At 42.2% G+C, this 115343-nt stretch carries 110 protein-coding genes and 2 riboswitches (1 of these 112 running past the window's edge); of the genes, 80 read left to right on the forward strand and 30 right to left on the reverse strand.

The window, feature by feature from the left end:
• The first annotated feature begins 609 nt into the window (after nt 1–609).
• From JI667_RS16220 to JI667_RS16265, 10 genes are all read left to right on the forward strand, one after another.
• Nucleotides 610–831 carry an AtpZ/AtpI family protein gene (locus JI667_RS16220; protein WP_206857066.1) on the forward strand — a complete coding sequence of 74 codons (222 nt, stop codon included), beginning with the start codon at nt 610–612 and terminating at the stop codon, nt 829–831.
• 6 nt (nt 832–837) lie between these two features.
• The gene (locus tag JI667_RS16225) at nt 838–1212 is read left to right on the forward strand and encodes an ATP synthase subunit I (RefSeq protein ID WP_206857067.1); all 375 of its coding nucleotides are present in this window, start codon (nt 838–840) and stop codon (nt 1210–1212) included.
• A 22-nt stretch (nt 1213–1234) separates the two neighbouring features.
• Nucleotides 1235–1948 carry a F0F1 ATP synthase subunit A gene (atpB, locus tag JI667_RS16230; protein WP_206857068.1) on the forward strand — a complete coding sequence of 238 codons (714 nt, stop codon included), beginning with the start codon at nt 1235–1237 and terminating at the stop codon, nt 1946–1948.
• 77 nt (nt 1949–2025) lie between these two features.
• The gene (gene atpE, locus JI667_RS16235; protein ID WP_206857069.1) at nt 2026–2241 is read left to right on the forward strand and encodes a F0F1 ATP synthase subunit C; all 216 of its coding nucleotides are present in this window, start codon (nt 2026–2028) and stop codon (nt 2239–2241) included.
• Between the two features lie 138 nt (nt 2242–2379).
• On the forward strand, nt 2380–2904 hold the full coding sequence (gene atpF, locus JI667_RS16240) for a F0F1 ATP synthase subunit B (protein ID WP_206857070.1): 525 nt from the start codon (nt 2380–2382) through the stop codon (nt 2902–2904).
• Nucleotides 2901–3437, forward strand: a complete 537-nt coding sequence (locus tag JI667_RS16245; RefSeq protein WP_206857072.1) for a F0F1 ATP synthase subunit delta — start codon at nt 2901–2903, stop codon at nt 3435–3437. The genes atpF and JI667_RS16245 overlap by 4 nt, the downstream gene beginning before the upstream one ends.
• A gap of 27 nt (nt 3438–3464) precedes the next feature.
• Nucleotides 3465–4973, forward strand: coding sequence for a F0F1 ATP synthase subunit alpha (atpA, locus tag JI667_RS16250; protein ID WP_206857073.1), 1509 nt, complete (start codon nt 3465–3467; stop codon nt 4971–4973).
• Between the two features lie 71 nt (nt 4974–5044).
• Nucleotides 5045–5902, forward strand: coding sequence for a F0F1 ATP synthase subunit gamma (locus JI667_RS16255; protein WP_206857075.1), 858 nt, complete (start codon nt 5045–5047; stop codon nt 5900–5902).
• A gap of 69 nt (nt 5903–5971) precedes the next feature.
• Complete coding sequence (gene atpD / locus JI667_RS16260) at nt 5972–7375, forward strand: F0F1 ATP synthase subunit beta (RefSeq protein ID WP_206857078.1); 1404 nt, start codon at nt 5972–5974, stop codon at nt 7373–7375.
• A 22-nt stretch (nt 7376–7397) separates the two neighbouring features.
• A complete protein-coding gene (locus JI667_RS16265) occupies nt 7398–7802 on the forward strand; it encodes a F0F1 ATP synthase subunit epsilon (protein WP_034765168.1) in 405 nt (134 codons plus the stop codon).
• Between the two features lie 41 nt (nt 7803–7843).
• Here JI667_RS16265 and JI667_RS16270 read toward each other — a convergent pair whose 3' ends face one another.
• The 3 genes from JI667_RS16270 to JI667_RS16280 all read right to left on the reverse strand — a co-directional run bounded on the left by JI667_RS16270 (nt 7844) and on the right by JI667_RS16280 (nt 9859).
• Nucleotides 7844–8515 (reverse strand): DUF2642 domain-containing protein, encoded by a 672-nt coding sequence (locus JI667_RS16270; protein ID WP_244668362.1) that lies wholly within the window; start codon nt 8513–8515, stop codon nt 7844–7846.
• A 243-nt stretch (nt 8516–8758) separates the two neighbouring features.
• Nucleotides 8759–9373, reverse strand: a complete 615-nt coding sequence (locus JI667_RS16275) for a hypothetical protein (RefSeq protein ID WP_206857082.1) — start codon at nt 9371–9373, stop codon at nt 8759–8761.
• 27 nt (nt 9374–9400) lie between these two features.
• Nucleotides 9401–9859, reverse strand: a complete 459-nt coding sequence (locus tag JI667_RS16280) for a hypothetical protein (protein WP_206857084.1) — start codon at nt 9857–9859, stop codon at nt 9401–9403.
• A 229-nt stretch (nt 9860–10088) separates the two neighbouring features.
• Here JI667_RS16280 and JI667_RS16285 point away from each other — a divergent pair, with 229 nt between their 5' ends.
• From JI667_RS16285 to spoIID, 6 genes are all read left to right on the forward strand, one after another.
• Nucleotides 10089–10325, forward strand: coding sequence for a hypothetical protein (locus tag JI667_RS16285; protein ID WP_206857086.1), 237 nt, complete (start codon nt 10089–10091; stop codon nt 10323–10325).
• A 413-nt stretch (nt 10326–10738) separates the two neighbouring features.
• Entirely contained in the window at nt 10739–10975 is a 237-nt protein-coding gene (locus JI667_RS16290) for a DUF1146 family protein (protein ID WP_206857088.1), read from the forward strand.
• A 219-nt stretch (nt 10976–11194) separates the two neighbouring features.
• Nucleotides 11195–11944, forward strand: a complete 750-nt coding sequence (locus JI667_RS16295; RefSeq protein ID WP_206857090.1) for a YwmB family TATA-box binding protein — start codon at nt 11195–11197, stop codon at nt 11942–11944.
• Nucleotides 11945–11976: 32 nt separating this feature from the next.
• Nucleotides 11977–13281, forward strand: coding sequence for a UDP-N-acetylglucosamine 1-carboxyvinyltransferase (gene murA / locus JI667_RS16300; protein WP_206857093.1), 1305 nt, complete (start codon nt 11977–11979; stop codon nt 13279–13281).
• A gap of 79 nt (nt 13282–13360) precedes the next feature.
• The gene (locus JI667_RS16305) at nt 13361–13516 is read left to right on the forward strand and encodes a hypothetical protein (RefSeq protein WP_206857094.1); all 156 of its coding nucleotides are present in this window, start codon (nt 13361–13363) and stop codon (nt 13514–13516) included.
• Nucleotides 13517–13799: 283 nt separating this feature from the next.
• Nucleotides 13800–14810 (forward strand): stage II sporulation protein D, encoded by a 1011-nt coding sequence (gene spoIID, locus JI667_RS16310; RefSeq protein WP_206857098.1) that lies wholly within the window; start codon nt 13800–13802, stop codon nt 14808–14810.
• Nucleotides 14811–14843: 33 nt separating this feature from the next.
• On the opposite strand, the gene JI667_RS16315 is transcribed toward spoIID, so the two are convergent.
• Nucleotides 14844–15281, reverse strand: a complete 438-nt coding sequence (locus tag JI667_RS16315; protein ID WP_206857099.1) for a VanZ family protein — start codon at nt 15279–15281, stop codon at nt 14844–14846.
• Between the two features lie 362 nt (nt 15282–15643).
• Here JI667_RS16315 and JI667_RS16320 point away from each other — a divergent pair, with 362 nt between their 5' ends.
• The 14 genes from JI667_RS16320 (at nt 15644) to JI667_RS16385 (ending at nt 26307) form a co-directional block, all read left to right on the forward strand.
• Nucleotides 15644–16519, forward strand: a complete 876-nt coding sequence (locus tag JI667_RS16320; RefSeq protein WP_206857101.1) for a peptidoglycan DD-metalloendopeptidase family protein — start codon at nt 15644–15646, stop codon at nt 16517–16519.
• A 320-nt stretch (nt 16520–16839) separates the two neighbouring features.
• Nucleotides 16840–17022: a hypothetical protein gene (locus tag JI667_RS16325; protein ID WP_206857102.1), complete on the forward strand. Its 183-nt coding sequence runs from the start codon at nt 16840–16842 to the stop codon at nt 17020–17022.
• Between the two features lie 24 nt (nt 17023–17046).
• Complete coding sequence (locus JI667_RS16330) at nt 17047–17349, forward strand: DUF4212 domain-containing protein (protein ID WP_206857103.1); 303 nt, start codon at nt 17047–17049, stop codon at nt 17347–17349.
• Between the two features lie 33 nt (nt 17350–17382).
• Nucleotides 17383–19050 (forward strand): sodium:solute symporter family protein, encoded by a 1668-nt coding sequence (locus tag JI667_RS16335; protein ID WP_206857104.1) that lies wholly within the window; start codon nt 17383–17385, stop codon nt 19048–19050.
• Between the two features lie 843 nt (nt 19051–19893).
• The gene (gene spoIIID, locus JI667_RS16340) at nt 19894–20154 is read left to right on the forward strand and encodes a sporulation transcriptional regulator SpoIIID (RefSeq protein WP_034765200.1); all 261 of its coding nucleotides are present in this window, start codon (nt 19894–19896) and stop codon (nt 20152–20154) included.
• A 472-nt stretch (nt 20155–20626) separates the two neighbouring features.
• Complete coding sequence (locus JI667_RS16345) at nt 20627–21637, forward strand: rod shape-determining protein (protein ID WP_206857105.1); 1011 nt, start codon at nt 20627–20629, stop codon at nt 21635–21637.
• 47 nt (nt 21638–21684) lie between these two features.
• Complete coding sequence (locus JI667_RS16350) at nt 21685–22527, forward strand: flagellar hook-basal body protein (protein WP_206857106.1); 843 nt, start codon at nt 21685–21687, stop codon at nt 22525–22527.
• Between the two features lie 56 nt (nt 22528–22583).
• Nucleotides 22584–23426, forward strand: coding sequence for a flagellar hook-basal body protein (locus JI667_RS16355; protein WP_206857107.1), 843 nt, complete (start codon nt 22584–22586; stop codon nt 23424–23426).
• 15 nt (nt 23427–23441) lie between these two features.
• The gene (locus JI667_RS16360) at nt 23442–23717 is read left to right on the forward strand and encodes a DNA-directed RNA polymerase subunit beta (protein WP_206857108.1); all 276 of its coding nucleotides are present in this window, start codon (nt 23442–23444) and stop codon (nt 23715–23717) included.
• Between the two features lie 187 nt (nt 23718–23904).
• Nucleotides 23905–24339 carry a 3-hydroxyacyl-ACP dehydratase FabZ gene (gene fabZ, locus JI667_RS16365; protein WP_206857111.1) on the forward strand — a complete coding sequence of 145 codons (435 nt, stop codon included), beginning with the start codon at nt 23905–23907 and terminating at the stop codon, nt 24337–24339.
• Nucleotides 24340–24528: 189 nt separating this feature from the next.
• The gene (locus JI667_RS16370; RefSeq protein WP_206857112.1) at nt 24529–24828 is read left to right on the forward strand and encodes a hypothetical protein; all 300 of its coding nucleotides are present in this window, start codon (nt 24529–24531) and stop codon (nt 24826–24828) included.
• Between the two features lie 211 nt (nt 24829–25039).
• Nucleotides 25040–25420 carry a hypothetical protein gene (locus JI667_RS16375; protein ID WP_206857113.1) on the forward strand — a complete coding sequence of 127 codons (381 nt, stop codon included), beginning with the start codon at nt 25040–25042 and terminating at the stop codon, nt 25418–25420.
• 219 nt (nt 25421–25639) lie between these two features.
• Nucleotides 25640–25840: a hypothetical protein gene (locus tag JI667_RS16380; RefSeq protein ID WP_206857114.1), complete on the forward strand. Its 201-nt coding sequence runs from the start codon at nt 25640–25642 to the stop codon at nt 25838–25840.
• A 152-nt stretch (nt 25841–25992) separates the two neighbouring features.
• Nucleotides 25993–26137: riboswitch (cyclic di-GMP riboswitch) on the forward strand.
• A 32-nt stretch (nt 26138–26169) separates the two neighbouring features.
• A complete protein-coding gene (locus JI667_RS16385; protein ID WP_206857115.1) occupies nt 26170–26307 on the forward strand; it encodes an anti-repressor SinI family protein in 138 nt (45 codons plus the stop codon).
• Between the two features lie 35 nt (nt 26308–26342).
• Here JI667_RS16385 and JI667_RS16390 read toward each other — a convergent pair whose 3' ends face one another.
• Nucleotides 26343–26663, reverse strand: a complete 321-nt coding sequence (locus tag JI667_RS16390; protein ID WP_206857116.1) for a helix-turn-helix domain-containing protein — start codon at nt 26661–26663, stop codon at nt 26343–26345.
• A 94-nt stretch (nt 26664–26757) separates the two neighbouring features.
• On the reverse strand, nt 26758–27198 hold the full coding sequence (locus JI667_RS16395) for a YwpF-like family protein (RefSeq protein WP_206857117.1): 441 nt from the start codon (nt 27196–27198) through the stop codon (nt 26758–26760).
• A gap of 263 nt (nt 27199–27461) precedes the next feature.
• Between JI667_RS16395 and JI667_RS16400 the strand changes: the two genes are divergently transcribed.
• Together JI667_RS16400 and JI667_RS16405 are read left to right on the forward strand one after the other, a co-directional pair.
• Nucleotides 27462–27839, forward strand: a complete 378-nt coding sequence (locus JI667_RS16400) for a single-stranded DNA-binding protein (RefSeq protein WP_206857119.1) — start codon at nt 27462–27464, stop codon at nt 27837–27839.
• Nucleotides 27840–27863: 24 nt separating this feature from the next.
• Nucleotides 27864–28031, forward strand: coding sequence for a hypothetical protein (locus JI667_RS16405; protein ID WP_206857120.1), 168 nt, complete (start codon nt 27864–27866; stop codon nt 28029–28031).
• 558 nt (nt 28032–28589) lie between these two features.
• On the opposite strand, the gene JI667_RS16410 is transcribed toward JI667_RS16405, so the two are convergent.
• From JI667_RS16410 to JI667_RS16420, 3 genes are all read right to left on the reverse strand, one after another.
• On the reverse strand, nt 28590–31415 hold the full coding sequence (locus JI667_RS16410) for a DEAD/DEAH box helicase (protein ID WP_206857122.1): 2826 nt from the start codon (nt 31413–31415) through the stop codon (nt 28590–28592).
• Nucleotides 31408–33042 carry an SWIM zinc finger family protein gene (locus JI667_RS16415; protein WP_206857123.1) on the reverse strand — a complete coding sequence of 545 codons (1635 nt, stop codon included), beginning with the start codon at nt 33040–33042 and terminating at the stop codon, nt 31408–31410. The genes JI667_RS16410 and JI667_RS16415 overlap by 8 nt, the downstream gene beginning before the upstream one ends.
• A gap of 338 nt (nt 33043–33380) precedes the next feature.
• A complete protein-coding gene (locus tag JI667_RS16420; protein WP_206857124.1) occupies nt 33381–34973 on the reverse strand; it encodes an alkaline phosphatase in 1593 nt (530 codons plus the stop codon).
• A 130-nt stretch (nt 34974–35103) separates the two neighbouring features.
• Between JI667_RS16420 and JI667_RS16425 the strand changes: the two genes are divergently transcribed.
• Nucleotides 35104–35619, forward strand: a complete 516-nt coding sequence (locus JI667_RS16425; RefSeq protein WP_206857125.1) for a hypothetical protein — start codon at nt 35104–35106, stop codon at nt 35617–35619.
• 52 nt (nt 35620–35671) lie between these two features.
• Here JI667_RS16425 and JI667_RS16430 read toward each other — a convergent pair whose 3' ends face one another.
• The 3 genes from JI667_RS16430 to JI667_RS22965 form a co-directional block, all read right to left on the reverse strand.
• Nucleotides 35672–36907 carry an efflux RND transporter periplasmic adaptor subunit gene (locus JI667_RS16430; protein WP_206857126.1) on the reverse strand — a complete coding sequence of 412 codons (1236 nt, stop codon included), beginning with the start codon at nt 36905–36907 and terminating at the stop codon, nt 35672–35674.
• Between the two features lie 22 nt (nt 36908–36929).
• Complete coding sequence (locus tag JI667_RS16435) at nt 36930–37595, reverse strand: hypothetical protein (RefSeq protein ID WP_206857127.1); 666 nt, start codon at nt 37593–37595, stop codon at nt 36930–36932.
• A 114-nt stretch (nt 37596–37709) separates the two neighbouring features.
• Nucleotides 37710–37838 (reverse strand): hypothetical protein, encoded by a 129-nt coding sequence (locus JI667_RS22965; protein WP_280515501.1) that lies wholly within the window; start codon nt 37836–37838, stop codon nt 37710–37712.
• A gap of 16 nt (nt 37839–37854) precedes the next feature.
• A riboswitch (cyclic di-GMP riboswitch) is annotated at nt 37855–37929 on the reverse strand.
• Between the two features lie 197 nt (nt 37930–38126).
• On the opposite strand from JI667_RS22965, the gene JI667_RS16440 reads away from it, so the two are divergent.
• A complete protein-coding gene (locus JI667_RS16440) occupies nt 38127–38288 on the forward strand; it encodes a hypothetical protein (protein ID WP_206857128.1) in 162 nt (53 codons plus the stop codon).
• Between the two features lie 119 nt (nt 38289–38407).
• On the opposite strand, the gene JI667_RS16445 is transcribed toward JI667_RS16440, so the two are convergent.
• Nucleotides 38408–38821 (reverse strand): helix-turn-helix domain-containing protein, encoded by a 414-nt coding sequence (locus JI667_RS16445; RefSeq protein ID WP_206857129.1) that lies wholly within the window; start codon nt 38819–38821, stop codon nt 38408–38410.
• 196 nt (nt 38822–39017) lie between these two features.
• Here JI667_RS16445 and JI667_RS16450 point away from each other — a divergent pair, with 196 nt between their 5' ends.
• From JI667_RS16450 to hutG, 8 genes are all read left to right on the forward strand, one after another.
• A complete protein-coding gene (locus tag JI667_RS16450; protein WP_206857131.1) occupies nt 39018–39176 on the forward strand; it encodes a hypothetical protein in 159 nt (52 codons plus the stop codon).
• A 150-nt stretch (nt 39177–39326) separates the two neighbouring features.
• A complete protein-coding gene (locus JI667_RS16455; RefSeq protein ID WP_206857132.1) occupies nt 39327–39899 on the forward strand; it encodes a transposase in 573 nt (190 codons plus the stop codon).
• A 100-nt stretch (nt 39900–39999) separates the two neighbouring features.
• The gene (locus tag JI667_RS16460; protein WP_206857133.1) at nt 40000–40482 is read left to right on the forward strand and encodes a hypothetical protein; all 483 of its coding nucleotides are present in this window, start codon (nt 40000–40002) and stop codon (nt 40480–40482) included.
• Nucleotides 40483–40708: 226 nt separating this feature from the next.
• Entirely contained in the window at nt 40709–41155 is a 447-nt protein-coding gene (gene hutP, locus JI667_RS16465) for a hut operon transcriptional regulator HutP (protein ID WP_280515502.1), read from the forward strand.
• A gap of 234 nt (nt 41156–41389) precedes the next feature.
• The gene (hutH, locus tag JI667_RS16470; RefSeq protein ID WP_206857351.1) at nt 41390–42922 is read left to right on the forward strand and encodes a histidine ammonia-lyase; all 1533 of its coding nucleotides are present in this window, start codon (nt 41390–41392) and stop codon (nt 42920–42922) included.
• Nucleotides 42915–44585 carry a urocanate hydratase gene (gene hutU, locus JI667_RS16475; protein WP_206857137.1) on the forward strand — a complete coding sequence of 557 codons (1671 nt, stop codon included), beginning with the start codon at nt 42915–42917 and terminating at the stop codon, nt 44583–44585. The genes hutH and hutU overlap by 8 nt, the downstream gene beginning before the upstream one ends.
• A 1-nt stretch (nt 44586) precedes the next feature.
• On the forward strand, nt 44587–45870 hold the full coding sequence (gene hutI, locus JI667_RS16480) for an imidazolonepropionase (RefSeq protein WP_206857139.1): 1284 nt from the start codon (nt 44587–44589) through the stop codon (nt 45868–45870).
• The gene (gene hutG / locus JI667_RS16485; RefSeq protein WP_206857140.1) at nt 45848–46831 is read left to right on the forward strand and encodes a formimidoylglutamase; all 984 of its coding nucleotides are present in this window, start codon (nt 45848–45850) and stop codon (nt 46829–46831) included. The genes hutI and hutG overlap by 23 nt, the downstream gene beginning before the upstream one ends.
• Nucleotides 46832–46951: 120 nt before the next feature.
• Here hutG and JI667_RS16490 read toward each other — a convergent pair whose 3' ends face one another.
• Both JI667_RS16490 and JI667_RS22970 read right to left on the reverse strand, forming a co-directional pair.
• Nucleotides 46952–47275: a hypothetical protein gene (locus JI667_RS16490; RefSeq protein WP_206857142.1), complete on the reverse strand. Its 324-nt coding sequence runs from the start codon at nt 47273–47275 to the stop codon at nt 46952–46954.
• 197 nt (nt 47276–47472) lie between these two features.
• Nucleotides 47473–47604: a hypothetical protein gene (locus tag JI667_RS22970; RefSeq protein ID WP_280515503.1), complete on the reverse strand. Its 132-nt coding sequence runs from the start codon at nt 47602–47604 to the stop codon at nt 47473–47475.
• 197 nt (nt 47605–47801) lie between these two features.
• On the opposite strand from JI667_RS22970, the gene JI667_RS16495 reads away from it, so the two are divergent.
• Complete coding sequence (locus JI667_RS16495) at nt 47802–48686, forward strand: helix-turn-helix domain-containing protein (RefSeq protein WP_206857144.1); 885 nt, start codon at nt 47802–47804, stop codon at nt 48684–48686.
• Between the two features lie 85 nt (nt 48687–48771).
• On the opposite strand, the gene JI667_RS16500 is transcribed toward JI667_RS16495, so the two are convergent.
• Together JI667_RS16500 and JI667_RS16505 are read right to left on the reverse strand one after the other, a co-directional pair.
• Nucleotides 48772–52140 carry a S8 family peptidase gene (locus tag JI667_RS16500; protein ID WP_206857146.1) on the reverse strand — a complete coding sequence of 1123 codons (3369 nt, stop codon included), beginning with the start codon at nt 52138–52140 and terminating at the stop codon, nt 48772–48774.
• A gap of 245 nt (nt 52141–52385) precedes the next feature.
• Nucleotides 52386–53450, reverse strand: a complete 1065-nt coding sequence (locus JI667_RS16505; protein WP_206857150.1) for a LysM peptidoglycan-binding domain-containing protein — start codon at nt 53448–53450, stop codon at nt 52386–52388.
• 381 nt (nt 53451–53831) lie between these two features.
• Here JI667_RS16505 and JI667_RS16510 point away from each other — a divergent pair, with 381 nt between their 5' ends.
• From JI667_RS16510 to JI667_RS16575, 14 genes are all read left to right on the forward strand, one after another.
• A complete protein-coding gene (locus tag JI667_RS16510; RefSeq protein WP_206857153.1) occupies nt 53832–55109 on the forward strand; it encodes an accessory Sec system protein Asp2 in 1278 nt (425 codons plus the stop codon).
• Nucleotides 55110–55137: 28 nt separating this feature from the next.
• Nucleotides 55138–56193: a class I SAM-dependent methyltransferase gene (locus JI667_RS16515; RefSeq protein WP_206857154.1), complete on the forward strand. Its 1056-nt coding sequence runs from the start codon at nt 55138–55140 to the stop codon at nt 56191–56193.
• Between the two features lie 4 nt (nt 56194–56197).
• A complete protein-coding gene (locus tag JI667_RS16520) occupies nt 56198–58885 on the forward strand; it encodes a glycosyltransferase (RefSeq protein WP_211201324.1) in 2688 nt (895 codons plus the stop codon).
• A 122-nt stretch (nt 58886–59007) separates the two neighbouring features.
• Entirely contained in the window at nt 59008–60426 is a 1419-nt protein-coding gene (locus JI667_RS16525) for an MBOAT family O-acyltransferase (protein WP_206857155.1), read from the forward strand.
• A gap of 12 nt (nt 60427–60438) precedes the next feature.
• Entirely contained in the window at nt 60439–61650 is a 1212-nt protein-coding gene (locus JI667_RS16530) for an alginate O-acetyltransferase AlgX-related protein (RefSeq protein ID WP_206857156.1), read from the forward strand.
• 177 nt (nt 61651–61827) lie between these two features.
• Nucleotides 61828–63108, forward strand: coding sequence for a nucleotide sugar dehydrogenase (locus tag JI667_RS16535; protein ID WP_206857159.1), 1281 nt, complete (start codon nt 61828–61830; stop codon nt 63106–63108).
• Between the two features lie 158 nt (nt 63109–63266).
• Nucleotides 63267–64052, forward strand: coding sequence for an ABC transporter permease (locus tag JI667_RS16540; protein WP_206857161.1), 786 nt, complete (start codon nt 63267–63269; stop codon nt 64050–64052).
• A complete protein-coding gene (locus JI667_RS16545; protein ID WP_206857164.1) occupies nt 64053–64805 on the forward strand; it encodes an ABC transporter ATP-binding protein in 753 nt (250 codons plus the stop codon).
• On the forward strand, nt 64802–66064 hold the full coding sequence (locus JI667_RS16550; protein WP_206857165.1) for a glycosyltransferase: 1263 nt from the start codon (nt 64802–64804) through the stop codon (nt 66062–66064). Before JI667_RS16545 ends, JI667_RS16550 begins: the two co-directional genes overlap by 4 nt.
• A gap of 68 nt (nt 66065–66132) precedes the next feature.
• Entirely contained in the window at nt 66133–68856 is a 2724-nt protein-coding gene (locus tag JI667_RS16555; RefSeq protein ID WP_206857166.1) for a glycosyltransferase family 4 protein, read from the forward strand.
• Between the two features lie 309 nt (nt 68857–69165).
• A complete protein-coding gene (locus JI667_RS23190; RefSeq protein WP_206857167.1) occupies nt 69166–72363 on the forward strand; it encodes a M14 family metallocarboxypeptidase in 3198 nt (1065 codons plus the stop codon).
• A gap of 265 nt (nt 72364–72628) precedes the next feature.
• The gene (locus tag JI667_RS16565; protein ID WP_206857174.1) at nt 72629–76030 is read left to right on the forward strand and encodes a glucosaminidase domain-containing protein; all 3402 of its coding nucleotides are present in this window, start codon (nt 72629–72631) and stop codon (nt 76028–76030) included.
• Between the two features lie 98 nt (nt 76031–76128).
• The gene (locus tag JI667_RS16570) at nt 76129–78246 is read left to right on the forward strand and encodes an alginate lyase family protein (protein ID WP_206857177.1); all 2118 of its coding nucleotides are present in this window, start codon (nt 76129–76131) and stop codon (nt 78244–78246) included.
• Between the two features lie 167 nt (nt 78247–78413).
• Nucleotides 78414–80537 carry a heparinase II/III family protein gene (locus tag JI667_RS16575; RefSeq protein WP_206857178.1) on the forward strand — a complete coding sequence of 708 codons (2124 nt, stop codon included), beginning with the start codon at nt 78414–78416 and terminating at the stop codon, nt 80535–80537.
• A gap of 47 nt (nt 80538–80584) precedes the next feature.
• Here JI667_RS16575 and JI667_RS16580 read toward each other — a convergent pair whose 3' ends face one another.
• The gene (locus JI667_RS16580; RefSeq protein ID WP_206857181.1) at nt 80585–81787 is read right to left on the reverse strand and encodes a glycosyltransferase family 4 protein; all 1203 of its coding nucleotides are present in this window, start codon (nt 81785–81787) and stop codon (nt 80585–80587) included.
• 94 nt (nt 81788–81881) lie between these two features.
• On the opposite strand from JI667_RS16580, the gene JI667_RS16585 reads away from it, so the two are divergent.
• Complete coding sequence (locus tag JI667_RS16585) at nt 81882–83009, forward strand: glycosyltransferase family 4 protein (RefSeq protein ID WP_206857182.1); 1128 nt, start codon at nt 81882–81884, stop codon at nt 83007–83009.
• Nucleotides 83010–83150: 141 nt separating this feature from the next.
• Nucleotides 83151–84239, forward strand: a complete 1089-nt coding sequence (locus JI667_RS16590) for a glycosyltransferase family 4 protein (RefSeq protein ID WP_206857184.1) — start codon at nt 83151–83153, stop codon at nt 84237–84239.
• 297 nt (nt 84240–84536) lie between these two features.
• Here JI667_RS16590 and JI667_RS16595 read toward each other — a convergent pair whose 3' ends face one another.
• Nucleotides 84537–85532, reverse strand: a complete 996-nt coding sequence (locus tag JI667_RS16595; protein WP_206857186.1) for an LCP family protein — start codon at nt 85530–85532, stop codon at nt 84537–84539.
• 218 nt (nt 85533–85750) lie between these two features.
• On the reverse strand, nt 85751–86383 hold the full coding sequence (locus JI667_RS16600; RefSeq protein WP_206857189.1) for a YigZ family protein: 633 nt from the start codon (nt 86381–86383) through the stop codon (nt 85751–85753).
• Nucleotides 86384–86938: 555 nt separating this feature from the next.
• On the opposite strand from JI667_RS16600, the gene JI667_RS16605 reads away from it, so the two are divergent.
• Together JI667_RS16605 and JI667_RS16610 are read left to right on the forward strand one after the other, a co-directional pair.
• Nucleotides 86939–88054: a sensor histidine kinase gene (locus tag JI667_RS16605; protein WP_414635247.1), complete on the forward strand. Its 1116-nt coding sequence runs from the start codon at nt 86939–86941 to the stop codon at nt 88052–88054.
• A gap of 30 nt (nt 88055–88084) precedes the next feature.
• Nucleotides 88085–88762 carry a response regulator gene (locus tag JI667_RS16610; RefSeq protein ID WP_206857193.1) on the forward strand — a complete coding sequence of 226 codons (678 nt, stop codon included), beginning with the start codon at nt 88085–88087 and terminating at the stop codon, nt 88760–88762.
• 374 nt (nt 88763–89136) lie between these two features.
• Here the strand turns inward: JI667_RS16610 and treR are convergent, their stop codons facing one another.
• Nucleotides 89137–89859 carry a trehalose operon repressor gene (gene treR, locus JI667_RS16615; RefSeq protein ID WP_206857196.1) on the reverse strand — a complete coding sequence of 241 codons (723 nt, stop codon included), beginning with the start codon at nt 89857–89859 and terminating at the stop codon, nt 89137–89139.
• A 118-nt stretch (nt 89860–89977) separates the two neighbouring features.
• On the opposite strand from treR, the gene JI667_RS16620 reads away from it, so the two are divergent.
• The gene (locus JI667_RS16620; protein WP_206857197.1) at nt 89978–90586 is read left to right on the forward strand and encodes a hypothetical protein; all 609 of its coding nucleotides are present in this window, start codon (nt 89978–89980) and stop codon (nt 90584–90586) included.
• Between the two features lie 35 nt (nt 90587–90621).
• Here the strand turns inward: JI667_RS16620 and JI667_RS16625 are convergent, their stop codons facing one another.
• From JI667_RS16625 to treP, 3 genes are all read right to left on the reverse strand, one after another.
• Nucleotides 90622–90783, reverse strand: a complete 162-nt coding sequence (locus JI667_RS16625) for an aspartyl-phosphate phosphatase Spo0E family protein (RefSeq protein WP_206857198.1) — start codon at nt 90781–90783, stop codon at nt 90622–90624.
• A gap of 221 nt (nt 90784–91004) precedes the next feature.
• On the reverse strand, nt 91005–92690 hold the full coding sequence (gene treC / locus JI667_RS16630; protein ID WP_206857200.1) for an alpha,alpha-phosphotrehalase: 1686 nt from the start codon (nt 92688–92690) through the stop codon (nt 91005–91007).
• Nucleotides 92691–93024: 334 nt separating this feature from the next.
• Nucleotides 93025–94440: a PTS system trehalose-specific EIIBC component gene (gene treP / locus JI667_RS16635; protein WP_206857204.1), complete on the reverse strand. Its 1416-nt coding sequence runs from the start codon at nt 94438–94440 to the stop codon at nt 93025–93027.
• A gap of 495 nt (nt 94441–94935) precedes the next feature.
• On the opposite strand from treP, the gene JI667_RS16640 reads away from it, so the two are divergent.
• Nucleotides 94936–95853 (forward strand): C40 family peptidase, encoded by a 918-nt coding sequence (locus JI667_RS16640; RefSeq protein ID WP_206857208.1) that lies wholly within the window; start codon nt 94936–94938, stop codon nt 95851–95853.
• On the opposite strand, the gene JI667_RS16645 is transcribed toward JI667_RS16640, so the two are convergent.
• Entirely contained in the window at nt 95850–96098 is a 249-nt protein-coding gene (locus JI667_RS16645; protein ID WP_206857210.1) for a hypothetical protein, read from the reverse strand. The genes JI667_RS16640 and JI667_RS16645 overlap by 4 nt on opposite strands.
• A 124-nt stretch (nt 96099–96222) precedes the next feature.
• Here JI667_RS16645 and JI667_RS16650 point away from each other — a divergent pair, with 124 nt between their 5' ends.
• A complete protein-coding gene (locus tag JI667_RS16650; protein ID WP_206857212.1) occupies nt 96223–97185 on the forward strand; it encodes a nuclease-related domain-containing protein in 963 nt (320 codons plus the stop codon).
• Nucleotides 97186–97224: 39 nt separating this feature from the next.
• On the opposite strand, the gene JI667_RS16655 is transcribed toward JI667_RS16650, so the two are convergent.
• The gene (locus tag JI667_RS16655; protein ID WP_206857223.1) at nt 97225–98391 is read right to left on the reverse strand and encodes a 3-phenylpropionate MFS transporter; all 1167 of its coding nucleotides are present in this window, start codon (nt 98389–98391) and stop codon (nt 97225–97227) included.
• Nucleotides 98392–98597: 206 nt separating this feature from the next.
• Between JI667_RS16655 and JI667_RS16660 the strand changes: the two genes are divergently transcribed.
• Nucleotides 98598–99152: a DUF6241 domain-containing protein gene (locus tag JI667_RS16660; protein WP_206857224.1), complete on the forward strand. Its 555-nt coding sequence runs from the start codon at nt 98598–98600 to the stop codon at nt 99150–99152.
• Between the two features lie 363 nt (nt 99153–99515).
• Here JI667_RS16660 and JI667_RS16665 read toward each other — a convergent pair whose 3' ends face one another.
• Together JI667_RS16665 and JI667_RS16670 are read right to left on the reverse strand one after the other, a co-directional pair.
• Nucleotides 99516–100451: a LytR family transcriptional regulator gene (locus JI667_RS16665; protein WP_206857226.1), complete on the reverse strand. Its 936-nt coding sequence runs from the start codon at nt 100449–100451 to the stop codon at nt 99516–99518.
• Between the two features lie 98 nt (nt 100452–100549).
• On the reverse strand, nt 100550–100717 hold the full coding sequence (locus tag JI667_RS16670) for a hypothetical protein (protein ID WP_206857229.1): 168 nt from the start codon (nt 100715–100717) through the stop codon (nt 100550–100552).
• On the opposite strand from JI667_RS16670, the gene JI667_RS22980 reads away from it, so the two are divergent.
• Entirely contained in the window at nt 100716–100850 is a 135-nt protein-coding gene (locus JI667_RS22980) for a hypothetical protein (protein ID WP_280515504.1), read from the forward strand. The two genes, JI667_RS16670 and JI667_RS22980, sit on opposite strands and share 2 nt — an antisense overlap.
• On the opposite strand, the gene JI667_RS16675 is transcribed toward JI667_RS22980, so the two are convergent.
• Nucleotides 100847–101086 carry a hypothetical protein gene (locus JI667_RS16675; protein ID WP_206857231.1) on the reverse strand — a complete coding sequence of 80 codons (240 nt, stop codon included), beginning with the start codon at nt 101084–101086 and terminating at the stop codon, nt 100847–100849. The genes JI667_RS22980 and JI667_RS16675 overlap by 4 nt on opposite strands.
• Nucleotides 101083–101862, reverse strand: coding sequence for an SGNH/GDSL hydrolase family protein (locus tag JI667_RS16680; RefSeq protein ID WP_206857233.1), 780 nt, complete (start codon nt 101860–101862; stop codon nt 101083–101085). The genes JI667_RS16675 and JI667_RS16680 overlap by 4 nt, the downstream gene beginning before the upstream one ends.
• A gap of 202 nt (nt 101863–102064) precedes the next feature.
• Between JI667_RS16680 and JI667_RS16685 the strand changes: the two genes are divergently transcribed.
• The 14 genes from JI667_RS16685 to JI667_RS16750 form a co-directional block, all read left to right on the forward strand.
• The gene (locus JI667_RS16685) at nt 102065–102802 is read left to right on the forward strand and encodes a YveK family protein (RefSeq protein WP_206857235.1); all 738 of its coding nucleotides are present in this window, start codon (nt 102065–102067) and stop codon (nt 102800–102802) included.
• A gap of 25 nt (nt 102803–102827) precedes the next feature.
• Nucleotides 102828–103499: a CpsD/CapB family tyrosine-protein kinase gene (locus JI667_RS16690; protein ID WP_280515507.1), complete on the forward strand. Its 672-nt coding sequence runs from the start codon at nt 102828–102830 to the stop codon at nt 103497–103499.
• Between the two features lie 113 nt (nt 103500–103612).
• Nucleotides 103613–104380 (forward strand): tyrosine-protein phosphatase, encoded by a 768-nt coding sequence (locus JI667_RS16695; RefSeq protein WP_206857237.1) that lies wholly within the window; start codon nt 103613–103615, stop codon nt 104378–104380.
• 406 nt (nt 104381–104786) lie between these two features.
• Nucleotides 104787–106607, forward strand: a complete 1821-nt coding sequence (locus tag JI667_RS16700) for a polysaccharide biosynthesis protein (RefSeq protein ID WP_206857238.1) — start codon at nt 104787–104789, stop codon at nt 106605–106607.
• Between the two features lie 12 nt (nt 106608–106619).
• On the forward strand, nt 106620–107495 hold the full coding sequence (galU, locus tag JI667_RS16705) for a UTP--glucose-1-phosphate uridylyltransferase GalU (RefSeq protein ID WP_206857239.1): 876 nt from the start codon (nt 106620–106622) through the stop codon (nt 107493–107495).
• A gap of 89 nt (nt 107496–107584) precedes the next feature.
• Complete coding sequence (locus JI667_RS16710) at nt 107585–107959, forward strand: type II secretion system protein (protein WP_206857240.1); 375 nt, start codon at nt 107585–107587, stop codon at nt 107957–107959.
• Nucleotides 107960–108523: 564 nt separating this feature from the next.
• Complete coding sequence (locus JI667_RS16715; RefSeq protein WP_206857241.1) at nt 108524–109153, forward strand: sugar transferase; 630 nt, start codon at nt 108524–108526, stop codon at nt 109151–109153.
• Nucleotides 109150–110085: an SDR family oxidoreductase gene (locus JI667_RS16720; RefSeq protein WP_206857242.1), complete on the forward strand. Its 936-nt coding sequence runs from the start codon at nt 109150–109152 to the stop codon at nt 110083–110085. The genes JI667_RS16715 and JI667_RS16720 overlap by 4 nt, the downstream gene beginning before the upstream one ends.
• A gap of 31 nt (nt 110086–110116) precedes the next feature.
• Nucleotides 110117–111283 carry a glycosyltransferase family 4 protein gene (locus tag JI667_RS16725; RefSeq protein WP_244668363.1) on the forward strand — a complete coding sequence of 389 codons (1167 nt, stop codon included), beginning with the start codon at nt 110117–110119 and terminating at the stop codon, nt 111281–111283.
• 2 nt (nt 111284–111285) lie between these two features.
• Nucleotides 111286–112467 carry a CDP-glycerol glycerophosphotransferase family protein gene (locus JI667_RS16730; protein ID WP_206857243.1) on the forward strand — a complete coding sequence of 394 codons (1182 nt, stop codon included), beginning with the start codon at nt 111286–111288 and terminating at the stop codon, nt 112465–112467.
• A 9-nt stretch (nt 112468–112476) separates the two neighbouring features.
• The gene (gene tagD, locus JI667_RS16735) at nt 112477–112875 is read left to right on the forward strand and encodes a glycerol-3-phosphate cytidylyltransferase (RefSeq protein ID WP_206857244.1); all 399 of its coding nucleotides are present in this window, start codon (nt 112477–112479) and stop codon (nt 112873–112875) included.
• A gap of 4 nt (nt 112876–112879) precedes the next feature.
• Nucleotides 112880–113995: a glycosyltransferase family 1 protein gene (locus tag JI667_RS16740; protein ID WP_206857246.1), complete on the forward strand. Its 1116-nt coding sequence runs from the start codon at nt 112880–112882 to the stop codon at nt 113993–113995.
• Nucleotides 113996–113997: 2 nt separating this feature from the next.
• Nucleotides 113998–114876, forward strand: a complete 879-nt coding sequence (locus tag JI667_RS16745; RefSeq protein ID WP_206857249.1) for a glycosyltransferase family 2 protein — start codon at nt 113998–114000, stop codon at nt 114874–114876.
• Between the two features lie 17 nt (nt 114877–114893).
• Nucleotides 114894–115343 carry the 5' portion of an O-antigen ligase family protein gene (locus JI667_RS16750; protein ID WP_206857250.1) on the forward strand. Its footprint extends 849 nt past the window's final position, so the window shows 450 of its 1299 coding nt (coding positions 1–450); it begins with the start codon at nt 114894–114896; the stop codon falls past the right edge of the window.

The following is a 115343-nucleotide window of genomic DNA, read 5'->3' on the forward strand; positions in this document are numbered from 1 at the left end:
CCCTCCGCTTTTCTGCATGTCCAGCTCCGGGGGCTTGGGGCTCGAGGTCATAAGCCAAGCCGACCAAAAAGGCAAAGAGCGCCGTTCCGATCGACTTGTCTTATGCTTGTCGCCCCAGAGCAAGCCCCCTCCGCTTTTCTGCATGTCCAGCTCCGGGGGCTTGGGGCTCGAGGTCATAAGCCAAGCCGACCAAAAAGGCAAAGTGCGCCTTTCCGGTCGACTTGTCTTATGCTTGTCGCCCCAGAGCAAGCCCCCTCCGCTTTTCGCGATGTCCAGCTCCGGCGGGTAGTCCCTCGAGGTCACAACTGAAAAATCCCAAAAGGCAAAAAGCGCCTTTAGGGATTTCCCAGTTGTGCTTGTCGGGCCTGACCAACCCGCCTCCGCTTTTCTACCAAATGTGTTGAAAATGTGAACAATATAGAAACACGTGGATAGGTTGTGAACTTTTTAACTTGAACGCATTGACATAGATTAAGCCCTATTGTATGCTTACAAAGGATGTAAAATGATAAGGTTTTCACAATGAAGAAACCCTTATGCAATCGCTTTTGCGTCCTGTCTGAAATGCTTGCCTCATGTTCAAATTCCGTTTGAATGGGAGAGGTTGAAATGGGTCAAAACAACGAAAGCCCATATAAAGCGATGGCGATTTATTCGGCCATTTTGGCACAGCTTGTCGGGTCTATCTTAGTCGGGATTTTCCTTGGCAGATGGATCGATCAGCAGGTTGATTCAGCACCACTCTTTTTAATCATCGGACTATTCCTCGGTCTCGCCGCAGGAATCTATGCGATGCTTCGAACAGTACGACATTTCTTCTTAGGAGAATAATAAGATATGCCGGAACTCCATCAAATGTTTAATAGACAGCGGAAATACATACTTTACGTGCTATCTATTTACGTCCTGGGCTGGGGATTCACCGCCCACAAATCAATATTCTTAGGGTTAATTTTAGGGACATTACTAAGTCTTTATATGCACTGGGGCATGACCAAGCGGGTCTCGAAGTTCGGGGACGCCGTGGTAGCCGGGCAAAAAGTGAGATCACTAGGAACCACTTCCCGTATGGCCGCAGCCGCCCTTGGAGTCATCATTGCCACACGATTTCCAGAAACATTTCATCTCCTAAGTCTTATTATTGGATTAATGACGACCTATATTGTCATTATGATAGATTATTTTTTCAGCAGCTTCAAAACTAATAAATAGCGGGGAAGAGAGGTGAAGTATTTTGAATCATGGAGCACCTACAGCCCATTTCCTGGGTTTGACTTTTAACCTTGCGAACGTTTTGATGATCACGGTCGCAACGGCCATAGTGTTTGTTATTGCCCTCTTATCTACACGTCGCTTAGCCCTGAAGCCTACCGGTATGCAGAACTTTTTCGAGTGGGTCATGGACTTTGTTAAAGGGATCATTAAGAGCAACATGGACTGGAAGACGGGTGGCCGTTTTCATATCTTAGGTCTCACGATTATCATGTATATTTTTGTATCGAATATGCTGGGTCTGCCATTCTCTGTCGTATATGACGGTGAATTATGGTGGAAATCACCTACAGCCGATCCTGCCATCACGATGACCCTGGCGGTTATGGTCGTGGTACTGTCCCATTTCTATGGAATCAGATTAAAGGGATTTGGTGAATACGGGAAGGATTTCTTCAAGCCGATGTGGTGGTTATTCCCGCTGAAAATCATTGAAGAGTTTGCAAACACTCTTACATTGGGTCTTCGTCTTTACGGTAACATTTATGCCGGTGAAATCCTGCTTGCACTACTTGCGGGTCTTGCCGTTAACGGTGGTATCGGCGGAACGATCGGGGCTATCGCACCAATGCTTGCTTGGCAAGGATTCTCGGTGTTTGTCGGATCGATCCAGGCTTTCATTTTCTGTATGTTAACAATGGTTTATATGGCTCACAAAGTAAGCCACGACCATTAATATATACCTGTTCATTACGGTGGACAAACATATATGTAAAAAATATTTTTCTTATATACTAAAGGAGGAAATTTAGAATGTATCTTATCGCAGCAGCAATTGCAGTTGGTTTAGCAGCACTAGGAGCAGGTATTGGTAACGGTCTGATCGTAGGTCGTACAGTAGAGGGGATTGCACGTCAACCAGAATTACGTGGTACTCTTCAAACAACAATGTTTATCGGTATCGCATTAGTTGAGGCACTTCCTATCATCGGTGTAGTTATCGCTTTCATCGCACTGGGAAGCAACTAATACGGACAGTTTGAATGGCGAAGTTCGTCTAGACGATTATCTTCGCCATTCCTATGTACCAGAGAATAGATTCTTCGCAAGAATGGTTCATTTATAAAAAATACGATCCAATCGATTCTTGAAGGGAGTGAATCGAGTATGTTAACTAACGCATTCGTTATCGGTGAGGCAGCTCATGCCGGCCTGAACACTGGGGATATCGCTTTCCAACTGATCATGTTCCTTGTCCTAATGGCGCTTCTTAAGAAATTTGCCTGGGGTCCATTAATGGGGATCATGCAACAGCGTGAAGACCACATTGCCGGTGAAATCACGGCAGCTGAAAAGAGCCGCACTGAGGCTAACAATATTTTAGAAGAACAAAAGAAACTTCTGAAAGAAGCTCGCCTTGAGGCACAATCTATGATTGAAAACTCTAAGAAACAAGGTTCTGAACAACGTGAAGAGATCATCGCAACTGCTCGTCAAGAGGCAGAGAGATTGAAAGAATCTGCAAAGCGCGAAATCGAAACACAAAAAGAACAGGCTGTGGCTGCACTTCAGAAACAGGTTGCCTCTTTATCAGTACTTATTGCTTCTAAGGTCATTGAGAAAGAACTTTCAGCTGATGATCAACAGAAGTTAATTAATGATTATATTCAAGAGGTAGGGGAAGAGCGATGAGCTACTCTACAGTTGCAAAGCGCTATGCGTTAGCTCTTTTCGAGATTGCCCAAGATCATAATCAGCTTGAAGGAATCGAAGAAGAGCTTCGTACAGTGAGAGCGGTTTTCCTTGAGAACACCGAATTAACGGTTCTCTTTGAAAATCCTAAGCTTACGTTAGATAAGAAGAAGTCATTGATTCAGGAAGCATTTTCTACAGCTTCCCCGTATGTCTTGAACACCCTGATGCTGATGACGGACCGTCACCGTACGGGCGAAATCACAGGAGTCGTAGAGGCATTCATCGAACTGACCAATGAAGCACGCGGGATTGCAGATGCGACAGTATACTCTGTACGTCCTTTAACAGAAGATGAGCAAACAGCATTGTCGTCTTCTTTTGCAAAAAAAGTCGGAAAACAATCATTAAGAATTACCAATGTGACAGACGAAAATTTACTGGGCGGCATCAAGGTCCAAATCGGGACACGCATCTATGATGGAAGCCTGCAAGGTAAATTGACTCGTCTTGAGCGTGAACTAATTCGTTAACTTTCGTATAAATGAGGGGTGAAATTCATGAGCATCAAGGCGGAAGAAATCAGCGCGCTGATAAAAAAGCAAATTGAAAACTATCAGTCTGAGATGAAAGTAAGCGATGTAGGTACAGTTATCCAAATCGGTGACGGTATCGCTCGTGCTCATGGCCTCGACAATGTCATGGCTGGAGAGCTTGTTGAATTTTCTAACGGTGTCATGGGTATGGCACAGAACTTAGAAGAAAACAACGTAGGTATTATCATTCTCGGACCATATACTGACATTCGTGAAGGCGATGAGGTTCGTCGTACTGGACGTATCATGGAAGTACCAGTAGGACAAGAACTAGTTGGTCGTGTAGTAAACTCACTTGGACAACCAGTTGATGGATTAGGTCCAATTGCCACAACAAAAACACGTCCGATTGAAAGTGGAGCACCTGGTGTTATGGATCGTAAATCCGTACACGAGCCACTTCAAACGGGTATCAAAGCGATCGATGCGCTTGTTCCAATCGGTCGTGGACAACGTGAATTGATCATCGGTGACCGTCAAACAGGTAAAACATCTGTTGCCATCGATGCGATTCTGAACCAAAAAGACCAGGACATGGTATGTATCTACGTAGCCATCGGTCAAAAAGAATCAACTGTACGTAACGCGGTTGAAACCCTGCGTAAGCACGGTGCATTAGATTACACAATCGTTGTAACAGCATCAGCTGCTTCACCGGCTCCAATGCTATTCTTAGCACCTTACGCTGGTATCACAATGGGTGAAGAGTTCATGCATAACGGCAAGCACGTTCTTGTTGTATATGATGATCTTTCCAAGCAGGCTTCTGCTTACCGTGAGCTTTCCCTATTATTACGTCGTCCTCCGGGCCGTGAAGCATTCCCTGGTGACGTATTCTACTTGCACTCCCGTTTACTGGAGCGTGCGGCGAAATTGAGTGATGCTAAAGGTGGCGGTTCCATCACAGCATTACCATTCGTTGAAACACAAGCAGGAGATATCTCCGCTTATATCCCGACAAACGTTATCTCCATCACGGATGGACAGATTTTCTTACAATCTGACCTATTCTTCTCCGGTGTACGTCCGGCGATTAATGCGGGTCTTTCCGTATCACGTGTTGGTGGATCTGCACAAATCAAAGCGATGAGAAAGGTATCCGGTACGCTTCGTCTTGACTTAGCGGCTTACCGTGAGCTTGAAGCATTCGCTCAGTTCGGATCAGATCTTGATAAAGCGACTCAAGCGAAACTGAATCGTGGAGCGCGCACAGTAGAAGTACTGAAACAGGATCTTAACAAACCACTTAAAGTTGAAAAACAAGTCATGATCTTCTATGCACTGACAAAAGGTCATTTAGATGATATTCCAGTAGTAGATATTCGTCGTTTCGAGTCTGAACTTCTAAGCTGGTTAGATCACAACCATACGGAACTGTTAGACCATATTCGCACGACTAAAGGTCTTCCTGAAGACGATGCAATGAAAGCTGCGATCAATGAATTCAAGAAGACGTTCATCAAGTCTGAATAAGGGATGATAGGGAGAAGGGCCATAAGCCCGGCTCCCTATATCTGACAATATGTAAAGGGTGGTGAGAACCAGTGGCATCGTTACGCGATATACAAACTCGTATTACTTCTACCAAAAAGACAAGTCAAATCACCAAAGCAATGGAAATGGTATCGGCTTCCAAATTGAATCGTGCTGAGACGAATGCTAAGTCATTCGTTCCTTACATGAACAAGATCCAGGAAGTGGTGACATCCGTTGCAGCGGGCAGTCAAGGTGTGAGGAATCCGATGCTAGTCTCCCGCCCCGTTAAAAGAACCGGGTACCTGGTTATTACATCAGACCGCGGTTTGGCGGGGGCATATAACAGTAGCGTAATCCGCGCTGTTAGCAATCGAATTAAAGAGCGTCACAGCTCGAATGATGAATTCGCCATTATTGCTCTGGGCCGTGTCGGTGCTGATTTCTTCCGTAAAAAAGGCTACAATGTCATGGAATCCGTCGTTGGTCTCCCTGATCAACCGAACTTCGCTGACATTAAAGATATTGCAAACAAAGCGGTTAATATGTTCTCGGCTGAGGCATACGATGAACTGTACATGTTCTATAACCACTATGTAAGTGCCATCCAACAGGATGTTACGGAGAAAAAAGTATTACCGTTAACGGATCTGACTCCTTCTGGAAAGCTTGCTTCATATGAATTCGAGCCTTCTGCAGAGGAGATCCTTGAAGTGTTGCTTCCTCAATACGCTGAAAGCTTGATTTACGGTGCGTTACTTGACGGTAAAGCAAGTGAGCACGCCGCTCGTATGACAGCGATGAGAAATGCAACCGATAATGCGAAGGAAATCATCAGTGACCTTACACTGAAATTTAACCGTGCGCGTCAAGCAGCGATCACTCAGGAAATCACTGAGATCGTCGGCGGGGCAGCTGCACTCGAATAGAACTTTTACGGTATTAGACCGTTTAGACTTCATAAAGTTTTTGTCAAAAGCTAGTTAGGAGGGAAAGAGATGAACAAAGGACACGTTCTTCAAGTAATGGGTCCAGTTGTTGATGTCAAGTTCGCCAGCGGGCAACTTCCTGATATCTACAACTCTTTAAAGGTCCAAATTGCAGATAGAGCTGAACTTACATTAGAGGTTGCCCTTCACCTAGGTGATGATTCTGTACGTACGATCGCAATGGCTTCTACAGATGGTTTACAACGTGGAGCCGATGTACTTGATACAGGCGCGCCAATCTCTGTACCAGTAGGGGATGTTACATTAGGTCGTGTATTCAACGTTCTAGGTGAATCAATCGATTTAGATGAACCTGTTGATGCAGGCGCACGTCGCGATCCAATTCACAGACAGGCACCTACATTCGATCAGCTTTCTACAGAAGTTGAGATTCTTGAAACAGGTATCAAAGTAGTAGACTTACTTGCTCCATACATCAAGGGTGGTAAGATCGGTCTATTCGGTGGTGCCGGTGTTGGTAAAACCGTATTAATCCAGGAGCTTATCAACAACATCGCTCAAGAGCACGGTGGTATCTCTGTATTCGCCGGTGTTGGAGAGCGTACTCGTGAAGGAAATGACCTTTTCCACGAGATGAGCGATTCTGGCGTTATCAAGAAAACAGCGATGGTATTCGGACAAATGAATGAGCCGCCAGGAGCGCGTATGCGTGTTGCCCTGACAGGTCTTACAATGGCTGAATACTTCCGTGATGAGCAAGGTCAAGACGTACTTCTGTTCATCGATAACATCTTCCGTTTCACGCAAGCAGGTTCTGAGGTGTCTGCCCTACTAGGTCGTATGCCATCTGCCGTTGGTTACCAGCCGACACTTGCCACTGAAATGGGTCAACTGCAAGAGCGTATCACGTCAACAAACGTAGGTTCTGTCACATCGATCCAAGCGATCTATGTACCTGCCGATGACTATACGGATCCGGCTCCTGCAACGACTTTCGCTCACCTTGATGCAACAACGAACCTTGAGCGTAAGCTTTCTGAAATGGGTATCTATCCTGCGGTAGATCCATTGGCTTCGACTTCCCGTGCTCTTTCTCCAGAGATCGTTGGAGAAGAACACTACAATGTTGCCCGTAACGTTCAACAAACGTTACAGCGTTATAAAGAACTTCAAGATATCATCGCGATCCTTGGTATGGATGAGCTTTCTGATGATGATAAGCTGACAGTACACCGCGCACGTCGTGTACAATTCTTCTTATCTCAAAACTTCCACGTTGCAGAACAGTTCACAGGCCAAAAAGGTTCTTACGTAGAAGTGAAGGACACAGTTAAAGGCTTCGTTGATATTCTTGCAGGTAAATACGACCACATCCCTGAAGATGCATTCCGTCTGGTAGGTCCGATCGAGGACGTATTGGCTGCAGCGAAAGAAATGGGCGTAGAGGTATAATTAGGGACCAGGAGGGAAGAAAATGAAGACATTAAAAGTCAATATTGTCACTCCCGATGGCCCAGTGTACGATTCAGAAGTGGAAATGGTGAGCACGAAAGCTCAAAGCGGTGAGCTTGGAATCTTACCTGGACACATTCCGATGGTTGCTCCACTACAAATCGGTGCGGTTCGCCTGAAAAAAGGTGGCAACACTGAGCTTGTAGCTGTCAGTGGCGGATTCTTAGAAGTACGTCCTGAACAAGTGACAATTCTAGCACAGTCTGCTGAAACAGCAGAAGCTATCGATGTACAACGCGCGAAAGAAGCAAAAGGCCGTGCAGAAGATCGCATGCAGGCACAACAGGATGACGTAGATTTCCGTCGTGCCGAACTCGCTCTTAAGCGTGCCATGAACAGAATTAACGTTTCCGAACGTAATTTCTAAATAATGAAGAAACCACCTTTCAAGTCGAAAGGTGGTTTTTTTTATGGTAAATGAACGGTCTGAATATGCTGCATATTCAAGTAGATGGAATCCCCTTTGGCCGTAATCATTTCCATGATGTTCCCGTCCACTTTCTCAATCTTACCGATCAACTCTTCATTGACGCCAAGATTCAATACGACAAGGTGGCCGGTCAGTTTTTCAATCTGAACCTCAAAGCTCCTCGCCAGGGAGATGGCGGTTGATGGATTGACGGGAAGGTTCTCTTTTGCGAGGCGGAAAGGTGACTGATTCGTCGAATAAGGAATCAACCATTTTAAATGCTGCAGGGAGATATACATCGTTTTATAAACAGGGGAATAGAAGGAGAAGTAGTTATTCATGATGCCCGTAATATAGCCGTGAATCGGCTGATTGCCCATCGTGTAAATTTCAAGGAAGACTCCTTTGGCCGTCGTCAGAATTTTTCTCAGTGACAACTGATCCTCCTGCTCGAGCTGGGGACTTTCCTTTGGTTCGTTGATCCCGATGAATTCCTTCGTTACGATCGACAAGTTTTTAATATGGGAGGTAGAGATATAGATATAATCTTCTCCGTTATAGACGATCAGAACTTCATTGCCCACTTCGATTAAGTATCCATTGATCGTCTTCTTACCAGTCAGTTCAATAATGACCGCTTCTCCGGTGAATTTCGAATAGACATTTTTCATGCGCATGTTACTCCTTTCTGAACAGTGTAGCTATTCATTTCATTGATTCTTGCCCAAGATACTTTGTCCAGATTCTTGGATCAAATCAGTTTGAATAGATGAAGCCGTTGACAAGATGTTAAGAACAATCCCAGCACCCTCTTGGAAGAACCCCATAGTGGATACTGAGATTATTTTTCTATTAAACAATTTGTTCATTGTATTTGCCCATTCCCGAGTTTCATTATATTGAATAGAGAACCATTACTTGGAAGAATTGGCTCCTTCAATTTCATCAAGGTAAAAGGCGGGCTTACGTTTTTTCACATTTTTACTTGAAGATTTACTTGAAGATTTATTTGAAGATTGTTTCTGTGACGATGCTTGAGCAGATGAATCTTCATTTTTGGACGAACCGTCGGACGAATTTGACGATCCGCTGTCAGTGTCAGTGGAAGTCGTCTTCTTAGACGCATCATATACGTTCAGAACGGAAGAATGCTTCAGGTAAACTCTGTCCTTCCCTTGAGTCAACACGAGGTGATCATTTTCCACTGCTGATAGAATACCGGAATAGGATGCTTTTCCGGTACCGTTGATCGTCACCCAGTTAAGCAGGCTCTGAGACAAGACGTCCGAAATCTTTTCCCCTTTTAGATGATCACCGGCAACCGGCAATGCTTTTACATATTTAGAGCTCTTGGTCACAGACTGGATTTGTGAAATCGGATAATATAATGTTTCGTTTTCACTTGAATAGATGGTCAACATTTCAGCACTGACCTCTGCCAGCTGACCTGACAGCTTCGTGCCGTCATTCAACATAATGTTAAGTTGATGTCCGGTCAATGCTTTTAATGAATCATTGAAATTACTCATTTATGCTCCTCCTTACTCTCTAGAGAATTACTTCTCTTCTTCCGTTTTCTCTTCTTTTTCCGGCTTCACGCCGTAGCTGATGCTCTTGATATGATACGTAGCTAGGCGGACAACTTCTTCATTTAACACCAGCGTGACGAATTCATCACTTGAATGATCAAGGATCCCCTCGATCTTTTCAGGACCTCCGCGGTTGATCTTGACCCATTGGTATTTCAAGCTTGTGAGCAATGTACCCAATGTGTCTTCTTTCATAAATTCCAAACCTTCTTCTGACAGTTCTTCCTTAACCGGCATCCCAGTCTTGATGTTTTGAGAAATACTCTTTACATGTGCCGAGTTGAAGTAAACGACTCCATCTTTTTCAGACAGCAGGGCAAAGTGATCGTCCCCTCCATACAAAAGCTTTCCTTCACGTGACTCAGGGCCTCCACGGTTCACCTTTACCACTTTTCCTACCAGTGATGACAATAATTCTCTATTCATACTAGTTCCCTCCAGTTATCTAAACGTTTTCACTTTATGTATATGTGACAGGCCGTGACGGCGTACTATTACAGAAGCCCTTTTTATAGGACTAGTCGTCGGGATTCAGGGATCTTTCGTACACTATCATCCTTTCATCGTGATAAAAAGGGCTCAGAAAACGGGGGGACAACCCATACGCCACACCACCCAGACACGTAAACTAAAGAAAGAACAAAAAGGAGATGAAATGATGAGCACGAAAAGAGGGCAAGGAAAAGGTCAGAACCAATGCAAACAATACGGGGAATACCAATGGATGATGGGAGAAATGGGTAACCAAGACGCTAAAGGCGGCAAAGGCAAACAGAAGGACCAGGGCAAAGGAAAAGGCAAACAAGCCAACTGCGACTGTCAAGGCTACTACTACGAATGCATGGAAAAACGCCAAAAAGGCAAAGGCAAAAATAAAAACAAACGCAAATAACCCCACCCAGCATCCCCCTCCACACCTCCCCCAAAAAACTCAAAAAAACCACCCATTACAATCCCCTGTAATGGGTGGTTTTTTTGAGGGACGGACCTCACCATATAAGAAACAAATATTAAAAAAACATAGTATCCATCACGTTTACCGATCGGAAATATATCAAAACAGCGTTATTTTGAGGGACGGACCTCCACGAACGTCCACGACGTAACTCTACATACAAAGAAAAATCCCGGAATAGAAATCACCCGTATGGAAGCGTCATCCCACACCCCCGATGAAAACTAAAAACCAGCAAAATTTCAATGCTTAACTCAACTTAAAAATTTTGTAAAATGGATGTGTTGTTACAGAATTATGTGGTAGAATGGTCTATGTGCGTCAAAATGATTTAAAAGGGAGTGAGAAGAGTGGTGGAAAGCTTTGGACAACAGGCCCTTATCAGCATGCTAGTGCATCTATTTGTGTTCGGGATCACGTTTTGGTCACTGCAAGCCATTCAGTTAGACAAGCTCCTGAAGAAAAATCGAGTCGCTCAAGGGAGACTATTGTATATCCTGTTGACGGTCGCAATCGGGTCAGCCGTCAGCCGTTTTTTACTGGATTATTACCTTTGGTCTCAAAGCTTGCCTGTTTTCTTTGAATAAGTAGAGTTTCTGACAAAAATAGGTCTTCCTGCATGTTTTCAAGGGATCCTGATTTGAGTAAGATTAATTTTGTGTTCGTTCCTTTGTGAAAAAGTTTCAAAGTGAAACCCTTTTCACCGGACGACCGGAAAGCCTCAATAATTGTAAAAAGATGACGACTATTTTCAAGTATGTTCTCCTCCTATTCGGACAGACTTAAGGTAAGGGGAGGAATGAAAAATGGGTCGGTATCTTTACATTATTTTAATCTTTTTCGTTGGATTAGGTTTTCTTACTGTCTATAATGGGAACAACACTATCGAAGCCAAACATTTATTAGACATTGAAAAGCTTGATCAAGCCATTGTTCATTCTCAGGGTCAGATAACTGAATGGTCTCTATATGCAAGAGAAAACAAAAAAAGCTTCACGAATAAAGGGTTTGCCAAATATAGTACTACTATGCAAGAAACATTTTCTGATTTTGACTGGGTGACGCAAAAGTCAGCTGAAGAAGTAGTGGTTGTGGGACAACGTCAGACGTCTCACGGGGAAGAAACCATTAAGTTTCAGAGGACCCTCACAAACGAGCACTCGGTTTCGTATATTATGTATGAAATGCGGGGAAATCAGAAAGCGTTGGGAACAGATGCGAAGCAGTATATCAAGTCTGAATTCATCCCAAATATGGAAATCATTTTTACTACTAAACCGTTGATTTTCTCTTGTATAAAAGGCGAATTCAATGATAAGCTTGAGAAAGTTTTGTCGAATCAGGCTGTCGAATTAATGTCGAAATTAGACGCAAAAGAACTGGAATCACTTAAAGAAGAAGACTTTTATTCCATTTCAGCTTACTCGGAACAAATGTCACGGACTATACCTACAAAAAATGATGATATGAATATACAACTAGGCTTACGGAAAAATGGAATGGGCGCTAAGACAACCTTTGTGATTGGCACACCCATCCTAATTATTGAATATTAATATAGAGAAATTGGACGCGGAGGGGAATACTCTTGGAAAAAATTATCGTCCGCGGCGGTCAGCGTTTAAGCGGTACAGTGCAAGTTGAAGGAGCTAAGAATGCCGTTTTACCAGTCATCGCTGCTACATTATTAGCAAGTGAAGGAAAAAGTGTCATAAAAAATGTACCACCACTCTCCGATGTATATACGATCAATGAAGTATTACGTCATTTAAATACAGATGTAGAGTTTAACAATGGTGAAGTCATCGTGAATGCATCAAGAGAGTTGTTTATTGAAGCACCGTTTGAATATGTGCGTAAAATGCGTGCATCCGTTCTTGTAATGGGATCACTCTTAGGGCGAACAGGTAAAGCGCGTGTCGCTCTTCCTGGTGGCTGTGCAATTGGATCAAGACCGATTGACCAACACTTAAAAGGCTTCGAAGCAATGGGAGCCAAAGTGAAGGTAGGAAATGGTTTCATCGAAGCTGAAGTAGATGGAAGACTAAAGGGTGCCAAGGTGTATCTGGACTTCCCAAGCGTTGGGGCTACAGAAAACATCATGATGGCAGCGGTTCTTGCAGAAGGAACAACCATCTTGGAAAACGTAGCAAAAGAGCCTGAAATCGTCGACCTAGCGAACTTCCTGAACAAAATGGGAGGAAGCGTAGTAGGTGCAGGAACCGGCACGATCCGTATCGAGGGTGTAGACCGTCTGTATGGCGTGGAGCACAGCATCATTCCTGACCGTATCGAAGCAGGTACCTTCATGGTTGCAGCTGCGATCACACAAGGTGATGTCCTTGTAAAAGGAGCAATCCCTGAACACTTATCTTCATTAGTGGCGAAGATGGAAGAGATGGGCGTTACGATCATCGACGAAGGAGATGGCCTTCGTGTCATCGGACCTGAAAAGTTGAAATCCGTCGATATCAAAACGATGCCTCATCCAGGATTCCCGACAGATATGCAATCCCAAATGATGGCATTGCTTCTAGCAGCAGACGGTACCAGCGTCATCACTGAAACAGTTTTTGAAAATCGTTTCATGCATGCAGAAGAATTCCGTCGTATGGGCGCAGACATCAAGATTGAAGGCCGCTCTGTCATCATGAACGGACCAACACCTCTTCAAGGGGCGGAAGTGGCTGCAACGGATCTTCGTGCAGCAGCAGCACTTTCCATCGCTGGTCTTGTCGCAGACGGTTACACTCGCGTGACAGAACTAAAGCATTTAGATCGTGGATATGTGAACTTCCATCAGAAGCTTGCAGGCCTTGGTGCCGATATCGAGCGTGTGAAGGAAGTGGAGGAAACACCTGTTTCTGAGCAAGATATGATTAAGGATGCATAAATAGGTAGATCAAAGGTGAGCTCTCTTATAGGAGCTTGCCTTTTTTGTTTGGTTTTTTGGTGTGGGTGACGTGTGACTGGTGATGTTGTTAGTTGGTAAAAAAAGTAATTCGGCTGGATTAATGATCATTTCGGCTGAAATGTGGTCGATATCGGCAGGATTTTTCATGAAAGTGGCTGGATTTTTCCGCATAACGGCTCTATTCCAGAAGAAAACGGCAGGATTTGGAAACTGAGAGACCGAGATCATAGTGAAGATCGAGTGTCAGCAACGATATATTTTCAAAAACGCCACACTTCTTTTCAAAAACCTCATTTTATTTTCAAAACTACGGCATTTATTTTCAATTCCAACATTTTATTTTCAAAAAACCCATTCCCTTGCATACTATCATTCCCTACCCTCAAACTCTCCCAATTCACAATCATAATTGCTTGTCCACTACCATACATATGAAAGAGAGTGGAGAAGTGTGCAAGGACATTCTCCTATTTAATCTTTCATTGGAGGCCGCGAACATGAAGCAGTTGAAACCCGTAGTGATCATCTTCTCAATCTTTATCAGCATCATTTTTATTGTACCCACTCTGCTGGTACTCCCATTTTCATCAGACAAGGATACGGCAAACCTGGACGAAAAGCTGAAAAGCCCACCCGTGGAAGAATTGGCAGACTCGGTCGAGGTGGCGGTCTACCGTTCGAGCCAGGATCTCATTGAAAAGCTGCCCCTGGAGCAGTATGTAGTAGGTGTGGTGGCGGGTGAGATGCCGGCGGATTTTGAAGAGGAAGCCTTAAAGGCACAGGCTCTTGCAGCAAGGACGTATATCGTGAATCAGTTACTTTCAGATGATTCCTCCGTGCCGAAGGGAGCCGATGTGACGGATACCGTATCCCATCAGGTGTATAAAAATCAAAAAGAACTGGCCACCCTGTGGGGATCTGATTACGACTGGAAGATCAAGAAAATCTCAGCAGCGGTCCTTGAGACCAAGGGTAAGGTGCTGACATATGACAATAAGCCGATTACTGCCGCCTTCTTCTCAACGAGCAACGGCTACACGGAAAATTCAGAAGCGTATTGGGCCGATGATATTCCGTATTTACGAAGTGTGGAAAGCCCGTGGGATAAATCATCGCCGAAATTCGAGGACCAAAAAATCATCCCGATCAAGGAATTTGAACAGAAACTTGGCGTCACGCTGCCAAAGGATGGATCCGTCGGGACGATCACGTCAAGAACCGAGGGCAAGAGAGTGGCCAGCGTCGAAATTAACGGCAAGGGATTCTCAGGCCGTGAAATAAGAGAAAAATTAGAACTCCGATCATCAGACTTCACCTGGTATAAAAAAGACGATCACATTGTCATCGCCACGAAAGGATTCGGCCATGGCGTCGGTATGAGCCAATACGGAGCCAATGGGATGGCCAAGGAAGGCAAGGATTATCAGGACATCGTGACCCATTATTACAAAGATGTCAAAATCACAGAATCCAGTAAACTCCTTCAGAAGGTAACGGCACAAAGATAAGAAAAAGGATTGAGTTCGGTCTCGTGACCAGACTCAATCCTTTTTTAGATAGTCTTCAAATCTCCTCATCTTCTTTGTCAGCCCGTGATCCGGATTTCGGAAATAGGTGCGGTTCACAATCCAAAACAGGACCGTCACCCCGATCAGATCCTTGGCGGCATCGATCATCGTGGACGACCGATACGGAACGAAGGATTGATGGATCTCATCCACGAAGCCATAAAAGATGGAAATCAGTGCGGCGGTGAAATTCAGCGTGAACCGAAGCTTTGCGTGAGCAAGCAAGGCAATCACGAATAATCCATACAAGATGCCGAATTCGACTAAGTGAAGGGACTCTTTCACAAACCGGTCCACGCCGTCATCCGGGATCCGTAACACGGCATCATCGGGATTGCTCGACATGACCCAAATCAAGATCATATAAAGAAAAGGCGCGGCCGTCAGCATATATTTAAGTAACTTCTTCATATTCATGTCGTCCTTTCTGTTTTTATTATTGTACCATGCAGGGTGATAACGGGAATCTCTTAGATTGATATTTCCTGGGTTTGTCACATGTTGACTAATTTCCAGCTTTTCATATTTTAGTTATATTAGAACCTTATTCTTATAAGTTGATTGAAGCGTAAGGTGCTCGACTCCTGGGGGAAGGCTCACCGCCAGCCCCGCGGAAATCAACCAACACACGCTTTTTTAATAAAAATGTCAATGAATTTCACAATCCATACATATTCCTCCCCACTTTGTCGAAACATAAGAAATTAAAAATTTTTTGCCAATGTGTATATATTTTCAGAATTCTGTTCAGAATGATTGCAGAGGTGATGAAAATGAGAGAGGAAGAAAAGAAACACCCTTCTCAAAACTTTTTGAAAAGACGTTGGGCATACCCAGCAATCTATTTAGCAAGTGCAGCAATCATTATCACGGGGATTCTGTGGTACCAGGCAGGAAATGATGTAAACGAGAAAGCCAAGGATTACAGCTATGATGGAGTTCCTACCGATAATGAGTTCAACCAGCCTGCAGAAGAAGTCAATCGTTCATTGGAAAACTTTGTAATGCCTGTTTCAAGTCCTGAAGATACAGTTATCGAAAAACAATTCTACGACACTGAAGCGTCAGCCGAAGAACAGGAAGCAGCCCTAGTCGTTTATGGAAACATGTACTATCCGAACCAGGGAGTCGACATCTCGAAAGATGGGAAAGAATTCGATGTACTGGCTGCCATGAGCGGTACCGTCACAAAGGTTCAAGAAGATTCCCTACTTGGGAACACGATTGAAATCGAGCACAGCAAAGGCATCGTGACTCGTTATCAATCAGTGAAAGACTTTGAAGTCGCGGTTGGAGATGTAGTCGATCAAGGACAAGCCATTGCGAAAGCAGGAAAGAGCTTATTCAATGAAGAAGCGGGCGTTCACGTACACTTTGAAATCCGTAAAGCGGATGTAGCCGTGAATCCACTGGAATACTTCAATAAGTCTCTTGCCACACTTCAAGAGGCACAGCTTGAAGACAAGAAAGTTTCAGGTGAACAGCCGGATGCAGAAGCTGCAGAAGAAAATGCCGTAGAAGATCAAGCTAGCGAGAACAAAGCTACTGAAGACAAAGGCGAAGCTGAAGAAAACAAGTCCACTGATGAAAAGCAGGACCAGGCCAAGCCGAAACAAGAAAGCCAAGACAACGCTAAAGACGAAGAGTAATCAAATAAATGAAGACTGGCCTTTTTACAGGTCAGTCTTTTTTTATATGCCAAAAAATTTCCTTGGAAATTCGACAGAGTGGAAGCTTTGCTGGGAAAATGTTTCTATCGTAAATATATATACAAAGAGGATCACAATCTGAAATAACCTTATTTCAGTAAAATGAAAGATAAAAAAGTGACGTGGTCATGTCGTTATTTGTTTATTGACCAAGCTTTTCCCAGTAAAGATAATGAATGCATATATAAATTTCAGAAAATTAAGTCTCTTGCAGATGGGAGGTTATCGAGAACCAAGACTAGCATTAAGGAGGTGAAACGTTGATTTCCTTCATGGCATTTTTACTTATCACAGGTGGGTGTATCATCCTTGCCCTCAGAAAAAAGCGGGCATTCTTTCTGACCATTCCATTTCTGTCTTTATTCATTTATTTTATTGTTCAGATCGCCATCGTTCCGGTGCCGTTTTTTGAAACCGTGAAATTCATTTTCAGTTTAAAATAATGAGCTTGAAAAGGGGTTACATACATGAAGAAGATTGATAGAGCGAAAGCCGATCAGTATTTTAAAGAAAAAAATCGATATATGGCGCTGTACTTAGTCATCTGGCTCCTTTCTTCCTTTGGTGTGGTGCTGTTTGCCGAACGTCTGTCCACGTTCGCCATCAACGGATTTCCGTTCCATTATTTCATGGGGGCACAGGGGTCGATCATCATTTTCATCATCCTGCTTTATGTCAATGCGAAGGTGAGTGACAGTATCGACCGGAAATATGGACTTGATGAAAGGAAAAATGAACAGATCAGCTATGGGAAGACGCTGGATCATTAAACTAAAAAGAGAAGAAACAGGGGGAAAGAATGAATGGATACTCAGTTTATCGTATCGACGTCTATTATTCTCTTGACGTTTGCGTTATATATCGGCATTGCAGTTTATAACAAAGCGAAGGCGACATCGGACTTCTATGTAGCGGGTCGCGGAGTTCCACCGGTCTTCAATGGGATGGCGATCGGGGCCGACTGGATGAGTGCGGCTTCATTCATTGGACTGGCGGGTACCGTTATGATCCTCGGCTATGATGGACTTGCCTATATCATGGGCTGGACGGGAGGATATCTATTATTGACCTTCCTGCTCGCCCCGCAGCTCAGGAAGTACGGGAGATATACGGTGCCGGAATTTATCGGGGACCGGTACAACAGCCATACGGCTCGGGTCATTGCCGCCATCTGTACGATCATTATCAGCTTCACGTACTCGATTGGCCAGCTGTCCGGATCGGGTGTCGTCATCGGGCGTCTTTTCGAAATTGATGCCAAAGTCGGTACGATGATCGGGGTCGTCCTCATCGCCTTCTATGCGGCGTTCGGGGGGATGAAGGGGATCACGTGGACACAGGTAGCTCAGTATATCGTGTTGATCATTGCCTACTTAATTCCCGTCATCTTCATGTCCCTCCAGATAACAGGGAATCCTGCCCCGTGGCTCTCTTATGGGGAGCTGGTGGGGAAAATCGGTGAACTCGACCGAGAGCTTGGCGTTTCGGAATACTTCGCTCCTTTTACCAACGGGACGAAGTGGCAGTTCCTCGCCCTCATGTTCACCTTGATGGCCGGTACAGCAGGACTTCCCCACGTCATCGTCAGGTTTTATACGGTATCGACGATGAAGGCGGCTCGCTGGTCGGGGGCATGGGCACTGCTCTTCATCGGTCTTCTCTATCTTTCAGCGCCTGCTTATGCGGCGTTCTCCCGGTTTATTCTGATGACCAAAGTAGCGGGAAGCAAAATCAGCGACCTGCCAGCCTGGACGACGTCATGGGTGGATACGGGGAAACTGCAGGTGGCCGATGCGAATGGGGACGGAATCCTTCAATGGAAGGAGATCATTATCTCGAATGATATCGTCGTCATGGCGACGCCTGAGATTGCGAACCTCGGCGTGTTCGTCATCGGACTTGTCGCAGCCGGCGCCATGGCAGCGGCCCTGTCGACGGCGGGAGGATTGATGATCGCCATATCTTCTTCCTTTGCCCATGATATTTACTACCGGGTTTTCAAGCCGAATGCGACAGAGCGGAACCGTCTGGCGGTTGCACGCTGGTCGATCGTAGTGGCGACAGTCCTCGCCGGAGTGGTTGCGCTGAATCCGCCGGGAGTCATCACTCAAATCGTTGCCTGGGCCTTCGCCCTGGCCTCAGGAACGTTTTTCCCGGCCCTGTTGCTCGGAGTCTGGTGGAAGCGCTCCAACGCCCAGGGGGTGATCGCAGGGATGCTTGTGGGCCTCGCCGTGACCCTCACGTATATCTTCCTGGCGCGTTCAGGCGTCACCTTATTTGGAATCATTGATACGGGAGCAGGTGTGTTTGGAGCGACGTCAGCAGCCATCGCCAATATCGTGGTGTCCCTTATGACGAAAGCTCCTTCTCAGAAGATCCAGGAAGAAGTAATGGATCTCCGTTATCCGGAACAAATGACGTTTAGAGACGGGGAAGTTTGGGTGGATGACGAGGTAGAGTTTAAAGGGTGAGAAGTGTTTTTAATAAAAAATATGAAATGCAGCATTACTGAAACTCGCCGTAGTGAATATGGCGAGTTTCTTTATTCAGAATAGGTTTTTCCTTTATAGAAGAGCCAGCATATAAGCGGAGATATTCCGGTTAAAGTCAGCTGAACATTATTTTTGAGCGAAATAAGCGGAGATTTTCCGCTAACGAGCAGAAAAAACGACCCATATTCGTATGATTGAGCAAATAGGCGGAATCTTTCCGTCTATTTCAGCTTTTTAGTAGTATCCATAACTAATTAAGCGGAATTTTTACGTCTAATTATCAGCTCTGAAGCTCGATTTCCCATGCGCCCCATCTTGAAACCAGATGCGGTGATCGGCAGCTTTCATTCATTTACAGGTAAGGCATTTTTCATATAAAGAAAATCATCAATGATCAGACAATTAACTGAAATCATCGACTCATTTCTCAGGAAATAGTGGAGAGAAAGAGAATGTATACACATGATGTCGAAACATATGTCATCTCCTCACATTTCCCCGGGAAGGTCCGTCCCTCCATTTATTTTTCAGAAAATTCAATCGAAACCTTGTCCTTATTGTGTTTTTTGTGCATATATGTGGGCACAAGCTAATAAAATGAAACAAACCTATCAAAATAGAGAGTGTTTGAGGTGAGGAATCGTCGTTATACCATCGATCATTAGCTGAATATTTGTTTATACGTTGTAACATCAGGAAGCTGTCGCCATAAATAAGGCTTTCTGCCGTTTGCCCATGGGTAAAGGGTCTGCACTATATCATTGATGCGAAAGCGAGTCTCATTTCACACTTCTCACATCCAATTTAGGGAGGTCGAGTGGTGTGCACGATTACATCAAAGAGAGAACAATCAAGATTGGTAAGTATATCGTGGAGACGAAAAAAACTGTTCGTGTAATTGCGAAGGAGTTTGGCGTGTCCAAAAGTACTGTCCATAAAGATTTAACAGAACGACTGCCAGAAATTAATCCGGATCTCGCAAATGAAGTCAAAACCATACTTGATTACCATAAATCTATCCGGCATCTACGAGGTGGAGAGGCAACCAAGCAAAAGTACAAAAAAGAAGAGCTCCACAGCTAACCAAAATACGCCAAGCCCCAGAGTGATGGGTCATGCTTGGTGTGTTTTTATGTTTGTAGGTGTTAGAGTGAAAATTTGTACGAAATTAGACTGCTGATTATTCCGTTTTTTTCAGGAGAATAATGAGGAAAGTTCAGCAGGTGAATATCGTCTGAAATTCAGCAGCTGCTTTCACGAACCATTTTACCTGTCAAAAACCAGCATACGATCAGCAGCTGAACATAATCACCACCATCCCCCAATAAATCTTAACACTCCTGTAACATCCACACCCTAACCACCTATCTATTTCCAATTAAATAACAATCTCAATACATTTTTTTGACAAATACCATCTCACTTCGACATATTTATGGTAAAATAATTAATTAGGTGAAAGTTCTGCCTTAACGTTAAAACGTAATGACATACTAGTGAAATCATAGATGAATGACGTTCATGAATTTGTAGGAGAAGAAGGGAGAAACATAAGATGTTTGCGAAAGATATTGGGATTGACCTTGGTACGGCTAATGTATTGATTCATGTAAAAGGAAAGGGAATCGTCTTGAATGAGCCATCGGTTGTGGCGCTTGATAAGAATACGGGGAAGGTATTGGCTGTTGGAGAAGAGGCACGCCGCATGGTTGGACGTACTCCTGGGAATATCGTGGCGACCCGCCCGTTAAAAGACGGAGTCATCGCTGACTTTGATGTTACAGAAGCAATGTTGAAGCATTTCATTAACAAGCTGAATGTAAAGGGTTTCCTTTCAAAGCCACGCATCTTGATCTGTTGCCCTACAAACATCACGAGCGTTGAGCAAAAGGCGATCAGGGAAGCGGCTGAAAAGAGCGGCGGAAAGAAAATCTATCTGGAAGAAGAGCCAAAGGTGGCGGCAATCGGTGCCGGCATGGACATCTTCAATCCAACGGGTAATATGGTCGTGGATATCGGTGGAGGAACGACGGATGTAGCGGTTCTTTCCATGGGTGACATCGTAACGAGTCAGTCCATCAAAATGGCCGGAGATAAATTTGATCACGAAATTCTGAATTATATTAAAAAAGAGTACAAGCTTCTGATCGGGGAGCGTACAGCTGAAGATATCAAGGTGAACATCGGAACGGTATTCTCTGAGACACTTGATGAAGACCGCAGAGAAATGAGCATCCGCGGCCGTGACATGGTATCTGGTCTGCCTCGTACCATCACTGTGACGTCGAAAGAGATCGAAGGGGCGCTTCGTGAATCAGTGGCTGTCATCGTCCAGGCTGCAAAGAATGTCCTTGAGAAGACTCCGCCTGAATTATCAGCGGATATCATTGACCGTGGAGTCATCTTAACGGGTGGTGGGGCCCTTCTTCACGGAATGGACACCCTGCTTGCAGAAGAATTGAAAGTACCTGTATTAATTGCTGAGAACCCGATGGATTGCGTAGCAATAGGGACAGGATTGATGCTTGAGAACATCGATAAAATTTCCAGAAGAAGAATCGTGTAAAACGATCGCACCATGGATCCGATATAACCGTTAAGAGGTGAAAGTAGATGTTTAGAGGATTTTATACAGTAGCATCCGGCATGCTTTCTCAACAGCGCAGGACCGAGATGCTGACGAACAATATGTCCAATGCCAACACACCGGGTTATAAGGCGGATCAGGCTTCCATGCGGGCATTTCCAGAAATGCTGATGGATCGGATGGATTCTACGTCGGTTCCCACCGAGAAAACATTAACCCTTCCTTTTAACCAAAGAGTGGGGAAACTGAATACAGGTGTATACATGCAGGAAACCATCCCTTCCTTTGTTCAAGGTGACCTTCAGGAAACGGGTCGTGGCTTGGATGTGGCCCTGTTGGATGGTTCTATGCCATTGGACGAAGAGACGGGAATCCGGGGATCGGTGTTCCTGACGGTGGAAGGACCGGATGGAAGTCCACGCTATACGCGTAACGGAAATCTGACGGTGAACGGAAACGGCTTCCTCACCACGAACAGCGGATTTTATGTATTGGATGACAATGGTGACAGGATCCAGCTCGATCGTGATCAGTTCACGGTTGGTGAAAAGGGGCAGATCCTTGTCGGGGATAACGCAGTGGCCACATTGGGAGTGGGATATTCCAACAATCCCAATGTGCTGGTCAAGCAGGGAGACGGGCTGCTTTCAAGAGAAGACAACGCAGCTCTTCCTGATGCCTATGAACAGGAAAACGTTTCTTTTAACACTAAACAAGGCTTCCTGGAGCGGTCCAACGTCGATGCTTCCCGTACAATGACAGACATGATGTCGGCATACCGGGCATTTGAAGCCAACCAGAAGGTGCTTCAGGCTTATGACCGCAGCATGGAAAAGGCGGCCAACGAAATCGGCCGGGTCAACGGATAGCAAGTATTGTAAATGAATTACGCCACTGAATACCTTATAATAGGGGAGAACGTGTCATGAATCGAACGATGATTACAGCAACCAACACATTAGGCCAGCTGCAGAAACAAATGGATATGATTGGTCATAATCTTTCGAACGCAGATACAAACGGATATAAGCGCCGGGATGCATCGTTTTCCGAGATGCTCGTCCAGCAGGTAAAGAACCAGGGCGTGGACAAGTTTGAAGCAGGCAGGCTCACCCCTCTTGGAGTCCGGGAAGGGAACGGCGCCAAGCTATCTCAATCCCAGCTGATACTGAATCAGGGATCGTTGAAAGCAACAGGCCGTTCGTTGGACTTTGCTTTGACCAGTGATCGACAGTTCTTCAAAGTCCTTTCCCAGGACGATGGAGAAAGTGCCGTCCGCTATACGAGGGACGGAGCATTCTTCGCCAGTCCGACGGGGAATGGGGAAGCGATGCTCGTGAATGGAAGCGGATTGCCGATCCTTGATGAAAATGATAACTATATAACGTTCTCAGAAGATGCCTCTGCCTTTGAATTGGGCGATAATGGGGTTCTTACAGTCAGGGATTCCCTGGGAACGGCAGAACAGTTCAACTTGGGCGTGGTGACGATTGAAAAGGCTCAGTTCCTTCAGCAATTCGGAGGCAATCTGTTAGGTTTTGCTGACAACCTGGATGAACTGGGTGTGACGGAAGAGGAAGTCCTGACGAACGTCACTGGGGGAGGACGGTCTGACATTTCCATGGTCCAGAATTCGTTAGAAGGATCCAACGTGGATATCAGCAAGGAAATGACGGACATGCTGAATGTCCAACGATCATATCAATTCCAGGCGCGCTCGATCTCTCTTGCAGATCAAATGATGGGCCTTGTAAATGGGATACGCTAAAAGGAGTTAAATGCTATGAGTGAAAAAGAGCTACTGCAAGAAAAAGCGACAAGAGAATCAGTAAAAGCAGAAAAGAAGGAAAAGCAAAAGGACAAATCCAAGCCGTCACGCTGGGTGCGTGTTCGCATGCTCCCAATCTGGCTCAGGATCCTTCTGTTCATCCTTTTACTTGCAGGAAGTCTCATCCTCGGTGCCGTCATCGGCTTCGCAGGAATCGGCGACGGCCAGGCAGCCGACGTCTTCAAAGCAGAAACCTGGCAGCACATCATTGATATTGTTGTGAAGAAATAATGTTCTGAGTTCTTATGAGGGACGGACCTCGAATGATATAGCTTTACTCGCAAGGAACCCTGATATGACGGGATTCTGCTGTGGACGGAGCTTGAAATTCGAGGTCCGTCCCTCCCGTCTTGTTGCTATTTTCAGCAAGGATTCTGTACAATAAGGTGTACATACATATTGGTAGGAGGAGTTAGAGATGCTTGATATTAATGAGATTAAAGAGATTATTCCCCATCGTTACCCGTTTTTGCTGGTTGACCGGATTTTAGAGGTTGAGGAAGGCAAGAAGGCAGTCGGGATTAAGAATGTGACGGCAAATGAGGAATTTTTCAATGGTCATTTCCCCGATTATCCTGTGATGCCCGGCGTGTTGATTGTGGAGGCGCTGGCTCAGGTCGGGGCTGTGGCGATGCTGAAGGTGGAGGATAACCGTGGACGACTGGCATTCTTCACTGGTATCGACAAATGCCGTTTCAAGCGTCAGGTTAAGCCAGGGGACCAGCTGCGCCTGGAAGTGGAAATGATCCGCTTTAAAGGGCCGATTGGCAAAGGAAAAGGTGTAGCGACGGTTGACGGTGAAGTTGTTTGTGAATTAGAAATGATGTTTGCTCTTGGAGATAAGCAGGAATAGAATGGTACGAAACCGGATCTGATAAGGTCCGGTTTTTTATATACACCTCATGTGAATCCAAACACTCCCTCTTTTTAACATCCCAAATCATTTCTCCCCCATGCAAGTAAATTCAATTTCCGGGAAAGATAACAAAAGACCAACTAGCGGTCTTACACTAATTGAACAGACAGAAAGGAGTCATACATCATGAGCAAAAAATTATTACCGATTCTTGGTGGGTCAGCCCTCGCAGCTTTCCTTCTTGTAGGATGTAACGCCAACCAGGAGCCTCCTCCGGAAGATAAAGCACCGATGGAAGAGAACGACAACATGGATGAGAATAACGATATGAACGACAACGGGGACATGAATGAAGAGAAATACCCTGAGTCTGAAGACAAGAATGTCGACGGTGACAAAGATGCAGCCAAGGATAAAAACACGCCTGAAGAAGACGCTGTAGAAGATGATATTGATATGAAGGATAAGGATAATAAGGACGAGTAATGTTAGGAAGCAGAGGTGACGAAAGGCCGCCTCTGCTTTTTTCCTTATATTTGCAGTGGTTTACGTATTACTGTAAAATATAATAGTATAATATATTTTAGAGGGTTTACCATATTTTTCTCCTGTTCATAAACTACATATCGTCAAATGGTTATGTTATAGTAAAAATAATATCGCGTATAGGATACTGATTAGGGGGTACTTTACTTACATGTTAAAAAACTTCTCATCGGGTACAAAAATAAGTATTACCCGTTCAATAAAAACCTCATTTGAACAATACATGGCTTCGATCCAGTGGCAAGAAGATAAATTCGATATCCAGGACTTCATCTCTGCTTGGCGTACATACATAAATGAACATGCTTCCTGGTACAAGAACCTCAGTGATGAGACGAAAAATGATGATGAATTCCATCAAGAACTGGCACATAAGATCAATGAAACCATGGAAAAAATCCTATCGGAAGAACCGACGTCAGAACAAATTGACATGCTGGAAAACTTACAGAAGCAATCTGGTACGGACTATGATTATTCATGTAAGCTTGAAGCAAAATATTTGATTGAACGTTTAGAAGAAAATAAATAAGCGCACGTTTCGAAAAACCTCTTTTCCAATTGGAAGAGGTTTTTTTCGTTCGAGAAAAATCTTTTAGTGTATAGAAAACATTGTAATTTATAAAGGGATTTTATCTAGTGAAAGAGAATATAGTAGTAACTGTTGTTCTTTAATGAGAACAATTCGGTTGTTATATGAAATGCATCTACTCGTTTTATAAAACATATAAATAATGTAAGAGGTGATGATGTGTACAAAAAAATCTGTAGTCGCTGTACAAGACCGTCCTATAGCAGTGCAGAAACGGGTAAATGGCTATGTCCGGCGTGTAAGATGGATTTATCCGATCACCCGTTTTATAATCCCGGTAGTCATTATCAAAACATCAATGATAAAGTGCTGCCTCTTAAGAAAAAGCTAGAAAGGTATAAGAATAATCTTTCGACATGATATGTCCAGGTCAATGGGCATTTAATAGGTTCGATTGTCGGAAAATGGTTTAAAATGTAAGGAAATGGTGTAAAGTAAATTGACAGAATAGACAAAAAACTACACGAGGTCAAAGTGTTTAATAGTATAATAGTAGTAGTTCAAATGAAACAGACAGACAAAGGCAAACTCATTGAAAAATGGGGACGCAAAGTCACAGATCTAAAGTTTAAAAATAAGCATGTCTTCATGATGAAACGCCAAAGATTGATGAGGGAAATGTGTTTATTTGAAGACTAAGATGGCTGGACTGCCTGAAATACTTAATCGTATTTTGGGAGGGGAAAGTGATGACAAATCGTGAACTGGATCTGGAATGGATGGAACTGATTAAACAAGCACTTGACGCGGGAATTTCAAAAAAAGAAATCAGGGAATTTCTTCGCAGCCAATCCCCGGAAAAGATGACTAAATTCAAAGTGATTTAATATAAATAAAGTCTTGCGAACCTTCTCGCAAGACTTTATTTATTCTCCAATTTCCACTTATTGAATTCAATGAATTCCCGGAACTGCTCTTTGGAAATTCCTGAATCCATCGCTTCTTCTGTAATCTTAAGCCACTCATGATCAATATTTTGATCTTCCGGCTGATCATGCAAAAGTGCATCTATTGGAATTCTCAATGCAGCTGACACTTTCTCCAGGAACTGGATGGAAGGGTTTTGCTGAAGATTACGTTCGATAGAACTCAAGTAAGACTTGGCCACACCCGCTTTTTCAGCGAGTTCTGTCATGGATATTCTTTTTTCTAATCGGTATTTCTTGACTCTTTCACCAATCACTAGGGACACCTACCTTGATCTTCTTGTAAGAAGTCACAATATTAATTCCAATTATATCATAAAATCCCTTATTGAATTACTCAATTTCGTATGATTAAACGCTAGGTTTCGCAGTTGCCGGAATCCTCGGCTTCGACACCATTTTCTCACGGAACTGACGAACCAATTCTTCCCCGGAATATCCTTTTTGCACTAAATCATCAAGCAATATTTCCGCATATTCATTCCGCTGCTTCTTCAATTTCCCTTCAAACATGATGCTGATATGCTCATCCATCTCCTTGATGCAGCGGATGGATGTCATGAATGCAGCCGGATCATTGGCTTCGTGGGAAATGACGACCTGGATCTCCACATCTTCCTTACTTTGCTGGGCCATTTGAAAGAACTCGATATATTCATTCGACAAATACGTTTCGACAAGCCACGTTTTCTGTCCGTCTTCTTTATTGATAATCAGACCGTCCACAAGCTCAAAGTCACGCAGTTCATCGTTCTCCACAACTTGCAGTGAAATCACTTTAAAGGTTTTCATGAACGAACATCTCCCATTTAAAGGTTTTATCAAATTATATCATAGGGCGAAATGTTTCCCTAATACAATCGCCAATGAAAAAAAGGACGAAAGTTGTAATTTTGTGTTTTTACGTCTGTTTCTGGTCAAATGTCACGAAATCTCCCTAGGGGAATTTCCGGAATTCAAGCCGTTTTCACCTCGAATTTCGGAAATTCACGATTTTACAAAATTTGCATAGTGGTTGTAAGATGAAAACACCTTAAGAGAAAGGAGGAGTGAGATTGATCAACCAAGTGACCCTGGTGGGAAGGCTGACCAAAGATCCCGAAGCTAGAAAAACAACGGAAGGAAAATCTGTACTAAGTGTGACCATCGCCATGAACCGGCCATTTAAAAATCAGCAAGGTCAAGTTGACGCCGATTTCGTCCTTTGTACCATATGGGATCGTGCGGCCGAAAACACGGAAAAATACTGCAGGAAAGGATCCGTCATTGGAGTGACGGGAAGGATCCAGACCCGCTATTTTGAAAATGATCAGGGAAAACGAACATACATCACAGAAGTCGTGGCTGAAAATGTACGCTTCCTGGACAGTAAGCCATCTTCAACAGTCACCAGCGAACCAGGTAAGAAAGAGCCGATTGAATTACCGTTCTAATACGATGTAAAGGGAGAGGAAGTCGTGACCACACTGCAAGATCTTGAACAAAGAGTCGATCGATTGGAAAAAATGACGGAGGATCTCATTAAAAAAGTAGCAAGACTCAATGTCGAACACTTCTACCTATCACAACGTGTAACAGCCCTTGAACAAGGGTACGAATATCCTACGATGAAAACCTCATCTTAAGCCTCAACCTAGAATTCATTCCATACGCTTTATCCAACCTATAAGCAATGTCTCAAATTCCAATGGTCACCGCAAGATGCCTCTGTAGTGCCTCATTAGACATAAACATGTGCAGCGACAAGTAAGCAAGTGATTTATTCCCCTTATACTCTTCATGTTGAGCCGGTTTCCTGCTGGGAGGCTGGCGCTTTTTTAGTTGGGTGGTTTTTGTAATTAAATTTTGAAAATTGCCGTGGAATTAAGGCGGGTTTGTACCGTTTTGGTATGAAATGAGTCAGGTTTGAGAGAATAATGACAGCTGAGAAAGTGAATTCCCCGTTTGAACCGGTTTTAGGCTTTATTTTGAAATCAAATGTGGCTTTATGATTGAGGATGAAGACGTTCTGAAGAAGAATTGCGTCATTTTAATGGGTGATTGCGTCTTTTTCAAATTAATTGCGTCATTTCCGTTAGTCATTGCGTCATTTTATTATTAATTGCGTATTTTTCTAAATATAACCAGTAAATTGAGGACCCCAAATAAAGAACCTCTTCCCCAAAAAAGGAAAGAGGCAAATCTTACTCCAACACCAATAAAGATTCCAAATCCTGATCCGACAATTCCGTCACCCACTGATCGCTGCGGATGATTTCGTCGTTCAGAGCCTGCTTCTTCATCAGCATGGCATCGATTTTTTCTTCAAGGGTGCCTGATGAAACGAGCTTATGAACGTGTACGAACCGCTGCTGACCGATCCGGTACGCACGGTCCGTAGCCTGGTTTTCAACGGCGGGATTCCACCAGCGGTCGTAGTGGACGACGTGGTTGGCGGCCGTCAAATTCAAACCGGTACCGCCTGCTTTCAGGGACAGCAGGAAGACGGGGAATTCCCCATTCTGGAATTTCTCCACGAGTTCGTCGCGTTTCCCCTTGGCCATGCTGCCATTTAAAAACGGGACATCTACATCAAACTCTTCTTTTATCACGTCCTGAATCATTTCACCCATGGAGATATACTGGGTGAAAACGAGGCAGGCTTCTCCCGATTCAAGGGCGGTTTCCACGATATCCTTCAGCTTCTGCATTTTTTCAGAGCGGGACAGGATCGACTTCGGATCCGGTTCTTTCAGATAGAGAGCAGGGTGATTGCACAGCTGTTTGAGCTGATTCAGCATTTGCAAAATCAGACCTTTGCGCTCGAATCCGCTCAGGGTTTCAATTTTTGCAAGGGTGTCTTTCACGAGCTGCTCATACAGTGCCGCCTGTTCAGCCGTCAGATGGCAATACTCTTTCTGCTCGAGCTTTTCAGGAAGGTTCAATTCCACCTCAGGGTCTTTCTTCGTTCGACGCAATAAGAAAGGCTTGATCTTGGCCTGAAGCTCTTTGACCTTTGCTTCGTTCTCATCTTTCTCGATGGGAGCGATGTAATTCTTCTGGTACTGCGTGAAGCCACCAAGATAGCCGTGGTTCAAGAAATCGAAGATCGACCACAGTTCCGATAGACGGTTTTCCATCGGGGTCCCCGTCAAGGCAATATGATGCTTACCCCTCAGCTTGCGGATCGCCCGGGATTGCTTCGTATTGGCGTTCTTGATGTTCTGCGCCTCATCAAGGGAAATCGAGGTCCATTCGACAAGTGACAGCTCCTCGAAATCTATATGGGACAAGCCGTATGAAGTGAGTACCACATCGACATCCTTGATTGCAGCGGCGAATTCCTCACCCTTGGCACGGGTAGGTCCATAATGAAGGTAGACCTTCAAATCAGGTGCGAATTTCTCCAATTCCCGCTGCCAGTTTCCTAGAACTGAGGTAGGGGCAATGATCAAAGATGGTGTCTCCGGCTTCTCGGTTTTCTTCACATGCTGCAGGTACGTGATCAGCTGAACCGTTTTTCCGAGACCCATGTCATCTGCCAGACAGGCACCAAATCCAAACTTCCGTAAAAAGAGCATCCAGCTCATCCCCAGCTGCTGATAGGGACGGAGCTCGCCGACAAAATCATCAGGCGTTTCCGTCAGCGGAATCGAGGACACATTTGTCAGTTGATGAATCATCTTTTTCATCGATCGATTGAGTTCGAGCTGAATGCGGGCATATTGATAAGGGTCATGTTCGTCGTCATCAGTCTCGAGATCCGATTCATCACCGTCCCGTGGGACGAGCTCCTGTTCAAGCATATCCTGAATCGAGATTCCTTCAGCCTTGGCTTTCGTCATCATCTGCTGAATTCGGCGGATCATGGCAGGATCGAGTTTCATCCACTGACCGCGGATTTTCACCAGGCGGCGCTGATCGTCGACGAGCTGATTGAAGTCGTCTTCCGATAAATTGACGCCGTTCATGGACAAGCGCCAGTCGAAGTCGAGCATAGCGTTCAATCCAACGAAGGAAGGACGGTAGCTCGTGTCGGTGTTCTTGAGCTTTGCCTTCACCAGCACCTGGGCGTCCTTCATCGCTTCCCACCAGGATGGCAGGAGGATTTCGATATCGAGATCGATGAGCTTTTCACTCAGCACGGATAAGAAATCCCACGCATCGTGCTCACCGAGTCCCGTCAGGAGGGAGCCATCCGTGTCACGGAGGATCGGCATCATTTTCATCCAGCGTTCCTGTTCTTCGGAAACGTCGGTAAGATGCTTTTTCCAGGAAGGAGGGACCGTGTCCTCAGTCAAGGAGATGATGCGATTCGTTTTCTTCCGGTCCCGCAGTACCGTTTCAAGCTCCCAGGACTGATCCTCATCGAGGGGTTCGGTTATCCGAAGCCCGATCGAGAACGGAAGCTCTTCATCGGTACCTGCTATCCACTCACTCCAGCGTCTCTCATCAAAGTAGGCATCCAATTCCTCCGACGTCAGCGTACTCTCCTTTAGCTTCTGGATCCGCTTCATGGCACTCGATCCTCCAGACGCCATCGCCTCATTCAACGCACCCTGAAACCAGGATTCCGTTAAATTTTTGAGGGACGGACCTCCACCGGGGAGCTCTTCTTCCCAGAATTCGTCGTTGAAATTCGACCAGACTTCATCAGGGATATGGAACTGCAGTCCTTTTTCCTGCCATTCCTCGAATCGCGGGAGCCAGCGTCCGGCTTCCACGGCTTCATAGATGACCGGCGCAATTGCAATGCACGCCTGTCCGGTCTCCTCCCAGTCCCACTGGATCATGCTGCTGAAGTGTTCGCCTGCAAGGAGGGTCAGGAATTGCCACTGGGTGACAGGGATTCCGCCATCGGTTTCTTCAAGCAGAGTACCGTAGTAGCTTTCTTCATGCCAAAGAAACAGCTGGCCCTTCCAATCTTTCGTGGGGAGGAGCTCGCCTTCCTCATTTTCCGCCGTGATGAAGAAACGGTCTTCGTATTCAGTTGTATGGACATTGATTTTGACGGAAGACAGTTTAAGCATCGATTAACTTACCCTTTCTGCACTCTTCTTGGAACGCACGTAATCGCTTATATTTATCGAGGATATAGGTGAGATACACATCCCATTTATCCGTTCTCTTCGTTTTTTTATAAATCGTCCGGATTTTCTTCATATACCGGACGGCCAACTTGTAGCTGTCGCGGTTCTTCTGGTCGATGGCTGTGATGACGCCGGTGTAGTAGATGGGAAGGGCAAGCTCCGGCGCTTCCTTCGTCACGTCCCGGAGACCCATGCCTTCCATTTCACCGATGCTGTAGTTCATATATCTCTGGAGCTCGACCCACTCACGATACGCCTTCGCACTGATCAAGTACTCATTATACGAGAAGAAGCTGTACGGAAGCATGGAGAGGAGGAGCTCATTCACTAGCGTACTGTCCTTTTCCATGAGCCAATCCATCGGCAAAATCCGCACGAACCAGCGGACGAACCGGGTCGCTTCATAATAATCAAGGGTCTCGAGATGATCCGGCATCCGTGAAAGGATATTTCGGACGAGGAAGAATCCAACCTCGTAACGCTTCCCAACGAAAAATTTACGGAGCCAGAATTCACTGAACGCGACGAGTTCTGTCCCGAGCTCATCCACGACTTCGCTTGCTTTATTCAGATCCTCAAGGAGAAGATATTGATGCAGAAGGGCCACGTTGTAAAAGGTTGTGTCCTCAACGTCCGTCTCCTCCAGTCGCGTCACTTCTTCACGACGCCACGATTTCTGCTTGAACAAGTAGTACCATAGGAAGCGATACACCTCCGCCTTCATCATCGTACTGTTCTCCGTGGAATCGCTCATTGTGATCGTCTGTTTTTTCAAAAAGGCAATATACGGATCGAAGCTGAACGGCATGGCATGGATCGACAGCTTCTCCACGGCATCTTCCATCTCGCCCAATAGGAAATCATACATGCTGTACTGCTCGCGGCTCAGCTCGACATTCCGTTTTTGCAAATAAAGGTCGATCTCAATCGACAGGTACAGGGTCGCAAACAGCTGATAAAGAGGCTTCCATTCCCGTTCGAACGGAGCTTCCTTCATGAAACGCTTCGTGATATTCTGCACCAGGACATCCATCAAATAAGGCTGTCTTTCAAGTAACTCCAAGTCTTCTTGTTTCAGAAGGGAGTCAAAGAACTGCCACCATTCCTCCGGCGTGTTGCCCCGTGTTTTCCGTTCATTTAATAGATCACTGGCTTTCTTTAAAGTACCGTGCTTCTTCATTAAATCATCCAGTGACTGGGCTTCCTGAGTGGCGGTCTGGGTCTGACTGCGCCACTTCTGGATCCACTCACTGACCCGGCCGACCTTGTTATAGAGCATAAAGAAGGTCGCCATCTGATGCCGGCACCATTTATCCTGTGGACATGAGCACTTGCTTAACAGTGGGAAAGAAAGATTCAGCTCAAGGGAAACAGGCGTCACATCCTGCACCTCCGCCGTCACTTCATCATCCCGGACCTTCACGTTCGAAACCAGATTCTGACGGAACAAAAGAAGGCCCTTCGACACGACGTTCTTGCTCTCGTCCTGATTCGGGTCCAGTTCACCCTGTATCGACTGACTCATGGGAAGCAACTTATCCTTCAACTCCTGAATACGAATCGACATCAACCAACCTCTCCAATCTATAAAATCGCATTCTTTTATTATAACGCAAAAGGAGGGGGAAAAGGAACATGGGGTGGGGGAAGTGTGGGAAAGGAGGATGGGGAGTTTGTCGAATGGTGTGGGTGACGGGTGCGGTGCCTGGTACGAGAAGGTAGTTTGGTGCCTGGCACCGGTACGAAAGGTGGAGTGGATTATATTCCAATCCGGGCCGGTAATATAATTAAAAAGCCGAAAATAAAGGAACCGGGGACGATAATAAAAACGAAAATCGGGAAAAGATCCCCCAGAAGGTCGCCTGGCATCTGTCGTTGACAGTCTAATTGAAAACCCACTACCCCCTACTCATCTACATGTACATAAAACGTCTTTCCATCATACACATTTACGCTCTTCAAACCCACAACCTCATCATTTCTCCAATAGAAATCCTTATTTTCCGGAAAACGCAGCACTTCACCATTACGCTTGGCCACCATCACAGGATTTTTCGAGGTCCGTCCCTCGATTTCAACAGCATACCCCCTGTCGCGATAATACTTTACGCCGTCCACATACCACGTAGCGAGTGGCCCCATTTCCAGTGAGAAGCCCATATAAGTAGAGAGCACCCCCGGAATGTCCGTGTTTTCGATCAGTCCAACAGGCTTGCCCGGTCCATAAGCATACAAAAACACGTCTTCCCCGGTATGACCATGCGTGGTAAATCCCAGGTTGGCACGCTTTGCCATCAGGTTAACCATCTCCCCTTCTAGGTCCTCAACATTCTTGGTATGTTGCATCGCACAGTATTCCTTCTTATTGAGGTTCCCCAGCCCATAGCTTGAAAGAACCTTTTTTAAATTGGAACGATCTTTTTTCAGCTGAGAGGTTGCGCCCTTGACAGTAAGCCTGGCTTGCTTCAGTGGCTGGATGAACTTCCCGGGAGGCAGAGTCTTATAATTCTCATTCGTCCCATGATTCCCAAGCGTCAAACCGCTATTTCCGTGATCCGTGACGGCAACGACCATGGTGTTCCCGTCTTTACGGGCAAAGTCGAGTGCTTCTCCCACTGCGTCGTCAAAGCTCAACACCTCACTGATCATCCCGACCGGGTCATTTTTATGAGCTGCCCAGTCCACCTTGCTTCCTTCGACCATGAGAAAGAAACCCTTTTCCCCATGAGAGAGCCGGTCAATGGCGGCGCGTGTCATCTCAGCCAAAGAAGGCTCATCAGGCTTCAACGTCTCCCGGTCCAACTCATAGGAAATGTCTTCGTCGGCGAACACGCCCCACAGTTTAGAAGATACCGCTTTTCTCAAAAGTCCGTCCCTTCCCAGGGCTATATCATAGCCAGCGGATGCAATTACCTTCATCAGGTTTTCCCCGTCTTCCCGACTGACCTCCTTCGTTTTCAGCATACCGTCGTCATCTTTTGCGTATTTTTTGGATTGAGTCTTGAGCCACGCAGCCCCGCCTCCTAACACCACGTCTAGACCCTGGTACACCTGCTGTTCCCCGATATCCCCGAATTCATCCCGGTTCAAGGTGTGGGAGGTGAAGGCGGCAGGAGTGGCATGCTGGACCGGGGAGGTGGACACAATGCCGGTCTTGTAGCCCGTCAGCTTAGCCCCTTCAAGGACGGTCAACACAGGCCGTCCAGCGGGATTCATCCCGATGAAATCCGCTCTTGTCTTTACACCAGTCGCCATGGCAGAGCCAGCTGCAGCGGAATCAGTGATTGCGGATTGGGCGGAGTATGTCCGGACGCCGCCAACGAGAATCTCGTCAAGTTGGAGGTCCGTCCCTCGATACCAGCGGGAGAGGGTGAGGATGTCGGAGTTGGTGCCGTCCATGATGAGGAGGATGACGTTTTTGTGGGGTGGGGCCGCGTTTGCGGGCATGGTGAAGGAGAGCAGGCTGGTGAAAATGGTGAGGCGTATGAGTGTTTTCATGATGTGCGACCGCTCCTTTTTGTCAGGGTTTGATCGTTAGTATTTGTTGGTTGGGGAGGAGTATGTATGTAAAAGGGGTCTATCCGCCATCTTTTCGGCTGTTGTACAATGAAAATAAAAAGGTTTGTGAATGAACGTGATTAAAAAGAATTTCATTTTTATTTTTTCAATCGTGGTTGTCGTGGCGATTTTAATGGTCTCACAATCTCCGGTAGAGGTCATAGTCTTCATGGCATTTGGACTGGGAACCTTATGTCTCCCAGGTATGAGAAACATGTTAGTAAAAGACGGGCCCCGTAAAGTGAAGGCAGCGCTTTATACATCCCTCGTCTTTACCTTTGGGGTGTTCATTTTTCATTTTTTCATATCTCTTTTTAATGGTGTTTTGTATAGTAGTGACTTCCTGTCTGTGCTAATGATCCTTATATTTAGTCTGATGGGGAATTTTTTGTATGGTGTACCTGCTTCAATCGCAGCGGAAATGATATCGAAGAGGTTTATGGGAAATCGCTTTTGGGTGTCTGGACTTATACATATTGGATTTGGAGGGTTGACGTATTTTTATCATCCCGGATTTTCGGTAGCGGCAGTGTGCTGTTCGGTTCTATTCTTTATGTTGGATGAAAGAATCAGGAGAAATCATTGAAGATGCAAAAAACCCAAGAATGTAGTACATCGCATTCTTGGGTTTTTTCTATTTATTTCCGTTCCAAAATCCCCAACAATACATTCTCAAGAATCGTCGGTCGATCCAATTTCTTCAAATCCCTCAACTTCACCTTATCCCAATCAAGGGCCGTGATGAACGTGGCTCCCTTTTGTAGCCCAGGGATATCATCGGGATATACGATATAATATTCCCCAGCTTTCACACCGGACTTGATCTGCTGCTGGCCGTTGACTGCCAGTCCGGTTTTCACTTTGCGTTTTTCAACTGTTCCCTTGGATGTTAAAATCCACATATATGTTGATTGGCCGTCTTTTTCAACCGCCGTCACTGGAACGACAGCTGCACCTCTCACTTCTTCCGTGATGATGGATAGAAAGACGTGATGTCCTGGAAGAAGTTCGTTCTTTTTGTCCTGAAGTTTGATTTCGACAGGGTACATGCTGTCCGTTTGGATGTGCGGATCGTTTTTAGGCAGGGTGGCCACTTTGGTGACAGTGCCTTTTTGAGTTTTCTTCTCAACATCCGATTGGACGGTTGCGTTCATGTTTTCATCCACCGTCGTGATTTCTTTTTCCGTAAGATCCGTTGTGACGATGGTAGACTGGGATGCAATCGTGATCAATGGATTTTCGACAGCGTGGGAAAGATCCTTGATGGTTCCGTCCACGCTGCTTTGGACGGTCAGGGTCGTTTCGTAGGATTCGATATCCTTGATTTGTCGGTCCAGATTATCGATTTGACTCTCCAGTCGATCGATTTCCAGTTCCTTGTCGGCGATCTCTTTCTTTAGATCATATTCCGATTGAAGGGCGCTGGCGTCGATGGGAATTTCTTTGTCGTCGCTGGAGTCCGATGGAAGGGAAGACTCCAGTCGTTTTAAATCTGAAATATTGCCTTCAATGCTGTCAATTTCATCTTCCAGCTGGTCGGCCTCTGATTCCAGCACGCTTTTTTGCTGGGTTTGATCAGTTACTTCATATTCATAAAGGGGAGTTCCGGATTTAATATGATCTCCTTCTTTGACGAGGAATTTTTTGAATGAACCGAATTCGTCATTGAAATAAAGGTAGCTTTCTTCTTCTGATGCAACCACACCGGCTTTTGGAAGTTCTTTTGCCAGGTCCCCTTTGTTGACGGGTTCCCACTCGGCGACTCGGACTTCCCGGGCGATCTTGCTGTCGGCCTTTTCAATGAGATATGTATTGGCACCTATAAAAAGGAGCGACACAGTGAGTATAGTATAGGAAATTGTTCGTTTTTTCATGTAGTTCACCGCCTTTAAATAGTTAGATTAGAGTTGAAATACTTAGATAAGCCAATAATGCGTTTAATGCCCAGATAAAAACATTTGTGAGGAGGATCACCAACCAGATGATCCAATTTTTCTGACTGGTTAGACGCTTGATCCCCTTATATTGAATGAAAAACACCCATGCCTTGAAGAGAGAAAAGCTTCCCATTAAATATATGATATATGTATTGGAGGTAGCGTACTGGGTTATAACCCCTAAAGATAGTGGGGAAGAGTACCATTCCAATGAGAAAAAGAGCGACAATGGTATATAGGTAATTTGTTCAAGTAGTAATACAATCAAAACCACACCTTGTATCATTACGAGCTTTCGAAATGCTCCTTCATTTGATATGGTCCAAAAAATGAGTGAACAGAAAAAGAGGACAATGGCTCCATATAGCAAGCCGCCTAATAACCTGCCTAAGAAAAATAAGAATTTTTCTAACTCATAAGTGAATGGGGAGAGTGTAGTAATCTCTTTTGAAAGAGGATCCATACCGATTCCGAAAGATGAGATGAGGCCAAAGACAAAAATAGACAGCAACAAGAGAGAAAAAACTTCTTTTCTATAGCCTGTCACTATTTCCATGTCTTTGAGCTGATAAAAGAAGAATGTTGGGTTGGTTAAACCTCTGAAAAGTCTGACTTCTTTATTCATAAGTATAGTCCTCCAAATAGAATAGATTCCATCTACTATTCTATCGAAGTTAATTGAACTTTTCCATAAATTGTAGAATGTCTTTTGAACTAAAAAAAGCGCCGATTGGACGCTTTACATTTGGTACGTAAGAATGGTCGTACCTCCAATAAGAATAACTGTAAATAAAAATAGTCCTATGTACATCAATCTCTTCTTTAATTTCTTTTTCAAATGTATTTCTTCTGGGGTCAAAAACGACAATTATAATCCCTCCTGATTTGATAGCTGGCTGGCTTGATTAGCCCCTTTAGCTTTGCGTCATCACCTTTCGATGATTTTGCCATTATTCAAAACCTTCCTATCATTGTATCGACATATTCCAACAAAGTGTAATAGGTAATTTGACCTTATTTTTAGAAAGGATTTAACAATTACTCTATCAAAGAGTGTATTTTTTTGGTATTATATCTAATAATTGATGTTTGAAGATTCGTCTAATATTGTATTAAAGTGATAGAAAATGTTTAATTTTGTAGGAGGTTGTCATTTTTGAAGAGAAATGAGAGCAATGACCAGCATATTCTGAACGTGATCCAAAAAGCGTTCGACAGAGGTCAACAGGGAAACATGGACACCAACACAATGATCCACTGGCTAAAACAAGAACTACAATCAGGATATACCATAAATACAAACCAAAAAGCGCTCTAGACCCCGAAGCCGGGAATCTAGGCGCTTTTTTTGAGGGACGGACCTCAATTTCAAAGATAAAAACGAACCAAAACTTTGATTTAACAAGGTTTTGGTTCGTGGAATTGAGGTCCGTCCCTCTACCAGTCTTTCATCGTCTGGTAGAAGTAATTGACCTGGGAGATGAATTTCTCTTTGCGTTTTTCTGTGAAGTAGGAGAGGGATGACAGGGTTCGTTTGAGTTTTGGGTGCTCCTGGAGGGTTTTCATGATTTCTTTTGTCTCATCGTCTTCGAAGTGTTCACGCAGGATCATGGGGTCGTGACTTTGTCCAAGGCCGACGCTCTTCTCCCCATACATAATCCTATTCATTTCATGAGTAGGGATTTTATAGACTTCTTTAAAGGTAAGGAGCATTTTATAAGGAATGTCCCTTGTGCCGTTTTCATAGTTTGATAACGCACTCTGACTAATATTTAAACGAAGGGCGGCTTCTCTCTGGGTTAGTTCCAGTACGTCATTGCGGTAATGCTGTAACTCTATATGTAAATCCATTGTTTTCACCGACTATCCCTTTTTTCTTCAAGATAAAGGTTTTGTGGGCAGGTATTATGAAATTACACGTTTTGAAATACTTATTTTGATTACGATTATAAATAAAATGGAAAAAGTATACAAATGTACAGTGATTCGTATTAAAATGTAAATATAATTGTAATTATGTCGATTTTGGGGAAAAGGTGGAGATGGAATGGGGGAAAGAAAAAAGGGGAGCATCGGACTTTTTACCATAAGGGGACCAGAGAAACAGATCACGTGGGTACGTCTGAAGTCCAATTCAACCCTGGTATTCAGCACAAAGAAAAATGGAAAGCAGCTATTAATCTACTGCAAGACGAATAACTACTAGAAAATGTGAGGGACGGACCTCTACCCGGTCCATTTATTCTACTTGATGAATGAATTTAAAGGTCCGTCCCTCAACAAAAAAAGAGGATTTTCGGAAGTTATGTCGAATAGGTTAGTGTACGATTATAATAGTAGGAGAAGGAGTGATGTTATGGTTCGAACGCCTCGGAATTGGAGTCCGGGAACGACTTACCATGTGACCGCAAGAGGGAACAGGAAGCAGGATCTGTTCCATGATGATGGAGACCGTAAGAAGTATTTGACGTACCTGCAAGAGACGAAGGACAAATATCCATTTACCATCCACGCATACTGTTTGATGCCCAACCACATTCATCTGCTGATTGAAACCCACGATGTCCCGCTCGAGAAAATCATCCGCACCCACCACACCCGCTACGCCGTGTATTTCAACAAAAAATATGACTATGTCGGCCACGTATTCCAAGGACGATACGGGTCCACCAACATCGATACGCCATCGTATTTCATCAAAGCAAGCCGATATATTCATCAAAATCCCGTAGAAGGCAAGCTCACCATCCGCCCCGAGGCTTACCCGTGGAGCAGTTATCCTTTTTACGTTCACTCCATTGATCACCCACTTCTCTCAAAGGAACGCACCCTCAATTACTTTCCGGCTCCTCAGGTCAACCGTTATAAGGAGTACGTAGAAAAAGAAGTCCAAGATGAACCAATCGATAAAAAGACAATGGAAAAGTGAAAAAAATAAATGTTTTTGGAAAATTTTAGAGGGTTATCTATAAATATGTCGAAATTCATAATGTGTAGGACAAAATAACTATTTCCAAGAGGAGGAAGAAATGAAAAAGGAATATATTCTGGTATTCGAGGATTTTCATGTGTCCAAAAGAAGCGTCAAAAAATCGAAGAAGCATCTGGTCGTCTTTCAAGGGCAGCACTATTACAATAAGTTGGTTGTTGTAAATCAGCCTCCGGGGTTTTCACATGCACTCGAGAGCATCATGTATTCGGACAAAATCCTCGAAACAGTCGGGTTCACCACGTTGTTTGCCGTCCCCATCGACCGACAGCATTCCATCCCCTTTAAGTTTATCCGCATCGGGGACAATACACCAACGGACTGCAAGGTTGTGCTCGAAAGGCGACAAGGAGTCGACCAATTGAATATCCTGCCTTTATATCCTGTGGATGGACCACTTTCAACCGAAGACATACAGGACATCCTCTCTTACCTATGCCTTAAGTCCGATGACAGCACCGTCACCTACCTCATGAACAACCCCAAAATATTCAAAGGAAAAGGAAAAAAACAAGAAGAATAAAGGAGGAATCAGGCGAACCTAATCTGAATAGGTACGTCTTTTTTTGAGGGACGGACCTCCACAACCCGTTCTTCAGTTCAGCCACAAAACCCTTTACTACGCTACCAAACTACCTCTCTAAGTTTCTAAAATCACCACTTTTTTCGTTGACCTCTTAAGGATCAGACCATACAATGAAAGTAGTTATTAGTATTTTTAGAATTTTCACGTAAGGTGCGAATGCCACTTGGATAAGACAGAACATACTCGTATCGGAAAGAATGCCATGCTTCTTCTCCTTTTAGACAGGGAGGAAGAAGAGTGGAATCGTCATTTCAACGAACTGAACTGGAGTTATTGCACCGGAAAGATCGGATCCATGGACAGTCAGAAGATCGTGGCGGCGATTGAAACGGCAGCGAAGCGGAGCGACCTCGTACGGGAAGATCTGTACCGGGAGATGCATGCTTTATACCACGCGATCATGGAAGCCTTGACCGGGGTCACCCGAGGGCATACGCAACTGGGAGAGATCCTGCGTACCGTGGGATTGCGTTTCTCTGTTGTAAGGGGCACCCCGTATGAAAGTGAAGAGGAAGGCGAATGGATTGCAGTCGCCTTATACGGGACGATCGGTGCACCCATCAAGGGATTGGAGCACGAAACGATCGGACTTGGAATCAATCATATTTAAATAATGAGAGCCTAGAGATATTAGTTGAAAGGAGGCTCGACCAAAGGCAGAAGTCTGTCTTTGGTCGAGCCTCCTTTTTGTGTGGGAAAGGAACGTCAGCCTAGAGGTCCGTCCCGCAGCAGGTTAAAGCGATAAAGAGAAAAAACGAGCAATGACAGTAAATAACAAAGGGAATGAACCGAAAACAGCTTGTTTTCTGAGGTCCGTCCCTAACATAGAAGGAGTGAGTCAATGATGGTGGAGTTGACGGGTTGCGGTTTGAGTTTGGATGAGGCGAAGCGGGTGATTTATGGGAAGGAGCATGTGGAGCTTTCGCCGCTGAGTATGGATCGGGTGCGGAAGAGTCGTGAGGCGGTTGAGAGGATTGTGAAGGAGAAGCGTGTGGTGTATGGGATCAACACGGGCTTTGGGAAGTTCAGTGATGTGCTGATTGATGCGGAGGATGTGGAGGAGCTTCAGCTGAACCTGATTCATTCTCATGCGTGCGGAGTGGGTGATCCGTTTCCGGAGAATGTTTCGCGTGCGATGCTTCTATTAAGATGTAACGCTCTCTTAAAAGGGTATTCCGGGGTTAGACCGGTCATCGTAGAACGGCTGGCTGAATTCCTGAACAAAGGAATCCATCCAGTGGTCCCCCAGCAAGGGTCATTAGGAGCAAGCGGAGACCTGGCACCGCTTTCCCACTTAGCGCTGGCACTGATGGGTGAAGGGGAAGTCCATTATCAAGGTAAGGTACAACAAACCCTTACTGTCCTGTCAAAAGAAAACATCTTCCCAATCCAGCTTCAGGCGAAAGAAGGATTGGCACTCATCAACGGAACCCAGGCCATGACGGCAATGGGGGTCATCGGTTACCTGGAAGCGGAGGAACTTGCCTTCCAAAGTGAGATGATCGCCAGTCTGACCTTGGAAGGATTAAGAGGAATCATGGATGCCTTCGACGAAGATATTCATTTAGTAAGGGGATACCCTCAACAGGTGGCAACGGCCCAGAGAATCAGAGACTACCTGCAGGACAGCAAGCTCACGACGAAACAAGGAGAGCTCCGAGTTCAGGACGCCTACTCCTTAAGATGCATCCCTCAGGTTCACGGAGCATCCTGGCAGGCCCTTGACTATGTAAAAGAAAAACTCGAGATCGAAATGAACGCAGCGACGGATAACCCGCTGATCTTCGACGATGGAGAAAAGATCATCTCAGGAGGGAACTTCCACGGCCAGCCGATTGCATTCGCCATGGACTTTATGAAGATCGCCATCGCAGAGCTCGCCAACATCTCAGAACGACGGATTGAACGCTTAGTAAACCCCCAGCTCAATGACCTGCCGCCATTCTTAAGCCCCCAGCCGGGACTGCAGTCAGGCGCCATGATCATGCAATACTGTGCGGCATCACTTGTATCCGAAAACAAAACCCTTGCCCATCCGGCGAGCGTCGACTCGATCCCGTCATCGGCCAACCAGGAAGACCACGTCAGCATGGGAACAATCGGCTCACGTCACGCCTACCAGATCCTGCAGAACACAAGAAGAGTCCTCGCCGTCGAACTCATCTGCAACCTCCAGGCAGCGGAACATCGAGGGACGGACCTCCTGGCAAGCAAGACCAAGCAATTTTACGAAGCGGCGAGAAAGATCATCCCTTCTATCACAAAGGACCGGATCTTCTCGAAAGACATAGAAAAAGCCAACCAGTGGCTGCAACAAACAACCCTAAGCACACTGATCAAATCAACCAAAACAAAGGAGGAAACGACAAATGGTTAAGGCAGACAAACGAATCGTACACGTGAAAAGAGGGACGGACCTCGAATGTAAAGGATGGGAGCAGGAAGCGGTCCTCCGCATGCTCTACAACAATCTTGATCCTGAAGTGGCAGAAATTCCTGAAGAGCTTGTCGTCTACGGCGGAATCGGGAAAGCGGCCCGCAACTGGGAGTCCTTCGACGCCATCGTCCACACCCTACGAAACCTGGAGAACGATGAAACCATGCTCGTCCAATCCGGAAAACCGGTTGGTGTGTTCAAAACCCATAAAGCAGCTCCGAGGGTCCTGTTATCGAACTCTGTCCTTGTTCCAAAATGGGCGAACTGGGAGCACTTCCACGAGCTTGATCAGAAAGGCCTCATGATGTACGGCCAAATGACGGCAGGAAGCTGGATTTATATCGGTACACAGGGGATCCTGCAAGGGACGTATGAAACGTTTGCGGCTCTTGCGAAGAAACATTTCAACAACTCCCTTAAAGGGACCATCACCCTTACAGCCGGCTTAGGCGGAATGGGTGGGGCGCAGCCACTCGCCGTCACGATGAACGGAGGAGTCGTAATTGCCGTCGACGTAGATGCAGAGCGTATCCAAAAGCGCCTTGACACCAAGTACTGTGATGTGAAAACTGATTCCATTGAAGAAGCACTGATGATGGCGTATGAAGCACGGGATCAAGGCAAGCCACTTTCCATCGCTCTCCTTGGAAATGCAGCAGAAGTTCATCATGAACTCCTCAAGCGCGACGTCAAAATCGATATCGTAACCGACCAGACATCCGCTCACGATCCACTGAACGGCTATGTTCCAGAAGGGTATACACTCGAAGCCGCTGCAGAGCTTCGCAAAAACGATCCGAAAGCCTACACGTTCCTTTCACAAAAAAGCATGGCCAAACACGTGGAAGCGATGCTCGAATTCCAGCACCTCGGGTCCATCGTATTCGACTACGGCAACAACATCCGCCAGGTCGCAAAGGATGAAGGAGTCGACAATGCCTTCGATTTCCCTGGCTTCGTCCCGGCATACATCCGTCCACTATTCTGTGAAGGGAAAGGACCATTCCGCTGGGCGGCACTATCGGGAGACCCGGAAGATATCTATAGAACAGATCGTCTGATCAAAGAGCTTTTCCCAGAAAACGAAGCACTGAACCGCTGGATCGATATGGCTCAGGAGCAGGTGGCATTCCAAGGTCTTCCTTCCCGCATCTGCTGGCTTGGCTACGGCGAGCGTGTAAAGATGGGTCTTGCCATCAATGAACTGGTACGAAACGGTGAACTGAAAGCACCGATCGTCATCGGCCGTGACCATCTGGACTGCGGATCCGTTGCCTCACCGAACCGTGAAACAGAAAGCATGAAGGACGGAAGCGACGCAGTGGGTGACTGGGCCATTCTGAACGCCCTCATCAACACAGCGGCAGGGGGCTCCTGGATTTCCTTCCACCACGGCGGCGGAGTAGGCATGGGTTACTCATTACACGCCGGAATGGTCGTTGTGGCAGACGGGACGGACCTAGCACAGGAACGACTTGAGCGCGTCCTGACAACAGACCCTGGAATGGGCGTCATCCGACACGTCGACGCAGGCTACGACATCGCAGAAAAAACAGCCGAAAAGCACAACATCCACATCCCGATGAACAAAGGAGGAGAATAAGATGACCACTACACAATTCGACACCATCATCGACAACATCGGCCAGCTCCTGACAATGGACCAAGGGGACGGACCTCTGAAAGGGAAGGCGATGAGCACACTTCCTGTTCTGGAAAATGCCGCCCTCGCCATCAAAGACGGCCTAGTTGCCTGGATCGGCACCAATGAAGATGCACAAAACTTCAAAGCAACGGAACGGATCGACGCAGAAGGAAAACTCGTCTCACCAGGTCTTGTCGACCCGCACACGCATCTGGTCTTCGGCGGCTCACGTGAACATGAAATGGCTCTCAAGCAGCAGGGTGTGCCGTACTTAGATATTTTAAAAAGGGGAGGCGGGATCCTTTCAACAGTAGGTGCCACCCGGGAAGCATCGGAAGAAGAATTGCTTACAAAAGCCCGCTTCCACCTGAACAGAATGATCTCGTACGGAGTCACAACGGTAGAAGTAAAAAGCGGCTACGGACTCGACCGACCGACAGAACTCAAACAGTTGAGAGTAGCCAAACAACTAAACGAAACGCATCCGGCAGAAATCGTCTCCACCTTCCTTGGAGCTCACGCCATCCCGCCGGAATTCAAAGGCCGCTCCGATGAATTCCTACAGGAAATGCTCGACCTGTTAAACGACATCGAAAAAGAGCAACTCGCAGAATTCGTCGACATCTTCTGCGAAACAGGCGTATTCACCGTCGAACAGTCCCGGGAGTTTCTGAAAAAAGCCAAAGAAAAAGGCTTCTCCGTCAAAATCCACGCCGACGAAATCGATCCACTCGGCGGAACGGAAATGGCAACAGAAATCGGAGCCACAAGCGGAGACCATTTAGTGGGAGCATCTGAAAAAGGGATCCAGGCACTGGGCGAAACCGACACCATCGCCGTCCTCCTGCCAGGTACGTCCTTCTATCTGAACAAAGGCAAATTCGCCAACGCAAGAGGCATGATGGAAGCGGGAGCAGCCGTCGCCCTGTCAACCGACTTCAACCCGGGAAGCTCACCGACAGAGAACCTGCAGTTCATCATGAACCTTGCCTCATTACAATTAAAGATGACGCCGGAAGAAATCTGGAACGCCGTCACCGTCAACTCCGCCTATGCCATCGACCGGGGAGACTCTGCAGGGAAACTGGCAACTGGGCGTAAAGCCGACATCGTTCTATGGGATGTCCCGAATTATCACTACGTCCCCTATCATTACGGAGTCAACCATACCAACACCGTCATGAAAGAGGGCCGGATCATTTACCGCAAGGAGAAGCTTCATGAGCACATTTCAACACATTAAACCGGCAGGGAAAGCACAGTTCAAAGACCGCTACACAACGAAAGCAGCGGAACTTCTGACACCGTGGGAAGAAGGAAAACAAGGGGACATCGCCATCATCGGCGCCCCCCTCTCAAAGCCCTCCATCTCCCACTCAGGAGCAAGCTTCGCACCCGACGCCATCCGACGCTGCCTGAACTCATTCACGACCTACAACAGCGAGCGAGGGACGGACCTCCACGAAGACAACAAAACGATCATCGACTTCGGCGACATCACCATGCACCCGACCTCCATCGAAGAGTCACATCAACGAATCTATGAATCAACCAAAGCAGCTGTCGAAACGAACGCGGCACCCTTCACCATCATCCTGGGCGGCGACCATTCCATCACCACCTCAACGGTCAAAGCCATCAAGGAAACGAAGGGAACGGTGGGAATCATCCAATTTGATGCCCACCACGATCTCAGGAACACAGAGGACGGAGGTCCTACCAACGGGACGCCTTTCAGGAGATTAATAGAAGGTGGCCACATTCAAGGAGAGCACCTCATCCAAATCGGCATCCGCAACTACGCCAACGCCAAAGCCTACCATGACTACGCCATCGAGCAGGGTGTGACCGTATATACGATGAAGGACGTCAGGCAACAAAGCATAACCAAACTAATCCAAGAATCCCTGACACAGCTCGAAGACAAAGTCGACACCATCTACCTATCCGTCGACATGGACGTACTCGACCAGGCATATGCTCCCGGATGCCCGGCAATCGGTCCCGGGGGAATGCATCCGGATGCGCTCGCAGAGGCAATAGAAACTGCGCTGCAGCACCCAAAGGTCCAAAACATGGACATCGTTGAAATTGATCCTACTCTCGACTTAAGAGACATGACAAGCAGAGTGGCGGGTTTACTGGTCATATCCTCTTTACTGAATTTTGAGAACACAAATATCCAGAAGGGAAAGTCACCTTGATTTTCCAAAGGGGCCAAATAGAATCACCAGATGGAAAGGAAACCACTTGGACTAAAAGGTCCTTCCCTCCAACCAAAAAGTCCACCTTTGCAGGTGGACTTTTGTTCTATTATGCTATGTTTATATACTTTTTTGTCTATTCATTTTATATCCTGCGTGGACTTCATTCATTCCAATGACTTTGAGGAAGTGACGGAGTTTTTTCATGCTTACCTCTCCTAACTCACCTAAAACATCAAACTGGTCGATTACCGCACACTTTTCTATAGAAGCTGCCGTGGCGCCATGGGATTTGCGGTACACTATCTGGTTATCCATGGCATAGGTTGATACCATGGCTTCCCCGACTTTACAATCACCTTTTGAGAATTCGAAATGGAACTGGATCGACATATCCATATCCGAGTATAGAGGATTTACTTTCATGCTTATGCTTTTCATCATGAAGCCCCCTTTCTTTTATTGTACTTTTATCCTATCACAATCAAAAAAAAAGGGAATTTTGCCTCAGGAAGCATTATTCTAAATACCCCTTTGTTTATGGGTGAAAAGAAACGATTTTCACCTGTTCTTATAACTCTAAGCATATTTATGATTTAAAAAAAAAGCGCTGCTTAGTAAGCAAACGCCTATATCACTACTTAATAGATATTTCCAGGTAAATCTACAGATAAAGGGGCGATGCTGGCTGCTTGAGCTGCACTAGCGGATGTTCCCGCGACCCCCAAGACAAGAATTGTTGCTGTTAGAATAGTAAGAAAGCGTTTTTTCATGGGTCTAACCTCCTTATTGATAGTACAAAATTTTTCGAAAAACATCATATATTAGTGTTATAATTATTAAAACACATTTCCTTTATTTGAGAAATGTGTTTGATGAGTCTTTTTTCCTCATTTATCTAAGTAATAACGATATTTTCTTTGATTTTTATATAAAAATATAACTCTAAGCATATTTAGGGAGGATTTATATGGATTTTGCTGCTGTGGGTAAGAAAATTAAAGAACTCAGAAAAAACAGTGGATTATCTCAGGAGGAATTGTCCGAAGGTATTTGTACGCAAGCCCAGATTAGTAAAATAGAAAAAGGGATTGTTTACCCTTACGCATCTACATTATATCAGATTTCCCAAAAATTAGGGGTGGATGTGAATTATTTCTTTGATATTGGAACAACTCCTCGTTTGGACTATGTCCAGGAGGTCTCCCGACAACTTCAAATCATGAGGAGAAGTCTTCGCTTTCATGAGATGATGGAAATTGTTCGAGCAGAAGAAATAAACCCTTTGTTCTTTCAAAATAAAAAAAATCTGCAGCTTCTTCTGTGGCATAAAGGAATATACTTATATGAAGTAAAAAAAGATTTAAAAGCTTCCATTGAAACATTACATGAAGCAGTAAATATTACTCATATCAAAGGTAAAATTATGCTGGAAAGGGAAATTGAAATACTTCTCACCATGGGTGCAATCTATTACAGGGAAGACATAGATAAAGCCTTGAAAACGTTTGAAGATATCAAGGGGCATATACAACTACTTCCCGATTTAAACGATTACACAATTAAAACTCGATTATTCATGAATATGGCAAGAACATTAACTAGATTAAATAGGATTAATGACTCGAATCAATATTGCGAAGACGCCATCAAGTGGTGTTTACACAAAGATAGTCTATATTTACTTGGTGAAATCCATTATCAGAAGGGATATAATTTCGAGCTTCTTAATCAGCCAGAAAGAGCGAAGATGTATATGGAAAAAGCGCTCATTGTGTTTGAACTGCAACAAGACGACAAGTATATTGTATTTATTAAAAATAAGCTTGTAGAATTATCAGCATTAAGTCGCTAACATTTATACCTCATTATTACTCACCATATTGCTTCTAAATAAAATGGAACCCCGGAGTTTTTCTCCGGGGTTCCATTTGGTTAATTTACTTTTTAACCGTTACCTTCCTTGCGTTACTCACATTCCCCGCCTTATCCTTAGCTGTCACAGATAAAACAGTCTTTACCTTCTGACTTTTAATTTTTACAGTAAATGACCCTTTACTGTTTGCCTTGGCTGTACCAATCGTTTTGGATTTGGCTTTTACCGTAACGGCAGCGTAGGGTTCTGTCCTCCCTTTTACGGTTTTGCTCTTAGATATAACTGCATTCACTGTAGGTGCCCCTGGGGAGGTCTTGTCACTAATGTTAAGATTCGTCCCTTTACTGATATTACCGGCAGCATCTTTCGCTGTCACAACCACTGTTGATCCCGCTTTTTGTTTCTTGATCTTTAAGGTGAACTGACCTTTCGCGTTTGCTTTGACGGCTGCGATCTGCTTTCCTTTTACTGTAGCCTTCACATAAGCATGGGCTTCTGTTGTTCCTGGAATGGATGTACTTGCATCACTGACAGCCTTTGCTTTAGGGGCAGCCGGCGGGGTCTTGTCTCTTACTTTCAGACTGGTCCCTTTACTTGTATTCCCGGCACCGTCCTTCGCTGCCACAACCACGGTGGATCCGGATTTTTGTTTGCTGATTTTTAACGTGAATTGGCCTATCGTACCGGTCTTGGCTGTTGCGATTTGCTTGCCGTTCACTTTTGCCGTCACTGTAGAAGAGGCTTCGGCATATCCTGTAATGCTCGTACTTAAATCACTGATGGCATCCGCCTTTGGAGCATTGGGGGCGATGACATCGGCAACGACCACTTTTACTTCGGAACTTTCTTTATAATCATCGAGAACGGTTACATATAATATTGAATACTCTTTTTGATTAGATATGCGAATGCTGAAGTCACCTTCGTCATTGGCGGTACCTGATGCAATGACCTTTCTCGACGAATCCTTGATGGTTACTTTCAAGTTTGGTTCTGCACTTCCAGTTATTACAGTGGACAGGTTTGTCACTTTATTTACGTAAGGTTTATCTGGAACTTTTTCTACCACTTTTTTAATCGTTGTGGTGGCGTCTTGAAATGTGATGATCACATCAAGGATTTGCTCGGCTTTTTGAACAGGAATCGTAAGGGTGAACGTCCCGGACTTAGCTGAAGTGCTGCCTAATAGCTTCGTTCCATTCATCACCTCGATGGTTGAACCGGTCTTGGCATTTCCTGTGACCATCGTTTGGTTGTTCAGAACCGGATTCACCTTTGCCGAGAGTTCCACAGCGCTGACGGCACTAAAGGCGTCCATACGACCCCAGCCGGAAATGGTATCGTAACCAGGTACCACCTCTTCGATTGGATATTCAGGATCTTCTTCATAATATTCGTCTTCATAGACATATGGGTTATCATGCTCTTCAAATGAGACATCCTTGGACGTTTCCGTTAGGATTTTCTCTACTTCCGAAGGCTTTAGATTCGGGTTCTGAGACAATAATAAACCTGCAATGGCAGCCACGTGAGGTGTTGCCATGGATGTTCCGCTCATGTAGGTGACGTTTCCATCCGGTAGAAGGGCAGGGATATCAGAACCCGGTGCGACCAGGTCAAGTCCCTTTCCGTAGTTGGAAAAGTCGGATACGATGTCCAGACGATTTGTAGAGCCGACGGCAATCGCATATTTGGAAGATGCAGGGTACGATACTTCTTCCATTCCATCATTTCCACTTGCCGCAACAATGGTCACACCTTTCTTGCTCGCATATTGCATGGCATATTCGATTGTACGGCTATATGGTCCGCCAAGGCTCAGGTTAAGGACCTTTGCCCCTTGATCCGCTGCGTACATGATTCCGTATGCGATTTGTTCCGTATCTCCGCTGCCGCCGCCATCCAGGACTTTGATCGGAAGAATCTTAACAAATGGGTTAATTCCTGCAATCGAATAATGATTGTCTGAATTTGCCGTAATGGTGGATGAAACATGGGTCCCATGACCGTTGTCATCCATTGTGTCGTCAGAGCGATCCACAAAGTTTTTCCCTTTTTCTACGAGTACTTTGTCAGAAAGGTCGGCTAACGTGTGATCGACGCCCGTATCGGCCACGGCAATGACGGTGGGTTCGAGATTCTTCCCGTTCAACAATGTTTTCAAAGGCTCGAATCCTATATCCCCTGAAACCATATCATTGTTTTTCAATGACCATTGATAAGAATACTGACTATCAGCAGATAATGCTTGATAGGTTTGAACAGGTTCCACAAATTCTACTTCAGGGAGCTTGGCGAGCTGTTGTAATGCTTTAGTCGAGCTAGCCGCATACTTCCCGTCCTGATCTCCCAGATCCACCACTACAAGGTTTTCAGGTTTATTTTTTCCCTGAGATAAGGGTTTCATTGCTTGAACCCCGTAGGTCTCCATTTTAGACAATGCCGCAGTCTGAGACTTTCCATCCTTGATTTTAACAATCAATTTGGAAGGGTCAGATGTGGTTTTAGTCACTAAACCGGTTTTTGTTATGACTTGAGAAACAGATGAATTCGCAAGGGATGAAATATCCACCTTATTTGTCGCGTTTTCAAGTTGTTTTTGCAAAGAGGCAGGCACTGAATCATACGCAATGATATATAGGTTTTGAATGGCTATTTGCTCACTTGAAGAAATGGTATAGGAGCTGGATTCTCCATTTTTGGCTATGTCAGCCAATAAATCTTTCAATGTCACGAGATCGGCGTAGACCGCTTCACGAGTACTTTTGCTGAAGATCATTTTGGAGCTGATGAATGGAGCCGTCTTATAGTATAAAGAGGTCAACTCCTTACCCGTATCTGAGCGGGATAAGAGAGATTCCCTTATCGTACGCAAATCTTGTAAAATGGCTTTTCCATTCTCTCTTTCCTTCGTACTTAATTCAGCCGGACACTCTTCCCCGATGATTCCGTTGGAGGGGGGGAGGGAGACGCCATCATAGGTGATGGTATAAGAAGCTTCATTTAATTCTCTTTCATGTTCAACAGAATTTCCCACGTAAGATTCCACTTTCAGATAATATGGGCCAGTCCAGGATATAGGAAAGTCCATGGACCCTGCTTCATTTGAATAAGAATATACTCTGTATTGATCAAACGTTTGATCGTTCGTTGCATTTTCAAGACTGGAATAGACAGTTAAATTGACTTCTTCTTGAGATTGCAGTTTTATTCGAAAATGAGTAAAGTTTTCAATGCTTTCTTCGGAAGGGGTTATAGTGTACCAATGAACATTCTCGTCAGAATTAAAGCTTGTGTTCATCGCTTCAGAAAGCAGCAATGGTTTTTCTTCAATGACCTTTCCTCCTTCAGCATGTGTTCGAGGGACTTGTGAAAGGCAGAGACTGTAAATCATGATAACTACTAGTAAACTTTTAAACACCTTTTTCCCCATAATATCCTCCATTGTCTAATAGAATTGTAAAATCAATTAATTAAACCATATTTCAGATTTATTTGGAATATATTTCATGTAGTGTAGAAATAATTATTATTCTACAAAATGTGACAATAGGAGGTAAGGTAGAAGAGATAAATAAAGAAAAGGGGCGCAAAAACTGCGCCCCGGTTTACACTGCCAATTAGTACATTTCCATTTCCATGTTGGGAACATACTACCAGGTAGTGGTCTATCTAATTTTACAGGTCATAAAAGCGTTTAAAACCATCAAGTTTAGATTTCCAATACGAATTACTTAAACTAGTAATTTCCACTCCGTTATCACCTGCATGAATAAACTTGTTGTCTCCAACGTAAATACCTAAATGGGATATCCCTTTTTTGTATGTATTTTCGAAAAAGACTAAGTCTCCTACGGCTGGTTTATTTACATAATAGGAACGATTGTAATAGCCTTCGCTGGACGTGCGAGTCACTTTCACACCACTCTTATTGAAAGTATAGTAAATGAACCCGCTGCAGTCGAAGCCAGAGGTTGTAGACCCCCCCCATACGTACGGGATGCCAAGCTGTGCTTTTGCGTGAGAAATTAGTTTACCTGTATTGAAAGACGTATTGCTCTCTTCGTTTGGTGTCACAGTTTCTGTTGGAGGTGCAGGTTGTGATACCTGTGAATTTCCAACTTTCAAGACTTGACCAACATAGATCATATCATTGGAAAGATTATTGAGACGTTTAATTTCTTGAACAGAAACATCGTATTTGACACTAATATGGGAGAGCGTATCTCCAGATTTGACCGAGTATGTACTTGGATTTTCTTGTTTCGGGGGTGAAGTAGGAGTCGGTTTAACCGTATTACTACTTACTTGATCCCCGGCAGAGCCTCCTTGACTAACCACTAGTGCTTGTCCAGGATAAATCAAATGGCTGTTGATATTATTCCACTTTTGTAACTCTGCAAGAGTAATAGAATGTCTGTAAGCTATAGCGCTGAGTGTATCACCGGACTTGACTATGTATCTTTTTGTAGATTCAGTTTGGACAGGCGGTGCAGGTTTGGAAGGAGTAGTGTTATTCTGGTCATTTTGATCAGTATCTACCTTGAGTAATTGATTTGGGAAGATCATGTCGGATTTCAGTTTGTTCATATCCTTCAAGATTGCAACTGAAGTATCATATTTAAGGGCAATAGACCAAAGAGAATCACCGGTTTCGACTTTATGGGAGCTGGCAGCGGCGGAAGCGGCAAATGTTGTTGAAAGGATAGCAGTAGTAGCAACGGTAACTAGTGTTTTTTTCACTTGATTTTCTCCTTTTTCCTCAATTATTGAGTCGATTGATATAGTATAATGTCATTTTATCACATGTTAAAGAAAAAGAAGGATATTATTCAAAAGAAAACCAAAGTGTAACGGGGGATTTTCATTTTTTATTATATTTAAGGGGGTTACTTTGCTGTATTTTTAGCTCATACATTCATATTCAGGGTAATAAAAAAAGAATGTTAGTCATGTAATAGATATTTAATAATTCACTCAAAACGTATGCATGATGGAGTATGTACTTTCATTAAATGTAGACAGTTTAGAACATAAGTTTACATCTTAAGTAATTTATTATACTTTAATAAAGAATAATTTGATTATACAACATGCCTGACAATAGGGAGTGGAGTTAATTATATGTTTACTTTTGACGAACAAATATTTCAAGGATCTCTTCCAATAAAATACGTATATGAGAAGGGGGACTTAAACCAAGACCATTTAATCGTGGTGTTTTCTGGATTTAACGTACCGAAAAATAAGGCTAAGGAAGAAATAAAACATACGTACAATTATATAAGAACATTGAGGAATTTGGATTGCCACAAATTGTTTATCCTTGATGACTATGGCCCAAGAGGAAGTTATTACTTAGGTAATAAAGAAGAAAATGGTGTAGAAGAATCCATTGAGATGTTAATTGCCACCATTTCGAAGAAAAACGGGATAACAAAGAAGAATATTATAACAGCAGGATCTTCTAAAGGTGGAAGTGCAGCATTATATTACGGTCTAAAATATGGATTTGGGAAAATTGTGATTGGTGCGCCTCAAACAAAAATATCAGATTACGTAGAATCATTCGCTACTGAAACATTTCACTATATGCTGGGAGAAACCCCAAGCACAGAAGAAAGAGAAAACTTGAATAGCATTATCTCTAAACAGGTGCGTCCAAATGTACCGAGTGAAATTAGATTACTGACTTCAGAAAATGATATTCAATATAAAAAACATATCATACCTTTCGTAGGGCTATTGGAAGAAAATGATGTCCATTATCATGTGGAAGTAAATAATGACATTCAAAGTCATGGTGAAATAGCAGAGCACTTCCCAAAATACCTGACGTTAAATATGTTAGATATCATGCATGATGTAAAAATAGAAGATATCTCAGTAGCACAAGTTAGCGTAAGTAAATGGAATATTAAAGTAGATTCAAACATCAAGCGTCTGATGAATTTTGAGCAAAAACTTATTGTCAAAGCTAATGATAAACCAGTATATAATCAAGGGTTCCATGGTGAGTGTGAAATTGATTTAAGTGAGATCGGATTTAAAGATACAGCTGTATTAGAAGTAGCCTACACTTTAACGATAAATGGCAAAACAATTGTTACCCTGCCAATAAAAAAACAGTTTGTATCAGATGGATTTATGCTCATGGGGACAGATTTCGAAATTATAGATGGTTCTATTCATTTTGAGATTCTGATTGAGGATTCCCCTCAATTGGAGTATGCCTTTTATATTAGAAGAAATAATAATGTTATTGAAAAAATCATGTATCAAAAATCCCGAAAGATCGTATATCCTTTAGAAACTACTGGGAATTATCAGGTTCATTATTTCATTAGACCTAAAAAAGGCGAGAAATACAGTGACAGATCGAAAATCATTAAACATAATTAACTATGAGAAGCGAACGGAGTGAAATGGTTTGAAGAAGCCCTTAGATCGTATATCAGAAGCGTACCACGATGAATTGGGAACTAAATTCGGTAAGAAAGTAAGAGACCGTGTTCATTGGATGGGAAACAAAGTAGTGGGGGAGAAAGTGCTGGACGTAGGCTGCTCACAAGGAATATTTGGAATCATCCTTGGCAGGGTCGGAAAGCAAGTGTTAGGAATTGATATTCTTCAAGAGTCCATTGACTATGCGAATGAAACATTAAGTAAAGAAGAAGAGTCGACCAAGAGACTGGTTAATTTTCAAGTAATCAATTTTATCACGCATGATTTTGAAGGAGAAGAGTTTGATACCATTGTGTTTGGAGAGGTTTTAGAGCATGTAACAAATCCAAATGAGTTTATTGAGAAAGCCGAATCTCTGTTGACTGAGGATGGGAGGATTATTGTAACCGTTCCCTTCGGAATAAATGATTATTTTGATCATAAGAAAACGTACTATTTATCCGGCCTATATGAATTAATTAATGAATCATTATATATTACAGAAGTAGAGTTCTTTGGGAAATGGATTGCCATTGTATTGGATAAGCAGAAGAAAGATGTTGAAGATTTTTCATTGAATATGGGTATGCTTCAAAAACTTGAGCAGGCGTTTGAAAAGATTGAGAGGGAATCCATTAAATCAGACAAGAAGCTGAAAAAGAAAATTGAACAACTAGAAACAGAAAATGAAGAGTTAAAGAACCAACAGGAAAATGAAACGTTGAAATTGATAAAAGAGAACAACACATTAATTCATGAGTTTAAAATAAGCTTACTTTCTGAAGAAAAAAAATTCAATTTGAGTGTTGTAGAAGATGACCAGGACGAGTCCCTGATGAAAGCCATGAGAGCACTAGCCGATGAAAAGAAAGACAAAATCGCTGTTCAAGAGCAGTTAGTGAAGGCGTATCAAAGTGAAGAGCAAGCTCTTGCATCTTATCGCAAACTGCATAAAAAATACCGGGCCTTAAGCAGTTCCAAGTTTGGTAAAATAACATTAAAGTACTGGAATATAAAAAAGAAAATGAAAAAGGAGAAATAATAAATTGGACATTAAAGCTGTTGAAAAGCGACTAGATTTTCTAAATGAGAATAAACGGCTAGTCTCAGAACAATTAATAAGTGAAAAAGAATTACTGAAGGTTCTGAAATCGGGAAGGGATATTGATGATTATTTAAAGATATCCAAACTAAGTGGTCCTGTTTCAGATGAAGAGTACTTAAAATATCGCCAGGAAGTGGCAGACGTTGATTTATATGAAAAAGTCAAGCCACTCCTAGATCAAATTCCGGATAGTAACGGAAGTAAGTATTTCAGACACTATGATGTGAGAATTGGTATGATCGCCGATGAGTTCCTTTTTCAAGCTTATAAAGGGGTCGGAAATGTACAATATATAACTAGGCAAAACTATTCTGACTATGCCGATCAAATGGATATATTAATTGTCGCTTCCGCCTGGAAAGGGTTAAGTGAAGAATGGAGAGGCTTGGCGAACCCTAAGAATACAAAGCTTCGCCAAGAGTTATTTCACTTAATGCAAGAATTCAGACAAAAAGGGGCGAAAATTGTATTCTATTCTAAAGAAGATCCAGTCAATTATGACCGCTTTATAGACATTGCCAAGGAATGCGATTATATTTTTACAACTGCTGCAGAAAAAGTAGAGGATTATAAAGTCGATTGCCAGAACGAGAATGTTCATGTCTTAGAGTTTGGGGTGAATCCTCTCTATCATAATCCCATTGGCACGAGGAAACATACAAAGCGGAATGAAGTCCTCTTCGCGGGATCGTGGTATAAGAAATATCAACATCGACAAGAAGAAACAAGAATGTTATTTGATGGTGTTTTAGATTCGGGGAAAGACCTGAAAATATTGGATAGGAATTATGAGTTAAGAAACGCTAATTATTTCTTCCCAAAGGCGTATTTACCTTTTATTGCACCTGCCTTTCCACATGAAGACTTACAGAAGCTTCATAAGTTATTTGATTGGTCACTGAACTTGAATTCTATTAAGTATAGTGAAACCATGTTTGCGAATAGAGTATACGAACTTCAAGCAATAGGGAACCTGTTAATATCTAATTACAGCGTCGGTATTAACAATAAATTCCCCAATGTTTTCTTAATCAATGATCAAAAAGAGGTAACAGAAATATTGAACCGGTATGATGAGGAGGAAGTATACAGACAACAGTCTCATGGAATACGTAGAGTGATGTCTGGAGAAACGACTTTTGATCGTATTGAATATATGATGCAGTGCATTCAAATGCCTTACAAAAAGACCAACCGGAGTATAGCGGTAGTTGTCAAAGAAATGACGGATGAAATCAGAGAAGTTTTCGATATGCAAACGTACCCTCATAAAACGTTATATCTAGAAGGTGATTTCACGGAAGAAATAAAGGAAAGTACCGATATGGTCACGTTCTTTCACCCGTTGCGCCGTTATGACGAATTCTATTTAGAAGATATGGTTAACGGATTTAAGTATACTGATTCCGACTATGTTACAAAGGATAGTTATTGGAATGGGGAATCTTTCGTAGAAGGTATCGAGCATGATTATGTCGATCGAATGAAGGATCCATTTAGAACCGTATTTTGGTCGGATTCGTTCTCATATAATCAATTAAGTTCTCTTAAAGAAAATATGCTTATACCAAATGGATACAGCATAGACCATTTTGAATATAATCAAGGAAATATCAAGGCTCTAAATAAAGAGGTTAAAGTACCAGAGTTGACTGTCATTATACCGATTTATAATAATGGGGAACATTTATTAAACAAATGCTTTAACAGCTTATTAAGAAGCAGTGTTTTTGAATACATGGAGATTTTATTAATAGATGATGGTTCATCCGATAGAAGAACCATATCCTATGTGAAAAGACTCGGCCGTTTATATAAGAATGTACAAGTGTACTTCTTTAATGACAGTGGAAGCGGCAGTGCTTCCAGAGCAAGAAACAAGGGCTTCGATTTGTCCAGTTCTCCATATATCACTTATCTTGATCCTGATAATGAGGCAGTGAATGATGGCTATGCTGTTTTATTGGATATGATTAAGAATAGTGAATACGATATGGTTGTTGGAAATATATCAAGATTAGATACCGAAAGAACCCTGCAGTTCAATTATTTTAACACTGTTTTAAGATATGCAGGCGGTTCCGTGATTAATGATCCCAAAAAGTTCTTGATTGACTCGAATATGAAGGCTCAAAGCATTCAAGCTGCCATTGTGAGAAGAGAAATCATAGGTGACCATGATATTAAGATGGTGATGAATGCGGGAGGACAAGATACTCTATTCTTCCACGAACTGTTGCTCAATTCACGTAAGGTAAAAGCGGTTGACCTGGATATACATCTTTACTACGCAGCTGTTACAGGGTCAGTGACCAATTCGATATCTAAAAAGTTCTTTAAAAAATACAAAACATTAGAAGAATATCGCATCCCATTCCTAATCGAAAACGGATTAATGGATGCCTATATGGAAACAAGATTTAACTATTACTTTACTCATTGGTATATGAAACGACTTCCTAGATTAAGTCCTGGAGAAGAGCAGGAAGCCATTGATGTTCTATTCGAAATCTATCTTATGTACAAGGATTATATTGTACAGCGAAGTGATAGAATTTCGAATTTTGCCAAATTGGCATCTAAAAAGGATTACAATAAAATCATGGAATTAGCAACGGAAATAATATAGGATCTAAGAGGAAATCATTCTGCTGTGGTGTTAGTGCCAGCAGGATATTTCCTTCTTTTTCTTATCAGAAAATGGATATAGATAGAGAACATAGCTCACTTCTTAGAAAGGAGTAACCATCAATGGTCTTCAGTAATCTAGTGTTTTTGTATATATTCTTACCGGTTGTTTTATTACTTTATTTCATCGCACCTAAATTTTTGAAAAATTCGGTTCTCTTGGTTGCAAGTTTACTGTTTTATGCGTGGGGAGAGCCTACATATATCATATTAATGCTTGTATCCATCATATTAAACTATAGCTTTGGACTTTTTATATCGTATTCTAAACAAGACGGGTCAAGAAAACTTCTAGTTGCTTTTTCTGTCATTTCAAATCTGGCCATATTGGGTTTTTATAAATATGCCAATTTCTTTGTTGATAATATGAATAGCATATTAGATACAAACTATGAACATCAGGAAATCCCTTTACCTATTGGGATATCCTTCTTTACTTTTCAGGCGATGAGTTATGTAATTGATGTATATAGAAAGAGAGTTGATGCTCAGCGTAATTTCTTAGATCTTTCTTTGTACATTTCATTATTCCCTCAATTAGTCGCTGGACCGATTGTGCGATACAAAACGGTTGCTGAGCAAATCAAAGAAAGGCTTATTACGCTTAGTTCATTTAGTAAAGGTATCCAAAGGTTCATCTTGGGATTATCAAAGAAAGTGTTAATTGCCAACCCCCTTGGTGCCATTGCAGATGAGATCTTCTCACTTTCTGCTGGAGACTTGACTACCAGTGTGACTTGGATTGGCATTATTGCTTACACCCTTCAAATATATTTTGATTTTTCAGGATACAGTGATATGGCCATCGGTCTAGGGAAAATGTTTGGATTTGATTTTGAAGAAAATTTCCGATATCCGTATATATCCCGAAGTGTCTCTGAGTTTTGGAGAAGGTGGCATATATCTTTAGGGAATTGGTTCAAGGACTATGTATACGTACCGTTGGGTGGTAATAGGGTTGAGAAATGGAAGATATACAGGAATTTATTAATCGTTTGGTCCTTAACAGGGTTTTGGCACGGTGCAAGCTGGACCTTTATGATTTGGGGATTTTATTATGGAGTCTTGATTAGTTTGGAGAAATTTGGTTTGGAGAGACTTCTGCAAAAAGCCTGGCGCCCTTTCCAACATCTATACGTATTGTTTATTGTGATGATTGGTTGGGTATTCTTTAGAGCAGATAATTTCGAATACTCATTCCACTATATACTTGTAATGTTTGGTCTGAAAGGAAACCTATATAGTCAACAGTCTGCACTGTATATCATGGATAATGGGATTGTGTTTTTGTTGGGGATTATACTCAGTATGCCGTTATTTCCTAAATTCAAGGAATTCGCAACAGCTTTATCAGAGAAAAATTCCTTTTTGTTCGTAGCGAAGGAGACAGCAGGAAGTGTATATTATTTGATCTTACTCCTCCTCTGTACAATGTACATCGTCAATTCGAGTTACAATCCATTCATCTATTTCCGTTTTTAAAGGAGTTTTACAATGAAATTAGGCAGCGTCATTACAACTGTGGGATTCTTGGTTATATTATTCCTATTGGGAGGAACCACTTTACTGAAAGAACACAGGGATGTCTCAAAGTTTGAAAATAGAGTACTCGCGGAAAAACCTGCTTTAAATAAAGAAGATCTGCTTTCAGGGAAATACTTCAAAGATTATGAAACCTACTTTTCAGACCAATTCCTTTTCAGAGACAGGTGGGTGAAAACGTTTACAATGTCTCAGATCTTACAAAATAAGACCTACGTAAACGGATACCACATTACTGAAAATGGCTGGATTCTAGGAAAGCCCATGGAAGGTATAGCATCGAACGATCTTGAGGCTTCAGCTCAAAATCTAAAAAACCTATCTGAAAGATTAGAAGAAAATGGATCTAAATTCCTGTTCGCACCATTTCCGGCCAAAGTTGTGGAAACGGCTAACCTGCTTCCTTCATATGTATCACATGGCACCGGAAGAGAGAATTACCAATACTTAATAAATGAATTAAGGTCATTGAAGGTTGATACACTGGATATGTCAGCCATGTGGAATAAGAAATATCAACCAGAGGAACTGAAGAATTTTTATATGAAGACAGACCACCATTGGAACATGGATGGAGCTTTTGAAGGTTACCAGGATCTTATTGGTTATGTAGCAGAACATTATCCGCAAGTTCCAAAAGATTACCAAAAGGAAAATTATAAGTATGAATGCGTGAAAAATAAAAAATTTGTGGGAAGCTGGAATCGCTCTCTGTATGAAATCGTGGATACGACCATCGATGATTTTTGTTATTATCACCCTGCTTCCTATGATTTCCAGGATTATAAGGTATATAAAGGGGAAATTAAGACAAAGAACAAAATAAAAGAGATTGGCGATTTATATGCCACTGGATTAAAAGAACAGGCAAAGGAATTCAATTATCATACGGCTTATGCAGATAATTATCCAGAATTAAATATTGTCAATGATAAAATCAGTAATGACTTAAAAGTTTTGATCCTAAAGGATTCCTATACAAACCCAATCATCTTACACCTTGCTCATCACTTTCATCAAACCACTATCTTTGATTCAAGGTATAACGAGCAGTCTGTGAACGACTATATACAGAAAAATGAGTTTGATTTAGTGATCGTTACTTTTAACACGAATAATCTAAGGGGATCAATGTATGATTTTGGTCAATCAGGCAAAAAATAAGTGATTGCAGAACGAATAAAAATGTTACAGAATATTTAAAAGTAATGAAATCTGTGTCATTTTGTTATTGTATGATTGAAAAAAAAAGTAGTGGTGATATAATTAGGAATTGGTATTTGCAATCCATTATAGCAACAAAAATAGTTTGGTTAAATATAGATGAAAGTGGGGATCCCCTTGAAAATTTGTACAGTAGGATTAGGATATATAGGTTTACCTACGTCCATTATGTTTGCAAAACATAATGTTGAAGTGGTTGGTGTAGATGTAAAGCCAGAAGTAATCGATTCTTTAAACGCAGGAAAGATTCATATCGAAGAGCCTGGACTTCAAGAAGCATTAAATGAAGTCGTAGACAAAGGAACGTTCAAGGCATCATTATTACCGGAAGAAGCGGATGCATTCATTATCTCTGTTCCAACTCCGAATAATGACGACGAACATAAGTCATGTGATTTAACATATGTACTATCAGCAGTGAAAAATGTTCTACCTTATGTAAATAAGGGAAATGTGATCATTGTTGAATCTACCATTGGGCCACGCAGTATGGATGACCATGTAAAACCGCTTGTGGAGGAAGCAGGATTCACAGTGGGGAAAGACATATTCTTAGTACACTGTCCTGAACGTGTACTCCCTGGTCAGATTATGCACGAATTGATTTATAACAATAGAATCGTTGGAGGAATTACACCGGAATGTACAGAAGCTGGTGCTATGGTATATTCTACTTTTGTACAGGGTGAGATTATTAAGACGAATGCTAAAACAGCTGAAATGTCGAAACTAATGGAAAACACATTTAGAGATGTGAATATTGCATTGGCAAATGAGTTGACAAAAGTTTGTAATGAATTAGAGATTAACGCGTTGGACGTTATTCAAATGGCCAATAAGCACCCTCGCGTAAATCTGCATACACCTGGACCGGGAGTGGGAGGTCACTGTTTAGCCGTTGATCCGTACTTTATCGTAGCTAGTGCACCAGAATCAGCTAAGATGATTAACCTTGCAAGATCAATCAACGTGTCCATGCCATCCTTTGTAGTGGAGAAAGTTAATCAATTAATGGAAATGGTTAACGGGAAAGTAGTGACTGTTTTCGGTCTTACTTATAAAGGGAATGTAGATGATATACGAGAAAGTCCAGCAATGGAAATCTACGATATCTTGAAGGCTGAAGGAAACTTCGAAGTAAGAGCATTTGATCCTCATGTTGAGAAAGACTTCGTTGAAAAAGACCTTAAGAAAGCCGTGGATCAGTCAGACTTAATTCTCGTTTTAACGGATCATAATGAATTTAAAGAATTAGACTTCACTGATTTGCAAGGAATGGCCAATAAACAAATTTTTGATACAAAAAATGTTGTATCCAACCGTTCGGATGAATTTGTTTACGCTAATTTCGGGAATATCTACCATGTTCTTAAGAGCAAGGACGAAGTTCATTCTTAAAATAAGAAAATAACGAAAATAAATAAGGGCTGAATATGATTTCAGCCCTTTTTCAAATGAAGGACTGTTATGGAAACGTAATATACCCTTCATATATTTTATTAACCAAAGTATGCTACTATTAAGATGCTTTTGAATTTTTGATTAGGAGTACGTTTATGGGTGTTTATAAAAAATTCTATCATGAAGTGAAAGACAACTTTGATTTGATCCGGTACTTAACGGTATTTGATTTAAAAACAAATGTTTCAAGAACCTATTTAGGTTTTTTATGGTGGATACTTGATCCCCTTCTTTATATGTCAATATTCTATATTTTAGTTCATGTGATATTAGGCAGAGGGGGTCCGGACTATCCAATCATTTTATTTACAGCTTTAATTCCGTTGAAATGGACTACCTCCTGTCTGGTCGATGGGACATCTTCCATATCAGGTAAAGGAAGAATCATTAAACAAATTTATGTGCCTAAGATCGTTTTTATCATCGTTAGGCTGTTAGTCAATACTGTGAAATTTAGCATTAGTTCAGTCGTGCTTGTCCTATTCCTTTACTTTTATGGAGTAGAAGTAGGGATTACTTATCTTTATTTTCCTTTAATCATACTCGTACAAGCTTTTGTTATTTTTCCGTTTATGATCTTATTTGCTCATTTGGGAATTTATATTAAAGATGTAAAAAACATGATGCAGTATATCGCAAGAATATTAATGTATATTTCCCCGGTATTATTTACGTTAGATACTGTACCAAAACATTTAGTGGATTATTTCTATATAAATCCACTCACAACGTTTATAGAATCATACCGGAATATATTAATACACGGAGATGCTCCATTGTGGACACCAATGTTCCTAATTGTGGTATTCTCTGTTATTCTGCTTAATGTTTCGCTCCACTTATTATTTAAATATGAAAATCAGTACGCGAAGGTGATGTAAGTGTCTGACTCAGTAATTCAACTCAAAGACTTATGGGTTTCTTATCCAAGGCAAACAGATGGTTTGGTTAATAATATAAAAAGAATGGTACGAAAAGAAGAGAAAAAGAAGGAATTCTGGGCATTAAAAGGACTGAACTTTGATGTCAAGAAAGGTGAAGTACTTGGTGTTATCGGAAGAAATGGCTCTGGTAAAAGTACTCTGCTAAAAATACTAAGTGAATTAATAACTCCGGATAAAGGAGAATATAATGTTTCTGGAAAAAGACCTGTCCTGCTATCTCTTGGGGCGGGATTTGAACCTGACTTGTCCGGGATGGAAAATATCTATTTGAATGGCCTCCTTCTTGGTCAAACGAAAGAAGAAATTACCAAGAAGATAGATGAAATTGTCGAATTCTCTGAACTAGGTGATTTCATTTATGAACCAGTTAGAACATACTCTTCCGGAATGAAATCACGTTTAGCCTTTTCAATCGCAATCACCATTGATCCTGATGTCCTTTTGATTGATGAAGTGCTTGGTGTCGGTGACCAATCTTTCAGAGATAAAAGTAAGGAAGCCATTCTTGAGAAAATACAGCAAAACCGTACGGTCATCTTAGTAACACATTCAGCTAGTCTGGTACGGGAAATCTGTGACAGGGTTGTATGGATTCACTTAGGAGAACAGAGAGAAATCGGGACGGTGGATGAAGTGGTTCCGAAATATGTTCAGTTCATGAGGGATATAAAAGGGAAAAGCCAGACATGAACGTCGTAATGCTCCTGTTTAAAGATGTATTATTCGATGCAAGAGTGAAGAGAGAAGCCCTTGCTTTAGCAGAAAGTGGTTATAAAGTGGACATCTTTTGCTTAAACGAGTTTAAGAAGTCTGCTGATGATTTGAATCACGGCCTTATTAATGTGCATAAGATTGACATTTTTTCAAAAACAGCGAAAGCTTCTATACAAGCGGACGGCCAAGGTAGGAGCTCCAGTCGATCTGTAAAGAGACTGATGGTTAAAGTAATCAGAGCGCCCTTCGTAAAGCTGTTGAAAGATATGGCTGCTTATAAGCAATTTGGGAGTAAGGTGAAAGCACTCCTTAATCATCATCAAGCAGGTGTCGATATCATTCATTGTCATGATTTAAATACCCTGCAAGCGGGCATTACGTTATCGAAAGCTTTTCAAGCGAAAGTCGTTTATGACTCACATGAGTTATTTAATGAAATGGCTGGGAGAAATGATTTGGACCGGTGGTATGGATATAGACAAGAAGGAAAGTTAATGAAAATGGTAGATGAATTGATCGTTGTTAATCCTTATATGAAAGAGGAGTTTCAGCGTTTATATGGTGAAAAGTCCACTACCATCATCCAGAATACACCGATCCATCAAGAAGATTGCATGGAAATGGTCGAAGAAGATTATTTCCGTAAGAAGTACAATCTTTCAGCTTCGGATATCATACTATTATATCAGGGAGGAATCAATCCTCATCGGGGGTTGGAAGAAATTCTTCAAGCAATAAAGGTTTTACCAGAGAACTATAAACTTGTGTTGATGGGTGAAGGAAGATTGACCAATCATTTAATAACACTTTCAAATTCATTGGGAATAGCTGAAAGGGTATATTTCCACCCTCAAGTTCCATCTGCTTACGTACTGGGTTATACGAAAGAAGCAGATATTGGATTAGTCATGTATCGAAATACTAGTAAGAATAATTATATTTCGACGCCGAATAAGATTTTTGAGTATATGATTGCGGGGATACCAACGATTTCTTCGGACCACCCAGGGAAAAGTTATATCATAAACAAAGAGAATACAGGGATTTGTTCGGATGAAACTCCTGATGCGATCGCATCTTCTATAAAAATGGTTATAAAAAACTACGATTATTACCAAAATAATTGTAAGGTGAATTTCCATAAATATACCTGGCAAGTGGAGAAAGAAAAATTAGTGAATCTCTATACCAGGTTGAAAGAATCTTATCGTTTGACCTCTGATCAAACAACGTAATAATTCAATTGAAGTTTTTTAGAGGGAAGCCAATCGCTTTCCTCTTTCTTGTATGAGGAGGGAAACAGTTGAAAAAAACCATCCTGGAAATTTTATTCTTAAGAAGCCTCACGTCTAATTCCGAAACGATACAGAATCGCTTATTTCGTCAATACGCTCAGCAAGCAAATGTATTCGATGAGGGGAGGAGACTTGTCAGTAAAGCTTCTAAAGTAAATAGACTCCCTATATTAAGAGAGGTCATTCATCGTACGATTGCTTTGAGTGGACAGGAAAAAGAATATCTATTAGCACTCATCTACTATCAAATGGGTGATCTACCCCATTCGTTATCCTTCTTAAAAAAGTTGAAAAAAGAGGCTGTTTCAGTCCGTCAATTAAAAGGAAAGGTTTATTTTGAACTAAAGGAAATGTCCCTGATTTTTGAAGAAGGTTTAGCAGATGTATTGAATCATCATGAGGGTCAGCAACTTTTCTATTTTGCCCTAAGTCATGCTGATATGAATTCCGCGATAAAAGTAAATGAACAGTTTCAATTGGGGCATGGGATCAATGGGATGAATGTAAGAGAATTCCTTCAAAGCGATATATCGGTCGAGAAAATAAAAGAAGCCATAAATTATCACATGCCAGAGGAAATAGCCCTATGCCTTTTTGCAAGTCAGGCAAGAAGAAATCCGGAGAAATTCAAGGAATTCCTGGAGTCACTTTCTAATTTTTTTCATGAAAGCAGTCTTGAACCGTTGTTTGAGAGTACACCTTGGAGAAGTATAGTTTTTTCGAAAAGATGCATAAAAGAGAATAATTATAAACAAGCTCTCGAATGTTTATTAAATGCCTATTCTTTAGGTGACCGTTCTAAGTATCTCCAATCTCTATTCTACCAATGTTTTCATCACTCCACCGATTTCGGTTCCATTGATGAGATTAAGCTGAAGAGATTGGTGAATGAAGGGTTCATTCCATTAAGCCACTCATCATCATTACAGGTATTGAAAGGAAATGAGTACTTTTCCTATATGTATCAATATTACCCTGTTAACTCAGATTCAAAGAGGAATTTTAGCATTCTTGTCTCTACGTTACACTCATTTCCATCCCCTATACGCAAAAGCACGTTTGAAAACTTAGCTAAACGGGTGATGGGGCTAGGTGCAAGTAAAATTCCTTTAAACCGAGAAGCGTTGTCCTATTTAGTGGAGGGCCTGGATCAAGAAAAAGAATTCGCCCTTAAAGGAAAGTGGCTCATAGAAAATGGTCACTCTGAAGAATGCTATAAAATGGTTGAAAGTCATCAAGTCAGCACGGCAACTATCTTATACTTTTCAGATCTCTCCTATCAATTAGATCACTACGGATTAGCGTTGAAATTAACGAATCTGGCTCTCAATCATTCCATGCAAAAGCCGTTTATATATAAACGGCTCATAAGCATTCATCATCGAATCGGAAATTTGAATGAAAAGCTTTATTATATAAAGAAACTAAAGAAGTATACAGGGAAATTGTTACAAAAAGAGTTTGAAATTGCACAGGATGAGGTCTATTTGTCCGCCCATAAGTGGGACTGGGAGCCGAAGTTGAACTCGACTAATGAAAAAGGAGACTCAATTCTTCATGTTCTTAATAAGTCCGTACCAGAAATTAATGGGTATACGATCAGGAGCAGAGAAATTATTGAATCACAAAAGCAATTAGGATGGAATCCTGTTGTCGTAACAAAATTGGGCTGGTGTCCTTCTTCTGAAGAAAAAGGACATACTAACACTTACGAAGGAATTGACTATATAAGACTCTCTAAAGGAAAGATGCGGTTAAACACGGTTCCTTTAACGGAGTATTTCAATCAATATGCCAATGAACTAGAAAAGGTTGTCAACGAGACACATCCAAAAGCAATTCATGCTGCTTCAAATTTTCAAAACGCACTTCCTGCTCTTGTAGTAGGAAAGAAAAAAGGGATCGAAACAGTGTATGAGGTCCGAGGTTTTTGGCATGATACGACGGCAAGTAAAGTGCCGGAATTCAATGAATCTGAAAGGTATCGGTTGCATGAACAGTATGAGGTTTATTGCTGCCAGATAGCCGACAAGGTAGTGGCGATTGGAGAGAGTCTGAAAGATCAATTGATTACGTTGGGTGTACCGAAAGAAAAAATAACGGTTATTACCAACGGTGTGGACTGTCAAACCTTTTCACCCATCCCCAAGAATAAAGATTTAATAAAAAGATGGAATCTCGAGAATAAAACCGTTTATGGATTCATAGGGAGTGTCACACACTACGAGGGATTGGACTTAGCATTTAAAGCCCTGGTGGATATAAAGGAAAAAGGGGTGCCCTTCCACTTTGTTCTTGTAGGGGACGGCCCTGCACTAAAGGACTTAAAAGAGTTGTCCGTTGAACTTGCATTGGAAAATCATATAACTTTCATAGGAAGAGTACCTGCCTCAGAGGTAAAAGAATATTATTCTATAATTGACATTTTTCCGTTTCCCAGAACCAAAGCGAAAGTATGTGCATTAGTCACCCCTTTAAAGCCTTATGAAGTCATGGCTATGGGGAAACTAGCGTTAGTCAGCGATATACCTGCATTAAATGAAATGGTTACGGAAGGTGAGAACGGCTTCATATTTGAACCGGAAAACGTGGAATCTCTTGTGCAATGCTTGCTTTATGCCAGGGACCATTTAGATGTTGGTGAACGTTCGAGAGAATGGGTAAAGGAAAACCGAAACTGGAGCTCTATGGTACATCAGTATAAAGAGGTTTATCAAACCAACAATAATTAATCATCACACATAACACCAGTTCTTTGATCTATACCCTCCTGAATAGGGATATAGATCAAAGGCTGGTGTTCTTTTATTACGTGGCTTATTGTTATTTCTATAAAATTCCATAACTGGTGTTCACAAACAAAGGTTTAATAGTATAATATAATCTGTGCAAATTTAGTCAAAAAGGGGAGAAATACGATTAGAACATTCAAAAACAGATTAAATAGCTGGCTTTCTTTTATTCTGGTATTATCGCTTTTTTTACCATATCTTACTCCTGTTACTGCGAAGGCAATAACAAATGATACTTTACTGGTAGAAGTGAAAGAAGACATTGCGTTAAGTTCTCAGGATAAGGTGGATGGTATACTGCATAAGGGAAGCAAGGTATATGTGGGATCATCCGAAAGTGAAGGGGAGTATGTATTTTCCTTCGGGGAGATTCCCTACACCCTTAAAACTACTGAGATAGCAGAAGTAACGGATGAGACCCTTTCCGATCTTACTAATGATCCTTCTGCTGAAGAAAATCACATTACGGTTCCAGAGGGAACAGTAGTATTTGATCATATTACATCAACTCCAATCATTACGTTGAAAAAAGAAACGGTTTTACCTTTACTTTCATTAAGCGAAGAAGAAACGGTGGTTCTTATTGGAGGAAGAGAAGGGATTTTATCAAGTGAGACCGATAAAGATCCAGAAGAAAAATCAGAAGAGGATTCACCCGGTGAAGTGAAGCCTGAGAGTGAACCAACTACAGATTCTTCAACAAACGATCCCGTAGACCCACAACCGGGGACTCAATCGAAAGAAGAAAATGTGAAGAGTGAAGAAGATACTAAGGAGGAGCCGGTTAAGTCTTCCGAATCTTCTAATGATGTAACAAGAAGTTTCCAGGAAAATGACACCGTTTTTGAAGTGACAGAAGAAACCGAGGTATTTATAAAAGAGGATGGAAAATTAGTTCCTGTAGCCACACTGGCACAAGGTGAAATGTTTCATAGAGAAAGAGATTATACTTCCTGGCATATGATTTATGTAGGGAATAAACAGGCGTTTGTAAAGAAGGAAGCGACAAAGTCGATTGAAAATCCCGATAGGCATCCACCTAAAAGTGCTGACGGAGGCAATCTCTCCATCTCAATGGCAAGCGATGCACCTGTCTATGATAATTCTACAGGGAGCTTAGTGAGATTTGCTACACTTAATAGCCATACGGATATCACTGCCGTTCATGAGTATAGTAGCTGGTATGCCGTTGAGTTAGGTGGAAGGCTTGGTTATGTCGCAAAAGAGTCGGTTGAGAAGCAGTTCTCCCAGGATACTAAATTCTTCAAAGTGACAGAAGATAGCCAGTTGATTTATGAAAAGGTTTCAGGGCAGCTGGTTGTTGTTGGTAAATTAAAAAAAGATCAGGTTTATCCTAGAACCGATGACTACACTGCCTGGCACAAAATTAAGCTGGGAAACCGATCTGCGTTCATAAAGAAAGAAGGAACAGTACCCAGTGATGGTAAGGGTATAAAAAATATATATAATGAAACCAGTCACTCCAATATCATTAAGATGACAACTGATGCAGTTGTTTATGATAATACGTCTGGTGAATTAATTCCTTTCGGGGTAATAAATGAGGGAGTTACATACACTGTGATTAAAGAATATGGCAGCTGGTATGCTATTCAGCTGGCAGGAAGACTCGGTTATATTGCAAAAAGTGACGCAGTTGCTGAATTCACAAGTAATACCACGTATTTTGAAGTAACTGCCGATGAGCTTCCGGTTTATGATAATTCAACCGGAGAGTTAGTTCAAGTAGGTTCTTTAAGTAAAGGTCAAGTGTATCCAAGATTAAAAGATTATACATCATGGCATATGATTGAATTTGGAGATATCATGGCATATGTTCCAAAGGATGGAACAAGACCATCAGAGGCACACTTTATTAAGAATGAAAGTGGAAATGTGTCCACTAACCATTCCGTTGCAATAAAGCATTCCACTCTTGTCTATGACAATACTTCAGGAAGTTTAATTCCCTACGCCAATGTACTACCAGGCAGAAAATTGTCATTATTGAACGAGTATACAAGCTGGTGGGAAGTAGAGATTGCTGGAAGAGTAGGATTCATTCATAAAGAGGATGCGGCATTATCGTTTAGTCCATCTATTCAATACTTTCAAGTAACTACTGATACACCGATTTATACGAAGAGTGGCTCTTCCCTTAAAGTGGTGGGTTATTTGAAAGAAGGACAGCAATACCCTCGAACCAGTGACTTCACAAGTTGGAATGGGATCTCTTTCAATGGGAAGGCTGCTTATGTGAAAAAACAAGATACCATCCCGCTGCTTAGTCATAGAATTAAGAACATCAGTCATGTGCCTACCCCGATCGGGAGCATGGTGACAACCAAAAAGGTTAAGGTTTATGATAATTCAGGCAGTAATCTGGTGCCATTTGCAGAATTAGAAGGGGATACATCTTATTCCGTAAATGAGGTTTACACCAGCTGGGTGAAAATTTCAATCGCAGGAAGAGAAGGGTTTGTCGATCGAAATGAAGTGAAGTTAAATGTCTTATTATCTAAGAACATCGTAAACCCTAAAAAAATCTATACGTATACTCAAATGCAAAGAGATATTTGGGAACTACGTGAATCTTATCCAGGGCTAGTCCAAACTAAAATAATCGGGAAATCTGTAGATGGCCGTAATCTTTATGCAATTAAGCTGGGAAGGGGCAGTACGGAAATAATGATCAATGCCTCCCATCATGCCAGGGAGCATATGACAACGAACCTGGCAATGGAGATGCTGGACGTATATGCCCAATATTATGTGGATGATAAAACGGTAAAAGGTTATTCTGCCAAAGATATCCTTGATAAAACATCTATATGGTTTGTTCCCATGGTTAACCCGGACGGTGTATCGCTTGTACAATATGGTTCTAACAGTGCGAAGAACCCTAACTATGTACGTAAACTGAACAATGGAAGCTCAGACTTTTCATCTTGGAAAGCAAATATAAGAGGTGTTGACCTTAATAGGCAGTACCCTGCTAACTGGTCCATACAAAGAGGAACAACGGAACCGGGTCCACAGGATTACAAGGGACCTAAACCATTAAGTGAACCAGAAACTCAAGCCATGTATAACTTTACAATGAGTAGAGACTTTAAAACAGCATTAGCTTATCATACATCCGGTGAAATGATTTATTGGTCATATGAATTAGCAAATAAAAACCTGATGAACACAAGTAAAAGAATTGCAGAAATGATACGGGAACAAACAGGTTATCGTCTCATGCCCCCTGCTCCAGAAGCAATCGGGGCTTATGATGATTGGTTCATCAGTCAATTCGGAAGACCTGCGTTCACTCCGGAAATCTCACCTTATGCAGGTCCAAATCCAGTTCCGTTAAAGAACTATGATGCGATTTGGCAGGAAAACAAAGCAGTTGGCTTGATGCTGGCATTAGAAGCCTATGAAAATCGTAATAATCGATAAAAGTGAAAAGCTAGAAAGATACCCATCTTTCTAGCTTTTTTACATATCTTTCATGAAACCAATAAGAAAAAATCCAGAAAAAACATGTTAATTCGACAAAAATGGAAGAAATTACAGTTAATCCTTCCTGCATTTTTGGATAATTTTAATAAATTTGTCTTGTATTGCAGCTTTTTGTAAAATATTATAATAATAGTAATCTACTTTTAATATTTTAGAGGAGGAGTTTGAAATTTACCGCTTTAAAACTAAATTTGTTCTTTGTATGGTTGTTGTTTTCCAAATCCTTTCTTTCCTGCCGGGATATAGTCAAGTAGCATTGGGGGAAGAGGGCCAACAATTAGTACAACTTGTCGACGACTTTACATTGACGTCAAAGGATGGACGGGAACTCGGTCAATTAGCTGAGGGTTCGATCCTTTTTGGAATGAAGTCTACTGAGGAAGGGATACTGGATTTACAATGGAACGAAAAGTGGATTGGAATTCCTGAAAATGCTGTAAAGTATATTGAGGATGAACAAATTTCTTACGTAGATTGGAATTCTTCAATAGGTTCCATCACAGCTGGCGAAGGTCCTATCCCTCTTCTGGATCTTAATAAAGATGAGGTTGGGGAGATTTTTAAAGGGATCTCCGTTAATGTTGTGAAGGAAGATGAAAGCTACTTTTATGTTGTCATTGGAAATCAAGAGTTTCTCATTAGTCGATTAGACAATGAAGGGGAAATGATAAAGACATCCTTAGAAGTAGGTGAAGCGACGGATGAGGAGCCATCAGATTCCAATTCCAATCAGCAACCTTCAAGCGATGAAGTGACTTTTGATCCGCAAGACGGAGAAACGGTTACAGAAGACGTGACGAGTGAAGAGGAAGTCATTAAAGAGCCAAGTGAAACGACTTCCGATGAAGTAGTGTCAGGGAATGGAGAAGGTACAGAAGAGAAGAAAGAACAAGCTAAAACGTTCTCAATAACTTCTTTATCCAAGACTACTTCTGACAATACCATTCAATCTTTTACTTCAAATGACAAATTTTTCAAAGTGACAACAAAACAGGTAGCTGTTTATGATAACAGTGTTTCGCCTATGAGGATAGTAGGTTACTTGAAAGAAGGGGAAGAATATCCCCGAGTAAAGGACTATACAAGCTGGCATGAAATTCAGTTTGGAGATGAGACAAGGTTCGTTTCAAAAGCAGGAACAACACCGAGTAACGGTAGTATGATCCCTAATACATATTATGGTCAGGCAACCAATACCAAGATAAAGGTGTTAACGGATACTGGTTTACAGGATAGAATGGGTGGAGATCTGTATGCTACCCTAAAGGCAGGTACAGAATTACCTATAGTGGAGGAATCCACAAGTTGGTACAGTGTCGTCGTGGCAAATAGAATGGGCTATATTAAAAAGGCTGACTCTATAAAAATAGATGATATTGGCAAAGATCCAAATGCTTTTGAACCTACTGATAAATATTTTAAAGTAACAGCAGGTCAGGTAGCTGTTTATGATAACAGTGTCTCGCCTATGAAAATAGTAGGTTATTTAAAAGAAGGGGAACAATATCCCCGAGTTAAGGACTATACAAGCTGGCATGAAATTCAGTTTGATAATGCAACAAGGTTTGTGAGGAAAGAAGGTACAACACCAAGTACTGGGGCTGGAATCACCAATAAATATACGGGACAATCAACAGATACGAAGATCCGCTTAAAGGTAGATGCCAATGTACTTGATAATACTACAGGGAAACATTTTGCAACTTTAACCAACGGGTTAGATATATCTATTGTCAGAGAATATACGAGTTGGTACAGTGTCGTGGTAGCGAATAGAATCGGCTATATTAGAAAGGCCGATGCTCAGCTGGCTCCAGATTTTTCTTCGGGCGACAATTATTTTAGAGTTCTTGAAGATGGAAGACCTATCTTGGAGAAGGTTGATGGACAACTCGTCCAGGTCGGGACCTTGGATAAAGGTGTTTACCCTAGGACAAAAGGTTACACCAGTTGGCATGAAATTAATTTTAGAGGGAAATCTGCTTATGTCAGTATCGACTCTACCATAGCAGACAGCGGTAAGAGCGTAACCAACTTAAATACTACCTATTCGAATGGTCCCAGAACCTTCTTGGTAGAAGAAGATGTGCAAGTCTATGACAATTCTACATCAGCTGGTCTTGTTCCTTTTGCAACCATTGAGCATGGGGTTACGTATCCAGTGGTGAATGAAAGTGATCATTGGTACAGAATCTTGATTTCCGGTGTAATCGGATTTGTCCGTAAGGCTGAAGTAAAAGGAAAGTTCCTTCCAGAGGACAACTATTTCAGAGTCTTACAAGATACGCCTATTTTTGATAATCGAAGCGGCTCGTTAAAGCAAGTAGGGACACTTAAAGAAGGACAGGTATACCCAAGAACGCAGGATTATACGAGTTGGCATGGAATTAAATTCAGCAACTTTCAAGCGTATGTATCGAAACACCAAACCATTCCGGACTCGGGTTCTTCACTAACGGATGTGAACAAGACATGGAAGAACACTTCGAGGGATTTTGTGGCCTTGGAAGATGCTGTGGTTTATGGACAGTCAGGAGATCCGATTGGAACGATTTTAAAAGATGAGCATGTCTATATTGCAAATGAAAAGGATGGTTATTGGGGCGTTCTGTTTGCTAACCGGACTGCATGGGTGAAAAAGGAAAGTGTATTGGCAGGGATATTGAAAGAGATTGCGTATAACGATTATGATATTTCTTTCAATGAAATGGTGAATAAGCAAGATGCTGTAGATCCACAGACTGATTTATATACCTATGGATATGTACATGCAAGTTATATTAATACAACGACTAGCACCACGTATCCAAAAGCGGGTACAACGACAAATCGATTGAATATTCGAAGCGAACCTAATACAAATAGCTCAACCACTATTTATATGACGACTTCATTGGGACAAAAGTTAACCCTTGTCTCAAAGGAATCAGATAATTGGTATAAGGTTAAATTACCGCAGACGTGGGTGAAAGCAGAAAAAGAAGATACGGCTCATTATTTGAATGCAGAGAATTTTTCCGATGATCCTTCAGGAATCCTGCAATTCCTTGTGTTATCCAGATATGCGGGATTACCTGATACAGAGCTGAACAAGCTACTAGTAGGGAAAGGAATTCTAGAGGGGAAAGGGAAGTCCTTTGCAGCAGCAAGTACCCTATTTAGCTTAAATGAAATCTATTTAGTTTCTCATGCCATTTTAGAAACAGGTAATGGAACCTCCAAGCTTGCTACGGGGGTACAAGTAAGTGAAGTAGATGGTAAATCGGTACCTCAAAAGACGGTTTATAACATGTATGGAATCGGTGCATACGATTCAGATCCTCTAAAATATGGTTCTGAATATGCATACAAACAAGGCTGGTTTACTCCTGAGGCTGCCATCGTCGGTGGTGCTCAGTTTATTGGTGAAAGTTACATCCATAATCCAAGCTACCAGCAGGATACGTTATATGAAATGCGTTGGAATCCGGCAATGCCTGCAACTCATCAGTATGCAACTGATATAGGGTGGGCGTATAAGCAAACATATACAATAGCAAGTTTATATAGTCAGCTTAATAGTTATGTTTTGTATTTAGAGATTCCTAGATATCTAGAAAAGTAAAAAAAAGAAGACAACCTACAAAAAAGGTTGTCTTTTTTTTCCTTTTAAGTAAATGTGTGTTAAAATTTAATTCGTCTTTCAACAATTTAGGAGGGGAAATGTTGGGTTTAAGAAATAAAGTAATAATGTTTATTGTGTTAATGGTCGGTATATCGTTATTTAGTACGGGTACAGGTAATTCTGGTAAAGCAGCAAGCTATAATCCTTTTACTCTAACGATTACGAAAGCAACGTATTTATATATGAAACCAGGGGGGGAACTGGTTAGGTATAAGTACGCAGGTGTGGGAAGAACGTTTGATGAGCCTTTGAAGAGGTCTGGAGATTACTTTGTCATACGGCCTTATAGCACTTCCTACTATATTCCTGTTTCCGATGTCAGATTGGATACAAAGTCGGTGTATATGGATACTCTCACAAGCAGTAATTTTGACCGGTTGATTCAAGAGTTTTTTACCGAGTCACAAAAGGGATCACACCCGTATGTCTATAATAAATATGCTGAGAATGATGTCATAAAGTACGCTGATTCGGCCCTTAAAGGAGAATGGAAGTTGTTAGCCCATCCTTATGAATTGGCAGTGAACGATTTGGATACGTTTGATTGGAGGAGGCAACTCCCTTCAAATAATTCTTTTTTATTTCAATTAAACTATTTAATGGTCGTAGAGCAGTTGACTCAGGCGTATAGAATAAATGGAAATCCTGATTACTTAGCATATGCAAGAGATATTATTGAAGATTGGCATGAAGATTTTCCGATTGAAGGATATCGAAGCTACAAATGGGGATATAATGATCATGGAACTGCGATCAGGACGTTTATACTAATCGATTTCTGGATGACGTATAAAGAAAGCCCTCTCAACGACCTATATCATTCGGAATTTTCTAATGAACTGATGACGATGTTTTATGAACATGGTTGGTTATTAAATATGTGGAGTTTCTATCGTCCAAACAATAACCACGGCATGTTTCAAGATCTTGCTCTTTTGGCCATAGCTGAAACATTTCCTGAGATGTCACCTTCAAAAGAGTGGAAGAATACAGCCACAAGCCGCTTAATAGATCAAATCGATCATGGGATAAGTAAAAATGGCTTACATATGGAACACTCGCCTATGTACCAACATTATATTTATACGAGTTTAGTAGGCTTCTTGGATTGGGCGGAAGATAACAACTTTTCTTTACCAAGTGAGATGATTAGAAGGGTCAGACTGATGCCTGAGAATTTAACCTATTTAACGAAGCCGAATGGAGTGTTACCGATTTTTGGGGATTCTCCTGCCTCACCAATGTCAGTGGGAATCGTACCATATTCAGAGGACTATCCTGAAATGACCTATTCGATGACAGGTGGACAATCGGGATCAGTTCCAAAGGAAAGGTCAGTGAATTTATCTGATCAATATGCGATCTTCAGACAGCATTGGGGAGAGAATCAGCCCTTCAAAGATTCCGTGTTTTTCGGTATGACAGCCGGTTATCATAGTACGGCGCATAAACAACCGGATGATTTAAGCATTGATTTGTATGGGTTCGGCGGGGATTATATTGTCGAAACCGGGAGATATGCGTACTTTGCTTCCGAAGAGAGAAGAACGGCTATGAGTACCGGAGCCCATAACATCGTGCAAGTAGAAGGCAGTGAGTTCTCTTTATCCTCTGATAATATAGGGAAAAGCGGAATCGAAGAAGTAACGACCAATAGTGACGGAACAATGGAAGCGGTTGGTTCTCACCAATTAATTCCAGGTGTCACGCATAGAAGACGCGTTCTCTATGATCAGGAGAAAACATTTCTGATTTCGGACACATTAAAAGGAACGTATACGCGTAATTTCCTTCAAAAATTCCACCTTGCCCCTGAGTTTACCGTCAAGAAAGATGATGTCCGAATGACTGTAGCAGAACACCCTTCTGGAAGGACACTATCCATGGTACAAGTATACGCACCAAGCTTAATTACGGAATCGGTCGGGACAAGTCATGTATCGTACCGCGATTATACGTGGACGGAAAGACCGGAACTGACATATGCCCAAGAAAACAGAAGTGTGCGATTCATGACACTTATTCATTTAGGTGAAAATCCGGTGGATACAATAGAAGATGTTGATTTCGAACGAGTGGATGATCAATACGTCATACACTATAAGATCGCAGGAGAAAAAGATGTTCAAACCTTTACCTTTACTGCGGATTGGTAAGGAATAAGGGACTCCCCGTCATTACCTATGGCGGGGAGTTTTCAGGCTGAAGAGACTCTCTCGACAGTCTGGCGATTTTTTAAAAAGATCACCTATCTTTTTTAAACCATAGGAAGAAAATTGTGGTAAGATATATCAGGTTTCTATTTCATGATTCTGGAGGGGAAATGGTGAATTACAGAAATAAAGTCATAATATTAGTATTGGTGTTAACGGGGTTACTTTATAGTGCCGCGGATATAGGAAAGAGCAACACAGTAGAAGCAGCAACCTATAATCCGTTTACTTTAACCATTACCAAAGCAACGTACTTGTACACTAAACCAGGGAAAGAACTGGTTAGATATAAATATGCCGGCGTGGGCAGGACGTATGGGGTACCCTTAAAAAGGTCTGGAAATTATTTTGTGATACGGCCATATAGTACTTCATACTATATTCCTGTATCCAATGTCAGATTGAACTCTAAACCGATCTATAAGAGTACACTCACAAGCGTTGAATTTGACCGATTAGTTCAGGAGTATTTTACCGAGTCACAAAAGGGATCACACCCGTATGTCTATAATAAATATGCTGAGAATGATGTCTTAAAGTACGCTGATTCGGCTCTTAAAGGAGAATGGAAGTTGTTAGCGCATCCTTATGAATTAACAGTGAAAGATTTGGGTGGATTTGATTGGAGGAGAAATTTGCCGTCGAACAACTCATTCTTATTTCAACTAAACTACTTAATGGTGGTGGAACAACTTACTCAGGCATACAAAATAAATGGGAATCCTGAGTATTTAGCCTATGCAAGAGACATTATTAAAGATTGGCATGAAGCTTACCCCATTGAAGGTTATCGAAGTTACAAATGGGGTTATAATGATCACGGTACAGCGGTTCGAACGTTTATTTTAATCGATTTCTGGATGACATATAAAGAAAGTCCATTAAACGACCTTCAACATTCAAAATTTTCTAATGAACTCATGGCGATGTTCTATGAACATGGTTGGTTATTAAGTAAGTCGAGTTTCTACCGTCCTCATAATAACCATGGTATGTTCCAGGACCTTGCGCTTTTATCTATATCTGAGACGTTTCCTGAGATGTCTTCTTCTAATGATTGGAAGAAAATAGCCACAAGTCGCTTGATGGATCAAATCGACTTTGGGATAAGTAAAGATGGCTTACATATGGAACATTCGCCTATGTATCAGCATTATATTTATACGAGTTTAGTAGGTTTCGTAGATTGGGCGGAAGCAAACAACTTTTCTTTACCAAGTGAGATGATCAGAAGGGTTAGACGTATGCCTGAGAATTTAACCTACTTAACGAAGCCGAATGGAGTGTTACCGATTTTTGGGGATTCTCCAGCTTCAGCAATGTCAGTAGGGATCGTACCATATTCAGAGAACTATCCTGAAATGACCTATTCGATGACGAAAGGACAATCGGGAACAGTTCCAAAGGAGCGGGCGGTCAACCTCTCTGATCAATATGCGATCTTCAGACAGCATTGGGGAGAGAATCAGCCCTTCGAAGATTCCATATTTTTCGGTATGACGGCCGGTTATCATAGTACAGCACATAAACATCCCGATGACCTGAGCATTGAACTTTATGGATTTGGCGGAGATTATATTGTCGAAACCGGAAGATATGCGTACTTTGCTTCCGAAGAGAGAAGAATGGCTATGAGCACGAGAGCCCATAACATCGTGCAAGTAGAAGGAAGTGAGTTCTCTTTGTCGTCTACTAATCTAGGAAAAAGTGGAATTGAAACAGTAACAACCCGTGATGACGGCATCATGGAGGCAGTCGGTTCACATCGACTAATTCCAGGAGTTACTCATCGAAGACGAGTTCTGTATGATCAAGAGAAAACCTTCTTAATTTCGGATACGTTAAAAGGATCAACTACAAACACCTATTTGCAGAAATTCCATCTGGCACCTGGATTTACAGTGAAAAAAGATGATGTTCGATTGACAGTGGCTGAACATCCTTCCGAAAGGACTCTTTCCATGGTACAAGTATATGCCCCAAGCTTAATTTCAGAATCTGTCGGGACAAGTCATGTATCGTACCGTGATTATACGTGGACGGAAAGACCAGAACTGACATATGCCCAAGAAAACAGAAGTGTGAGATTTATGACTCTTATTCACTTAGGTGAAAACCCGGATGATACTATAGAAGATGTTGGCATCAAACGGGTGAATGATCAATACGTCATCCACTATAAGCTCACAGATGAAAAAGATGGTCAAACATTTACCTTTACTACAGATTGGTAAAAAAATAAGAAACTCCCCGCCATTACCTATGGAGGGGAGTTTTTTCTCTATGAAAATTTTTTAAATGCATCACTCAATTTAACTGCAAGAATTTTTCGATTGTAATCTTTCAGAAGCGACTCTCTCATTCGATCCTTCATAGAAGGAAATTCACGATGCTTTTCCTTTGCATTCAACACCGTTTCGATGAAAGATTGAGAGTTCTCAGGTTTGAAAAAGAAACCGGCATCACTTTGTTCTACAATCCTCCTTGTTTCTCCGTCCACCCCTACCAGAACAGGAACGCCCATCGCCATATAATCGAATATTTTGGAAGGGATCGTGATCGTGAATAATGGTTCGTCCTTTAAGCTGACAATTCCCATATCAGCATTCGCATAAACGGACTCTAACTCCTTCTTAGGCACCCCTTTGAGAAAAAGTATATTCGTTAAGCGATGGTTTTTAGCTTGTTGGACCAGTTTTTCTTTTTCAACACCTTCACCAATGAATAGAAAATAGATAGACGGATCTAATGATTGAAGCCTTTCTGCTGCCTCGACAATCGTTGAGAGGCTTTGTGCAGCTCCGATATTGCCTGTATAGATAAGAAGAAAAGCATCATCTGGAATACCATACTCTTTTCGTATATCCTTTTCGGCTTTTGGTTCGATGATATCTTCAGGGTTTACACCGTTCGGAATGATAGTGATCTTTTCTCCGGGGAATCCAAGTTCCATCAATCTTTCTTTGTATCCTTCCGTCACTACGACAATTTGGTCAGCGTTTCTATAGAGGAATCTCTCCAGTTTTCGAGCGAGAGTAAGCAGTTTTTTATTATTAAATTGACCGAGAACTTCTGCAAAATCTACCCATAAGTCTCTCACTTCAAATACAAACTTTGTTCTATGAACTTTACTTAGTAAGTAACCGGCGAAAGCTTGAAACAGCTGAGGAGACGTGGCATATACAACATCAGGTTTTCTCACAAACAACCCTGTAACAAAGGAAGTGAAAGCAAAGCTGAAGTAATTAGCCAAACGATTCAACGAGCTCTTCTTTTTATCTTTTACTTGGAAGCTTCGATAGATGGTCAATTTACCTGCCATTTCTTTTTTAAACATAGCAGAGGTTGTAGTATGATTAGGAAAGGATGTTAAGATATGAAGATCATGTCCTAACTCAGCAAGGTTACTGCTCATTTCAAATGCCCTTCCTGGTGCTGCACCTATTTCTGGTGGGAAATGCTGCGTAATATAAATGATTTTCATATAAATCCCTTTCTGGAACCGATAGTAATCTATTAAGTCATTTTAAAATAGAACGGAACTTTTCACAACTCTAACAAGATAAGGAATGTCAAATATGAAAAAAGTATGTGTTCTCACAACAGTACATCCAGCTTATGATGGGAGGATCTATCATAAAGAAATCAAAAGCCTGAAGAAGGCAGGATACCATGTAACGCTTATTGCCCCCGAACCTGAAGATAAGAATATAGCGAAAGAAGACGGTATAGAACTCATCCCGATCTTTAAACCCAAGAGTGAAATTTCACGTATTCTTCAATCGTTTAAAGTTGTGAAAGCAGCAATGGAGACGAAGGCGGACATCTATCACTTCCATGATCCTGAATTATTGCCTGCGGGGGTCCTTATTCGCTTAATGACAAAAAGACCTGTTATATTTGATGTGCATGAACATTATCCGAATGCGATAATGAGTAAGAAGTATCTTAAAAATTGGTTGAAGAGACCAATCAGTTTACTTTACCGGATGATTGAGAGGGTTTCACTTACAGTCATTTCAGGGGTTATATATACAACAGAGGAAATAGGAGAAAGGTATAAACGGTATAAAAGTATCAAAATTGAAAATTATCCTTTAAAAACCATGTTCAATGACTTGAATGAGCGTAGTCCTAACGAGTTTGAATTACTTTATTTAGGGGGTATAACACCAATAAGGGGAATAGAGGAACTGATTCGGGGATTTGCCATAGTACACCAAGCAATTCCCGAAGCCAGGCTGGTATTTGTAGGTGGCTTTGAATCCCATTCTTTTGAATTGAAAATTAAAAAAATAGTGGAGGAACTAGACCTTGAGAATCACATCGAGTTTAAGGGAAAGTTTCCATATACTCAGATTGCCCAATTTCTCTCGCATTCATCCTTAGGGGTGATTCCGTATTTACCTGTCCCCAATCACTTAGTCTGTCTCCCAAATAAGCTATTTGAATACATGGCTGCGGGAGTGCCTGTGATTGCGTCTGACTTCCCACATTATCGAAAAGTGGTGGAGAACGCTCAAGTAGGTATATTAGTCGATCCAGAGCAACCGGCTAGGATAGCGGAAGGAATTTTATCCTTATTGACCAATCAGAGTTCACTGGGAAAGTACAGCATAAATGGAAAGTCAAGTTTCGACAAAACGTATAACTGGGAAGAAGAAGAGAGAAAGCTTGTCACATTCTACCGCACGTTTCATAAATAGTGCTTAAAACGAAGCAGGGATTAAGTAATAGGAAAAAGTTTGTTTGCATGATGTAACAAAGTTTTACAAAAAATATCATTGAAAGTTCATTTTTTTTTGCTATGATGGAGTAAGTGCAACTAACCTAAGTAGGTGTAAATTATGACATATTCTTTAACTCAATATATTCTCGCCTTTCTCTTTTCTTTCGTTGTTTCAATCGGCATTACACCTTTAGTAAGGAAGCTTGCCATTAAGGTTGGGGCAATCGATAAGCCGGAGGAAAGAAAAGTACACACTGATCTGATGCCTCGTCTTGGAGGAGTCGCCATTTTCATCGGTGCTGCAACGGGTTACTTGTATTTGGCGCCTGAATCCATTTATATGCAGGCCATCGTTACCGGAGCCAGTATTATCCTGGTCGTCGGAATTCTTGATGATTTATATACATTAAGTCCGAAGCTCAAACTGGTAGGTCAAATTATTGCAGCCTTGATCGTGATTTCTTCAGGCTTACTAATTGAAAAATTCACGTTCCCTTTCTTTGGGACTGTTTATTTACATCATTGGCTCAGCTTCCCTGTCACATTGTTATGGATTGTTGGAGTAACCAACGCCATTAACTTAATTGACGGATTAGATGGATTGGCAGCAGGGGTGTCTTCTATTGCCCTGGGCAGTATACTTGTTATGGCTGTCGGTGACAGTCAAGTGCTTGTTATCGCTTTATGTGTCATTTTAGTAGGAAGCAGCTTAGGCTTCCTTTACCATAATTTTTACCCTGCAAAGATCTTTATGGGGGATACAGGAGCATTATTTTTAGGATATTCCATCGCCATCATATCGATGCTTGGACTTTTCAAAAATGTCGCGTTATTTAGTTTTATCATTCCAATAATCGTGCTGGCTATTCCTATCTTTGATACAATCTTTGCCATCATACGAAGAGCGCTTAAGAAACAGAATTTCGCACAACCGGATAAACAACATTTGCATTACTGTATTTTAAGTTTAGGCTTCAGTCATAAAGCATCCGTGTTGATTATCTATTGTGTAAGTGCTTGTTTTGGTGGAGCGGCTATACTATTTTCAAATGCGACTTTATGGTTTTCGATTGTGATCATCTTCGTACTCCTTTTATTGATACAGTTCACTGCCGAAATTATTGGCTTGATAGGGGACAATCGTACACCTTTGCTCAATATGATTAGAAGGATCACCGAGGTCCGTAAACCGCAAAAGAATCAATAAGAATAAGTTATGTATGGAGACCAAATCGAATGATTTGGTCTTTTTTATGATCTCAATTGTTTAAGGTTGTTGATTATGCACATAGTGATAAGTTGTACCTATATTTGCAAGACGTCGGAGCTTTCCTTCCCAAATCTTGAAATTTACCTACAATCAACTCATACATCTCTTGAAGGAAAACGGTTATTATTTACGCCGTGCGGCCCGAGCAGTTTACAGAGGAGTCGACACGTTTGCTAAACACTAACCAATAACAAGAAAATCGCCTAGGGTTGACTAAGCGATTTTCTTGAAATACTATTCATTTTCATTCTTGGATGTTTTACCGTGTTTAAGATGGGATTTTAATTCATCCTGCAGGTTCACAAGCTCCTCTTCATCTGGAACAAAATAAGAGATGCCATCTATATATTCAGGGGTTCCTTCTAGTTTTAATGTGTCGATATTTGATGAATTAAAATCGGAGTATTTACGATAAAAAGCTAACCCATCCGATACTTTGAGGTTTGTCTCAATGTTCTTACCAACCTCTTTGGACAATTCGTCCACTTTTAACAATGTCTTGGCGGAAGCTAGTTCATCAATGACTGACTCAACCACCTGTTTTTGTCTTTCATTACGCCCTAAGTCTCCCATAGGATCCTGGAGTCTCATTCTTGCATAAGCTAATGCTTCTCTACCATCTAAATCCATTGGCCCTTCGGTAAATTCCAGCTTCTCCGCAACTCGATCATCACTGTTCTGAGTGAAATTAAACGGAACATCTACGGTAATGCCTCCTAACACATCCACAATATTCTTAAATGCATCAAAGTTGACAGTGACATAATAGTCAATCGGAATGTCCAAGAAGTTTTCTACTGTTTCAATTGTATTTTCTTTGCCTCCATATGCGTAGGCTGCATTGATTTTCGTTTTAACATCCATATCAGCAATATCCACCAGCGTATCTCTGGGAATACTAAGCAATTGCATTTTTCCATCATCGGGATTAAATGTAGCGACCATTAATGTATCCGAACGTCCGTTATGCCCACCTGAAGAATAATCTTCAATTCCCATGATTAAAATGGATACAGGATCTTCTAATATTGTAACAGCCTCGTCCCTCATCTTGGATTTGTCCCGCCCGAAATCATCGTACGTGTCACTTGCAGCTTGGTAAGATTGAAACATGAGATAACCTAAAATACTTCCTACGAAAGCAATAGCAATAAATAGAAGAAGAAAGACCCGCTTCAATATTTTGCGTTTTTTTCTTCTTTTATAAGACTTTATATCTTGTCTATACATTTAAATAAAACTCCCCAAGTTTAATCATTTTTAAATAAGATAGTAATTAACAATTTAGTCTATAATTTAGCTAACGTTTTCAAGGCAGAATAAGAAAGCCCTATACACTAATATACAATCTTCGACATCTTATTAAAAGTCTTTCTTTTAATGTTAACGAAATTGAAATAATTAACCCCATAATAAGGGACGGACCTTCAATTTTAAAGGTCCGTTACTCAAACATCCGACTCCAGGTACTCCACATCTCCCTCAAAAATTTCACCCTGTCCATTCGTCAGTTCCGTCATCCAGTTCACAAATTGATCCTTTAAAGCTTCTTCTACATACACCTCGACCACAACAGCATCTAAGTAATGAATGTCTTTTAATTGATAGATGGAAGACCTCACTTCATTCTCAACCTTGCCAAGCCACGTATAATCAATCTTCGTTTTCATTACTCTCACAAGCCTTCTTTCAACGACCCCGGTAGCGTTAAGCCCTTCAGAGGTAGAACGTCCATACGCCCGGATCAACCCGCCGGTACCAAGCTTGATGCCGCCGAAATAGCGGGTGACAACTACAACCGTATCTTTAAGATCCCGCTTCTTTAACACTTCAAGCATAGGAACCCCTGCCGTCCCACTCGGTTCCCCATCATCGTTCGCTTTCTGTATCAGATTCTGTTCGCCGATCATGTAGGCAGAGCAGTTATGATTGGCATCATGATGCTTCTTCTTAATGGTTGCAATGAAATCCTGTGCTTGCTCTTCCGTTTCCACACGATTCACATAAGCGATGAATCTGGACCGTTCGATCGTGATTTCATGTTCACCGTAACCTTTGACGGTAGTATAGTGATGTAGCAAACTCCATTCTCCTTCCTCCATTGTCGCAACGTACGACAAAAAACGCGCTGAATTCCTTCTTCACTATATCTAAAAATGGGCAGAAATGCACAACTTGAGCTAGTGATGAAATTTTATTTCAGGTAAATCCCAGGCTTTCATGAAATAAAGGTAATACAATGTAATCAAACTTTAATCTCCGACAATATGTGACATGGTATAATGGACGCTGATAGTAATACTTCAGTTGTTCCGAAGTTCTCCGGATGGAGCCGAATGGTCTAGATTATTCCCAATCATTCTCTTGGATTCCGGGACCCAATGATCCCTTGGTCGAAGTATTACGTAGGAATATGCCTAGATGAATAAAGGAATTCAGTGACTTTTCATTGAAATGATAATAGGATTATCTAGTATAGATAAACAGTGGGTCTATCGGCATGATGTAATGTCTGGTGGACAGAACATACTGAACCGATTATTGTAGCCAGGATCGTTTTCATGAAGCTAGGCGGACGACTATTGTGGAACAAAAAAGGGGTGTACCGTTTGCCACTAAGAAAAATAGACACCAAGATGTTGGATGGCATCCTGCAAAAGATGGTCGATACGGTTGACGAAAGTAAGGATGAAATCTTTCAGATTGGCGAGCAATGCAGAACCGATTATGAAGATTTGATGAGAGAACTACTGGAAGTGAAAGAAATGGTCCTGAAGGTGATTGATGAGGGAGATGCTCTCCAGCAGAAATCGAAGCTTGCCCGGCTCAGGTTATCTGAAGTCAGCAAGCATTTTCAAACCTACTCAGAGGACCAGGTAAGAGAAGCGTATGAGAAAGCCCATGACCTGCAGATGAAGCTCTCTATGAACAGGCAGGAAGAGAAGCAGCTCAGAAATCGCAGGGATGAACTGGAAAGACGCCTGCATTCACTGGGAGACACGATTGAACGGGCAGAGAACCTCTGTTCCCAAATATCGGTCGTTCTCAATTATTTAAACAGTGATTTAAGACAGGTCAATGCCGCGTTAGAGGACGCGAAGCAGCGTCAGGATTTCGGTCTCAGGATCATCGAGGCCCAGGAGGATGAGCGAAAACGCCTGTCCCGTGAAATTCATGACGGCCCTGCACAAATGATGGCAAACGTGATGATTCGCTCGGACTTGATCGAGCGGGTGTTCCGTGAAAAGAGCACCGATGACGCTATCAGGGAAATACGCGACCTCAAACGGATGGTCCGCTCAGCCCTGTATGAGGTCCGCCGCATCATATATGATTTGAGACCGATGGCGCTAGACGACCTGGGGTTGATACCGACCCTCAAAAAATACTTGAGTACAATCGAAGAGTATAACGAGGAGACCTCCATTCAGTTTGTAAATATGGGTCTCGATATCAGACTTCCTTCCAAATTCGAAGTCGCTCTGTTCCGATTAGTACAAGAGAGTGTCCAAAATGCCCTTAAGCACGCAGAGGCCACTCAAATCCTGGTAAAAGTAGAAGTAAAGAAAGACCAAATAACAGTTGTCATCAAAGACAACGGCAAAGGATTCGATCAAGATACACAGAAAAGAGGATCCTTTGGCATCATGGGGATGAAAGAGCGTGTTGACCTCCTTGAAGGAGACATCACGATTGACTCAAAAGTAGGGGCTGGAACGGTCATCCTGATCCAGGTACCGCTTAATAAGTAAATTTTTCCAAGGTTTAGGGAGGCGAAAGACATGGCAACAAATATTGTTATCATTGACGATCATCAGCTTTTCAGGGAAGGGGTTAAACGAATCCTCGAATTCGAACCTTCTTTTAATGTAGTAGCAGAAGGTGATGACGGTTCAGAAGCGATGAACCTGGTTGAAACACATGAACCCGACGTAGTCCTCATGGATATCAACATGCCTGAGATAAACGGTGTGGAAGCGACTCGTGAATTAATGGACAAATACCCGGAAACGAAAGTCATCATTTTGTCCATTCACGACGACGAAAACTATGTGAACCATGCGCTAAAAACAGGGGCCCTCGGTTATCTTTTGAAAGAGATGGACTCAGACGCTCTTGTCAACGCTGTCAAAATCGTCGCTGAAGGCGGTTCATACGTCCATCCTAAAGTGACGCACAACCTGGTTGCAGAATACAAGCGCCTGGCCAACGCACAAAACACAGGTGGATTCCAACAATCCGAAGTTCGCCGCCCGCTTCACCTGCTGACGCGCCGCGAGTGTGAAGTACTGCAAATGCTTGCTGACGGGAAGAGCAACCGAGGTATCGGTGAAGGATTATACATCAGTGAAAAGACGGTTAAAAATCATGTAAGTAATATCCTTCAAAAAATGAACGTGAACGACCGTACCCAGGCAGTGGTCACTGCCATTAAGAACGGCTGGGTGGAAGTACGATAAGTACCAGTTGATAGATAGAGTATTGTGAATTTGTGGTTGAGAGAACGGCCCTTCCTGGTGGAGGGCTGTTTTTTTGTTTGATTTTTAGCAGTTTTCAGTCTTAGATTGTCTATTTTGGATGGATTGAGGCCCTTGATGGGGGCTCTCCTTCGTTTGAATGGGTTGGTGGTAGACCATAATATCCGCAGGTGAAGATAATCAAGCGGGTTTAGAGGGGAATCGTGCGGGACATGAGATTACCTTGCGGGATTTTGATTTTTCATGCGGGATATGGGATTATCATGCGAGATTCACGATAATCATGCCGCCATGTCGAATTTTCTTTATGAAATACATGAAAAAATCCACTCCCCAATCAGGAAGTGGACCCAATCCTAATGCTTTCTCCGTGCAAAATCAACAAACCGGAACATATCCAAACGGTGCCGGGATTCGGTATACTCAAACAACGTCGCATCCTTCAAATGGACATAGTTCTTCACGACCACCACATGATCATAGCCCTTCAGATCAAGATATTCCCGGTCCTCATCCGTGCATTCTTCCACAACGATCTCTTTTTTGGCAAAGTCGATGGGCAGTTGAAGTTCTCCTTCGAGATACTCATAGATGGAATTCTCACAGGTTTCTTTCGTCAGGAGAGGAACCTGTTCTTTTAAAAAATAAGATTTATCAAGAATGATCCGCTCACCACCGATTTTACGTGAGCGGATGACTTTCCATACTTCAGCGTTACGAGAGGACTCAAGCTGGTTAGCGACGCCCTCATCAGCCAGCACCAATCCGAAGTCGTGCACGAACGTTTCGATATGATCCCGCCCCATGGACGTTTGCAGTTCCTTAAAGCTCACAAGGCCTGAGATGGGGAAGCTCATACGGGACACATCGAGTACCAGTGAGCCTTTCCCGCGGAGCTTCTGGATGAAGCCTTTTTGAGCCAATAATGTAAGCGCTTTACGAATAGTCTCACGTGAAGTGGAATACATGACCGACAGCTCGTTCTCGGATGGCAGGATGGAATTCGCTGTATAGGTGCCATTTTGGATTTTTTCAGAGAGATCTTCAAAGATTTGTTTGTATTTATTACTCTTCGTCATAATATCACCTGCTATTATTTTACCATAATTAATTGGAAGAGATGAGATTCATCTTGAGTGTTGTGAATATTTTCAATAGAATGGAGATAGCGCAAATTTTAGAAAAGGGTGAAGAGCATTGTCGAAACAGCATTGGAAGAAAATCATGTTGGGAATTGGCATAAGCACATTATTATTGGGTGCTTGTGGGGCAGACGAAGAAAAGAAGGTAGAGAAAGATACGGCTAAGACAGAAGAAGTGAGCCCGCAAGAAGATCCTGCGACAGATGAAGCGGCATCCCTGAATCAGATGACCCAGGTCGTAGAGGACGCCAGCGCACTGGAGGAAGCAGAAGGGATTCCGGAAGAAGACAAGACGGCGATTAACGCAGCTTTTAATCAATATATCACGGCTTTTAACGAAGAAGATTTCGATTCATACATGAGTGTCATCTCGAAGACACCCGTGAATTTCAAGTACGAAGATGAAGAGCGCTATGTGAAACAGATCTTTGATTCTGTCGATTCGAAGCGTTCAGTGGATAATGTGAAGATCATCAACTATGCAGCCGGTAAGAAAGCGGATGTGTACGCTGAGATCAAAGCAACGACGAAGGACCCGAACGGTGATAAGGAAGTGACCCGGTCTGGTAAGCAGGTCACGGTCTTCCATAAGAAAGAGGATGGATGGAAAGTTGCGGCGATCTTCTTCCTGGCAAGTGAAGGGGAAGAAGGAGCAACGGAATAAGAAGAAAAGGCTGCGTTGGTTGAGCAGCCTTTTCTTTATTTCAATCGTTGATAGCAGTTGAATAGTTCATCCAGTTCCTGACTGAGTTTCACGGTTTCGGGATGTGAGAAGCCATGGTAGATGGCAAAGTATTTAAGTTCCAAGCGCTTTGTTTCGATTTCTTGTAATAAGGTTTGGACTTTAGGCGTGGCATTCATGGCAGGAACTCCTTTTAGCTTTATTATCCCATAATAGAGAATAAATGTTAACTATGTAAATGAACTAGTTTACTAATTTGTGTTTTTCTTGAAAAACTTTGTACGCACTACTGTTCATGGAATTCTTTCAAAAAAGATTTGCAGCACACAATACCCATATATTTACTAATGTGATCCTAAAAAAATAACGTTCAGGGCTAAACCCCAAACGTTATTTTACCTTAATTCGTCAATCGGAACACAATAGACTCATATGGACGTAGCGTCACGTTCTCGTACACGTTTGCCGTATCTTCATAATTAGAGATCAGGATCTCGCTTGTCCAGCCATTCACGTCCACTTCAGCAGGCAACGTGAATTTCGTTTCCCTCTCATAGAAGTTATTCACCACAAGAAGTTTCTCGCCGTCGCCATTTCGTACATAAGCAAAAATATCAGGGTGATCTTCCAAGATCAGCTGATAGTCACCGTCTACGATGATATCATATTCCTTGCGCAGGCGGTTCAGCTTCTGATAGTGATAGAAGACAGAGTTTTCGTCTTTTAGTGCTTGTTCTGCATTGATTTCCTTGTAGTTTTTCGCTACAGGGATCCAAGGTGTGCCGCTGGTGAATCCGGCATTCTTTTCGGAGTTCCACTGCACAGGTGTCCGTGAGTTGTCACGGGATTTATGGCGCAGGATCTCAAGGATTTCTTCCTCTGATTTCCCTTGCTCTTTTAAAATATTGAAGATGTTGATGGACTCGACGTCACGGTATTCATCGATGGTCGTGAATTTCGGGTTGGTCATTCCGAATTCTTCCCCCTGGTAAATATAAGGGGTACCCTGCATCAGGTGAATCGTCGTGGCGATCATCTTCGCCGATTCGTTGCGATACTCTCCGTCATTACCGTAGCGGGACACGATCCGCGGCTGATCATGGTTGCACCAGAAGAGGGCATTCCAACCGCCGCCTTTGTGCATTTCACGCTGCCAGGTAGAAAGGATGTCTTTCAGGGTCAGGAAGTCGAAGTCGGCGACTGACCATTTTTCCCCGTTCGGATAGTCTACTTTCAGATGGTGGAAATTGAACGTCATGCTGAGCTCATTGCGTGACGGGTTCGAATACTTGATACAATGATCGATCGTCGTGGAAGACATTTCCCCGACGGTCATGATGTCATATTGTGAGAACACTTCTTTGTTCATTTCATGGATATATTCATGGACTTTGGGACCGTCTGTGTAAAACTTTCGTCCGTCTCCCGGTGCGACGGAACCGTCGTCGTCAGGGAAGTCCTGATCTTTGGAGATGAGATTGATGACGTCGAGACGGAAACCGTCGACGCCTTTTTTGAGCCAGAAGTGCATCATGTCATAAAGCTTCTTTCTTACTTTATCGTTCTCCCAGTTAAGGTCTGCCTGGGTTACGTCAAAGAGGTGGAGGTAGTATTGCCCCGTTTCTTCATCATATTGCCAAGCGTTACCTCCGAACTTCGACTGCCAGTTCGTCGGCTCAGAGCCATCAGGCTTACCATCCTTCCAGATATAAAAGTCGCGGTATTCATTATCCTTCGACTTCCGTGACTCGATGAACCACTGATTCTCCGTTGATGTATGATTGATCACGATGTCCATAATGATCTTAATGCCGCGGGCGTGTGCCTGTTCCAACAGCTCATCAAAATCCTCCATCGTCCCGTACTCCTCGTGAATGTTAAAGTAATCACTAATATCATACCCATTGTCATTCTGGGGAGACTTATATATAGGCGTGATCCACACCACATCAATCCCAAGCTCCTTCAAATAATCCAGCTTCTCCGTAATCCCCTTAATATCCCCAACGCCATTCCCCGACGTATCATAAAAACTCTTCGGATAAATCTGATACACAACCGCCTTCTTCCACCAAGGCTGCTTCATAAACACGCACCATCCTTTACTTTTATTGAGGGACGGACCTCGCTTTATCTGGTAATCCGCCGTTTCACTTATGAATAAACATTGATCTTATGCGATTTGTTCTCAGGAGGTCTGCCTTTTAAGAGGGACGGACCTTCCACTTTTCTTCTGAAACCCTTATCTCATAGGGAAGGACGCTCCAAAATAAGCAGAATTGAAGGTCCGTCCCTCATAATAGAAAAAGGGGACAAACATCCCCGTCACTGTCCTTTACAGGTATGTGCTAAGAATTCATTTGTCCCCCTTAGTTTAACTTGTATATACAAGTTGGTGCAACTCTTTTTCTCTCTATTGTTTAGGCTACTTCGTTTTTGCTGAATTTAGACCAGATCATGGTCAGGACGAATGGTACGACGATGGCGATCACCATACCGATGGCAAATGGGAGCCAGTATTCCGATTTGATGGACAGGATACCAGGCAGTCCACCTACCCCGATGGAGAATGCTTTGGTGCCGGTCATCGCCAGCAGAACACCGCCCATGGCAGAACCGATCAGTGCTGAGATGAACGGATATTTATATCGCAGGTTCACCCCGAACATGGCAGGTTCGGTAATTCCAAGATAAGCGGAGAGGGCAGAGGTTCCTGCCAGACCGCGCAGTTTTTCATTTTCTTTCTTCGCTACAAACATCATGGCAAGTGCCGCAGAACCTTGTGCGATATTGGACAGTGCCAGGATCGGCCACAGGAATGTGCCTCCTGCGTTTGCCACTAGCTGTAAATCCACTGCAAGGAACGTATGGTGCATACCTGTGATAACCATGACGGCATATAGTCCGCCATATAGGAGACCGCCGAGCCATGAGAAGTGATCGAATACCCAGATGACGCCGTCAGTGAGCATGTTTCCGATGAAGAATGTCACAGGCCCGATCAGGATGAATGCCGCGAAACCGGTGATCAACAATGCCACAGGTGCAACAACGAGCAGTTTGATCGAGTCGTGAACCCGTTTATCCAGGAACGTTTCAATTTTTGCTAATAATAAGGATGCAAATAAGATCGGTAGTACTTGTCCCTGGTACCCGATTTTGTCGACTTCAAGACCAAATAGGTTCCAAGTCGGAATCTTTTCAGCAGATCCATAGGACCATGCGTTCAGAAGATCTGGATGCACAAGCATCAAACCGAGCACGATACCAAGCAGCGGACTTCCGCCGAACCGCTTGACTGCAGACCAACCGATGAGCCCCGGCAGGAACACGAAGGCGGTATTCGCAATCAGGTTAATGATGTTCGTCAGGTCTGCCCACTGTGGATAGACATCAATGACCGACTTTTTGTTAAAGAAGATATCCGGACCCGTCAGGATATTGTTCAGACCCATCAGCAACCCGGCCGTTACGATGGCCGGCAGGATCGGAATGAAGATATCCGCCAGTACCTTGATGGCACGCTGGAGGGGATTCAGGTTCTGAGTCGCGGCATTTTTCACATCCTGCTTCGATGCCTGCTCGATCCCCGTTTCCTCTGCCAGGATCTGATACGCTTTATTCACAAGACCTTGTCCAATGACAACCTGGAACTGACCGTTTGAGGAGAAGGACCCCTTCACCAGATCAATTGCCTCTAATCGCTCTTTATCAACCTTTTTCTCGTCGTTTAGCACCAGCCGGAGACGAGTCACACAGTGCGTGGCCGTATGGATATTATCCTTGCCGCCAATCGCTTCAATGATTTCGAGAACGTCTTCACGTTTCACGCTCATGAAATTCCCTCCCTTGGAATGGTGAAAGCTGCCGGGCACCCGGATTGTACCCGCTTTCATTTCTATTAATGGAATTCCCCTAAATAGTATGTGGAAAACGCTTCGTTTCATGCTTTTGTCAAAACGCTTTCATTTACCCGGGGATGTTGTATATACAAGATATACTCTTATTGTATTCATGTATATACAAGTTGTCAACAGAAAAGTGTAGCCGTTTTCATTTTGCTGATAAGGAACTTTTTGAAGTGGGACCATTAACATCCAAACCGGAGGAGTTTAGGGCATGAATAGGGGTCCATACACCAACCAGTTAATGACATACCCACCTTATATTTTAAATTGGTAATAAGTCCATAAAGTACCAAGTACTATTATACTGGGGTTTCTTCCTGATTTTTCATCATATAAGAATATTAGCCTATTAAAATATCTGACTCTTTCATAGATAATGGACAAGCACTAAAATTCGACACTATTTAAGAAGGAGAAATTTTTTTGAAGAAATCAATTATTGCCTTTACTGCTGCTGCACTAGTCTCGACAATGGCTGCCAATTCAACGGAAGCGGCTTCTTACCGCGTACAATCAGGTGACTCCCTTTCCGTGATTGCTTATAAATATGATACAACCGTTTCAAACCTGAAAAACTGGAATAACTTGAGCTCCGACATGATCTATGTCAATCAAGTGCTTGAAGTATCAGCGCCGAGCAGTTCATCCACGAAAACCTATACCGTTCGATCAGGTGATTACCTGTCAAAAATCGGAGCGAAATTCGATGTATATGTTTCTGAACTGAAATCTTGGAATAATTTAAAGAGTGACATGATCTATCCTGGTCAAACGTTGATCGTCTCTTCAGGCGGAACGACCACCCCGCCGCCAACAACGGGATCGAGTACATATACGGTCCAATCCGGTGATACCCTTTCACATATCGCCTATCGCTATGATGTAAGCGTGTCCGACATCATGTCTTGGAACAACCTGAGCTCAAGCACCATCTATGTCGGTCAAAAGCTATCCGTTAAAGGAACGTCCGACGGATATGAGGCACCTTCTTCAAACGTCGTCGATATTGCGAAGAAATACGTAGGAACCCCGTACGCATGGGGAGGCACATCACCATCCGGGTTCGACTGCAGCGGATTTATCTACTACGTCTTCAACCAGGCGGGACAATCGATTGCACGCACGAATACAGAAGGTTACTACAGCAAATCATCCTTTGTCTCCAGCCCGAAACCAGGCGACCTCGTATTCTTCGAGAATACGTATAAAGCAGGCATCAGTCACATGGGTATCTATGTTGGAAACGGCGATTTCATCCACGCGTCCGACAGTGGGGTAGTCATTTCGAAGTTGAGCAATTCGTATTGGAACCCTAAGTTTGTCGGGTATAAGAGATTTTAAGTTTTGATTGGAGCGTCCTGCCTTTGAGGTGGGACGTTTTTAAATTCTATGACGCATAGAAAATTCGACACGTCGGCACGATTATCGTGAATCCCGCATGATAATTTCAGATCCGGGCATGAAAAATCGTAAATCCGCACGATAATTTCATATTTCGCTTGATTCCCCTCAAAACCCGCATGATTATCCCCGCGACGGAGATTCCGCGCTAATCCCATCCCCGAAAAACGGCGTGATACCCCCATCCAGGCCCCCTATCTACTAACCAAAACCGACAATCCAATAAATTCTTCCTTCAAAAAGCAGGATTTCCTCAATAAATGTAGAATAATTCACAGATCAATTCCTAAAGGAGTGAAATAACCCTCAATGATTGCCAAAAGTCGAACCGTTCCTGTCAAACTGAGTCAAACAGAAGCTTTGCTTGGCAGACTAAAGCCTCCCAGTCACCCGAAAAGACCGCTTATAGAGAAGGATCTGAAAAAACGGAAAGCAGGATATCACGGCGAGAAGTCAGTGGATTATCATATGAGCTTTCTCACTGACAAGAAGTATATGATCCTCAATGATCTCAGGCTCCCCCTTGCTCCTGACTATTTCCAGATCGACAGCCTTCTCATCACGTCCTGCTACTCCCTTCCGATCGAAATCAAAAATATAGCCGGAACCCTCACCATCGACCCGGAATTCAATCAGCTTATTCAAAGCTACAATGGTGTCGAAACGGGCTATCCTGACCCGGTCGTCCAGGCCAACCGTCAAAAACTATTTCTCCAAAAGTGGTTCTTCAATCAAAAACTCCCTTGTCCGCCGATCGAATTCCTCGTTGCTTTCAGTAATCCTGCCACCATCCTGAAGATGGCTCCCGGCCACAGGCGTCTGCCTCCATACGACAAAATGATCCACGCCCAAAATATCGTAAGCGAAATCAGTAAATTGAACACCCAATACACACGTGAAGTCATCGACCTCAAAAAGGTGAAGAGGCTCCTTTTGCATCAGCAAAAATCATCTTACTCGCCGATCCTTCCCATATATCAACTGACGGAAGTGGATCTCATTAAAGGAGTCCAATGTGAAAGGTGCTCCCATATCATGATCAGAAAGCATGGAACTTGGCTCTGTCAGGGCTGCAGTCACACTTCTAGGAACGCTCATCTGATGGCCATCGAAGATTACTTCCTCCTTATCAAACCCTCCATCACCAACAAAGAACTAAGGAATTTCCTGCAATTCTCTTCCCGAAAAACAGCGGCAGAGATCCTGAAATCACTCAACCTAAAGAAGACCGGTTCCACCAAAGGCACCGTCTACATCAAACACTTCCCATAAAAAAACCGCCCGGGACAACACCCCCGAACGGCAACCAGCTTATTTATAACTAAACACACCACTTGCTTCACGATCATACTTCCAATACATCCACCCGCCAAGCACGACACACGGAGCGACCACAACCGCCATTCCCAAAAACGCCGTACCCGGTGACATATCATACAGAAACCCACCGACAAAAGTCAGAACCGCCGTACTCAATCCCATACCAAGGGATGTATACACTCCCTGGGCAGCAGGAATATCCTTACTCTCCAATTCTTCATAAATTAACCTCATAAATGCATAATGGGTCAATCCGAAGGTTAGTGAGTGGAAAAGTTGGGTAAAGATGAAGACAGGGGTGCTGGGGAATAGGAACAACAATGTCCAACGCGTCACAGCAGCCCCTGCTGCTATCACGAACATGACAGAGATGCTTTTCCCTTTTAACAACCGGTCTGAAAAAGCAAAGAACACAATTTCAGACAACACGGCAATATTTAGGATTACACCGATATAAACGGCGCTCACGTCTAGTTCTTTCAAATAAAGCACGCCATAATTATAATAAGAAGCATGTGCTCCCTGAATCAGGACCACAATCACCATCGCCCATGCGAACTTACGGGATTTCAACAATCCTCGATAAGAAAGCTTCTCCTGTCCCCGGGTCCCACTCATGGACTGTGGAAGCTTCAGAAGGGAAGAAAGCAGGATCACGACAATGCCGCCGAACAGCAGATAAATCACAGCCCCTTCTGTATAAATCGAAGTTAAAAATCCGACCGCAAGCAGTGCCGTCGTATACCCGATCGATCCCCATGAACGGCTCCGGCCGTAATCAATCCCGTCTTCCTTCATCATCATAGCCGCCATGCTTTCCACCATTGGAAGCAGCATCGGATACACCAGGCTGAATAACACCATACAAGCAATGACCATCCCAAAAGAATCCATAGGCAGGAACATCAGCAGTGCTCCACCAGAAATGAGCACAAGCCATCTGGATAACCTGCCCAGCGAAACCGTCTGGCTCAACTTCGGAAAAACGAAAAAGCTCGAAAACGAACGGGCAATCATACCTACCGCAATGACCGTACTCGCAGCTGAAATGGAGAAGTCCTTACTTTCCACAAGCCACGCTGTCCAGTAGGGAATGAAGATTCCCCAAGTGAAAAATATCGCAAAGAACTGAAGTGACAACCACGACTGATTCTTCAAATGTATCAAATCTCCCTTATGTAGAGTTTGAAATTCTTTGATAAACAATGAGTCATTATACGGAATTCAGTCCGGATATGCAACCGACTTAGTGACTATTGTTTCGTATTTGGAAAATGGAGGGTATAATTTAAACAATTAGGAGGACTATCGATAGAAGGTCTAGAAGACTAGTACATACACAAAATGAACAAAGGGGTAAACGTATGAGTAAGAAGATAGCCGGAATCATCATAGGCGGAGTGCTGTTGTTAACGGCACTGGGTGTATATATAGCGGTTGGGAGTCTGGATATGAGCCGCTCTGATACGAACGGAACCTCAGAGGAGTCGGCTTCCGGGAGCGGGGAGCAGAAGGCAGTCGCCAGTGTAAATGGTGATGGAGATCAAAAGCCTGAAGCAAAGAAAGGCAACCCCTTCGGTGAAAGAGTGAAGACGCCTCTCAGTGAAGGTCTCATCCAGCAGTACCTCCATGCTATGAGCCATCAGAAGGTCCAGGCAAAGGAAAAATGGTCTTATTTTAAAATTACCGATGAACGAATTGATTTTTTATTAAGTCAGCTGGAAATCAATCAATATGAGAATGAAGCCACCTACAAAGAAATCCTGACAAGCTGGAAGGAAGGGGATTTCTCCGATGCCGTGAGTGATCATAATAAGATCTGGCGAATGCAGGATGGAACGGTTGGAAAGGCCTCCGGTTTATTATCCCCCGAGGCAGAGGAAGCGTATATGAGTAAACAGAAGACAGAGAAGAGGTAAGGGAAGGACTCGGGAGCGCTGGATGGGTCTTTGTGTGGTCCATTAATAGGGGATGAAATCCTTCGAAGTAAGGCGGTTTTTTTGAAAAGGGAACGTTTAACGATATGCACGAGATTATCCCTCAAAGGATGTTTGCTTTAGTCGGGAATTTGGTGCCCATTGGTCTTTTTATGTATGCCCTATTCTTAGAATTCATGGATGGGTTTTTTCATGCCCCAGCTTAAAAGAGGCTTCGTTAAGAAGAAATCAGTGCCCAAAGGATGCCCGAGAGCATAATAATAAAAAGATCCGAACGAATACGATGTTCTTAAAGAATGTCGTATTCGTTCGGATTTTTAGTTGGCTAACCTTTTTTCAGTACACTTATAATTCCAGATGATCCTGCAGCGTGCTACGAATATCGCTAAGTTCCTCGTCCGGAATCACATAATAATAAATGCCATCGATCTTCGTACCGGAACCGGTCTTGATCTGAATCTGTTCGATGTCTTTTGATGCAGACTTGTAATGCTTCTGGATATCGACCATTTCTTCAAAATTCAGGTTCGTTTTGACGTTATTGCCCAATGCGTCGAAGATATTATCGAAATTCCAAAGACTTGAGACGCTGGCTCCTTCACGGATGACGCCCTGGATGACTTCGCGCTGTCTCAGCTGACGGCCGAAATCACCGCGGGGATCTTCATATCTCATGCGGGAGAAGGCCAGTGCTTCTTTTCCGCTCAATGTCAGTTCACCTTCATTAAAGGAATAGCCCCCGTAGTTGAAGTTCAAGTCATTGTTCACCGTTACCCCGCCGACTGCGTTCACGATATCCTCGAAGCCTTCCATGTTGATCTGTACATAGTAGTCGATCGGGATATCAAGGAGTCCCTCGACGGTATCCATGGACATTTCGACCCCGCCGAATGCATATGCGTGATTGATCTTGTCCCTTGTTCCGTGCCCGACGATGTCGGTCAGGGTGTCACGTGGGATGGAGATCATCTTCACGGATTTTTTATTGGGGTTCACGGTCAGGACGATCATGGAATCCGAACGTCCTTTATCGTTTTCCCGCTCATCGACACCGAGTAACAGGACGGAGAAGGGTTCTTTGTCCTTGAACGTCACTTCTTTCGTCCGCTTTGAGGACATGTCCCGGTCGATCGGGGTATGCATCGTCTCCACTGCACTGTTTAATGAATGGTAGATGCTGTAGGCGTATGCTCCGCCTCCTAGCAGCATCAGTAGAAAGACGATCCCGACGACTTTTGTCCAAATGCGTTTCTTGCCTCGTTTAAGTTTATCTGCTCTCATATTCTCGTTCCCTCACCTTTTATGCAACCTAATCATTACCATATCAGATTAAGAGAAAAAAGAATAGTAGATTTTGATACGATGCCCCTCTTTTTTTACTAATCCAAATCATGGTCGAGGAAGGAAGTTTTTTTCTCTTCCTTCATATGTAGTCGCTCTTTAAGGTCACTTATTTCCCTGATGGTGACCTGGGTATTGAACCAGGCAGCGAAAGAGAAGATGACGGCGAGAATAAGGGCGATGGTGATGATGAGGGTATAAGACATGATCAACACCTCGATTCTTTCAAATATGAAAAAAGGAAGGCTGCCGATTACGGACCTTCCTTACTCTATGGGCTTTATTATCTTCGTATGGATGTCCACGGTATACCGGGCCCTCACGTCTGCGTCACCTTAATGCTCATCGTAGACCCGGGTGTAATAGGTGTTCCCGGCTTCTTTGTAGAAGCCGACGGTACAGGTCTTCTTGTCTGCCTCACTCAGTTCGTGATAGACCAATGTTTCCGCATCATCTTTGGATAATAGGTCCCTTTTTGCCGCGATCTCATCATCCACGGTGTTCCCTGAACAGCCGGAAAGGCTTCCGACGATAAGGCCATAACCTATCATCACTCTATTAAACCGTTTCATCATTCGTCTGCAATGAAATAGTCGAGAAGATAACTTGCCCACACTTCATGGCCCTTTTCATCGGGCGTCTCCTGTGATTCCGTCACATACTTCTCAAGCGTTTCATCCTCTTCCGGCCATGCCGTCCAGTGATCGAGGTAGGGAATGTCTTGCTCTTTGGCGAAAGCCTTGAGTTCTTCGATCTGTTCCGGATAATAGGTTGCCCCGGTAATCGGGTGTGGAGGCTGTAGGATGAGGACAGCTTCTTCCTTCTGCTCCTTTAATCTTCTATTAAGGATCCGGATGCTTTCAAGATTGTCTTTCGAACCCACCAGCTTCGAATTGTCGCTCAATGAGAATGGCTCCAGGAGAACGAGATCCGGATCGGCTTCCAGCACTTCGTCGGCCGGCTCTCCGTTCACGAACTTGATGGACGTACTATCATATTCATAGATGGTGACTTCTAGACTTTCGCCAAACGTATTCTCGAGCTCTTCCTTTACCTGTCTGCTCCAGCCGTTTTCCCCTTCTCCAAGTGCCGGGGATCCGACGATGGCCAATTTGTAAGGAGTCCCCGTTTGCAGGTCATTCATAAACGAGTCTTTGGCTTCCTCGGGCCAGTTGGCCAGGAGAGACTTGTAATCCGGAGTTTCTTCCTCTACCGGATCGGCACCGGTCTCTGCTACTTTTTCAGGGTGAGGCGGGGGGGAGGAAGTGGTTCTCTCCTGCCAGTAGGCATTCCCGTAATACAGGACGACGGCACAACCAATCGCCAACAAAATAAGTGAAAAGGCTTTCATACTTTGGCCCTCCTTCAAGAACGAAAAATGAACAAGAAATCATTTCCAATTATTCAATTTCTCTTTTCTTTTAGCAATATTTGTAGTTTAATAGATAAGTATGGAAATATTACATTTTTATTAAAATTATGACAACAAAATTCTGAAAATACAACTAGAATTTCTGTATTTTACATATTTTTTCTATTTTTAGGAGGAAGTTATGGAAGAAACAATCAGTTTGCGCGAGTTGATGGAAACGTTACGGAAGCGCATGAGCTTAATTATCTTAATCACACTGACAGCCATTCTGGTGAGCGGAGCGGTCAGCTTTTTTCTTTTGACGCCGGTTTATCAGTCGACGACGCAATTATTAGTCAATCAGGCTAAATCAGATCAGCCTGCTTATAATCCAGGTGAGATTCAAACCAATCTACAATTAATCAATACGTACAACGTCATCATCAAAAGTCCGGCCATACTTGAAAAGGTATCCAGTGACTTAGACAACGGCCTGAATGCTTCTCAGCTGAATTCCAAGATCACGGTTGGCAGTGAAGCGGAGTCCCAAGTCATTAATTTATCCGTAACGGATACCGATCCTCAAACGGCAGCCAACATCGCTAATAAAACCGCGGATGTCTTTCAGAGCGAAATCACGAAAATTATGAATGTGGATAATGTAACGATCCTCGCCAAAGCCGAGGTTGGGGAGAAACAAACACCAATCAAACCAAAGCCATTACTGAACGTTGCCATTGCCACGGTAATCGGATTGATGCTCGGTGTCGGTCTTGCGTTCCTGTTGGAGTTCCTGGATAACACGATCAAAACGGAGCAGGAAGTGGAAAAGCTGCTTGGATTACCTGTATTGGGGTCCATCGCCGTCATCGGGGAAGTTAAAGAAGATACAGCGGGAACGAAGCGCAAATCACGTGGAAGAGGTGAGAAGGTTGGGTAAGGATAAGAAGCTAAAGAAGCTCATGATGAACACAAAGCGTAAGCTGGTCACACAAGTGTCTCCGAAGTCACCGATTTCAGAGCAGTATAAAACAATCCGGACCAATATCAATTTCTCCTCCGTCGACCGGGATATGCGTTCGATTATGGTTACGTCGTCGGGTCCCGGGGAAGGGAAATCGACGACGGCTGCCAATTTGGCTGTCGTATTCGCCCAGCAGGGAAAGACGGTCCTGCTGGTAGACGGGGATATGCGGAAACCGACCGCTCACTATACGTTTAATGTAACGAATACATTCGGGCTCACCACGGTCCTGACGCGGCAGAAGGAATTAAGGGAAGTCGTCCATCAAACGGATGTGGATCATTTAGATCTATTAACATGCGGTCCGGTACCACCGAATCCTGCTGAACTTCTCAGCTCCCGATCAATGGAAGAGTTCCTTATGGATGTGTATGCAGACTATGACATGGTCATCTTCGATACGCCCCCGGTCCTGGCCGTAACCGATGCCCAAGTATTAGCGAATCAGTGCCACGGGACGATCCTTGTCGTAAGCTCGGGCACCACTGAAATCGAAAGCGCCCAGAAAGGGAAGGAGCTCCTGCAATCCGCCAAAGGGAAGCTTCTCGGAGTCATCCTGAACAACCGGGAACTGAAGGATACGAGCTATTATTACTATTATGGAAAAAAATAACAATTAAAAAATGACATTCGACAAATTTCACCCGTTTACAAAAATACCTATTATAGTAAAATAATAGATGTTGATTTAAGTCGAAAGTACTAATGGATGTGGGGGGTATATCGATGATTGATATACATAGTCATATCGTACCTGGTGTGGACGACGGGGCACGCACCATGCAGGATAGTGTGGATATGGCCAAGCTTGCCGTATCGGAAGGGATTGATCGGATCATCGCCACTCCCCATCATATGAATGGGCAATATGAAAATGAGCGGGTGGACATTCTCCACAAGGTGGACGAGTTGAACCACCATTTGAAACAAGAAAAGATCGACCTCAACGTTCTCCCGGGTCAGGAGTGCCGGATTTATGGAGAATTGCTTGAAGACTATGATAACGGGAAGCTGCTCCCATTAAACCGGGTTTCCTCATATCTATTCGTGGAGTTCCCGTCGGGTTCGGTGCCACGCTATGCCGATCGACTATTCTACGAGATGCAGAATGAAGGCCTGGTCCCCGTCATCGTGCATCCGGAACGAAACGCCGAACTGATCCAACGTCCCGACCGCCTATACAACTTCGTCAAGAACGGCGCTGCCACTCAACTCACGGCATCCAGCCTGACAGGGTATTTCGGCAAGAATATCCAGAGATTTTCACACCAGCTGATCGAAGCCAACCTGACACACTTCATCGCCTCAGACGCGCACAATATACATAACCGCTCTTTTAAGATGGAAGAAGCCATGGATTCATTAGAGAAAAAGTACGGAATAGACACGATCTATTACTTTACAGAAAATGCAGAGCTTGTAATCGAAGGCAAGAATATCTACAAAGAGATCCCGGAGAAGGTGAAAAAGAAGAAATTCCTGGGAATCTTTTAACACTAAAAATAGAATTCAAGAGTCCCGAGGTACTATTGTCGTTGGTAAAAATGAATCACCATGTTGCACAAGGCCAACAGTAGAATTTTGGGAATGTCTCCTTACCATTACCAATGGAGGCACTCGGTCACGCCGTGGGGGAAGTGGAATCTTCGCCTTAGACGCTAGTCGTCAGTGGTGGGATGTGAGGAAGGGTTAGATGCCCGTTAGTGACTTAATAGAGAAAGGGACTCCCCCTCAACGGGTGAAAGCCCTTTCTTTTATAGTTGAATTGTGCGTTATTAAGAATTTTATTGTTTTACAGGGAGAAAAGCTTTGTCTGATAGATCCCTAAGGAAAGGGTATACACCTATATTTTTCCCTTAGGTATTTATTTTGTCGAATAGAGATAAAAGGAGAGGTCCATTTGAGTTATACGAAACGTGTTTCCATGCTGATGTTACTGGATTCGATTATTGTGTTAACGGCTATTTATATTGGTTATTATATTCTTCATCCAACATTCAGCTGGTACACCCTGCCGTCACTCATGTTCAGTTCAGCTATCCTTCTGGTGACGCATCATCTGTTTGCGTTCATTTACCGATTGTACCAGAAAGCATGGGAGTATGCGAGTGTAGGTGAGATGCTTGCGATCATACGGGCGGTCACCCTATCCATTGTCGCAACAGGTGCGATTCAGCTGCTTGTCAATGGTGATATCTATGTCAGGGTACTGGGTGTTACGTGGATGATGCATATCATCCTCATCGGAGGCTCACGCTTCTCCTGGAGAATGTATCGGGATTACTACATAAATACAAAGCAGGAAAAGAAACGTGCCCTCATCATTGGTGCCGGGGCGGCAGGTTCCATGCTGGTCCGCCAGTTTATGAAAAACCATGATGCAGACCTCCTGCCTGTAGGATTTGTCGATGACGATCCGAAGAAACAGAGGCTTCAAATCTATGGCGTCACCGTAGTAGGAAGAACAAAAGATATACCGAAGCTTGTGGAGAAGCTGAACGTGGAGACGATCATCATCGCCATCCCATCCATGGGTAAAACAGAAGTCCAGAGAGTCTATCAGGAGTGCAGTAAGACGAATGCCAAGACGCAGATCATGCCCATGCTTGAGGACATTGTATCCGGAAAGGTATCCGTCAATCAATTCCGTGACGTACAGGTAGAAGATCTGCTCGGTCGAGACCCGGTGGAACTGGATACGAAATCGATATCGGAAAAAGTGACGGGAAAAACGATCCTCGTAACAGGGGCAGGGGGATCAATCGGATCCGAAATCTGCCGTCAGGTGAGTAAGTTCAAGCCGAAGAAGCTTCTATTATTGGGGCACGGAGAAAACTCCATATACGGAATTGATATGTATCTTCGAAATAAATACAAAACAGAATTTGAGATTGTTCCGATCATTGCAGACGTACAGGACCGTTCCCGGATCTTCGAAGTGATGGAGACGCATAATCCGGACGTTGTCTATCACGCCGCGGCGCATAAGCATGTGCCACTGATGGAATACAATCCGAAAGAAGCGGTGAAGAACAACGTCATCGGAACCAAGAACGTAGCGGAAGCCGCTGATACATATGGCGTCAGAACCTTTGTCCTTGTGTCGACGGATAAAGCCGTGAACCCGACGAACGTCATGGGATCGACGAAGCGAATTGCTGAAATGGTCATTCAGAACCTGGACAAGCAAAGCCAGACGAATTTTGTGGCCGTCCGTTTTGGTAACGTACTCGGCAGCCGTGGTAGTGTCATTCCATTATTCAAACAGCAGATCCAGGCAGGCGGCCCGGTGACGGTCACTCATCCTGATATGACGCGATACTTCATGACGATTCCAGAAGCGTCACGACTTGTTATGCAGGCGGGTGCCTTGGCACGAGGTGGAGAGATCTTCGTCCTTGATATGGGTGAGCCGGTGAAGATTGTGGATCTTGCGAAGAATTTGATTACCTTATCGGGTTATACAATAGAAGAAATCGGGATAAAGTTTGCGGGGATTCGTCCTGGGGAGAAGATGTATGAGGAACTGCTTGGAGAGAATGAAGTTCATAATGAAGCGATCTTCCCTAAAATCTTTATTGGGAAAACGGTGGAATTTGAATATGAGCGGGTTTTGAATTTGATTGAGAATCATGGGGAGTTTGAGCCACAGTATCTGGCTGATTATGTGTTGGAGCTAGCAAATAAGAAAGAGAGAGTATTGGTACAGAATGCAAACTAAGGGGTGGAAGAGATGCAAAAAGTGAGAAAAGCGATTATTCCGGCAGCGGGACTTGGGACACGATTCCTGCCGGCTACTAAAGCTCAGCCGAAGGAGATGCTACCGATCGTGGACAAGCCGACGATACAATATATTATTGAAGAAGCTGTAGCGTCCGGGATTGAAGATATTATCATTGTGACGGGTCGTGGGAAGAGAGCGATTGAGGATCATTTTGATAAGTCGTATGAGCTAGAAGAAACGCTTGCGAAAAAAGGTAAGTTTGAGCAGCTGGAAGAAGTGCAGGGGATTTCGAAGCTGGCGAATATCCATTACATAAGACAGAAAGAGCCTCTTGGACTTGGGCATGCGATTTCGTGTGCGAGCCGGTTTATTGGGGATGAGCCGTTTGCGGTGTTATTGGGTGATGATATTGTTCATTCGCCGGAGAAGCCTTGTTTGAAGCAGTTGATTGATGTTTATGAGCGGTATAATTCTTCGGTGATTGGGGTGCAGGAGGTTCCCCAGCAGGAAGTTTCGAAGTATGGTGTGATTTCGATTAATCAGAATGGGATTGAGGATGGGGTTTATCATATTAATGACCTTGTAGAGAAGCCTAAGGTGGAGGAGGCTCCTTCGAATTATGCGATTATGGGAAGATATGTGCTTCGTCCGGAGATTTTTGATATTTTGGAGAATCAGGCGCCTGGTGCTGGTGGGGAGATTCAGTTGACGGATGGGATTAAGAAGTTGAATGAGTTGCAGATGGTGGTTGGGTATGAGTTTGATGGTGTGCGGCATGATGTTGGGGATAAGTTTGGGTTTATAAGGGCTACTTTGGAGTTTGCGCTTGAGAGAGATGATTTGAAGCCTCAGGTGTTGGAGTATTTGGAGAGGTTTGAGGGGTAGGAGTTTTTTGCCCCTTCGTGGCAATAGGTAGAGTTACTTCTTTGTTAAGACAGCATTGGTGATTAGATCAATGTTGGGAGTGAAGAGTAATGGAGAACTTTAGGCTTATTAGAGAGCAGAGAGGTTTTACTCTTGTGGAGTTATTAGCTGTGATTGTGATACTGGGGATCGTTTTTTCAATTGCTGTGATTTCTTTGGTGGGTACTAAGGAGAAAGCGGAGATGGATGTTTGTGCTGCTAATCGGTTGGAGTTGGAGAAGCAGTATATGGGTCATTTGGCTTTGGAGGATGTTGAGCATAGTGATGTTGTGTTTCATCCATTCTTAATGGAGTTTGGTTCTGAGTTGTGTCCGGTTGGTGGAATGATTACTTATACAGATGGGCATGTTGAGTGTAGTGTTCATGGTGAGGAAGTTGATGAGGAAGAGGATTCTGGGGATGATGGTGGGGTTCCTTATTTCTGAGAGGCCTTGCTTTTTTTTGAGTGGGGAAAGGGAACTGACTATCGTGGTTAGATTGAAGGCTAGAAACCTTACGGGATAAGGGTTTGAGGCATTTTTAGTGAGAATTATAGATTGATTGAATGGTATATATAATAGGAAGAAACTCGGTTTTGAGTGATAAAACCAAGAATATCTATTTCGTATTTGTTAGGTAGATTGAATAGATATTACGAGGTGAGTATTGGAATTTGATAAGAAAACACAATATGTAGTATTAAAATATAATAAAATGCGACTAAATATACTATATGTTGATATTTTTATCTATTTCTCATATTGAATATTATCTACGAGGTGAGAATTAGAAATTGATAACAAAACACAATATGTAGAGTAAAATATGATTTTTAACACAAAAACATACTATATGTTGATATTTTTATCTATATCTCATATTGAATATTATCTACGAGGTGTGTATCAGTAGTAGATAACAATTTTAGTGGTTTAGTAGTTAGTTGGAATATAAAGGATTCCAAGTAAGTCCTAATCAACTAAAGAACAAATTTTAAGGAGTGTAGAAGGATGTATATGAAGGTTAAAAGATTGATAGATATTGTACTTTCTTTAATAGGACTTATTGTCTTATCACCCATTTTTTTAATTCTAATAATAGCTATTAAGATGGATTCAAGAGGCGCTGTTTTGTTTAAGCAAAAGCGTGTAGGCATCAACAAGACACATTTTAACATTTTGAAATTCCGTACCATGAGAATAGATACGCCGAATGACACCCCAACTCACTTATTAGGTAATCCAGAACAATATATCACAAAGATGGGTAAATTCCTGAGAAAAACTTCACTTGATGAGCTTCCGCAGATTTGGAATATATTTGTGGGACAGATGAGTATTATTGGGCCAAGACCAGCACTATGGAATCAGTATGATCTGATTACTGAACGGGATAAGTATGGTGCTAATGATGTACCACCTGGTTTAACTGGTTGGGCACAGATTAACGGGCGTGATGAGCTTCCTATTGAAGTTAAGGCTAAGTTGGATGGGGAGTATGTTGAGAAGATTAGCCTTTGGATGGATATTAAGTGTTTTTTTGGAACTATTATTAGTGTTGTTAAGAGTGACGGGGTCGTCGAAGGTGGTACTGGAGCAAAGAAGGAAGTGGCGAGTACTGAGGAGACTGGATCTTCATGAAAGTAAATAGTAATAGAGGTGTTAAAATGCTTTTAGTCACAGGGATCACTGGTCATACGGGAAGATATTTTTTACAAGAACTTATTAATAATAAATATGAAGGATCTATTCGCTGTATTGTTAGGGAAACATCTAATACTTCTCTCTTGGATAATAGCGGCTTAAATATAGAAAAAGTTGTAGGGGATTTAAATGATTCAGATTTTATTGACAGGATGATGGATGGCGTTGACACCGTAATGCACATTTACAATATACACCACTCACCAATGATAGTTCAATCTGCTATAAAAAATAAAGTGAATAGGACAATATTAGTTCACACCACAGGAATTTACTCGGAATTCAAGTATGCCTCAGAAGGGTATAAGAAAATAGAACAAAAGATTGAAGAATTAAAAAGTGATACGAAGTGTCTTACGAGTATTACAATTTTAAGGCCCTCCATGATATATGGAGACCTCTGTGATAGTAACATGAGTAAGTTTATTAAGATGGTAGATAAACTAAGAATCATGCCTGTTATCAGTGGTGGGAATAGTTTGATTCAACCAGTAAATGCCAGAGATTTAGGAAAGGCATTTTTTACTGTTTTAATGTCTCCGGAAGAAACTAATGGAAAATCATATGATTTATCAGGTGAAAGGCCAATTAAAATGATTGATACTTTTAAGTTAATAAGTAGAGAACTTAACAAAAAATCAGTCTATGTCAGCATTCCACTAAGTTTAGGGGTGTTGATGGCGAGAGTACTTAAAACATTAACATTGAGTAGAATTAATCTGATTGAAAAGGTACAAAGAATGGGCGAAGACAGAAGTTATTCACATGACAATGCAACTAGTGACTTTGCCTATACTCCTATGTCTTTTGAAGAAGGAATAAAAATTGAAGTTCGAGAGTATATTCAGGAATTCAAATTGAAGAAATAAGCAAAAATAAGTTTAATAGGGGTTCTCCAATATGAGTAAAAAGAATGAGGTTAAGGTCAAAAAGGCTTTAGTAGTAACTACGGTGGCATCAACTTTGGATCAATTTTGTATGAATGACATATCGATTTTACAGGAGACACATAAAGTTTATGTAGCTGCAAATTTTAAATTTGGTAACAACACATCTGAAGAAAGAGTTAAGGAATTTAAATCTGAACTACAAACAAAAAATATAGTTTTTTATGATATAAATATGAATAGAAACCCATTTAGCAAGGATAATTTGAAAGTGTATAAAGAAGTTAAAAAACTTATTGAAATAAATAGCTTTGATATTATTCATTGTCATACACCTGTAGCTGCTATGCTAGTAAGGTTAGCAGCTCGTAATGCTCGTAAAAATGGATCAAGTGTTGTATATACTGCTCATGGATTTCATTTTTATAAAGGAGCTCCTTATAAGAATTGGTTTCTTTTCTATCCGGTTGAGTGGTATTTAGCGAGATATACTGATGTACTCATAACAATCAACACAGAAGATTATGAAAGAGCAAAGAAATCTTTTAAAGCTAAAAGAATCAAATATATTCCAGGTATTGGAATAGATATTAAGAAATTTAATCAAAAAAAAGTTGATAAAATTGCGAAGCGTAATGAGATTGGTTTATCGAAAGATTCGTATGTTGTACTGTCGGTTGGGGAACTAAATAAGAATAAAAATCATGAAACAGTAATTAAAGCTATCGCAAAGTTAAACAATCCACATATTTATTATGTAATATGTGGACAAGGTGTGTTAGAAGATTATTTGATAAAAATGATAAAAGAGTTAGAAATAGAAAAGCAAGTAGTCTTACTAGGATTCCGAAAAGATATAGCTGAGATTTGTAAAGTTGCCGATGTATTTGCTTTCCCATCATTTAGAGAGGGATTGTCAGTATCATTAATGGAGGCTATGGTATCGGGATTGCCTGTTGTATGTTCTGATATAAGAGGAAATTCAGATTTAATTAAGGATGAGCAAGGTGGATATTTAAAAAAGCCTACCGATGTTGATGGATTCGCCAATGCTCTTCAAGAAATATATATGAATAAAGTATATAGAGATTCCTTTGGAGAATTTAACAAACTTGCAATAGAGAAGTTTAAAATAGAAAATGTTATATCAAATATGAAGAATATATATTTAGAGGTGTAGTGTTGAAGAAATATTTAATGACAATAGTAAAGTTATTCAAGCCGTTATATACAATATATTATTGGATTGGCACACTTGCTTTGAGCATCATTAAGTATATTGTTAAACCAAAAGATAACCTAATTCTTTTCATAAGTTTTGGTGGAAAGAAATTTGATGATAGTCCAAGGGTTATATACGAGGCGATGATCAGGGATGAACGCTTTTCTGATTATGAACTAGTTTGGGCTTTCCACAATCCAAATGATTTTATAATACCGAGAGGCAGAGTAATCAAAACTGATTCTTTTAAGTATTATATAACTGCTTTAAAAGCAAGATGTTGGATAACAAATTCGAGAGTCGAACGCGGTTTGAATTTTAAGGGGAAAAATACTCTTTATTTTAATACATGGCATGGAACACCAATTAAAAAAATGGGAAACGATATATCTAACGGTAATAAATCTTTTAGCAGCAAGGATAAATGGAATGTTGATATAATGACATCTCAAAGTAAGTATGAAGCTGATATTTTTTCAAGAGTATTTAATATAGAAAGGGATAGGTTTTTACTGTGTGGATTGCCTAGGAATGATAGTTTAGCAGATTCCACTGAGGCAATGAAGAATAAAATGAAGAAAAAAATAGGATTACCCCTGGATAAAAAAGTTATCCTATATGCACCTACTTTTAGGGAATATGAGAGAGACGACAAGTTTAATTGTGTCTTAGTACCACCAATTGATTTTGATAAATGGAAAAAGAAAATTGGTGATGATTATGTGGTTTTACTTAGAGCACATTACGAAGTAGCAAAAGTATTAAATGTTGAATTTGACAGTGGATTTATATTCAACGTATCGGAATACCCAGTCCTAAATGATTTAATGACCGCTTCTGACATGTTGATTTCGGATTATTCCAGTATATATTTTGACTATTCAATATTAGATAGGCCAATGATTTGTTATGCATATGACTATGAAAAATATGTGGATAAACGTGGATTGTATTTTGATATTCGAGAGGAATTGCTAGGAGGAGCTATTACTGAGGATGAATTATTAGATTTAATTAGGAAATTACCATATGAAAAAGCTATGAATCTTGTAAGAAGTTTTCGAAGTACCTATGTTCAGAGTTACGGAAATGCGACAGGGGCTTCTTTAGATATTATTTTTAAAAATATAGAAAAGAATTGAGGGTTTGCAATGAAAAGGGTTATAACATACGGGACTTTTGATTTACTCCATTACGGTCATATTAATTTGTTATCAAGAGCAAAGGCTTTAGGTGATTATCTAGTTGTTGCATTATCAACTGATGAATTTAACAGTGAACAAAAGAGCAAGAACACTTATTTTAGTTATGAGGAGAGAAAAAAACTTTTAGAATCTATTAGATATGTAGATTTGGTTATACCCGAAAGAAATTGGGAACAAAAAATAACTGACGTTCAAGAATATAAAATTGATACCTTTGTTATGGGTAATGATTGGAAAGATGAATTTAATTTTCTTCAAGACTTTTGTGAAGTAGTTTATTTGGAAAGGACTCCTGAAATATCTACGACAAAAATAAAGGAAGACTTACTGATAAAAAAGGGGTAAGATGATGAGTCAACCAACGAGAGTACTTCATGTAGTTTGGAAAATGGACCGAGGCGGGGCAGAAACAATGATAATGAATCTGTACCGTAATATAGATAGAACAAAAGTTCAGTTTGACTTTATAGTACACACAGATCAAAAGTGTTCATATGATGATGAAATAATTGCTTTAGGCGGACGGATATATAACATCCCACGTTTTAATGGAATAAATATTATTAAATATCAAAATGCATGGAAAAGATTCTTTGATGACCATAGGGAATATAAACTTATTCATGGGCATCTTGGTAGTACAGCAGCAATATACCTATATATTGCTAAAAAGTATGGACTATATACGATAGCGCATAGTCATAATACGAATAATGAGATTACTTTAAAAGGTAAATTATATTCTCTCTTTGCATATCCAACAAGAAACATTGCTCATTATTTCTTTGGATGTTCACAGGATGCGGGGTTAGATCGTTTTGGTAAAAAGGTAGTTTATTCAAGTAATTTTAAAGTAATGAATAATGCTATTAAAGTGGAAGATTTTATTTTCTCTGGGCGTATGAGGGAAAAGAAACGTTTAGAATTTGATATGGGCAAGAAATTTGTTATTGGTCATATAGGGCGATTTAACACACAAAAAAACCATACTTTTCTAATTGATATTTTTAAAAAGATTCACGAAAAAAATGATAAAGCTATGCTTATGATGATTGGAGATGGAAATCTGCGTGATTCAATTGAAAGAAAAGTTAACTCTTTAGGTTTACAGGAAAGTGTAATATTCACTGGTGTAAGGCCGGATATTCAAGATTTATTGCAAGCCATTGATATTTTTGTCTTTCCATCTTTATTTGAGGGCTTAGGGATAGTTACCGTGGAAGCGCAGGCCTCTGGATTACGCTGTATTGTTGCAGATGTAATTCCTAATGAAGCTTATGTTACGAATTTAGTTGATGCAATCTCTTTGAGTAGCCCTATAGATACCTGGGCAAATGCTATTCTAAAGTATGCTAAAGGTTATGAAAGGAAAAATACTTACGAGGAAATTAAATCAAATGGGTATGATATCTGTGATACGGTTAATTGGCTAGAATCGTTTTATTTGAAAAAGATGGAGGAATAACTATGGTAAGAGATAAGAGGATAACTGTATTTACACCTACATTTAATCGTGCGTATATTTTAAGTCAATTATATGAAAGTCTAAAAAAACAGACTAACCAATCTTTCCTTTGGCTAATAGTAGATGATGGATCAACTGATAATACTAAAGAACTTATAGATATGTGGTTAGTAGAAAATATTATAGAAATTAGGTATTACAAACAAGAAAACGGTGGAAAACAGAGAGCGCACAATAAAGGTGTAGAGCTTTGCGACACAGAACTATTTATTTGTGTGGATTCAGATGATTATTTAACAGAAGATGCAGTTGAGTTACTAATTACTACCTGGGACAATATCCAAAACAAAGAGAATATTAGTGGAATAGTAGGATTGGCGGGGGAAAATAGAAGTACTCCAATAGGCACTAATATGCCAACAAATATTAAGAGTTCTACTTTGAACGATTTATATAATAGACATGGGTTTCGTGGTGATACAGCACTCCTTTATAAGACAGAAATTTTAAAACAATTTCCTTTTTATGTGGTTGAGGGTGAAAATTTTATAGGCGAAGGGTATGTATATCTGCAAATTGATCAGAACTATTCGTTATTTCTATTAGATAGGATAATTTATATATGTAAATATCTTGAGGATGGATATACAACAAACGTTAGGAGACTGATAAAAAATAATCCAAAAGGATACATGGTTCTGAACAAACAATCCACACTCCTTTCAAAAACAATTATGAACAGGTATAAAAATTCTATAAAATATATGATTGGTTGTATTTTAAGTAAAGAAAAGCATCCGATAAAGAATGCACCAGATAAAGGCTTAGCCTTATTAGCATATCCAGCTGCCATGTTATATTGTATTTTACATTATAGATAATTCAACTGGAGGAAAAAATGAAATATATATTAGCAATATTACTAAATATCTTCTTTGCTGTCTGTTATGAATATAGTATTCCTTCGTTGGTTGTTTTTCCTTTTACAGCTGCGCTTTTAATTGCGATTTATTATTACGCAACAAAGGAAAATTCAAAAGTAGGAGCGTTTTTGGAGTTGCTATGTTTTACTCTTCCTTTTGCTTGGAGAAGTATCTTTGGTACTAGCTTTTCTTCATTTAGCATATCTTGGTTTTATCTTGTTGGGTTTTCATTCTTAATTTTTTTAATGCTATCTAGGAAAGTAACAAAGGTTCGACTTAGCAAAGATAACGCATTGTCAATACAACTTATTATACTTTTAATGGGATTGGGTATTATCCCGCTCATTAAATCTTTTAACTTTGCCAATGGATTAACAGAATACATTATGTATGCTTTCTTTTATACCATTCTCTTTGCCACAATA

This window comes from Bacillus sp. NTK074B, from assembly GCF_017303375.1.
GTDB lineage: Bacteria > Bacillota > Bacilli > Bacillales > Bacillaceae_B > Rossellomorea.

What these genes read in the sequence shown, in the direction of transcription:
- JI667_RS16660 (WP_206857224.1), top strand. Translation starts at nt 98,598, where the DNA reads ATGAGTAAGAAGATAGCCGGAATCATCATAGGCGGAGTGCTGTTGTTA.
- fabZ (WP_206857111.1), top strand. Translation starts at nt 23,905, where the DNA reads ATGCTTGATATTAATGAGATTAAAGAGATTATTCCCCATCGTTACCCG.
- JI667_RS16495 (WP_206857144.1), top strand. Translation starts at nt 47,802, where the DNA reads ATGGATTTTGCTGCTGTGGGTAAGAAAATTAAAGAACTCAGAAAAAAC.
- treC (WP_206857200.1), bottom strand. Translation starts at nt 92,690, where the DNA reads ATGAAGCAGCCTTGGTGGAAGAAGGCGGTTGTGTATCAGATTTATCCG.
- JI667_RS16450 (WP_206857131.1), top strand. Translation starts at nt 39,018, where the DNA reads ATGGGGGAAAGAAAAAAGGGGAGCATCGGACTTTTTACCATAAGGGGA.
- JI667_RS16430 (WP_206857126.1), bottom strand. Translation starts at nt 36,907, where the DNA reads ATGAAAAAACGAACAATTTCCTATACTATACTCACTGTGTCGCTCCTT.
- hutG (WP_206857140.1), top strand. Translation starts at nt 45,848, where the DNA reads ATGAGCACATTTCAACACATTAAACCGGCAGGGAAAGCACAGTTCAAA.
- JI667_RS16665 (WP_206857226.1), bottom strand. Translation starts at nt 100,451, where the DNA reads ATGAGAGCAGATAAACTTAAACGAGGCAAGAAACGCATTTGGACAAAA.
- JI667_RS16580 (WP_206857181.1), bottom strand. Translation starts at nt 81,787, where the DNA reads ATGAAAATCATTTATATTACGCAGCATTTCCCACCAGAAATAGGTGCA.
- JI667_RS16680 (WP_206857233.1), bottom strand. Translation starts at nt 101,862, where the DNA reads ATGAAAGCCTTTTCACTTATTTTGTTGGCGATTGGTTGTGCCGTCGTC.
- JI667_RS16725 (WP_244668363.1), top strand. Translation starts at nt 110,117, where the DNA reads ATGAGTAAAAAGAATGAGGTTAAGGTCAAAAAGGCTTTAGTAGTAACT.
- JI667_RS16510 (WP_206857153.1), top strand. Translation starts at nt 53,832, where the DNA reads ATGTTTACTTTTGACGAACAAATATTTCAAGGATCTCTTCCAATAAAA.
- JI667_RS16225 (WP_206857067.1), top strand. Translation starts at nt 838, where the DNA reads ATGCCGGAACTCCATCAAATGTTTAATAGACAGCGGAAATACATACTT.
- JI667_RS16345 (WP_206857105.1), top strand. Translation starts at nt 20,627, where the DNA reads ATGTTTGCGAAAGATATTGGGATTGACCTTGGTACGGCTAATGTATTG.
- JI667_RS16690 (WP_280515507.1), top strand. Translation starts at nt 102,828, where the DNA reads ATGAACACAAAGCGTAAGCTGGTCACACAAGTGTCTCCGAAGTCACCG.
- JI667_RS16575 (WP_206857178.1), top strand. Translation starts at nt 78,414, where the DNA reads ATGGTGAATTACAGAAATAAAGTCATAATATTAGTATTGGTGTTAACG.
- JI667_RS16650 (WP_206857212.1), top strand. Translation starts at nt 96,223, where the DNA reads ATGATTGCCAAAAGTCGAACCGTTCCTGTCAAACTGAGTCAAACAGAA.
- atpD (WP_206857078.1), top strand. Translation starts at nt 5,972, where the DNA reads ATGAACAAAGGACACGTTCTTCAAGTAATGGGTCCAGTTGTTGATGTC.
- JI667_RS16460 (WP_206857133.1), top strand. Translation starts at nt 40,000, where the DNA reads ATGAAAAAGGAATATATTCTGGTATTCGAGGATTTTCATGTGTCCAAA.
- JI667_RS16360 (WP_206857108.1), top strand. Translation starts at nt 23,442, where the DNA reads ATGAGTGAAAAAGAGCTACTGCAAGAAAAAGCGACAAGAGAATCAGTA.
- treP (WP_206857204.1), bottom strand. Translation starts at nt 94,440, where the DNA reads ATGAGCGTGAAACGTGAAGACGTTCTCGAAATCATTGAAGCGATTGGC.
- JI667_RS16375 (WP_206857113.1), top strand. Translation starts at nt 25,040, where the DNA reads ATGTTAAAAAACTTCTCATCGGGTACAAAAATAAGTATTACCCGTTCA.
- JI667_RS16675 (WP_206857231.1), bottom strand. Translation starts at nt 101,086, where the DNA reads ATGATGAAACGGTTTAATAGAGTGATGATAGGTTATGGCCTTATCGTC.
- spoIID (WP_206857098.1), top strand. Translation starts at nt 13,800, where the DNA reads ATGAAGCAGTTGAAACCCGTAGTGATCATCTTCTCAATCTTTATCAGC.
- JI667_RS16265 (WP_034765168.1), top strand. Translation starts at nt 7,398, where the DNA reads ATGAAGACATTAAAAGTCAATATTGTCACTCCCGATGGCCCAGTGTAC.
- JI667_RS16685 (WP_206857235.1), top strand. Translation starts at nt 102,065, where the DNA reads ATGGAAGAAACAATCAGTTTGCGCGAGTTGATGGAAACGTTACGGAAG.
- JI667_RS16280 (WP_206857084.1), bottom strand. Translation starts at nt 9,859, where the DNA reads ATGAATAGAGAATTATTGTCATCACTGGTAGGAAAAGTGGTAAAGGTG.
- JI667_RS16500 (WP_206857146.1), bottom strand. Translation starts at nt 52,140, where the DNA reads ATGGGGAAAAAGGTGTTTAAAAGTTTACTAGTAGTTATCATGATTTAC.
- JI667_RS16645 (WP_206857210.1), bottom strand. Translation starts at nt 96,098, where the DNA reads ATGGGGGTATCACGCCGTTTTTCGGGGATGGGATTAGCGCGGAATCTC.
- JI667_RS16565 (WP_206857174.1), top strand. Translation starts at nt 72,629, where the DNA reads ATGGTTGTTGTTTTCCAAATCCTTTCTTTCCTGCCGGGATATAGTCAA.
- JI667_RS16330 (WP_206857103.1), top strand. Translation starts at nt 17,047, where the DNA reads ATGAAGAAGATTGATAGAGCGAAAGCCGATCAGTATTTTAAAGAAAAA.
- JI667_RS16315 (WP_206857099.1), bottom strand. Translation starts at nt 15,281, where the DNA reads ATGAAGAAGTTACTTAAATATATGCTGACGGCCGCGCCTTTTCTTTAT.
- tagD (WP_206857244.1), top strand. Translation starts at nt 112,477, where the DNA reads ATGAAAAGGGTTATAACATACGGGACTTTTGATTTACTCCATTACGGT.
- JI667_RS16590 (WP_206857184.1), top strand. Translation starts at nt 83,151, where the DNA reads ATGACATATTCTTTAACTCAATATATTCTCGCCTTTCTCTTTTCTTTC.
- JI667_RS16740 (WP_206857246.1), top strand. Translation starts at nt 112,880, where the DNA reads ATGAGTCAACCAACGAGAGTACTTCATGTAGTTTGGAAAATGGACCGA.
- atpE (WP_206857069.1), top strand. Translation starts at nt 2,026, where the DNA reads ATGTATCTTATCGCAGCAGCAATTGCAGTTGGTTTAGCAGCACTAGGA.
- JI667_RS16295 (WP_206857090.1), top strand. Translation starts at nt 11,195, where the DNA reads ATGGGTCGGTATCTTTACATTATTTTAATCTTTTTCGTTGGATTAGGT.
- JI667_RS22980 (WP_280515504.1), top strand. Translation starts at nt 100,716, where the DNA reads ATGATCAACACCTCGATTCTTTCAAATATGAAAAAAGGAAGGCTGCCG.
- JI667_RS16525 (WP_206857155.1), top strand. Translation starts at nt 59,008, where the DNA reads ATGGTCTTCAGTAATCTAGTGTTTTTGTATATATTCTTACCGGTTGTT.
- JI667_RS16720 (WP_206857242.1), top strand. Translation starts at nt 109,150, where the DNA reads ATGAAAGTAAATAGTAATAGAGGTGTTAAAATGCTTTTAGTCACAGGG.
- JI667_RS16455 (WP_206857132.1), top strand. Translation starts at nt 39,327, where the DNA reads ATGGTTCGAACGCCTCGGAATTGGAGTCCGGGAACGACTTACCATGTG.
- JI667_RS16710 (WP_206857240.1), top strand. Translation starts at nt 107,585, where the DNA reads ATGGAGAACTTTAGGCTTATTAGAGAGCAGAGAGGTTTTACTCTTGTG.
- JI667_RS16320 (WP_206857101.1), top strand. Translation starts at nt 15,644, where the DNA reads ATGAGAGAGGAAGAAAAGAAACACCCTTCTCAAAACTTTTTGAAAAGA.
- JI667_RS16610 (WP_206857193.1), top strand. Translation starts at nt 88,085, where the DNA reads ATGGCAACAAATATTGTTATCATTGACGATCATCAGCTTTTCAGGGAA.
- hutH (WP_206857351.1), top strand. Translation starts at nt 41,390, where the DNA reads ATGGTGGAGTTGACGGGTTGCGGTTTGAGTTTGGATGAGGCGAAGCGG.
- JI667_RS16605 (WP_414635247.1), top strand. Translation starts at nt 86,939, where the DNA reads ATGTTGGATGGCATCCTGCAAAAGATGGTCGATACGGTTGACGAAAGT.
- JI667_RS16445 (WP_206857129.1), bottom strand. Translation starts at nt 38,821, where the DNA reads ATGGATTTACATATAGAGTTACAGCATTACCGCAATGACGTACTGGAA.
- JI667_RS16220 (WP_206857066.1), top strand. Translation starts at nt 610, where the DNA reads ATGGGTCAAAACAACGAAAGCCCATATAAAGCGATGGCGATTTATTCG.
- JI667_RS16550 (WP_206857165.1), top strand. Translation starts at nt 64,802, where the DNA reads ATGAACGTCGTAATGCTCCTGTTTAAAGATGTATTATTCGATGCAAGA.
- JI667_RS16490 (WP_206857142.1), bottom strand. Translation starts at nt 47,275, where the DNA reads ATGATGAAAAGCATAAGCATGAAAGTAAATCCTCTATACTCGGATATG.
- JI667_RS16350 (WP_206857106.1), top strand. Translation starts at nt 21,685, where the DNA reads ATGTTTAGAGGATTTTATACAGTAGCATCCGGCATGCTTTCTCAACAG.
- JI667_RS16275 (WP_206857082.1), bottom strand. Translation starts at nt 9,373, where the DNA reads ATGAGTAATTTCAATGATTCATTAAAAGCATTGACCGGACATCAACTT.
- JI667_RS16370 (WP_206857112.1), top strand. Translation starts at nt 24,529, where the DNA reads ATGAGCAAAAAATTATTACCGATTCTTGGTGGGTCAGCCCTCGCAGCT.
- JI667_RS16425 (WP_206857125.1), top strand. Translation starts at nt 35,104, where the DNA reads ATGAACGTGATTAAAAAGAATTTCATTTTTATTTTTTCAATCGTGGTT.
- JI667_RS16670 (WP_206857229.1), bottom strand. Translation starts at nt 100,717, where the DNA reads ATGTCTTATACCCTCATCATCACCATCGCCCTTATTCTCGCCGTCATC.
- JI667_RS16385 (WP_206857115.1), top strand. Translation starts at nt 26,170, where the DNA reads ATGACAAATCGTGAACTGGATCTGGAATGGATGGAACTGATTAAACAA.
- JI667_RS16335 (WP_206857104.1), top strand. Translation starts at nt 17,383, where the DNA reads ATGGATACTCAGTTTATCGTATCGACGTCTATTATTCTCTTGACGTTT.
- JI667_RS16540 (WP_206857161.1), top strand. Translation starts at nt 63,267, where the DNA reads ATGGGTGTTTATAAAAAATTCTATCATGAAGTGAAAGACAACTTTGAT.
- JI667_RS16530 (WP_206857156.1), top strand. Translation starts at nt 60,439, where the DNA reads ATGAAATTAGGCAGCGTCATTACAACTGTGGGATTCTTGGTTATATTA.
- JI667_RS16695 (WP_206857237.1), top strand. Translation starts at nt 103,613, where the DNA reads ATGATTGATATACATAGTCATATCGTACCTGGTGTGGACGACGGGGCA.
- JI667_RS16410 (WP_206857122.1), bottom strand. Translation starts at nt 31,415, where the DNA reads ATGCTTAAACTGTCTTCCGTCAAAATCAATGTCCATACAACTGAATAC.
- JI667_RS16355 (WP_206857107.1), top strand. Translation starts at nt 22,584, where the DNA reads ATGAATCGAACGATGATTACAGCAACCAACACATTAGGCCAGCTGCAG.
- JI667_RS16435 (WP_206857127.1), bottom strand. Translation starts at nt 37,595, where the DNA reads ATGAATAAAGAAGTCAGACTTTTCAGAGGTTTAACCAACCCAACATTC.
- JI667_RS16595 (WP_206857186.1), bottom strand. Translation starts at nt 85,532, where the DNA reads ATGTATAGACAAGATATAAAGTCTTATAAAAGAAGAAAAAAACGCAAA.
- JI667_RS16585 (WP_206857182.1), top strand. Translation starts at nt 81,882, where the DNA reads ATGAAAAAAGTATGTGTTCTCACAACAGTACATCCAGCTTATGATGGG.
- JI667_RS16745 (WP_206857249.1), top strand. Translation starts at nt 113,998, where the DNA reads ATGGTAAGAGATAAGAGGATAACTGTATTTACACCTACATTTAATCGT.
- JI667_RS22970 (WP_280515503.1), bottom strand. Translation starts at nt 47,604, where the DNA reads ATGAAAAAACGCTTTCTTACTATTCTAACAGCAACAATTCTTGTCTTG.
- JI667_RS16245 (WP_206857072.1), top strand. Translation starts at nt 2,901, where the DNA reads ATGAGCTACTCTACAGTTGCAAAGCGCTATGCGTTAGCTCTTTTCGAG.
- JI667_RS16420 (WP_206857124.1), bottom strand. Translation starts at nt 34,973, where the DNA reads ATGAAAACACTCATACGCCTCACCATTTTCACCAGCCTGCTCTCCTTC.
- hutI (WP_206857139.1), top strand. Translation starts at nt 44,587, where the DNA reads ATGACCACTACACAATTCGACACCATCATCGACAACATCGGCCAGCTC.
- galU (WP_206857239.1), top strand. Translation starts at nt 106,620, where the DNA reads ATGCAAAAAGTGAGAAAAGCGATTATTCCGGCAGCGGGACTTGGGACA.
- JI667_RS16395 (WP_206857117.1), bottom strand. Translation starts at nt 27,198, where the DNA reads ATGAAAACCTTTAAAGTGATTTCACTGCAAGTTGTGGAGAACGATGAA.
- JI667_RS16270 (WP_244668362.1), bottom strand. Translation starts at nt 8,515, where the DNA reads ATGAAAAATGTCTATTCGAAATTCACCGGAGAAGCGGTCATTATTGAA.
- atpA (WP_206857073.1), top strand. Translation starts at nt 3,465, where the DNA reads ATGAGCATCAAGGCGGAAGAAATCAGCGCGCTGATAAAAAAGCAAATT.
- hutU (WP_206857137.1), top strand. Translation starts at nt 42,915, where the DNA reads ATGGTTAAGGCAGACAAACGAATCGTACACGTGAAAAGAGGGACGGAC.
- JI667_RS16415 (WP_206857123.1), bottom strand. Translation starts at nt 33,042, where the DNA reads ATGTCGATTCGTATTCAGGAGTTGAAGGATAAGTTGCTTCCCATGAGT.
- JI667_RS16570 (WP_206857177.1), top strand. Translation starts at nt 76,129, where the DNA reads ATGTTGGGTTTAAGAAATAAAGTAATAATGTTTATTGTGTTAATGGTC.
- JI667_RS16285 (WP_206857086.1), top strand. Translation starts at nt 10,089, where the DNA reads ATGATGAGCACGAAAAGAGGGCAAGGAAAAGGTCAGAACCAATGCAAA.
- JI667_RS16625 (WP_206857198.1), bottom strand. Translation starts at nt 90,783, where the DNA reads ATGAATGCCACGCCTAAAGTCCAAACCTTATTACAAGAAATCGAAACA.
- atpF (WP_206857070.1), top strand. Translation starts at nt 2,380, where the DNA reads ATGTTAACTAACGCATTCGTTATCGGTGAGGCAGCTCATGCCGGCCTG.
- treR (WP_206857196.1), bottom strand. Translation starts at nt 89,859, where the DNA reads ATGACGAAGAGTAATAAATACAAACAAATCTTTGAAGATCTCTCTGAA.
- JI667_RS16715 (WP_206857241.1), top strand. Translation starts at nt 108,524, where the DNA reads ATGTATATGAAGGTTAAAAGATTGATAGATATTGTACTTTCTTTAATA.